This window comes from Actinokineospora terrae (assembly GCF_900111175.1).
GTDB classification, from domain to species: domain Bacteria; phylum Actinomycetota; class Actinomycetes; order Mycobacteriales; family Pseudonocardiaceae; genus Actinokineospora; species Actinokineospora terrae.
This window is the reverse complement of the sequence record NZ_FOGI01000015.1, coordinates 56726-170475: the sequence shown is the minus strand read 5'-3', so window position 1 is coordinate 170475 and position 113750 is coordinate 56726. Positions and strand designations below refer to the sequence as shown.

Here is a 113750-nt window from a genome sequence, read left to right as displayed (position 1 = left end):
GTACGGCCTGCTCGCCGCCGGGATGTCCCATAAAGTCGGAGGTGCCATGGCCCGTGTCATCCACGTCTTCCGCCAACCCGACCGGTTCGTCGCCGGGACCGTCGGGCAACCCGGTGACCGCACGTTCTACCTGCAGGCCGTCGAGAGCGCCCGCACCGTCAGCGTGACCATCGAGAAGCAGCAGGTCGCCGTGCTCGCCGAGCGCATCGGCTCGCTGCTCGAGGAGGTCCACCGCCGCTTCGGCGCCGAGGTCCCCGACGGGGTGCCCGACACCGACGTCGACGCCGAGCCGCTGGTCGTCCCGGTCGAGGAGGAGTTCCGCGTCGGCACCATGGGCCTGGGCTGGGACGCCGAGACCCGCGCCGTCGTCATCGAGCTGCTCGCCGCCACCGAGGGCGAGGTCGACGAGTCGGTCGTGCTCGACGACACCGAGGAGGGCCCGGACGCGGTCCGGGTGTTCCTCAGCCCGATCGAGGCCAGGGCCTTCGCCGAGCGCGCCGACCGGGTGGTCAACGCCGGGCGCAAGCCGTGCCCGCTGTGCGCCGAGCCGCTCGACGCCGGTAACCACGTGTGCCCGCGGCAGAACGGGTACCGCCGCAGCGACGAGGACTGAGGCGCCCGTGCTGCCCACCGACCCCGGCGTCGGCGAGTTCCTGCTGCGCGGCTCCCTGGAGATCGAGGGCAGGCTGGTCGACGCCTCCAACGCCACCCTGTTCTGCGCCATCGAGGCCGACGGGGTCGCGGCGCAGTGCGTCTACAAGCCGGTGCGCGGTGAACGCCCGCTGTGGGACTTCCCCGACGGCACCCTGGCGGGTCGCGAGGTCGCCGCGTACCTGGTCGCCGCCGCGGCGGGCCTGCCGCTCATCCCGCCCACGGTGCTGCGCGAGGGGCCGTTCGGTCCGGGGATGGCGCAGCTGTGGATCGACACCAAGGAGGGCGACGACCTGGTCGACGTCCTGCCGCCGGACGAGGTCCCGCAGGGCTGGCGGCCGATCCTGCACGCCCACGACCGCTTCGGCGACCCCGCGGTGCTGGCCCACTCCGACGCCGCGCCGGTCGCGCTGATGTCCGCGCTGGACATCGTGCTCAACAACGCCGACCGCAAGGGCGGCCACGTCCTGCACGGCACCGACGGCGGCGTCTACGGCGTCGACCACGGCATCTGCCTGCACCAGGAGAACAAGCTCCGGACCGTCCTGTGGGGCTGGGCGGGGGAGGCCCTGCCGGACGAGGCCGTCGAGGCGCTGCACACGCTCAACGCCGCCCTGTGCGGACCGCTGCCGGGGGAGCTGTCCGCACACATCACCCGCGCCGAGATCGCGGCGTTGACGACCCGGGTGAAGGCCCTGCTGGCCGCCCCGGTGTACCCGGTCCCGGACGAGGACGGCCGCCCGATCCCGTGGCCCGCCTTCTAGCCCACTCGGCCTAGATACCCATTCCCACCAGGCACTGTCCCCATCGCCCCCCCCGTGAACCATTTATTCACTATCGACTATCAAGATTACCAGTAATGGGTCTTACTTGACGCCACCAGTCGATGTGGGGTGCAAAAGCAGGCCAAGAGGGGAGGGAGCCTCAGCCGGAGGTGAGGGTCGCGTGGCGTTCCAGGAATCTCGCCACGTCGTCGGGGTCTTCGAGGGGGAGTGGGTACAGGGCGAGCCGGGTGACGCCGAGCTCGGCGTAGCGGTGGGCGGCGGCCGCGTTCACCTCGACCGGGTCGACCTGCATGAAGTTGATCTCCAGGTCGCCGAGCTCGGCGGGGCGCTCGACCCGGCGGGCGGCCTCGGCCAGGCCGCGCAGGTGACCCGCCAGGTCGTCGGGGGAGGAGCCCGTGCCGAACCAGCCGTGGCCGCGGGCGACGGCCCGGCGGAACGCGGCGGGGCTGTGCCCGCCGACCACGACCCGGGGACCGCCGGGGGTGACCGGCCGGGGGTTGGCGTCGACGTCGCGGAAGGACACGTGCCTGCCGGTGAACGCGACCGGCGCCGTGTCGTTCCACAGGGCGCGCATGGCGTCGATGTACTCGTCGGTGCGGCTGCCGCGTTCGGAGAGCGGCACGCCGAGCGCGGACAGCTCCGGCTCCAGGTAGCCGCCCGCGACACCGAGCAGCAGCCTGCCGCCGGAGAGCACGTCCAGGCTGGCCGCCTGCTTGGCCAGGACCAGCGGGTTGCGCTGCGGCAGGATGACGATGCCGGTGGCCAGCTCGATCCGCTCGGTCACCGCGGCCACGTAGCTCAGGTGCACCAGCGGGTCGAGCATCGGGTCCTCCGGCGCCATCGGCGAGTCCGGCACCCGCGGGCTGGGCAGGACAACGTGGTCGCCGCACCACCACGACCGGTAGCCGAGGTCCTCGGCCAGGGTGGCCAGCCGCGCCGTCTCGACCGGGCCGAGCGTCGCCTTCGCGCTCAACCCGAACACGCCTTGCTCCACGGGTGGACACCTCCGATTGATCTCCCGAGTACCCGGCTAGGGGAACCAGCCGCGGCCCCCGGTTCTTCCCGGACCCGTGCGTGGGGTTGACGCGCCGTCGTGTCGACACGGCTCGGCGGGTGTTCCATCGTGGAACCGTGGTTAGCCCTACCTGACCGCGTCGTCCGATCCCGGAGGAGCCACGGTGTCCACTTCCGTCACGATCATCGGCGCGGGCCTCCGCGGTCTTGTCCTGGCCCGGGTCCTGCACGTCCACGGCATCCCGGTCACCGTCTACGAGGCGGAGGCCTCGCCGACCGCGCGCACCCAGGGCGGCATGCTGGACATCCACGAGGGCAACGGCCGATGACGGCACCGGCGGTCGTTCCGAGGTCCACCGCGGAGCGCTGCGCCAGGTGCTGCTCGACTCACTCCCGGCGGGCACCGTGGTGTGGGGGCACAGGGTCACCGATGTCCGGGGCCTCGGCGACGCCCGGCACGAGGTGAGCTCCGCCAACGGGTCCAGCGCGACCACGACCCTGCTCGGCGACGCCGCCCACCTCATGGTCCCCAACGGTGACGGCGCCAACGTGGCGATGTACGACGGCTCGGAACTCGGCCGGGCCCTCGCGGCGCACCCTGACGACGTGGAGACCGCGCTCGCCGCGTACGAGCAGGACCTGTTCCCGAGGGCGGCCGAGGCTGCCGCGGACGACATCCTCGGCCTCTACCTCAACGACGACGCGCCCTACAGCCTGGTCGGCTTCTTCGCAGGCGAGGGCCAGGCCCGCTGAGTCAGCCGCCAGTCCTCAATGCCTCTCCCCTGTGTCTCATTATCCGCTATTGACTATCAAGATTACCGATGGTCGCTTCTATGGGGCTCGCCGGATTACGAAGCAGCAAAGCATCAAAAGCAGCTGCACACGGCAGGGGTGGCCCTTGCCGAGTGAGCCGCCGAGGAGGCCGATGGGGCCGTGGTCTCGGCGTGCCTCAGGCCGGGGGAGGGGCCGGGTCGCTAGCGTGGCGGTGTGCGCTCTCAGGATTACGGCGACATCCTGTCCGGTAAGCCGCGTCGGCAGATCCCGGAAGTGGTGGCCGAGAACGGTCTCGTGGTGGAGGACGCGGCCACCGGGTTCTGCGGTGCGGTCGTGCGGTTCGAGTACGGCAACGTCGTGCTGGAGGACCGGCACGGCAAGCACCGGCTGTTCCCGTTGACCCCGGCCGGGTTCACGGTCGAGGGGCGGACGGTGACGCTCGTGCGTCCCGCGCCTACGCCTGTAGTGGCAAAGCCGTCACGGTCGGCGTCGGGGTCCACGGCGGTGCAGGGGTTGCGGGCCCGCACCGCGCGGGCGAGCCGGATCTGGGTCGAGGGGATCCACGACGCGGAGCTGGTGGAGCTGGTGTGGGGCCACGACCTGCGGGTCGAGGGTGTGGTGGTCGAGCCACTCGACGGTGTGGACAACCTGGTGGAGCTGGTCGCGGAGTTCGGCACCGGCCCGGACCGGCGGCTGGGGGTGCTGGTGGACCACCTGGTGGCGGGCAGCAAGGAGTCGCGGATCGTCGGCGGTGTGCGCGACGAGCACGTGCTGGTGACCGGACACCCCTATGTGGACATCTGGCAGGCGGTGAAGCCGTCGGTGCTGGGGATCGAGGCGTGGCCGGTGGTGCCGCGCGGCGTACCGTGGAAGGACGGGGTGTGCGCGGCGCTGGGCTGGGGTGGACCGGCGGACGGGTGGCGGCGGGTGCGGGGGTCGGTGCGCGGGTTCCGCGACCTGGAGGCGCCGCTGGTCGGCGCGGTGGAGCGGCTGATCGACTTCGTGACCGACCCCGGTTCCGGGTGATCGTGCCCGGTGGGCGCCGCGATCTGGGAGGATGATCGCATGGCGGCACTGATCTGGCTCGTGGGCGGACTGCTGCTGATCGCCGCCGAGGTGCTCTCGGGTGACTTCGTGCTGGTGATGCTGGGCGTCGCCGGGTTGTTCGGCGCGGGTACCGAGGCGCTGTTCGGTGCGCCGGTGCTCAGCTTCGTGGTGTTCACCGTCGTCTCGTTGGGGTTGACGACGGTGGCGCGGCCGGTGTTGCGGCGCAGGTTGGGCGGGGCGCACGTGCGGGACAACGTGGCCGCGTTGGTCGGTGAGCGCGCGGTTGTGGTGGCGCGGGTCGACGAGCACGGTGGGCGGGTGAAGCTGCGCGGCCAGGAGTGGTCGGCGCGCACGCTGGACGCCACTCAGGTGTTGGAGCCCGGGTCGTCGGTGACGGTCATGGAGATCGCCGGGGCGACCGCGGTGGTGTGGGCCGACCAGTAGGCCCGCGAGAGGTTGGAGGGTGTTGTGAGTGTGCCGCTGATCGTGGGCATCGTGGTGGTGTTCTTCGTCCTGGTCGTGATGGCCAAGTCGATCAAGGTGATCCCGCAGGCGCAGTCGGCGGTGATCGAGCGGTTGGGCCGGTTCCGGACGGTGGCCGAGCCGGGGCTCAACGTGCTGGTGCCGTTCTTCGACCGGATCCGGGCGCGGATCGATCTACGCGAGCAGGTGGTGTCGTTCCCGCCGCAGCCGGTGATCACCCAGGACAACCTGACGGTGTCGATCGACACGGTCGTGTACTTCCAGGTGACCGATTCCCGGGCGGCGGTGTACGAGATCGCGAACTACATCATCGCGGTGGAGCAGCTGACCACGACGACGCTGCGCAACGTGGTGGGTGGGATGAGCCTGGAGGAGACGCTGACCTCCCGCGACCACATCAACGGGCAGTTGCGCGGGGTGTTGGACGAGGAGACCGGTCGCTGGGGCATCCGGGTGGCGCGGGTGGAGCTCAAGGCGATCGACCCGCCGCCGTCCATCCAGGACTCGATGGAGAAGCAGATGCGCGCGGACCGGGAGAAGCGCGCGATCATCCTGACCGCGGAGGGCCAGCGGGAGGCGGCGATCAAGACCGCGGAGGGGTCGAAGCAGAGCCAGATCCTGGCTGCCGAGGGCGCGAAGCAGGCGACGATCATGGCGGCGGAGGCGGAGCGGCAGTCGCGGATCCTGCGGGCGCAGGGTGAGCGGGCGGCGCGGTACCTGCAGGCGCAGGGGCAGGCGAAGGCGATCGAGAAGGTGTTCGCGGCGATCAAGGCTGGTCGGCCGACGCCGGAGGTGTTGGCGTACCAGTACCTGCAGACGTTGCCGGAGATGGCCAAGGGTGACGCGAACAAGGTGTGGATGATCCCCACGGACTTCAGCCGGGCGCTGGAGGGTTTCGCGCGCCAGTTCGGGATCAAGTCCGACGACGGGGTGTTCCGGTACGAGCCGTCGGAGGAGCCCGCGTCGTCGGTGCCGCAGGTGGACGACGAGGAGGTGTCGGACTGGTTCGACACCTCGACCGACCCGGAGATCGCTCGGGCGGTGCGGGCTGCCGAGGCGGTGGCGCAGAAGCCGGTCGACCCGGTATTGCCGCCGCAGGTCTGAGTGTGTCGGTGGGTGCTGCTGTACTGGCGGCATGGGTTTGCTGACGGAGTACTTCAGGGCGCCGGGTGCCGGGGTCGTGGTGTCGTACCTGCAACGGTCGGATGCCGCGTCCCCGGTGGGCGAGTTCGACGGTGTGCGGGCCAAGGGCCTTGAGGTGTTGGTCGTGTTGGGACGGTTGGTGGCGGCGGCGTCGGGGGCGTCGTACCGCAGTGGCGAGCACGAGGCGGTGTGGCCGACGACGCCGGAGCCGACGGATTTCCCCGGGGATGGGGATCCGTGGGCGGAGGGGCCGTGGGTGTACGAGGTGGGTTTGGCGGCGCACGACGCCTTGGCGGGAGTCGCGGATCCGGGGGCGGTGGCGGCGCGGTTGGTGCTCGCGGAGGAGTTGGCGGGTTCGTCGGCTGCGGAGTGGGAGCCGGTGGTGGCCGAGTTGGCAGGGTTGGCGCGTCGGGCCCGGGCGTCGGGTGAGCGGTTGTACTGCTGGATGTGTGTGTAGTGGGTTTGGAGATGTCGTACTTCCGGGCGCCTGGGGACGCGGCGGTGCTGCGGGGGTTGGGTGATCTGGCGACGTTCCCGGATTTCGACGGGGTGGACGCGAAGTGGGCTGGTGTCGACGCGGCCCTGGACCGGTTGGTGGCGTTGGTGTTGGGGGTCGCGGAGTACGTGATCGAGGAGCGCCAGGTGTGGCCCGCGGAGCCGGCTGGGGCGGGGCCTTGTGTGTCCGAGTGGGACGCTGGTACGCGGGACGCGTTGGCCGGGTTGTCCGATGAGGACTTGCCTTCGGTGACGGCCGCGTGGATGCGTGGTGAGGAGTTGGACGACTCGGCTGATGTCGAGGTGTGGCAGCGGTGGGTGGCGGCTCTGGTGGGTGTTGCTCGTGCTGCCCGGGACTCGGGGGAGTCGTTGTACTGCTCGATCGCCTGACCTGGGCGGGTTTGGGGGGTGACCGGATCAGTCTGTCAGGGGCAGGCACTCGGCGAGCAGGTCGACGACATCGCGCCAGGCCCGCTGTGCGTGCCGTGGGTGGTAGCCGACGCCGGGGACGACGGGGTGGTCGACCGGTGGGTGGTGGAAGGCGTGCACCGCGCCGCCGTAGACCGTCAGGCGCCAGTCGACGCCAGCGGCCTGCATCTCGGCTGTGAACGCTTCTCGTTGCGCGGGCGGCATGATCGGGTCTTCCGACCCGACGCCTGCCCACACCGGGCAGCGGATGCGTGCCGTCTCGCCCGGCCGTCCCGTGGTCAGGGCGTTGACTGTGCCGATCGCGCGCAGGTCGACGCCGTCGCGCCCGAGTTCCAGCCCGATGGCGCCCCCGGTGCCGTAGCCGATGGCGGCGATCCGGTCGGGGTCGCTGCGCGGTTCGGCGCGCAGCACGTCGAGCGCCGCGTGGCCGATGGCCCGCATCCGGTCGGGGTCGGCGAGCAGCGGTAGGCACCGGGCCAGCATCTCCTCGGGGTCGCCCAGGTAGCGCCCGCCGTGCAGGTCGAAGGCCAGCGCCACGTAACCCAGCTCGGCGAGCGCGTCCGCCCTGCGGCGCTCGACGTCGCCGAGCCCCGGGCCCTCTGGTCCGAGCAGCACCGCGGGCCCGCGGCCGCCCCCGGCCGGGAGCGCGAGGTGCCCGACCATCGCCAGGCCGTCGGCCGGGTACTGGACCGTGCGCGTGGTGATCGTCGTCATGGGACCGACGGTAGTGACCGTCGAGCCTGGTCGGGTCGGGGTTCACCGCGGGCAGAACGTGGGTGCCCTTCCGAAGTGGGGTGAGTTCGCGCGGCAGCACGTGGTGGTTGGGGTATCAGTGCCGTGCTTCGTGTTGGCACCGTTGTCGCCGTGGTTGACGCCCGCGATAAGTACGGCTTGCCGAGTCACGCCACGGTGCAGTCGCTGGCGCGTGCTGTGGTGGCCAGGGCCCAGCAGGTTCAGCGGGGTGAGGCGTTTTCGGCTCTGGTGGGGGCGCTAGGCGAGGTGGTGGCGGAACCAGGTGGTGAGGTGGGTGTCGACCTCGTGGGCTTGGGGGAGTTGGGGGGCGGGGTCGATGCCGGGTTCGTCGGCGAGGGGGTGGGCGAGGTCGGGGATGGTGTGGAGTTCGGCGCGGTCGCCGAGGGTGGTGGCTAGGTGGTGGGCGTCGGCTTGGAAGGCCGGGTGGTCGAGGGCGCCGGTGATGATCAGGAGGGGGGCGGTGATGGTGTCGGTGTTGGTGGTGAAGTCGAGGCTGTCGGCGGCGGCCGCGGAGTGGGTGTCGTAGGAGTAGCCGGGGAAGAGGTCGACGACGGAGCGCATGCGGATGGCGCCGTTGACGATGGCGGCGGCGCGGACGGGGGTGTCGGTGCCGGTGAGGACGCGGAGGGCGACGGCGGCGCCGAGTGAGGCGCCGAGGATGCCGATGGGACCGTCGTCGGTGGTGAGTTGGGCGCGCAGGGCGGTCAGCGCGGCGGGGAACTCGTCGACGGCTTGCTCGACGAAGGGGTGCAGGAAGGACATCAGGGGGTCTTGGCGGGCGAGGTCGACGATGGCGTCGGTGGTGCCGTTGACCATGCGGGCCCCGCACAGGGGCATGCCGAGGTGCACGCGCCAGGCGGGGACGTCGGTCATGGGCAGTGCGGCGGCGAACGCGGCGTCGGAGCGCGGCGGGTCCATCATGTGCCAGGTGACGATCAGCGGTGCGGGGCCGCCGTGGGCGGGTGGCAGGGCGGTGAAGGGGACGTCCCCGGCGGTTCCGGTGATCGGTGGGCGCATGCGGCCACGGTAGTTGTGGGGGCGGGCGCGGGGGTCGTGGTTATGCCGCGGGCGGACGTGGGCGCCTGGAGTCGCCGGTGACCGTGTGCACCTGGGTCAGGCCTGGACCACCCGGACGTCCTGGAAGCCGCGGGCGGTGGCGACGCGGTGGGCCTCGGCCTCGATCCGGGCGTCGGTGGTCGGCGTGGTGAACGGGTCGATGGTGATGGTGAGGGTCTTGCCGGAGGTCTTGGTGCGCCAAGTGCCGGTGATCTCGCCGTCGACCAGGACGGCGCCGGGGTTGCCGATCATGCGCCACAGCTGTTTGCGGTGGGTCTCGTCGGGGACGATCAGGGCGCGGTCGCGGGTTTGCAGCCACGGGTCCAGGGGTGGCAGGAGCCGCACGAGGTCGGGGGTGGGGGCGGTGCGCAGGGCGTCGAGGTGGGCCTCGGGGAACCAGCGGCCGTCGCCGACCTCGACCAGGCCGTCGGGCCAGGCGGGTTTGACGTGGGTCTGGGTGGTGTCGAGGAACGCGGCGACCTCGGCGTGGGTGGCGGGTCCGTGCAGCCGCAGGTAGGCGTCGATGACGGGGCCCGCGCCGGTGGACTCGGTGGGGATGGGGTGTCGGTGCGGCAGGGGGCGTAGCCGGGTGGGGCGGGACTCGGCGTGCACGGTGACCCCGGCGAACAGGCCGATGATCTGGAAGAGGCTGCCGTAGACGTGGGTGGCGGCGCAGACGGTGCAGTCGTAGCCGTAGGGGGCGGGCAGGCGGGCGGTGATCTCGGTGCTGACCTGGCCGCGGGGTTTCTCGGTGTCGACGACCTCGCGCATCGCGGTGGTGGCGGCGGTGTAGGCGGTGAGTCCGGGGATCCCGGCGCGGCGCAGGGCGGTTCCGCAGGCGTTGAGGCGGGCGGTGGCGTCGGCGTCGGTGCGGGGCCACAGGGCGGTGGCGAGTGCGGGGATGTCGGTGGCGCGCAGCAGGTGGGGTGCGCCGCGGTGGGCCCAGAGGGTGGCGAAGCCCTCGAGCGGGGTGTCGGCGGGCAGGCGGGCGGCGAGGGCGACCTGGGGTGAGCGGCTGCCCGCGTCCTGGACGCCGAGGTCGAACACGGCCAGGCGCGCGGGGTCGGGTTGGTCGCGGTGCAGGCCGTGGGCGGCGACGCGGTAGGCGAGGACCTGGGCGCGGGTGATGTCCATGGTCAGTCGATCCGGATGACGTCGTGGGTGGTGACGGGGCCTGGTTGGGCGCCGCAGCTGGCGGGCCGGTCGGGTCCGGTGGCGCGTTCGGCGACGGTGACCCGCCAGCCGCGGCCGTCGACGTGGCGGACGCCGACGCGCCAGTGGCCGTCGTCGTCGAGTTCGGGGTCGCGCACGCGCAGGACGTCGGGGTGGGTGGTGTTGGTGAGGTCGCGGACGGCGAGTTCGGCGGCCTGCCCGGCGGGTGCCCAGGTGGAGCGGCCGCGGCAGCGGTCGGTGGTGACGTCGGTGGTGGCCAGCAGCGCGCGGGCGCGGTCGGCGTCGAGGTCGCCGTAGGTGTAGCCGGTGGGTAGCAGCAGCCCGGTGGGGGCGAAGCGGTGTCCCCCGATGTGGGTGCACTCCCACACGGCGTCACCGTGGGTGGCGGCGAGGTCGGCGGCGACGGGTCGGCCGAGGACGGCGCAGCACAGGTCGCGGCGGCCGTTGGTGCACACCAGCAGCACCGGCCAGGTGACCGGGTCGCCGAACCCGCCGACCTCCCCGGCGCCCGCGGCGGCGAAGTCCAAGTCGAGCAGCAGCTTGGGGTCGGCGAAGGTGTCGCGGCGCAGGAACGCGCGGCCGGGCGCGGTGTGGGCGAGGTAGACGCGGCGCGGGGTGGGGCGGTGCCGGTCGGGGTGCGGGCCGGGGCGGCGGATCAGCACGACCCGCACCCCGGTGCCCTTGGCGCGCGCGGCGAGCTCGGCGGCCAGGCCGGTGTCGAGGTGGCTCTGGGTGAGCGCGTCACGGCCCCACGGCCCCGGTTGCTCGACGCACAACCAGGTGGTGGCCGTCGCGGCACTGCCCGCGAAGGGTTCGTCGAGCGCGCGCGACACCGCGGAACACGCGGCGGCGGGCAGCGCCGGGGGAGAGGTGGCCATCGGCACAAGGCTCTCACGGCGGATACCGCCGTTCGAGTGCACCAGCCTTATCCGCCGGGTGAAGGCGTGTCGCCTGCCCTGGCCTGCTGCTGGTGAACTTCACCCGGTTCAGGGACAGAAGTTATCCACATGTGGATCTTCGGCGGGGCGCTTTCAAGATCGTCTGTCGGGGGGTGCCGGTAGAGTGGGACCTGGGACGCCCCCCGGAGTGGGTGGGGACTGGGCCGGGTCGGGACCGCGTGCGCGCGAGGCGGCATTGCGAGGGGTAAGAGGGTCGCTTCGGCTCAAGAGGGCGCTGCGGCTTAAGGGGCTCGGGGGCGGGTCTGTCGCGCCGTGCTCTGGATGGGGAGGCCGCCTGTTGATCCCGGGGTTGTCCAGGTGAGCGTCGCCTGTGTGTCTACTGTGGACCTTGGGTCTGCCTTCCTCGCCTGGTTGATCTCCCGCCGGCCGGACTTTGTCCGCGCCTCCGCCGCCGCGGACGCCCTCGGTGGCCGTGTTTCCCCTGACCAGGCAATTCCCCGTCTCGCCAGCCCTGAGATTCACCCGTTCCAGCGACAGAAGTTATCCACATCCGGATCTTCGGCGCCCTGTTCCAAGATCGACTGTCGGTGCCCCCCGATAGACTGGCACTGGGACGCCCCCCGGAGTGGGTGGGGGCTGGGCCGGGTCGGGACCGCGTGCGCGCGAGGCGGCTTTGAGTGGGGTTGGGGCGCGGTGGCGGGTAAGAGGCCAGTGCTGGGGTGAGGGCCTGGAGGCCGGCGGCGTGGCGAGGTGTCGGGTGGTTTGGTCGAAGGCGTGTGAGGTGGCTGGGACCGGGGGGCTAGTCGGTGGTGGGGGAGTTGTGGGCGGCGCGGGTGAGGCGGGCGGCGACTGAGGCAAGGCGGGTGGTGAGTTCGGGTGGGGAGTGGACCTCGAACTCGCAGCCGATGAGGGAGATCCAGATGGCGAGGCCGTCGAGGGAGTTGGAGCCCGCGCGCAGGGTGCAGGAGTGGGCGTCGAGGGGTTCGAGGACGCCGGAGGTGGGGCCGATCTGTTCGGCGGCGGCGTCCAGGGGCATGTGGAGGGTGAACACGCCCTGGTAGCGGTAGGCGGAGTTGGACAGCTTGTACGAGGTGTAGGCGGCCAGGTCCTGGTCGGGTGGGTCGCGGGGGGTGAAGCGGGGGCCGGTGGGGGTGCGGGCGGTGAGGCGGTCGACGCGGAAGGTGCGCCAGTCGTCGCGGTCGATGTCGAAGGCGACGAGGTACCAGCGGCGGCCGGTGTTGACCAGGCGCAGGGGTTCGACCTCGCGCAGGGTCTCGGAGCCGTCGCGGTCGCGGTAGTCGAAGCGCAGGCGGTGGTGGTCGCGGCAGGCGGAGGCGATGACCGACAGGGCGTCGGGGTCGACGGTGGGGCCGCGGCCCGGTAGCGGCAGCATCGCCGACTGCAGCGCGTTGACCCGGCCGCGCAGCCGCGCGGGCAGCACCTGCTCCAGCTTCGCCAGGGCCCGCACCGAGGTCTCCTCGATCCCGGCGACCGTGCCACCGGAGGCGGTGCGCAGCCCGATGGCGACCGCGACGGCCTCCTCGTCGTCGAGCAGCAGCGGCGGCAGCGCGGCCCCGGCGCCGAGCCGGTACCCGCCGGTGGTGCCGGTGGAGGCGTGCACCGGGTAGCCCAGCGAGCGGAGTTTGTCGACGTCGCGGCGCACGGTGCGGCCGGTGACGCCGAGCCGCTCGGCCAGGTCGGCGCCGGACCAGTCACGGCGGGTCTGCAGCAGCGAGAGCAGTCGCAGCAGCCGCGCGGAGGTCTCCAACATGGCCCCAGTCTCGCACCCATTGCGGACCACACCGGTCCGCAATGGTGGGTAGGTTCTGGCCCGTGACGACCCCGGTGCTCACCCGCCGCGCCCTCAACCGCGCCCTGCTCGCCCGCCAGCACCTGCTGGAGCGGGCCCCGCTCTCGCCGCTGGAGGCGATCACCCACCTGGTCGGCCTGCAGGCCCAGGCACCCAACCCGCCGTACGTCGGGCTGTGGTCGCGGTTGGCCGACTTCGCCCTCGCCGACCTGGCCGGGTTGCTCAGCGGCCGCCAGGTCGTGCGGCTGGCGTTGATGCGCTCCACCATCCACCTCGTCACCGCCACCGACGCCGACCCGCTGCGCGCGGTGCTGCAACCCGCCCTGGAGCGCGGTGTGGGCCGCGGGTTCACCGAGGCCGACGAGATCACCGCGACCGGCGCGGGCATCCTCGCCGAGGAGCCTCTTACCGCCTCCGAACTCGGTAGGCGTCTGGCCGCGAGGTGGCCCAACCACGAACCCGACCGGCTCGCCGCCGTGGTCCGCGCGCGTGCGGGGCTCGTGCAGGTACCGCCACGCGGGCTGTGGGGCTCATCGGGGCAGGCACGGCACACGACCCTGTCGGCCTGGTTGGGGGAACCGGTCGCCGCGCCGATGAGCGTCGACACGCTGGTCCGCCGCTACCTGGCCGCGTTCGGGCCCGCGAGCCCCGCCGACGCGCAGGCCTGGTCCGGTCTCACGGGTCTGCGGGAGGTGTTCGAGCGCCAACCCGACCTGCTCGCCTTCCGCGACGAGTCCGGCCGCGCCCTCTACGACCTGCCCGAGGCGCCGCGCCCGGACGAGGACACCCCGGCGCCGGTGCGGCTGGTGGCGGCGTTCGACAACCTGGTCCTGTCGCACGCCGACCGGTCGCGGGTGATCGACGACGAGCACCGCAAGCCGGTGATCATGGGCACCGGCAACGGCAACGTCCGCCCCACCGTCCTGGTCGACGGGCGGGTGGTCGGCATGTGGGGGACCCAGCGGACCAAGGGGACGGCCGTGCTGGAGGTCATCCCGTTCGGCACCCCCACCGCCCGCGACAAGCGCGCGGTGGAGGCCGAGGCGCGGCGGCTGCTCGCGGTCACCGACCCGGACGCCGAGAGCGTCGAGGTCCGCTACGCCTCCCGGTAGACGAGGGTGAACCCGTCGTGGCCCTTCTCGCCGACGGTCTGCACCGCCGTGGCCGCCACCCGCGGCTCGGCCCCGATCAGCTCGTGCATGCGGCGGGTGCCGACGACGGCGGGGGAGGTGTCGTCGGGGTCGGCGACCCGGCCGCCGCGCACCACGTTGTCCACGATGATCACCGAGCCCGGCGCGGTCAGCCGCATCGCCCACTCGAAGTAGGCCGGGTTGTTGTCCTTGTCGGCGTCGACGAACACCAGGTCGAACGGGCCGGTCAGGGTCGGCAGCGTCTCCAGGGCCGGGCCGACGAGGACCTCGACCACCCCGGCGAGCCCGGCGGCGGCGATGTTCTCCTCGGCGACGGCGGCGTGGCGCGGGTCGAACTCCAGGGTCACCACCCGACCGTCCGGCGGCAGCGCCCGCGCGAGCCAGATCGTGCTGTACCCGCCGAGGGTGCCGATCTCCAGGACCCGGCGGGCGCCGCGCACCCGGGCGATCAGGTTGAGCAGGCGGCCCTGGTTCGGGGCCACCGCGATCTCGGGCAGTCCGGCGTCGGCGGCGCGGCGCAGGGCGTCGTCGAGGACCGGGTCGGGCGGCAGCAGGGCCGAGACCAGGTAGTCGTCGACGGCGGTCCACAGCGGTTGATCAGACATGGCACCACCCTAGCCACCGCGCACCCGGCGACTCTCGACCTCGACTTGAGGTTCACTGTTGGCTGGTGAACCCTCGACCTGACGGTTACCGTCGCCGTCCGGAACCGTTGCGCCGCACCGCGGATGTCTTAGGATCGGGTGCATGTCGGACCGTGCCTGGCCCCGCACCGACGCCTCCGACGAGCTGCGCCTGCAGTGGGAGTTCCTCGCCTTCCTGCGCGCCACCGCGCTCATCAAGGCCTCCGGACTCACCCCCGCGCAGGCCATCGAGACCCCGCTGCCCGGCTCCCCGACGATGAGCGTGCTGGGTCTGCTCAAACACCTCACCGCCGTCGAGCGCCACTGGCTCACCCGCGTCGCGGGCGGCTCCGACGCGCCCCTGCTGTGGGACCCCGACGACGTCCACGCCGAATGGCGCCCGACCCCCACCGACACCCTCACCGCGGTCACCGCCGCCTACCGCGCCGAGTGGACCACCGCCGACACCGCCATGTCCGGCCTCACCCCCGACGACCCCGCCCGCGCCGACCCCACGCGCACGGTCCGCTGGACCCTCACCCACGTCATCCAGGAAACCGCCCGCCACGTGGGCCACCTCGACCTCCTCCGCGAACACCTCGACGGCACCACCGGCGAATAGCCCCGGTCCGCTCGGCGGATCACGACGACCGAGCGCGGGGACCGCGGCGGCCAGGGGAGGGAGCCGGGCCGGGGGCTAGTGCCCGGGCGTGGGCCGGAGTACGTGGCGGACGGCGGTGCGGAGCCAGTGGTGGGCGCCGTCGGTGGTGTGGCGGGGGTGCCAGGCCATGGCGATGGTCAGGGGTGGGAGGGGGAGCGGGATGTGCAGCAGGCGCAGGCCCAGGGTGTGGGCGGCGGCGCTGACCGGGGATGGGGGGTTGTCGGGCAGGGCGGTCGGGACCAGGCAGACGAGGTCGCTGGTGGCGGCCAGGGCCATGGCCGCGAGGTGGCCGGGTAGGGCGGCGACGACGCGTCGGGTGAGGCCGTGCTCGGCCAGCGCGGCGTCGAGGGGGCCGGTGAAGCGTCCCCGGCGGCTGACGGTCACGTGGTCGGCCGCGGCCAGGCCCGCCGGGGTCAGGGGTCCCTCCGTGAGCGGGTGACCGACCCGCACGGCAGCCGCCATCCGCAACGTGACCAGATCCTCCACGCGGGTCTCCGGGTCGACGTGGTCGATGGACCCGACCTCCAGGTCCACCCGCCCCTCCCGCAACGCGGGACCCGCCTCCCACTCCTCGGCCAGCACCCGCAACGACACCCCCGGCGCCTGACGCCGGGCCAGGTCCAGCAGACCCGGTGCCAACGCCGCGCCGACCACGTCCGCGGTCTGCACGGTGAACGTGCGCCGCAACCTGGCCGGGTCGACCCCGCCGCTCGGGGTCAGCAGGGCCTCCACCCGGCGCACCACCGCCGCGGCCTCCTCGCGCAGGGCCTCGGCGCGCGGCGTGGGCACCATCGCCTGCCCGGCCCGCACCAGCAGCGGGTCCTGCAACACCCGACGCAGGCGGGCCAGGGTGCGGCTCATCGCCGCGGGGGAGGTCCGCAGCCGCGCCGCGGCCCGGGTGACGCTCTGCTCGCTCAACAGGGCGTCGAGGGCCACCGCCAGATTCGCGTCCAGGCTGTTCACCGGCGTCATTCCACTTCAGGCAATGATTGGATGCTGAGGTTCCCATTGTGGCAACACCGGGCGGGTCCGCACGATGACGGGGTCCCCAGACCCGACCACACCACGAGGAACCATGATCGTCATCACCACCCCCACCGGGAACATCGGCCGACGGCTGCTGCCCCTGCTCACCGACACCACCGAGCCGCTGCGGGTCGTCGTCCGCGACCCCACCCGACTGCCCGACACCGTGCGCGACCGCGCCGAGGTCATCACCGGCTCCCACGGCGACCCCGCCACCCTCGACCGCGCCCTCACCGGCGCCGACGCCGTGTTCTGGCTGGTCCCACCGGACGGCTCCCGCACCCCCCACGAGGCCTACACCGGCTTCACCCGCCCGGCCGCCCGCGCGTTCACCACCCACGGCGTCACCCACGTCGTCGGCGTCTCCGCCCTCGGCCGCGGCACCCCACACGCGGCCCACGCCGGGCTCGTCACCGCCGCACTGGCCGTGGACGACCTCATCGCCGACACCGGCGTCGCCTACCGCGCCCTGGCCAACCCGTCCTTCTACGAGAACCTGCTCGACGAAGCCGACTCGATCCGCGAACACGGCGTCTTCACCGACACCGCCGACCCCGACCGCCCAGCCCCCATGGTCGCCGTCGCCGACATCGCCGCCACCGCGGCCGCGCTGCTGCTGGACCGCTCCTGGACCGGCGTCGACACCATCCCCGTCCTCGGCCCACGCGCCCTCTCACCCAACGACCTCGCCCGCGTCATGACCGAGGAACTCGGCCGCCCCGTCCGCTACCGCCGCGAGTCACTCGACGACCTGCGCGCCACCCTGCTCGGCCACGGCCTCGACACCGAGTTCGTCGACGCCACGGTCGACATGAAACGCGCCAAGGACAACGGCCTCGACACCGGCGCCACACCCACGGGCCACGGCACCGACTTCGCGCACTGGTGCGCCCACACCCTCAACCCCGCCATCACGGAGGCAACCGATGCCCACTGACCGCCCCGAGCCCGCCATCACCGCGTTCATGCTGGTCAAGACCACCCCCGAATGGCTGGCGATGACCGTCGCCGACCGCGTCGAGGCCTTCACCACCCAGGTCGTCCCCGTGATCGAGGCCCGCACCCGCGGCGTCCGCTCCCGCTTCTACGACACCGAGTTCTACTCCGCGCGCGTCACCGACATCTGGGTCTGGGAAGCCGACGACCACGACGCCTACCAACTGCTCATCGACGCCCTGCGCGAGACCCCGTTCTGGGACCGCTACTTCGACGTCGTCGACCTGCTCGTCGGCGTCGAGAACGGCTACGCCCGCAACTACGGCGTGGACGCGGTCACCACCATCACCACCTGACCCCATCCGGTGCCGCCACGAGTCTCGCGGCGGCACCGGGGTCGCACTAGGCCGTGTTCATCCGACCCAACACCCGCAACCCCGCCTCGGTCACCCGCACCGCCACGTCCTTGGTGCCCAACACCACCCGGAACACCACCAGCTCACGCCGCTCCAACACCGTCAACGCCTCCGCCACCCACTGCGGCACCCGCCCGGCCGGACCACCGTCCGGACCCGCCCACAGGAACCCCATCGGCACACCCCACAGACCGGAGTGGAACAACACCGCGCCCTCCGCGGCGTGCCGCAACGCGCGTGTCTCGTCCTCTGTCATCCCAGACCTCCCCAGATCCCCGCGGGCCGCGTGGTACCGATCACACGCCTTATCGGCAGGTTCGCGCGGCGGCCAAGCAATCACCACCCCTGGCCCGACCCCGACTCACCCCAGCCACCGACCCGCACCACGCGTCAACCCGTCCCGCACCACCCCGGGCGCGAACGACGCCCCCGCCGCCGCGACCGCCAACCCGGCCACCTCCGCGTCCGACAACCCGAACGCCGACCGCACCACCCCGTACTCCGCCGCCAACCCCAGACCCGTCACATCCGGCACATCGGTGTTCACCGTCACCACCACACCCGCCGCCACCAACCCCGGCAACGGGTGCCGCCGCACCGAGGACACCAACCCCAACGCCACGTTCGACGACACGCACACCTCCACCGCCACCCCCCGCTCCCGCAGCAACGCCACCACCGACGGGTCCTCCAACGCCCGGAACCCGTGCCCCACCCGCTCCGCGCCCCCGACCTCCACCGCCTCACGCACACTCGCCGCCCCAGCCGACTCACCGGCGTGGTGCACCAACCGCAACCCCGCCGCCCGCGCCTCCCGCAACACCCCCGCGAACGGCGCCAACGGAAACGCCTCGTCCCCGGCCAACCCGACCCCCACCACCTCCTCGTGGGCCAGCGCCAACTCCACGGTCCGCTCCAACCGCGCCACCGACCGCCGCCGCGAGTGGTCCAACAACACCCGCACCACGATCCCGTGCGCCCGCTGCCCCTCCCGCAAACCCGCGATCACCGCCGCCAACGGCATCCCCACATCACCGAGGCGCTCACCGTGCGACGCCGCCGTGAACGTCACCTCCGCGTACCGCGTCCCCTGCGCCGCCTCATCCGCGCAGAACTCCACCGCCAACCGGTGGAAGTCCTCCGGCGCGCGCAAACACCCGCGCAGCACCGAGTTGCGGTCCGCGAACTCCCGGAAACCCCGAAACGGCCCCCGCGACGGAACCGCCACCCCCTCGCGCGCCGCCAACTCCGCCACCAGCCCCGGCCGCGCCGTGCTCTCCAGGTGGACGTGCAAGTGCGCCTTGGGCAACCCGACCAGATCCCGCACCCGTCCAGATTAAGAGGCCCCCACCCGAGACCGCTCCCGGTTTTCCCACCCACCCGGCAACCTTTCCCCCACCACCGGGATCAAGGGGGAGTAAGGCACCACCCCACCCACCGGAAGGCGCGGAAACCACCGTGGCACTGACGTTCGCCAAGCCCGACCGCAGACTCGACATCACCGTCGACCGCACCGGCCGCCACGTCACCGTCGCCGCCGCCGGGCGCATCGACCTCGCCACCGAGACCCCCTGGCACGACCAGGTCATGCACGCCTGCACCGCCACCGACGACACCACCCGGGTCACCGTCGACCTCACCGAGGTCACCTTCCTCAGCTGGGCCAGCACCGCCGTCCTGCTCCGCGCCCACCGCGCCTGCCAACGCCGCGGCCGCACCCTGCGCGTGCTCGCCTGCGGACCCGTCCTCACCGGCCTGCACCTGACCCGCCTGCACGAGGACATCACCGTCACCCCCACCCTGCGGCCCGTCCAGACCACCCGCCCCCGCGCCTGCTCCGGCTGGCTCATCGCCTGACCGGGTGAACCCCGACTGGCAGCCCGCCGCCGACCACCGCAGGGTGGATCGGTGGACTTCCCCCAGTTGGACGCCCTGAGCGGCCAGTACGAGAGCCCCTTCGCGACCTTCCTCGCCCACACCGACCAGAGGCGCAAGGCCAACCGCTACCTCGACGACCTCACCGCGCGCCTCCCGCGCCGCGGCACGTTCATCGACGCGGGCGCGGGCACCGGGGACACCGTCGCCCACCTGGCGGGGAAGTTCGACCACACCATCGCCATCGAACCCAACCCCGCCCTGCGCGCCCACCTCGCGGGCAACGCCCCCACCGCCACCATCCTCGACGTCCCCATCCTCGCCGCCGACCCCGGCCACCAAGCCGACCTCGTCTACTGCGGCCACGTCCTCTATTACATCGACCCCGACCTCTGGCAGGACCACATCGACACCCTCAGGTCCTGGACCGCCCCCGACGGCGAGTGCGTCATCGCCCTGCAGAACCCCAACAGCGACTGCATGGTCATGCTCCGCGAGTTCGGCGGCCCGCACTACCCCCTCCCCAAGGCCACCAAGGCCGACACCACCACCATCCCCGCCTTCATCCAGACCGACGACCTCACCACCGCCCTCGACATCGCCGCCTTCATCCTCGGCCTCGCCCCCCTCCCCGTCACCCGAGACCTCGTCGAGGACTACCTCACCCACCGCTTCCGCTCCGCCAACGGCTACCTGTTCTCCTGCACCCAGGACTTCCACCACATCCGTTGACCCGGCAGGCCACGGCGCCTGGCGGACCATCGAGGCGATGAGGTGGAGGGTGGCGTGGGGGAGAAGGGTGCGCGGAGAGCCTGGACCTGTCAGTCGATGAACGCAGCCCGAAGCCATGGACATGCTGGATCGTGATGGCGTGGGTGATCATCTCGCCCGGTCAACAAGATCAACTCGGCGGGGGAGTGCCGAGTCGGTCCTGGATCGTGTTGAAGAACGTGGTCTTGGCGATCGTGTAGGCGTCGTTGCCCGAGTCGCCCGCGTGCGCGACGGTCAGGTCGCGTTTGACGGTCTCGTAGTCCCGCCGCAACTGCGGATCGGCGCGCAGCAGGTCACGGAACGCCCTCGTGTAGTGCCACCACGGGGAGCCGATCTCGCGCACGTGCAGGATCGCCCGCCGACCCGGATCAGCCGACGCGAACAGCCGCTTGTCCCACCGCGCCCCCGCGCCGACCTGGGCCCGAGGCGCGTCACGCAGCACACCAGGCGACCCCGGCGCGTGCGGCGCCACATCCACGAACCCGGCACCCGCCAACGCCTCCGCCAACCCCACCAACCCGTCCAGCGACGGCACCCCCAACTGCAGGTCCACCACCGGCTTCGCCGCCAACCCCGGCACCGACGTCGACCCGATGTGATCCCACACCAACCCCGGCGCACCCCACCGCCGAGACAGCCTGCCCACCAACCGGCCCGCCGCCACCGCCCACTCCGGATCCCACGCACTCAACCTCGGCGGACCCACCGCCGCCGCGAACCGACCCTCCGCCACGTTCCGCGCGAACGGCTCCACCCGCCCCACCCACAACGCCTCAAGCTCCTCCACCGACGACACCACCGCGTCGACATCCGGCGACCCACGCCCCCCGATCACGAACGCCGCACCCTCCACCGACCCCAGACGCGTCAGGCCCGCGCGGTCCAACTCGACCAACCTGGCGACGTCCACAGCACCCACCACAGCGATCTCCACGGCCACACCAGCCAGGATGCCCGGGGGAGCCCACCACCACACACCCGGTCCCGCACCGCCACAGGGCGTAGGGTGAGCGTCAGCCCCACATCGAGAGGGGGCACCACATGACCGATACGCCGGCCGCCAGGCCCGTACAGTCGAGTTCACCGCACGCGGACACCGCAACACCACCACCGCCTGCCACCACCGCGCCCATGACACCCGCCGCGGACCCGCTACGCCGCTCGCGCACCAGCGCCCTGTGGATCGGCGTGATCGTCTTCGCCGTCGTCCTCGTCCTGCTGCTGGTCTTCGTCCTGCAGAACACCCAACCCGTGCGGATCTCCTACCTCGGCGCCACCGGCGACATCCCGCTCGCCGTCGCCATGCTGCTCGCCACCGCCGCCGGGATCCTGCTCACCGCCGTCGCGGGCTCACTGCGCATCCGGCAACTCCGCAGACGAGTACCAGGCCGCCGCAAGCACTGACTCCCTCGCGCCCCGACCCGCGCGCGAGCCGCTGAACCGCAAACCCGGAAATGTGGAAGCACACCTTGATCTCGTTCGTCTGGTCACCCGGCCACCCGCTGCCCGCGGGCACCGGCGGTTCCGAGAACTACACCGTCGGGCAGGTCAGGGAACTGACCAGGCGCGGCATCGCGGCCCAGATCGTCACCGTCGGCCTGGGCACCGGCGACGGCAGGGCCGAGTTCACCGGCATCCCGTTCCGCGCCCTGGCCACCACCGCCGACCTCGCCGACCTCGACGGCACGGTCGTGTTCGTCAACGAGTCCAGCCCGGTCACCACGAGGAACCCGGCGTTCCTGATCCTGCACAACCCGCCACCCATCCGCGACGACAAGCGGCAGTCGGTGGTCGCGGGCACCGCCGCGCACGCCCTCATCGCCACCAGCCTCTACGCGGCCACGCTGTGGGCGGCCTACCTCGACGTCGACATCGCCACCATCAACGTCGTCTACCCCTTCGCCGAACCGGTATTCGCCGCCCAGGCGCGAACCAGGGGACCGGTGGGCAAGACCAGGGTGCTGTTCGCGGGCAGGCTCAGCCCCGAGAAGGGCGTCTACACCCTGCTGGAGACCCTGCACATCGACATCATCGAGCAGGACGTCGACCTCACCTTCACCGCGACCACCGCGGGCGCCGACAAACCGCAGGGCAGGATCATCGAGCGGCTCCTGGGCCACCACCCGGGGATCTCCGTGGTCGCCGCCCGCAAGACCCCGGCCACCATGGCCGCGCTGATGGCCGAGCACGACATCGTGGTCATGCCGTCCAACAGCCAGTACTGGCACGAGACCTTCGGCATCGTCTCCATCGAGGCCCAGCACGCGGGCTGCTGGGTCATCGCCTCCGACGACGGCGGCCTCCCGGAAACCGACTGCGGCGGCGTCGTGCTCATCGCCCCGGACAACGCCGAGGCGCTCGCGCTGGGCATCCGCGAGGTCATCGCGGGCAAGCCGTTCACCGCGGCGAGCCGACAGGACGCGGGGACCAGGTTCACCGTGGCGCAGTCGGTCGACAGCCTGCTCGCCGTGCTGGCCCGACCCCAGGCCATCCCGCCCGCGGTCATCATCAAGCAGCTGGAGGACCTCGTCCGCGCCCCGTCGGCCGAGCGGGCCCACGCCACCAAGCCGATCGCGGCCGTCTAGGAGAGGGCCCGATCAGCGCTACTTGACATAATGTAGATTATCAACCAAACACCGACCTGGGATTCCGGGCGCCGAGAGGGCCTGGACACCGGTTGCATACGTCACTGTGACGTTTCGCCGGTGATCAGCCGCGGGCATCGAGTTGCCCGCTGGTCGACCCCTGGAGCGCCCGCCGAAGACCCGAGCCGAGGCCGGGCGGCTCCAGGGGTTCGGGCGTGCCGGACGAGCGCGTGTCGACTCTGCTCCCCGGGTTTCGCGTTCGCCGCTTCCCCAGGCTCTCGAACACCTGTTTGATGGATAACCGCGATTATCCATGCGATGTCGGGACTGTCGGAGTGATCCGGTAAGCACACGGGGTGATGTTGATCGAGGCGCAGGACGCCTTCTTCCTCGCTCGCCGGTCCAGGAAGGACTCGCCGCACACCACCGTGGCCTACAAACGGGACCTGGCCGGGGTCAGCGCCCTGGTGGCCGAGGCCGTGGGCAAGGACGTGCCGCAGGTGGCGCTCGACGAGGTGAACGCGAAGGTCCTGCGGGAGGCGTTCGGCAAGTTCGCCGACACCCACGCCAAGAGCTCGGTGGCGCGCGCCTGGTCGACGTGGAACCAGTTCTTCCAGTTCTGCGTGGCCGACGAGGTGGTGTTCGGCAACCCGATGGGCGCGATCGGCCGCCCGCGACCCGCTCCTCTCTCCCCCAAGCCGCTGCGCGGTGAGCAGACCCCGGAACAGCTGCTGCAAGCCGTGGCCGGTGGCGCGCGGCGGGCCCGGGCGCCGTGGCCGGAGCGGGACCTGCTGGTGCTGGCGTTGGGGCTGGTGGCGGGCCTGCGGGCCTCGGAGATGCGCGCGTTGAAGCGGTCGTCGGTGGTGGGGCGGCCCGGTGAGCGGCGGCTGTTCGTGCACGGCAAGGCGAACCGGGAGCGGTCGATCCCGATCGAGGTGCCGTTGGAGCGGGTGATCGAGGCGTACCTGGTGTCGGTCGACCTGCGGTTCCCGGTGGCGCGCTTCGGTGACGAGTCGCCGTTGGTGCTGGGCTCCGATGGCGCCGGTATCGGCCGGGGCGCGCTGGATTACCTGGTGAAGGCGTGTTTCCGGGCGGCGGGCATGCGGGACCGGGTCCCGGCGGGGGCGAACCTGCACGCGTTGCGGCACACGTTCGCGACACGGTTGGCCGAGGACGGGGCGAACGCGGTGGAGATCATGGTGCTGCTGGGGCACGCGAGCCTGAACACCAGCCAGAACTACATCGACGCGACCGGGGCGCAGCGGCGGGCGGCGGCGGCGAGCAACCGCACGTACCGGGCGCTGGCCGGGTTGACGGCGACCGACGACGATGACTCAGCTCCCCCGGTGCCCGGCCGATGAGGTGATCACCTGCGTCCGCGGGTCGGTGGAGATGGGGCTGGGTCATGGGGTTTCTCGACGACCGTTCGGTTCGGGTGAAGGTCTTGGCCGTGGTGGCGGTCGCGTCGGTGGGGATCGTGGCCGCGGCGGTGGCCGCCCAGGGGTCCATGGGCACGATGGACGAGAGCGTGGTGGCGCTGGCCGAGCGCGGTACGGCGGCCGGTCAGCAACTGGCGCTGGTGCGCGAGTTCGAGACCGAGGTCCGGATGGACCTGGTGGCGTTGGTGTCCGCTCCCCCGGCCCAGCGGGCGGTGTGGGAGAAGTCCGTGACCGACGACGAGGCCGGGGTGGACGCCGCGGTGGCCCGGTACGGGTCGTTGGTGGGTGGCTCGTCGGACCTGGCGCCGTTCGTGGCCGCGTGGGGTCGGGTGCGGTCGCAGTACGCGCAGGTGTTGCTGCCCGCGGCTCGTGCTGGGGACGCTGCGGCGTGGTGGGCGGCGTACGACGGTCAGGTGGCGTCGTCGGTGGAGCAGGCGTCGAAGGCGTTGGACCAGTTGGAGGCGCGTCGGGGCGCGGACAACGCGGCGTGGCGGGTGGCGTCGGAGGACGCGTACTCGTCGGGTCGGGTGGTGACGTTGTTGGTGGCGGTGTTGGCGTTGATCGCGGCGTTGGGGCTGGGGTTGGTGGTGACGCGGCGGATCGTGGTGCCGTTGGGTCGGGTGGCGGAGGTGTTGCGGTCGTTCGCCCGGGGGGATCTGACGGCGCGGGTGGTGGTGTCGGGTCGTGACGAGTTGGGGGTGATGGCGGAGACGGTGAACGAGGCGGTGGGGGCTGTCGGGGAGACGTTGGGTGAGATCGAGCGGTCGGCGTCGGAGCTGCGGGGCGCGTCGGGTCGGGTGGCGGCGGCGAGTGGTCGGATGGCGAAGGACGCGGAGAGTGGTCGGGTCCGGTCGGGTGAGGTGACCGGGTCGGCGGCGTCGGTGACGCGCAACGTGCAGTCGGTGGCAGCGGGGTCGGAGCAGATGAGCTCGGCGGTGGGGGCGATCGCGCAGAGCGCTGGGCACGCGGTGCGGGTGGTGGAGCGCGCGGTGGTGGCGGCGCGGGGGACGTCGGAGACGATCAGCCGGTTGGGGGCGTCGAGCGAGGAGATCGGGGCGGTGGTGAAGGCGATCTCGACGATCGCGGGCCAGACGAACCTGCTGGCGTTGAACGCGACGATCGAGGCGGCGCGCGCTGGGGAGGCCGGTAAGGGGTTCGCGGTGGTGGCCGGTGAGGTGAAGGACCTGGCGCAGGCCACGGCGCGGGCGACGGAGGACATCTCGCGGCGGGTGGAGGCGATCCAGGCGGACACGGGCGCGGCGGTGGCGGCGATCACGGAGATCAACGGGATCATCGCCGAGGTCAACGACCACCAGCTGACGATCGCGGCGGCGGTGGAGCAGCAGGAGGCCACGACCGGTGAGATGAACCGGAGCCTGGCCGCAGCGGCGGAGGGGTCCTCGGAGATCTCGGTGCACATCCGTGAGGTGTCGGCGGTGGCGGAGTCGGTGGCGGAGGGTGCCGGGGAGACTAAGGGGGCGGCTCGGGAGCTGTCGCTGTTGTCGGCGCGGTTGAACGGGTTGGTGTCGCGGTTCCGGGCGGAGTAGATCCGGTCGGAGTGGGCAGCGGGTCGGGTCAGTATGCGCGGATGATGGTGCCGGTGGTGTTGTCCTCGACGCAGCGCAGGTAGTGGTCGACGAGGTCGGGCATGGGGATCGGGCGCAGGCCGGGGAAATGCCTGCCGAGGTCGGTCCCGCCGTCCTCGACGGGGGTGGGGTCGTCGACGAGGGTGGGGCTGACCACGGTGATCCGCATGCGTCGGGGCAGTTCGATCGCGGCCGAGAGGGCGAAGCTGTGCAGGGCGCCGCTGATGACGCCGCCGCCGGTGACGTGTGGCCACGGGTGGTCGGCGAAGATCCCGGAGGTCAGGGTGAAGGAGGCGCCGTCGGCGCAGTGGTGCTGGCCAGTGAGGACCAACGCGACCTGTCCGTAGAACTTGGCGCGCAGGTTCTCGTGCAGTCGGTCCGAGGTCAGCGTTGTGAACTCGTCGAGCGCGCCGTGGGCGGCGACGCTGATGACGCTGTCGGCGGCTGTGACCTGGCGGTACATGGCCTCGATGGTGGCCGGTGCGGTCAGGTCGACGTGGATGTCGCCTGAGGTGCGGGCGGCGGTGACGACGTCGTGGCCGCGGGATCGCAGTGCGGGCACGAGCCGTCGTCCGATGGTGCCCGTGCCGCCGACGACGATGACCTTCATCGGGTGCTCGCCCGGTCGAGGGTCCGCGCCATCCGGGTGAGCGCGTCGGCGTCGGGTGTGCCGGGGTGGGCGTGGAACAGTCCGATCCGCTGGTCGTCGTCGGGCAGGGTGAGGGTCTCGTTCGCCAGGGTCAGTCGCCCGATCACGGGGTGGTCGAGTTCGCGCAGGTGGTGGGAGCAGGTTCGGATGGGGCGGCGTGCCCACAGGTGTGCGAACTCGTGGCTGTCGGCGGTGAGGTTGTCGATGAGGTGGTGCAGTCGTGGGTCGTTCGGGTGTCGTGCGGCGGCTTGGTGCAGGGCCGCGACGGTGACGTGTGCTTTGGCGTGCCAGTCGCGGTAGAGGGCGCGGTGGTCCGCGTCGAGGAACAGCATGCGGGCGAGGTTGGGGCGGGTCGGGTGGTCCGGGGCGTCGGGGTGGAGGTGGCCCGCGAGCAAGGCGTGGCCGAGTGGGTTCCACGCCAGGACGTCGGCGCGGTGGTCGATGACGACGGCGGGTGTCGTGGCCAGGGTGGTGAGCAGGTGGCGCACGGAGGGCCTGGGGGTGCTGGTGCCGGGGTGTGGTCGGGTTGGTCGGGTGGGGGTGGCGAGGACTCGCAGGTGGTCGTGTTCGGCCGGGTCGAGGCGCAGGGCGGTGGCGAGTGCGTCGATGACCGCGGCGGAGGCGTTGCCGCTGGTGCCCTGTTCGAGTCGGGTGTAGTAGCCGACGCTGACCCCGGCGAGTTCCTCCCTGCGCAGCCCGGGGACTCGGCGGTGGGTGGTGCCGGGTGTGATGCCCGCGGCGGCGGGGGTCAGGCGTTGGCGCCTGCTGCGGAGGAATCCGCCGAGGTCGGTGGTGGCCATGGGGCCATCGTCGTGCCGGGGGCTCGGTGGTGCCTGCCCCGGTCAGGGATACCTTCGCCGGTCTGCCGGGGGCATGGCTCGGATGTGGGGGCGGTTTAGGCTGCGGGGGTGGTCAGGCGCAAGCTCGTGTCCCCTCTCCCCCAGCGGCATGGTCTTGACGCGGCCAAGGTGCGGTTCCCGCTGGAGGGGGTGTGGGGAACGGCGCTGGAGCACCTGGTGGAGCGGTTGCCGCGGGTGGAGCCGGGGCGGATCGAGGCGATGCTGCGGGAGGGGCGGATCGTCGGGGTCGACGGGCCGTTGGGGGTGGGGGCGCCGTTCGTGCCGGGGGCGGTGGTGTGGTTTCACCGGGATCTGCCGGTGGAGGTGCCGGTGCCGTTCGAGGTGTCGGTGGTGCACCGCGACGAGGACATCGTAGTGGTGGACAAGCCGCACTTCCTGGCGTCGATCCCGCGGGGCAAGCACATCGTGGAGACGGCGCTGGTGCGGTTGCGGCGGCAGTTGGGGATCCCGACCCTGTCCCCCGCGCACCGGCTGGACCGGGTGACGGCGGGGTTGCTGCTGTTCGTGGTGCGGCCCGAGGCGCGGGGCCGGTACCAGACGATGTTCCGGGACCGGCTGGTGTCGAAGGAGTACGAGGCGGTCGCGCCGGTGGGGGCCGGGTTCCCGGTGACGGTGCGGTCGCGGATCGTGAAGGAGCGCGGGGTGATCCGGGCGTTCGAGGTGGACGGTGAGCCCAACGCCGAGACCCGGGTCGAGCTGCTGGAGCAGCGCGGCGAGGTGGGGCGGTACCGGTTGGTGCCGGTCACGGGCCGGACGCACCAGCTGCGGCTGCACATGGCGGGGCTGGGGGTGCCGATCCTGGGTGACGACTTCTACCCGGAACTGCGGGACAAGGCGCTCGACGACTTCACGCGGCCGTTGCAGCTGTTGGCGCGGGTGCTGGAGTTCCCGGACCCGGTGACGGGGGTGCGGCGGCGGTTCGAGAGCGGGCTGCGGCTGGCGGCGTGGGCGTCGCCGGAGTCCTGGTAGAACCGGTCGCATGCTGGTGTGGGTGAACGGGCCGTTCGGGGTGGGCAAGACGCAGACGGCGTGGGAGTTGGTGCGCCGTTTGCCGGGCAGCGTGCTGTGCGACCCGGAGGCGGTGGGATTCGGGCTGCACCGGACGATGCCGCCGTGGCTGCGGGAGGACTTCCAGGACCTGCGGTCGTGGCGGTCGGGGGTCGTGGAGGTGCTGGACCTGGTGTTGCGGCGGCACGAGGGTGTCGTGGTGGCGCCGATGACGTTGGTGGAGCCGGCGTATTTCGACGAGGTCGTGGGCGGATTGCGCGAGCTGGGGCATGACGTGCGGCACTTCGCGTTATTGGCTGCCCGGGAGACGGTGGTGGACCGGCTCGCGGAGCGTGGGTTCGGGCACGCGGTGGCGTGGGTGGCTGGGCGTGGGGCGGCGTTGCGGCGGGAGAGCTTCGCGTTGTCGAACCTGGACCGGTGCTTGGAGCGGCTGCGGGAGCCGGAGTTCGCGACGCAGGTGTGGACGGACTCGTTGTCGTTGCGGGAGGTGGTGGAGTTGATCGCGGCGGAGGTGGGGGTGTCGGTGGTGCCGGACACGGACTCGGCGTTGCGGGGATGGGTGCGGCGGGCGGTGGTGGGGGCTCGGCACATCCGGTTCTGACGCGCGAGGGGATTCGATCTCGAACGCTGACCCAGACGCGGCCCTCTACGACGTTGGCCCTCACCCGGCCCCCCTCAGGCGTTGGCCGAACCGCGCTCCTCGGAGTCGCTGGTGCCAAGCCGGCTCGATGGGGCGGACTTGTTTTGCGTGGGGGAGAATGACCCGTAGCGTCGTTCGCGGACAGGGCCACGCTTTTCGGCCCCTGCTTTGCGGTCCTGCCACGGGTTATTCAGGGGCCCCGCGCAAAACGAGTTCGCCCCATCGAGCACAGCTCGAAACTCGCGCCCCACCGCAATGCCGAAGGCGAGCCGATGATCGTCGACGCCGCAGGCGAGACCGAGAGCCGCCCCTCCCCCATCGAGCCGGACTCTGGCAAGTGGGGATGGCGTTCACATAAGTAGCTCACAGCTCGCGCACACCGCGCTCCCAGGGTGCGCTCCTAGCTTGCTCACCGCTGGTATCCGAACTGGCACAGTGAGTGAGGAGCGTTCACCATGCACGATGACGACGAGCCAGTCGGGCGTGTCCTGGGTAGGCGGCAGGCGTTGGCGTTGTTGGGGGTTGCCGGGGCGGCGTTGACGGCGGTGGGGTCGGGGGTTGCCGTGGCGGCGACCCCGGGCGCGGAGGGGGTCGCGGTCGGGGACTGCGGTGTGGACTGCGTGGCGCGGCCCGAGCAGGTCGAGGGGCCGTACTTCGTCGACGAGAACCTCAACCGGTCCGACATCCGGACCGATCCGGCGACGGGGGTGGCCTCGCCCGGTATCCCGTTGGTGCTGGGGTTGTCGGTGCTGTCGATCCGGGACAAGCGGTGCGTGCCGCTGCGGGACGCGGTGGTCGACATCTGGCACTGCGACGCGAACGGGGTGTACTCCGACATCCCCAGTGAGGGGTCGGCGGGGAAGAAGTTCCTGCGCGGTCTGCAGGTCAGCGACCGGGGTGGCCGGGTGCGGTTCACCACGGTGCTGCCCGGCTGGTACCGGGGTCGGACGGTGCACATCCACATCAAGGTGCGCACGATCGGCACTGACGGCAAGCCCTACGAGTTCACCTCGCAGCTGTACTTCACCGACGCGTTCAACGCCGCGTACCTGGCGCAGCCGCCATACAAGGCGAAGGGCACGCCGGACACCACGAACGCGACCGACTTCATCTACCGGCAGGGCGGCGACCAGCTGACCCTGCGCCCCCACCGAGCCCGCCACGGCTACACCGCCGACTTCACCATCGCACTGGACCTCTCCGACCCCACCGTCGGCGACGACGACAGCCAGGGCCCCGGTCCAGGTCCCGGCCCGGGCCCTGGACCCACCCCGCCCTCCGGCACCCCGCCGACGGGCATCCCCCCGACCCGTACCCCGTCAACCACTCCCCCCACGGCCCCACCCACCACCACCTAGACCGACAGCGACCCTGCTGACTCCTCTGTCGAGTCCCCGAGCGATCACCCGCCCGGGGACTCGACGGTCGGGGGCCGGTCGGCTCCGGAACGCGTGCAGTGCGGCGACCGCGAGGGTCTGCTGGGCGTCGAACTCCGGGAAGGTGTCGACCTCGTCGAAGCCGAGGCGGGCGGCCAGGGCACGGGCGGTCTGGGTGACGATGAGGACGGGCTGGTCCGGCAGTTCGGCCGCGGCCGCGCGCAGCACCGCCGCGGTCGCCTCCGCCGCCAGGCCCGCGCCCCAGAACGGGCGTCGCAGCACGGAGGACAGTTCCAGCTCGCCGCCGCCAGTGACGACATGACCCGGGCGGTGCGCGGGGCGGCGGTCCAGGTCGATGAGTCCGATCGCCTCATCGGTGGTCTTGTCGGCGATGACGTAGCTGCCGGGCTCGGAGGTGGCGTGGGCCGTTCCCGTCTCGTCGAGTCGCCGTTCGACGGCCTCGCGGGGGTGGGGGCCGCCCAGGTGTGCTCTGACCTTGGGGTCGGTGGACAGCTCGACGAGGGCGTCCCGGTCGGTGGGGTGGGCCTTGCGGAGCACCAACCGGTCGGCGTGGATGGCGCGGTGGCCGTCATGGCGGCCGATGCTCCCACAGCGTGATCGCCGTGCCACCGAACGCGCGGGTGTGGGTGGGGTTGTGTGTTCGGGGCGTGGGCCGGGTATGTCAGGGGCATGGGTCGGTCCCGGTGCGGGGTGGCGGCGGGCCGCGGTGATGAGGGAGGTTCGGGATGAACCCACGGGAGCTCAGTGGTCACGAGCGGCGGGCGCTCGAGGAGATCGCGGACAGGCTCAGTGCGGACTCGCCGCGGTTGGCGTCGTTGCTCGCGGAGCGGGAGCAGGTGATGGCGCCGACGTTGGCGTCGTTGGGGTTGGCGGTGGCCGCGGGTGGGGTGTGCGCGGTGGTGGGGCTGGTGTTGGGGGCGCCGTTGTTGGTGTTCGTGGGGATGGTCGCGGCGGTGGCGGTGTTGTTGGTGCCGTCCAAGCGGGCGGAGAGTGGCGAGGTCGAGCGGTAGAATCCGGTGTGGCTCGGTTGCTGGGGGATCAGGCGCTGGCTCGGTCGGCGGTGGTGGCCAACCGGGACATGAACCGGGAGCGAGGGCTCGCCGGGTACGCGCGGGAGCTGGGTGTCGACATCGGTGCGTTGGCGCGGCCGGGGTTTGCGTGGTTGGACCTGTGTTGTGGCAGTGGCGCGGCGCTGCTGGAGTGCGCGGCGCGGGTGCCGGAGGTGCGGGCCACAGGGGTGGATCTCGTCGACTTCTACGCGGGGCCCGCGCGCGACGGTGTGGAGTTCGTGACGGCGCCGGTGGGTAAGTGGGTGCCGGGGCGGGCGTACGACCTGATCACGTGCGTGCACGGGTTGCACTATGTGGGCGACAAGCTGGGGTTGCTGGAGAAGGTCGCGTCGTGGCTCACCGAGGACGGCCTGTTTGTGGCCAACCTCGACTGGCGGACAGTCCTCACCGAACAAGACCGAACAAGGCAGGGTCACCGACGCACTACGGGCGGCGGGGTTCGACTACGACACGCGGCGGCGGAGGATCCGGTTGGTCGGGCGTCGTGAGGTGCGGTGGCCGTACCGGTATCTGGGCGCGGACGATCAGGCCGGTCCGAACTACACCGGGCAGCCGGGCGTCAACTCGCACTACGGTGGCCGATAGGGTGCTGGGTGTGAGCACGCGCTACATCACCTGGGACGAGGCCATCGACCTGTTCGAGCGGCGCGGTCTGCCACAGTCCATCTGGGAGAACCTGTACGAGGGCGGGTACGCCCTGCACACCGGTAACGCGGTCGTCGACGGGAACTTCCCGCTCAACAGCGACGAACCGGCCCCGTGGGACGACGTGGCCGACTGGGACATCGGCTACATCGTCGACGGCGACCTGACCATCACCGGCGCCCTCTACGACGTCGACGACGGTGCCGCCGCCCTCGTGGTCCTCGGCGACCTCAAGATGACCGGCTTGCACACCACCTGCGACCCGAAGATCATCGTCACTGGCGACACCACCGCCGAGGTCCTCTACGGCGAGTACTCCGACAAGTACCTCGTCTTCCGCGGCGACCTGCGCGCCGCTGTGCAGGTGTGGCGCTCCGAGAGCGAACCCGACGAAATCGGCGGCACCGCCTCCGGCAGCCTCACCCCGGCCACCCTCAACGCCACCCGCGTCGACAACACCGCCACTCCCCTGCCCGACCTGCTCACCCCCGAACTCCTCACCCCCACCGGCACCCTCGACGCCGACGCCCTCCACACCCGACTGCTCGCCGGTGAGCCACTGCTGCTGCCCTGAACTGTCGGTGGAGCCTGCGACTCTGGGCCGGTAGCCGAGAGCCCAGGGGGAAACGTGTTGTCCGGTCAGTTCATCGAGCCCGCGTCGGTCGTGTGGGATCCCGACTACCGCTACCGGAACCACCCGCTGCCCGGCATGCCCCGCCCGGCCGCCGCAGAGCCCACCGGGCGGCCGACCGATCCCGAGCTGCTGGCCGCGATCAGCGGCCTCGTGGACGAGTTCACGACCCAGTACCTGCGGATCAAAGGACGCCCACCGCGCTTCGGTGAGCGGGCCACCGAGGCCGGGTTGGCGGCGGCCGAGACGCGGATCGGGGCTCGGCTCCCCGAGGACATCCGCGCGCTGTACCAGGTCGCGGGCACCGACCCGAACGAGATCGGGCTGCTGGGCAGGTGGAGCCTGACCTGCCTCGACTCCAACGCCGAGGAGTACGGGTACGACCCGATCGGCGTCGGTGGCCACGAGGACGGCGTATTCGACTCCGACCGCGTCGTCCTGGAAGCCGAACCCGCCCGACACGTGCGACGCCTCTCCCGCAGCGACTGGTGGATCGTCATCGGCTCGGACTACTCCGGCGGGAACCTCGTCGTCGACCTCGACCCGGGGCCACGGGGCAACCCCGGGCAGTTGCTCGAGGAAGGCCGGGGCATCGACCACGTCCAGTACGTCGCCGAGTCCGCGACCTCCGTGCTCACTGCGGTGGTCGCCGCCGCCCGCGAGAACCGGATCGAGCCGAGGGCCGCTGACGGCGACTGGCTCGGCGCCATCATCGACGAACCGCACACGTCCTACCAGCGGTCGCAGGTGGTCGGTGACCGAGACCTGGCCGATGTGTTGGCCGAGTACCCGGACCCGACACTCGTGCAGGAGCTCTACCTGCACAAAGCCACCACCCTCGACCTCACCGCGCTCGCCGCCACCCCCCGCCTGCGCAGCCTGCTCATCAGCCGCGCCGACCTCGTGCGGCTCTGGCTCCCGCCGCTGGTGGAAGGCCTCACCCTCACCGCGGGCGAGGCCGACCTGTCCGCCCTCGCCGGTCACCCCGCCCTCTGGGACCTCACCATCACCCGCGCCCCGGTCCGGGCCGCGGACCTCACCGCCATCCCCGCGCTCACCCGCCTGGACCTCTCTGGCACCGAGGTCGACGACATCACCGCCGTGGCCGACCTGGACCTGCGCGTCCTGATCCTCAACCCCGCCCAATGGGAACGACTACGCCTGGCAGGCCGCTTACCCACGCGACTGGTCGCCGCCCGCCTCAGCGGCAAACCCACCACCGGCGAGGCCCACGCCTGGGCCACCTGGCTGCGTGAGACCCACCACGATCCGAACACCGCGCCCTGACTCCGACCGCGTCGAGGACACCGAGCAGAGTCCGATGTGGATGGTTGCCCGCGGTGCTCGTCACGCGCCCTGGGCGAAGGGGATGTCTTCTGAGAGCAGGTGGCGCAGGGAGGCGATGGAGTGCTGGGTGACGACCGGATCCAGGTTCTCGCGGCGCCAGATGTAGAGGGGTAGCGGCTCCAACGGGGGCAGGTCGCTGCGGGGGATCAAACCTTGGGGCGTGGTGCCGAAGGTGGCCAGGACGGCGACGCCTTGGCCTGCGGCGGTGGCGGCGTGGACGCCTGCCAGTTGGTTGGCCTCGGCGCCGATCTCGGCGGGGATGTGGTGGGTGGTGAGGGTGTTGAGGGCGGCGGTGCGCAGGGCGCAGGGGTTGTCGAAGGCGACGAGGGGCACAGGGCCCGCGGGGCGGATCCAGCCGGGGGCGGAGTACCAGGTCAGTTCGAGTTCGCCGACCAGGGCGGCGCGGGGGTGGTCGGTGGTGCCCAGCAGCAGCGCGAGGTCCAGGCGGCCGGCGCCGAGGGCCTCGCGCAGGGCGGTGCCGCGGTCGAGGCGGTAGCGGACCCGGTGCTCGGGCAGGGACTTCTCCAGCGTCGCGGTGAGCCGGGGCAGCAGTTGCGCGGCGGCGTGCTCGGTGGAGCCGATGAGGACCGCGGCCTCGCTCTCCACGCCCAGGCCGCGCAGCGACTCGTCGTGCAGGGCCAGGATGCGGCGGGCGTAGCCGAGCAGGTGGTCGCCGTCGGTGGTGAACCGCGACCCGCGGCCGTCCCGTTCGACCAGGCGCTTGCCGGTGGCGGCCTCCAGGCGGCGCACGTGCTGGCTGACCGCGGCCTGGCTCAGGTGGAGATGGGTGGCGGCCCGCTGGAAACCGCCGCGGTCGGCGACCGCGACGAGGCTGCGCAGCGGCACGATGTCGAGAACCTTCTCCATGGTTGGCGAAGCTACCCGAGCAACCATCGCGAACCGTGATGTATCCGCATCATGAAACGTCGTTGGACACCGCAGGTCGCAGCGGTCATGCTCGAAACCATGGACCACGCCGCTGACGCGCTGAGCACGCTGCTCACCTGTCGTCGCTGGCTGGACAACGCCCGCTGCGGCACCGCGATCTGTTCGCCCCGCCCCCGGTAGACAGGTAGAGCCGCCGCCCGCTCAGGGCCGCGTGACCCCCTTCCCCCGACACCCCTGGCTTCCGCGCGGGGGTGTTCGTCTCCGCGCGCCAGAAAAGAGTGGATCACCCATGTCCCGTCGCACCCTCAAGCTGGGCGCCGTACTCCTCGGGGTCGGCGGACCCGGCCAGCACAACACCTGGCTCGACCCCGAGATCCCGTCGAACGCCAGCGTCGACATCGGCTGGTACATCGCCCGCGCCAAGGAGGCCGAGGCCGCGAAGTTCGACCTGGTGTTCATCGTGGACAGCCAGTTCATCACCGAGAACTCCCCCCACCACTACCTGAGCCGGTTGGAGCCGCTGACACTGCTCTCGGCGGTGGCCACCCACACCCAGCACATCGGGCTCGTCGGCACACTCACCACCTCTTACAACGAGCCGTTCAACCTCGCGCGGCGCCTCTACTCCCTCGACCACATCAGTGGCGGGCGCGCCGGGTGGAACGTGGTGACCAGTGGCGACGCGGGCACTGCGGGCAACTACAGCCGCGACGAGCACTACGACTACACCACCCGCTACGGCCGCGCGCTCGAGCACATCCGCGTCGCCCAGGGCCTGTGGGACTCCTACGAGGCCGACGCGTTCCCCCGCGACCGCGACGCCCGCGTGTTCTTCGACCCGAGCAAGCAGCACACCCTCGACCACAAGGGCGAGCACTTCTCCGTGGTCGGCCCGCTCAACCTCGAGCGCTCACCGCAGGGCCAGCCGGTCATCTTCCAGGCCGGTGACTCCGAGGAGGGCCGCGACCTCGGTGCCTCCGTCGCCGAGGTGATCTTCACCCACGCCCCCACCCTGGAACGGGCCAAGGCGTTCCGCACCGAACTGCGCGAACGCGCCGCCGCCAAGGGCCGCAACCCCGACGAGGTGCTGATCCTGCCCGGCATCTCCCTGGTCATCGCCGACACCGACGAGGCGGCGCGCGCCAAGGAGGACGCCAAGCTCGGCGGCAAGAGCTTCGAGCGGGCACTCAAGGAGCTCGGCCGGCCGTTCGGCTGGCACGACTTCACCCAGTACGACCTCGACGCCCCGTTCCCCGACGTCGCCGAGCTCGGGCAGCGCAGCTTCCGCACCCAGGCCGACGGCATCACCAAGCTCGCCAAGGACAACGGCTACACCCTGCGCCAGGTCGTCGAGCACCTCAGCGCCGCCGCCAGCTCCCCCTTCGTCGGATCCCCGCAGACGGTGGCCGACACCATCCAGCACTGGTTCGAGGAAGGCGGCTTCGACGGCATCAACGTCACCGTCAACGCCCCCAGCGAGTTCGCCCTGTTCACCGAGCAGGTGCTGCCCATCCTGCGCGAACGCGGCGTCGTGCGCGACGAGTACGACGCGACCACCCTGCGCGGCAACCTCGGCCTGCCCATCCCCGAGAACCGCCACACCGCCGCCCGCACCCAGACCCCGACCGAACAGCAGGCAGAACAGCAGGCCGACGAGCCCGCCCCGACCGCCGCCCTCGTCCCATGACCCCCGCCCAGCCCACCCCGGCCACCACGACCACCCCCGCCACCACGGCGGGCGCGTCACCGCGCTCCCCGAGATCCCCCCGAAGAGAAAGACAGCACATGTCCGTACGCACCACCGCCCGCCGTCTGCGCGGCGCCGTCATCGGGATCGCCGTCGCGGCGACACTGGCGTCCACCGTCTCCGCGTGCGGCAACGGTGGCGCCTCCGCCGCCGCGGGCGGCCCGAGCACCCTCAAGTGGGCCTCGTCCTACTTCCCCACCCACTGGGACCCGGTGGTCAGCGGCAGCGGCGCCCAGTTCCGGCTGCTGTCGCTGGTGCACGCGTCGCTGACGCGCACCGACGAGACCGGCAAGGCCGTGCCGGACCTGGCCAAGGACTGGGAGTACAACACCGCGGGCGACCAGGTGACCTTCCACCTGCGGCCCGGCCTGAAGTTCACCGACGGCGAGCCGGTCGACGGCGCCGCCATCAAGTTCGCCATCGAGCGCGCCAAGACCCAGAAGAACTCGGCGCTGTTCGGTGACCTCACCTCCATCAAGGAGGTCACCGCGTCCGGGCTCGACGTCGTGGTCAAGCTCGCCCAGGTCGACCACCAGATCCCGCAGCTGCTCGGGCAGCGCGTGCTGCAGGTCAGCAGCCCCAAGGCCGCGCAGGACCCGGCCAAGCTCGACCAGAACCCGGTCGGCGCGGGCCCGTTCGTGGTCACCCAGCTGGTGCCGGGCACCAAGGCCGTGCTGAAGAAGAACCCGGACTACTGGGACGCGGCCAACATCCACATCGACAACGTGGAGCTGACCTCCGCGCCGGACGCCTCCACCGTCGTGTCCGGACTGCAGACCGGCGTCTACAACTTCGCCGACCTCACCCCCAGCCAGGCCGACGCGGCGAAGAAGGCCGGGCTCGATGTGTTCGTGCAGCCCGGGTTCAACGCCTCCAACATCAGCATCAACGTCAACAAGGCACCCTTCGACAACCCGAAGGTCGTCGACGCGGTGCGCCACGCCATCAACCGCAAGGAGTTCGTCGACAAGCTGACCTTCGGCCTCGGCGAGCCCACCGACCAGCCCTTCCCCGAGGGCTACATCGCCTACGACCCCGAGTCCAAGAACCGCTGGCCCTACGACCCGGCCAAGTCCAAGGCGCTGCTGGCCGAGGCCGGGTTCAAGCCCGGTGACATCAAGCTCGACCTGGTCATCCCCGACGCGCAGCCCGCCTCCGAGATCGTGCAGTCGCAGCTCGCCGCGGTCGGCATCACGCTGACCATCAAGGTCGACAAGAACTGGTCCAAGCCGTTCTTCGCCAAGGAACTCGCGCTGTCGATCTACGGCACCACCGGCCGCGACTCCGCGGTGCAGACCCTGACCGCGCACTTCGGCCCCAACGGCCCGCTCAACCTCAGCACCCCGTACGAGCCCGCCGGGTTCGAGGCCGCGGTGGCCAAGGTCCGCCAGACCCCGCTCGACTCCCCCGACTACCCCACCGCGTTGCGCGCGGCGACCCGCGCGGGGCTCGACAGCAGGGCGCTGGTGTTCACCTACTCCGCGCCGAACCTGTTCGTGAAGAACAAGTCCGTGTCCAACCTGCCCAAGAACCCGGCGCACATCGACTGGACCGGGGTGAAGATCAGTGGCCGCTGACCCGCTCGCGGGCCGGGCGGTCACGGCGGTGCGGGCCCGCCAGGCAGGGTGGCGGGTCCTCACCACCCTGGGCAGATCGGTCGCGATCTTCGTGCCGGTGTTCTTCGTGGCCACCTTCGTGACCTTCGCGCTGCGCTCGCTCAGCGGCCTGTCCCCCGCCCGGCTGCAACTCGGCGAGAGCGCCACCCCCGAGGCCATCCACAACATCGAGAGCCAGTGGGGCCTGGACCGGCCGTTCCTGGTCCAGTACTGGGACTGGTTCACCGACGTGCTGCACGGCCAGTTCGGCACCAGCTGGGTCAACGGCGCCGACGTCGCCACCCTCATCGGCCTCGGTCTCGGGGTGAGCCTGTCGGTGGCGCTGCTGGCGCTGGTGCTCGGCGGGGTCCTCGGGTTCGCGTTGGGCACCCTGGCGGCGCTGCGGCGCTCCACCTGGGTGGACCGGGCCATCACCGGGTTCGTGACCGTGGTGTCGGTGATGCCCGCGTTCGTGGTCGGCATCGTGCTGGTCGAGATCTTCGCCGTGGGGCTGGACCTGCTGCCCTCCGGCGGCTACATCCCGATCACCGAGGGCGTCGACCTGTGGCTGGCGCACGTCATCCTGCCCGCGCTCGCGCTGAGCTTCGACGTCGTCGCCGACGTCGCCCGGCAACTGCGGACCGGGCTGGTGTCGGCCTACCGGGAGAACTACGTCCTCGGTGCCGTGGTGCGCGGCCTGAGCCCGCGGCGGGTGTTCTTCCGGCACGTGCTGTGCAACGGCATCGGACCGGCGCTGGCGACCCTCGGCATCAAGTTCCCGACCCTGGTCGGCGCGTCGGTGGTCACCGAGTGGATCTTCGGGTTGCAGGGCTTCGGCCGCTTCGCCAACGACTCGGCGCAAGCCGGTGACGTCCCGGCCGTGCAGGGGGTGCTGGTGGTGTCGGTGGTGATGGTCGTGACCTTCAACCTGGTCATCAACGTCGTGCTCGGCAAGGTGGCGCCCGCGGCGCTGCGGGGGGTGTGAGCCGTGGTCCGCCGTGTCCTGTCCCTCACCGCCGGTCGCGTCAGCGTCGCGATCCTGCTCGGCATCGCGCTGCTGGCCGTCCTCGGGCCGTTGCTCGCCCCGCTCGATCCGTTGGCGGTCAGCGACGACACCCTCGCCGGGATCTCCGGCAGCCACTGGCTGGGCACCGACTACCTCGGCCGTGACGTGTTCTCCCGGCTGCTCGACGGGTCCCGCGCCAGCGTCGTCGGCGCGCTGGAGGTCACGCTGATGGCGCTGGTCGTCGGCGCGATCCCCGGCATCCTGTCGGTCTACCTCGGGCGGGTGTTCGAGTGGGTGACCCTGCGGGTCGCCGACACCCTCATCGCCCTGCCGTTCCTGCTGTTCGCGGTGGCCATCACCGCGCTGCTGGGCAACGGCATCACCCAGGCCATGCTGGTCACCGGGGTGCTGGTGTCGCCGCTGTTCTTCCGGGTGTCGCGGGCCGCGACGCTGGCGGTGGCCCGCTCGCAGTACGTGGAAGCGGCGTTGATCTCCGGGGCGTCGCTGCGGTGGATCATCCGCCGGCACGTGTGGGCGAAGGTGCTGCCGCCGATCGCGGTCGCCCTGGCCCAGACCCTCGGCGTCGGGTTCATCATCGTCTCCAGCCTGTCGTTCCTCGGCATCGGCGTGCAGCCGCCCGAGCCGACCTGGGGTGGGCTGCTGGCCTCCGACCTGGGCTACCTCGACTACCGGCCGTGGGCGCCGTTCGCCCCGGCGCTGCTGATCATGGCGACGGTGTGGGCCAGCAACCTGCTCGCCGACGCGATCCGCGACGTCTCCGGCGAGGCGGGCCGCGCCCTGCTCAACAGCCGCAAGGTCCGCGCCAACCAGGCCGCCGCAGCAGGAGGTACGGCATGACCACCCTCACCGAGACCCCCGTCAGCACCACCGCGCTGGACCCGGTGCTGTCCGTGCGCGACGTTCGGGTGCGCGGGCAGGTCGACGACCGCGAGTTCGTCAAGGGCGTCAGCTTCGAGCTGACCCCCGGCAAGGCGGTCGGCATCGTCGGCGAGTCCGGCAGCGGCAAGACGCTGACCTGCCGGGCCGTGCTGGGCGTGCTGCCCGAGCACTTCGAGGTCGCCGCCGGACAGATCCACGTCGCCGGGCTCGACATCGCCTCGGCGACCCGCGAGCAGCTGACCGACCTGCGCGGGTCGACGATCAGCGCGGTGTTCCAGGACCCGGCGTCGTACCTGAACCCGTCGATCCAGGTCGGGCCGCAGATCGCCGAGGTCGTGCGGGTGAAGAAGGGCCTCAAGCGGCGCGCGGCACGGCGCCGCGCGGTCGAGCTGCTCGCCGCGGTCCACCTGCGCGACCCGGAGTTGGTGTACTCCCAGTACGCCTACGAGCTCTCCGGCGGCATGCTGCAGCGGGTCCTCATCGCGGCCGCCATCGCCGCCGACCCGCGGGTGCTCATCGCCGACGAGGCCACCACCGCCCTCGATGTCACCGTGCAGGCCGAGATCCTCGACCTGCTGGCCGACCTGCGCGAGAACGCGGGCCTGGCGCTGGTGGTGGTGTCGCACGACCTGGCCGTGGTCGCGCAGCTGTGCGACGAGGTGCTGGTCATGCGCGACGGCGAGGTCGTCGAGCAGGGCCCGACGACCCGCGTGCTCTACGAACCCCAGCACGAGTACACCCGGCTGCTCATCACCGAGCACGAGCAGTACGGCCTGGAGAAGTTCCTCACCCGGGAGGGGCCGTGACGGTACTTCGGATCACCGACCTCGACGTCCACTACGGACTCGGGCGTCGCCGCCGCCAAGCGCTCAAGGGCGCGTCGCTGGAGGTGCGGCCGGGGGAGGTCGTCGGGCTCATCGGCGAGACCGGGTCGGGCAAGTCGACCCTCGCCCGCGCCGTGCTCGGCCTGGTCCCGGCCTCCGGTGGGCGGATCGTCATCGACGGCGAGGACGTCAGCGGCTACCGCAACCGGCAATGGCGATCGCTGCGGCGCCGGGGCGTGGTGCAGTACGTGTTCCAGGACCCGCTGCGCAGCCTCGACCCCGACCTGCCCGTCGTCGACTCCCTCATCGAGCCGCTGCTGATCCAGGGCGTTCCGCGCGAGGAGGCGGTCGCGAAGGCGCGCACGTTCCTTCCGAAGGTCCGGCTCGACCCCGAACTCCTGGACCGGTTGCCCGCGCAGCTCTCCGGCGGCCAGCGGCAGCGCGTCGCCGTCGCCCGCGCGTTGATCACCGAGCCCAAGCTGGTGATCCTCGACGAGCCGGTCAGCGCCCTCGACGCCGCCAACCGCGTCGGCGTCCTGGAGATCCTCAAGGACCTGCGCGCCACCGGCATCGCGCTGGTGTTCATCTCCCACGACCTCGGCTCCGTCGCCGGGATCGCCGACCGGGTCGCCGTGCTCTACCAGGGCGAACTCGTCGAGGTCGGCACCGCGCGCGAGGTCGTCGCCACCCCGCGCCACCCCTATACCCGCCTGCTCATCAGCTCCGCGCCGACGCTGCGCACCGCCGCCGCGGGCCGCGCCGAACGCGAGGCGCTGCGTGCGCTGCTCACCGCGTGAAGGGACACACCCCATGACCCGCAAGCTCCACCTCGCCCTGCACCCGTACGGAGTGGGCGGCCCCGGCCAGCACGGCCTGTGGAAGGACCCCGGCGTCGCCAAGAACGCCAGCATCGACATCAACTACTACATCGCCCAGGCCCAAGCGGCCGAGCACGCGCTGTTCGACGCGTTGTTCATCGTCGACAGCCAGTTCATCAACGCCACCTACCCCGCGCACTACCTCAACCGGCTCGAGCCGCTGACGTTGCTGTCGGCGGTGGCCACCCACACCAAGCACATCGGGCTGGTCGGCACCGCGAGCTCCACCTACAACTCGCCGTTCAACCTCGCCCGCCGCTTCGCCTCCCTCGACCACATCAGCGGCGGCCGCGCCGGGTGGAACGTCGTCACCAGCTTCGACACCGGCACCAGCCGCAACTACGGCCTCGACGAACACCTCGACTACGCCACCCGCTACGGCCGCGCCCTCGAGGCGGTGCGCGTCATCCGCGGGCTGTGGGACTCCTACGAGGACGACGCGTTCCCCGCCGACGTCGAGACCGGGGTGTTCCTCGACCCCAGCAAGCTGCACGCCCTCAACCACGTCGGCGAGCACTTCCGCGTGGACGGCCCGCTCAACCTGTCCCGCTCGCCGCAGGGCCAGCCGGTGATCTTCCAGGCCGGGGTGTCCGAGGAAGGCCGCAACCTCGCCGCGCAGGTCGCCGAGGGCATCTACGCCCCGGGCGGCTCGTTCGACGACGCCCGCGCCTACTACGCCGACATCAAGCGCCGCACCGCCGAGGCCGGTCGCGACCCCGACCACATCAAGATCTTCATCCACGGCGGCCCGGTCGTCGCGGGCACCGACGAGGCCGCCCAGCGCCGCGCCAAGGACATCTTCGCCGAGGACGACGACTTCGACCGCAACGTCGGCCTGCTCGGCCGGGCGTTCGGCGCGCACGACTTCAGCCAGTACGACCCCGACGCCCCCTTCCCCGACGTCGCGCACCTGGCCGAGAAGGGCGGCCGCACCGGCGCCGCGCGGATCATCGGCCGCGCCACCGAACAGGGCCTCACCCTGCGGCAGGTCGTCGAGACGTTCAACGAGCACAAGGCCTCCCCGTTCGTCGGCGCCCCCGGCACCGTCGCCGACACCATCGAGCGCTGGTTCGCCGCGGGCACCTTCGACGGCATCAACCTCGCCTTCCGCAACAACGACGACCTCGCCCGCTTCGTCGACGGCGTCATCCCGCTGCTGCAACAGCGCGGCCTGTTCCGCACCGAGTACGAGGCCGACACCCTGCGCGGCAACCTCGGCCTGCCCATCCCCGCCAACAGCAACACCGTCGTGGCCGACAGCAACACCGTCGTGGCCGACAGCAACACCGTCGTGGCCGACAGCAACACCGTCGTGGCCGACACTGACAGCCCGGCCGACACTGACAGCCTGGTGGCCGCGCGATGACCGGCGGACGCGACGTCCACACCGTCCGGTTCCCCGAGACCACCCCACCCGAGCAGGTGGACGTCCTGGTCGTCGGCGCCGGGCCGGTCGGGCTCTCCGCCGCGCTCGAACTCAGCGCCCGCGGCGTCGAGGTCGCCGTGGTCGACCAGGCGCCCGGCGCCACCCTGGTGCGCGCCGGGGCCATGGGACACACACCCCGCGTGGTGGAGCACTTCCGCCGCTGGGGCGTGCTGCAGTCGGTCCGTGACGAGTGGACCTTCCCGCCGGAGTGGAACCAGGGGATCCGGCTGATCACCTCGCTGGTCGGTCACGAACTCGTGCCCAACCGGCGGCCCGCGTTCACCGGCACTGCCCGGCACTCCGCCGAGGAAGCACTGCGTCGACCGCAGAGCGCGTTGCAGCAGGTGTTCCTGCGTCATCTCGCGCTGCGCGGGGTGCCTGTGGCGGGCGGGTGGCGGCTCACCGAACTGCGCCAGGACGCCGACGGTGTCGAGGCCGTGGTCGGTGAGGGGCGGGTGATCCGCGCGAAGTACGTCATCGGCGCCGACGGCGGCAACAGCACCGTCCGCCGGTTGGCCGGGATCACCCGCGAGGGCGAGCACGCCACCGAGAAGCGGCTTCGGCTGATCGTGCGCACCGGCGACATCTCCGACCGCGTCGGCCCCGCCCCCAGCGGCACCAACATCGTGTTCAACCACCGCGCCGACGGGTTCCTCGCCGCCGTCAGCACCCGCGACTGGCGCGTCTACGCCGGACCGTTCCCGCTCGACCACGAACCGTCCGAGGCGGAACTGCTCACCACCGCCCAGGCCGCGTTCGGGTTCGACCTCGACCTGGAACTCGTCTCCGCCACCACCTTCTACCACGCCACCCGCATCGCCGAGACCTTCCGCGCGGGCCGCGTGCTGCTCGCCGGGGACGCCGCGCACGTGCGGCCCCCGGGCGGCAACCTCGGCGAGGGCTTCGGCGACGTGGTCAACCTCGGGTGGAAACTCGCCGCCGTCCTCGCCGGACACGCCTCCGACACCCTCCTGGACAGCTACGACCAGGAACGCCGCAGGCACAACTGGCGCATCGGCGACTACGCCCTCGACCGCTCCCGCCGATCCCAGGCCACCCTCGCCAAGATCCGGGAGGTCGGGGTCCCCGACGACGCCGACCTCAGCGAGGACGCCCAGGCCCGGCGCGCCGCCATCGGCGAGCTCATCGCCTCCGGGCGGGTCGGCGCGGACGGGGTCACCTTCGACGAGCGCTACGACGACTCCACCGCGATCTGGTACGAGGACGGGCAACTCGACACCGAGCCCGAGTGGCGCTCGGATGTGTACGTCGACGACCCCCGGCCCGGGCATCGCGCGCCCAACGGACTGGTCGACCCCTACGGCGGCACCCTCTACGACCGGATCGGCAACGACTGGGCGCTCGTGGTGCTCGCCGAGGACCGGGCCGTGGAGCAGGCGTTCGCCGCCGAGGCGTCCGCGCGGTCGCTGCCGTTCACCGTCGTGCACCTGAGCGACCCGGCGGCGCGGGAACTCTACGGCGAGGGCAACGTCCTCGTCCGCCCCGACCAGCACGTCGCCTGGCGCGGCACCGCCCTGCCCGACGGCGGCGCGGCCGCGGTACTCGACCGGGTCCTCGGCGTACCGCAGCCCGCCGAACTCGTGGGGAGCCGGGCATGAGCATCCGGCTCGGGTTCCTCACCCACGTCCAGGGCCGCGGCGGCGACCTCGCCCAGACCTACCGCAACGCCCAGGACCTGTTCGTCGTCGCCGACGAGCTGGGCTTCGACGTCGGCTGGGTCGCCCAGCACCACGTCCCGCTCGGCGGCGGCGGACTGCCCTCGCCGTGGACGTTCCTCGCCCACGCCGCCGCCCGCACCAAGCGGATCCGGCTCGGCACGGCCATCACGATCCTGCCGCTGGAAGACCCCATCCGGCTCGCGGAGGACATCTCCGTGGTCGACACCCTCAGCGGCGGACGCGTCGAGGTCGGGGTGGGCAGCGGCGGCAGCGACGCCGAGTACGCCGCGTTCGGCCGCGACGTCACCCGCAGACGCGAGCTGACCACCGAGGGGCTGGCGGTGCTGCGCTCGGCACTGTCCAACGAGGAGGTCGGCACCAGCGGGTTCACCATCCAGCCACCCGCCGGGGACTTCACCTCGCGGATCTGGCAGGGGATCTTCAGCGGCGCCGGGGCCGAGCACGCGGCGCGAGCCGGTTCCAACCTGCTGATCAACCGCGCCGCCTACGGCTACGAGGAACCCACCGACGAGGTCCAACGCCCGTGGGCCGACGCGTATCTGGCTGCGTGGGACTCGCCCCGGACACCGCGCATCGGGCTGTCGCGGTTCGTCTACCCCGCCAAGGACCGGCGCACGGCGCTGGCGCAGATCGGGGAGGACGTGCACCAGGCGGCGCTGCGGTTCCCCGGCTTCCCCGCCGGACTCGACGTCGACGAGGCACTGCGCCGGTTCCACTCGTTCTACGGCCACCCCGACGAGATCGTCGAGGAACTGCGGCGCGAACTCGTGCTGCCCGTCGCCACCGACCTGATCACCCAGTTCAACCCGGCCGTCCCGGATCACGACGCCACGATCCGCGCGCTGGAACTCATCGCGACCGAGGTCGCCCCCGCCCTGGGCTGGAAGCCCTCATCGGAAGGAGTGTGAGGTGAGTCGCTACACCGACTTCCCCGAACCCGACGGCCTGCGCGTGCGCGGCACCGTCATCGTCGTGCCCGGCCGCGGCGAGACCCAGGCCACCTACACCCGCCTCGGCACCCGCCTGGCCGCCGACGCCTACCGCGTCCGCGTCGTCGACGCCCCCGACGTCACCTCGGTGACCCGGCTGGCGGACGAGCTGACCGAGGCCGTCGAGGGAGCCGACCGGCCGCTGGTGCTCATCGGCGCCGACTCCGGGGCCGCCGCCATCGCCGCGCTCCTGTCCCGCGAAACGTCCGCCGCCCCGTGGTGGCCCGACGCCGTCGTCCTCGCGGGCCTGCCCGGCCACACCGCCGCCGCCGTCGACTGGGCCGAGGAACTGGAGATCAGGACCTCCTGCCCCGCCCACCGCGACGTCCTCACCAACGACCCCGCCGTCTCCCGCGGCGCCCTCCACACCCCCCTACCCCCAGACCTCACCGCCGCCGCCTACAACGACACCACCGACCTCCCCCACCTGTTCCTCATCGGCGACGAAGACCCCCTCGCCGACCGCACCACCCTCACCCTCGCCGTCAAGGCCTCCCCCAAATCCCGCCTCTCAGTAGTCCGCGGCGCCCACCACGACGTCCTCAACGACCGCCAACACCGCTCCGTCGCCGCCGAGATCATCACCTTCCTCGAAACCCTCGGCAACGGCCTGGTCCCCCTCATCACCACCGAATCCAGCGCCTGGTAACAGTCCACTGTGGATAGGTGTGTCGCGCCGCCCCTCAGCGCCGCGACACACCTCGACGCCGGCGCGGCTCGGCTCGTGCGGGAACACCAGCGAATGAGCACCGCCAGTCATGCGCCCCGGACGAGCACTGTGGTCGCCGGGTCGACGTCGCGGGCCCAGGCCAGGGTCGGCAACTCCGTGCCGGATAGCCCCGCGAGCTTCAATGCGGCTTGCCCCGAAAGGTGTGCGGACTTGACGGACTGCCCATTGGCGATGGCGGCGTAGAACTGCGCGGCGTAGGAGATGGCGTCCCCGTCCGCGATCTCGTCGGCCATGCCGATAGCGAACGGGGCTACCCGCTCGACAAGACCGTCGATCTGAGCCGCGGAGTTACAGGAGTTCAGCAGCACCAACAGCGGCGGGTCATCGGTTGCCCCAACCGCGTCGGCGAACGCTCGTGCGGTGACGATGACCCCTCGGTGGTGCTCATCGCGTTCGTCCTCGAACTCGATCAAGCCGTCATCGCTGTGCCCGGAGAAGTGCACGACGTGAGGACGGAACTTGGTGATGCCGTCCAGCAAGTCGGCGGTGGTCGCGGCGGGCCGCACATCGAGTTCAACGTAGTCGCGGTGCAGAGCGGACTCGACCGCGGCACGGATTCGCTTCTGCTCCCGCCCCACACGCAGATCCCCGCCAGAGGCGGCGCCGAGGATCAAGATCCGTAGCTTCTCCTGCTTGGGGGTGGGCAACTCGCGCAAAGCGGTGTCCACAATCGCCTCCGTCTGGCTCATGCGGCGTTCCAACGCCAAGGTCTCGACAGCAGAGCGACGAGCGGCCCGCTGCAGATCCCGCTGGCGCAGCCGTTGAGCGGCGTCGGCCTCGGACTGCTCGGCCTTGGCGAGCTTGCTCTGCAGATCCGCCTCGGCCTTGGCGAAGCCACTCGCTCGGCCTTGCCAACGGCCAGCCTCCTTGCCTGCCGCCGCTGCGGCGTCGTCGGCTCGTCGAGCTTCGCTCAGCTTGCTGGACCGGGTGCTGGCACTCGTAGCCTTCTCCGCCGCAACGCGCGCCTTCGCCGCCGCAGTGCGCTTGTCGGTTTCCTTGGTCCGGTACTGGCCCGCTCTCATCTCCGCATCGATCCGTTGCTTGCGCTTGCTCTCAAGCTGCCTGCGGTACTGACTCGCGCTCACCTCGACCTCTTTACCAGGAGCGGATCACACTCTCCCGGCGCCACGCGGGACGTCGGGCCTACGGCCGCGCGCACTCGCGGATCTCGCGCACAGTGGGACGCTTGTCGCCGAACGCGATACCCAGCGCTGGCAACTGCTCCGCGGTCCGCACCGCAACGGCCGAATTGGGCGCACGTTCGGATACCGCTTCACCAACTCCGCCTGCCACACCGCGTCGGCGTCCTCGTCCGGCTGTCCGGCCAACGCCCCGATGTCGGCCGGGCCAGGCTTCGACCTCCGCGGGACTGACGGTCCCTGGTCGGACGGTGCTTTGGTCCCTGTTCCGGGGGCACCGCGGGGTCCACAGTCGGGGGATACGCGGAGGAGAGGCGGCCTGATGAGCGCGGTCACGAGCAGGGGCGTCATCCCACGGCAGCGCGTCAGCAGGCGCCACGGTCAGTTGACGTCGCGCGACACCCCCGTGCTCGTCCGCGACGTCATGGACACCCAGGTCACCCCCGTCCGACCCGACACGCCCCTCACCGCGGTCCGCGCCGCCGTGCTCGCCACCTGGCACCGAGTCGTCCCCGTCGTCGACAACGGCAGGCTCGTCGGCGTCGTCTCGGCCACCGACCTGCTCCGCGAGCGCGTCCGGTCCGCCACGGTCGCCGAGACCGCCGCCGACCTGATGAACCCGCCCACCGCCCTCACCCCGCACACCACCTGCGTCGACGCCGCCAGGCTCATGCTCACCACCACCGAGACCGCGCTGCCCGTGGTCCACGAAGGCGGCACCTTCGCAGCCATGGTCAGCGTCGAGGACCTGCTGCAAGCCCTGTAGCCCTCGGTACTGTGCCCCGGTGGCCAGGTCGAGCAGCGACGCCGGGATCCAGGACGCGTTCACCGCCGCCGGGCTGACCCGACACCAGCGGGCTCTGCTGCACACCGTCCTGCGCGCCCTGGACACCGGCTCGGCCCCCGGATTCCACGCGTCCACCAGCGACAGCGCCCTGGTCGCCCTCATCAGGGCCCACGACGTCCTGCGCAGCCACGCCGAGCACGAACAACCCCAGGGCAGGCTCCTGCTGCGGGTCCTGCGCACCAACAGCCTGTGCATAGCCAACGGCCTGGCGATCTTCCCGCCCGGCTCCGGCCGCGCGAGCCTGCGGGCAGCCATCGACGAACTCGCCGCCACGACCACCGCCCTCACCACGACCGACCGCGCCCACCACCGAGCCGTGACCCGCGCGAGCGCCGCCGTGCTCGACCCGCTGATCACCGCGATCGCCGACGCCGTGACCGACCGGTTCCACACCCTCTGGGACACCCCGACGACCGACGCCAAGGCAGCGGCCGAGATCGCCGTGTCCGTCCACCTCGCAGGACGCGACCGCGCCGCGCTCGCCAACGACCTCACCAGCCTGCTGACCGGATCCCGACCCAGCGCGGCGGACATCGCGGCCCTGCTGTGGCCACCACCGCGCCGACACCACGTCACCGTCCTGGTCAGCGGCGCGCGCTCACTGGCCGACCTCGACCACCTGCTCCCCGGTGCCAGGCAGTGGCCGATCACCGAACAGCGCGCCGACCTCGGGGCACTGCTGGAGCGACTGAAGCCGATCACCCGCGGCGGCGTCCTCGTGCGGGTCCCGATCGACGCCGCCGACACCGCCACCGCGGTCACCCTCGGCAGGCGCGCGATCAGCGAGGCACTGGACCAGTACGTCGCGGGCAACCGCGTCGCCGACCTCTCCCTCGCCGGTCCCTGGCAGGTCATCGGCCCCGACGGCAGGGCCGCCATCGGCGAGACCGTCAGGGCGGGCGTCACGCGCGCGGAGCCGCTGTCGTCGTCCCGGTCGGACGGGCTGCGGCCCGCGCTGCGGATCGCCCACATCGCCCAACGCGTCGAGGCGCCGATGGCCAGCGCCGCCCTGTCCTGGAGCGCCATCGAGTCGACCGGCCTGGACGTGGAGAAAGCGTCTCGGCTCGCCCGTGCCTGCGCCATCCAGACCCTGCGGTACCAGGTCATCGACGCCCACACCCAACTCAGGCTGACAGTCGCCGAACAGGTGCGGCGACTGCACCTGCGCGCGAGAAAAGCGAAGGACGAACTCAGGCGCGCCCAGCGGGCACTGGAGAACCGCGCGTCATCCGACGAACTGGCCGACAGGGTCGCCCGCGCCAGCCAGTCGTGGTCGGACACCTCCTCCGCCCACGAGGACGCCGTCACCTCGTCCACGGCGTTGCTCGCAGCCATCGACGCCCACGTGCCGACCATCCAGACCAGGTCCACCCTCGCCGAACCGGACCGCTGGCTCGACCTGCTACGCCCCGCCCGCGACGGGGAAGACCCGGGAGTGGACGAGGCGAGGCGCGCGGTCACGACCCTGGCCGCCTTCGCGGGCGGCCTCAGCGAGGAAACGATCCTGCTCTGGCGCGAGCGGCTCGCGCGACCCCCACTGCTGGCGAAGTGGTTGCAGGAACGGCAAGACACCTACTCCGCCCTGCTCGAATGGCTCTATACCACCCGGAACACCGCGTTCCACCTCGGCCGCTTCACCGGCCCCATCGACATCGCCACCGCCCACGCGGGCCGCGCGATCGTCGACATGATGCTGGAAGTCCTGGGCACCTGGCACTCGACCCAACACCGGCGCGGCCAAGACGCCACTCCACCCGCGGACATCCTCAAGCGCCTCGCCCAGCGCAAGGACGCGCTCAGCGCACTGCTGCACACAGCCGACACGTGCCACCCACTTTCCGTCCAGCACATCACCGGCCCGGACGAGGCGTACTGGTCAGGTAGCTGCTGAGTGCGGAGGCGGCGGTGAGAGCCGCCAGACCTCGGGTCGTGAGTGTGTGTTGCCACTCGGCCAGGGCGGTGGTGAGGGACTCGACGGTGCCTACGTCGCGGATGTGGTGGATGACGGTGGCGATGTGCGGCAAGGGGTAGCCGCCGCGGCGGAGCAAGTGGGTCAGGTGGGCGTCGCGGACGTCGAGCGGGCCGTAGAGGCGAGCACCGGCAGGGTCACGGGTCGGGGCGAGGATGCCCGCGGTCTCCCAGTCGCGCAGGGTGGCGGGGGTGACGCGGAGTTGGTGGGCCAGTTCGCCGATGCTGTGGGTAGTGGCGGACGGGACCGGGGCGGTCGTCAGGTGGTGCACGGCTTCGCGGACGGCCGCGAGGGTCTCACGGTCGCGCAGGGTCTGGGCGTGGGCGCGGTCGATGGCGGCCAGAGCGTCGTCGACGGCGTCTTGGTGCAGCGACGTCATGACGGCCGCGGCGACGGGACGGCCATGTGCTGCGACGAGCGCTAGATAGGCGCGCAGCGCTGCGGCGTGCACCGATGTGTAGACGCGGTACCCGCTCGCGGTGCGCGGGGCGGGCGGGATGAACCCGTCGCGCTCGTAGTTGCGGATCGCCTGGGTGGAGAGGCCGTGCTCGGCGGCCAGGTCAGCGGGTTTCACTGGTTTGAGACTTTACCGGAAGGCCTCCAGCCTGGACCGGCTGAAGTCTCAACCGAGCTTTCAGGGATACGGTTGAGCCTCATGAGTCAGGACATCCGCGACCTCCACCCCACCCACCTGGTCGCCCTCGGCGAGCCCACGCACCAGGAACCCGCGTTCGGTCACGTCCGCAACGAGCTGTTCGCCCAACTCGCCGACCACGGGTTCCGCTCCATCGCCCTCGAGACCGACCGCGTCGCCGCCCTCACCGCGAACGACTACGTCCAAGGCGGCCCAGGAACCCTCGACGACGCCATGACCCGCGGCTTCACCCACAATTTCGGCGCTCTAGAGCCCAACCGGGCCCTGATCGCCTGGATGCGCGACTACAACAGCACCCGCCCCCTAGCGCAACGCCTCACCTTCCACGGTTTCGACGCCCCCACCGAGAACACCACCGCCCCCAGCCCCCGCACCTACCTCGAACACGCCCGCGACTACCTAGGCCTCGACCTGGATCTAGCCTCCATCGCCGGCCCCGACGACCGATGGGACCGCACCGAGGCCATCCTCAACGCGTCCCTGTCCCCCGGCGACACCCCCTCGGCGGACAAGCTAAGAGCCCTCGCCGACGACATGCTCGTCTGTATGTACCGGCGCGCACCCGAGCTGATCGCGGCAACATCACGCGCCCGATGGCACCGCGCCAAGACACACCTCACCGCCGGCCTGGACCTCTTGCGCTACCACAAGCAGTCATCCCAAGAGGGCCCGCGCCTACTGAACCTGCTCGCCACCCGCGACGCCCTCATGGCCCAGAACCTCCTCGACATCCGCCGCCTAGAAGCCCCTCGCGGCGGCACCCTGGTCTTCGCCCACAACCTGCACCTACGCCGAGACCAATCCACCTTCCGCATAGACGACACCGACCACACCTGGTCCTGCGCAGGCGCCATCCTCACCACCCTGACCGACGAGCCCTACACCTTCATCCCCGGCAGCCTCGGCCACAGCGACGCCCTAGGCCTCCCCGAACCCGCCCCCACCACCTACGAGGGCCACCTCCAACACCACGCCACCACCTGGACCCTCACCACAACCACCCCCACCGGCACCCCCCGCACCAACGCCCCCCACGGCTACTTCCCCCTCGACCAGCCCCTCGTCGCCGACGCGGACGCCATCCTCCACATCACCGGAAACGCACCGGCGGCTTAGACGCGATCAGCGGACACACCCCGCGCGGCTGGGTAGCGTCCACCGCGCTTGCTGGCCAGGGGACCGTGCCAGAGGAGATCGTGCTCGTCGACTCCACTGCGGGCGGCGCGATCTGGTCGGGCGTTCTGGGTTTGTCCACATGGGTCCGACCCGTCCACAGGCCCCCGGTTCACCCTCTTGACAAAAGCCGCGAAGCGATACGCTGGATGCGGGTGGCCCCCGGGTGGGCGGGGGTCTGCCGTCCGACGGGGGTGGGCCGCGGTGCGGCGACGAGGCCCTCGCCGTCTTCGGACCGAAAGACGGCCGGACCGTCTGAGGTCAGGCGATGAGGTGGGTTCGGGTCACGCTGGTCGGCGGGGTGAGCGGCTGGTGTTGACGGTGTTCCAGGTCGGCGACCGCAGCCCTATTCCGCTGCGAGGGTGCTCATCCACCGCGGCCGGTACCCCTCGATCCCGAAGTCATCCGCCACCATCGCAGCCTAAGCGCCGTTCAGCCACGAGCACCCGCCGCAACGGGTCCTCAAAGGTGGCGCGCACTGGCCGAGTCGGTGACACCAGTGCTTGGTGCAGCAGGCCGTCGAACATCGCGGTCAAAGCGGTCGCAACGGTGCCGTCGACATGCGTGGAGAACACCTCGGTGAGCATCGCGTCCCACGCCGTGCTGGCCGCGCGCAACCCTGGGCGGCGCAGAGCAGCACTGTAGAGCTCGTAGGCGACGACGCTGGATGTGCGGTGCTTGGTGGCCAGGTCGACCAGGAAGTCGGCCAACTCGACAGCGAGGTCGGCACCGGGGATCAGCGAACCAGCCCACTGGCGCAGCCGGGCGACGTTGCGGTCGGCGACCGCGTGCAGGGCGGCTTCCAGCAGCTCGTCGAGGTCGGCGAAGTGGTACGTCGTCGAGCCCAGCGGCACGTCGGCCCGCAGCGCGGCGGCGCGGTGGGTGAGTGCCTGCGGGCCGGACTCCGCGATCACCTCGACGGCCGCGGCGACGATCCTGGCCCGGCGGTCCGGGTCGCGCCTGCGCGGTGATGCCATGAAATCTCCTCCGGCGCAAGGGGTTCGCCCATGATCGTCCATCCTGCGGAACGGGCCCGGAGCGCCGAGTGTACCTCTGTACATTCCTCGCCGAGATCGCTTTCCCCGCTGGCACACGGAGTTCCCCATGGTCGAGTCCCGCACGCAAGCGCGTCCGCTATCCGGGACGCACGCCGTCGCGGTGCGGGTCGCCGCGGTCGCCGCGCTGATCGCGATCTGGGAATTGTTGGTACTGGCCGAGTTCTGGCCGCCAGCTGTCCTACCGGGACCCGCTCAGGTGTGGGACCAACTGCTCGCCACCTCCAACGCGTCCAACGGGCAGGGCGGCTACGCGGGGTCCACTTTGGTCGAACGACTGGGTGTCAGCCTCCGCCGCGTCGGCTACGGCTCCGCCTACGGAATCCTGCTCGGCGTCGGCCTCGGGCTGCTCATGGGCCTGGTGCCGGTCATCCGGGCGATCACCGAGCCGTTCGTCACGTTCCTGCGCGCGCTGCCGCCGCTGGCCTACCTCAGCCTGCTGGTCATCTGGTTCGGCATCGACGAGGAACCCAAGGTGTACCTGCTGATGGTCGCCGCCTTCCCGCCCGTCGCGGTGGCCACGGCCGCGGCGGTCACCGGCGTCAACAAGCAGTACGTGGAAGCGGCCGCCGCGCTCGGGGCCAACCGGGCCAGGGTGGTCGCGACCGTGGTGCTGCCCGCCTCCGCGCCGGAGATCCTCACCGGCATCAGGCTCGCGGTGGGCATCGCCTACAGCTCGGTGGTGGCCGCCGAGACCGTCAACGGCGCCGACGGCATCGGGGGCATGGTCCTCAACGCCCAGCGCTACAACCAGACCGCGGTGGTCATGCTCGGGCTCGTCGTCATCGGCGTCACCGGGCTGATCATCGACTCCGCCATCCTCGCCGGGCAACGCGCGCTCTCGCCGTGGCGGGGACTGGCATGAACAACCGGGAGAACCACATGTCCGTCAGCCGCAGGTCCGTGCTGTCCCTGTTCGCCGCCGCGCCCCTGCTGGCCGCGTGCGGGGTGGGCGGCGGCTCGTCGTCCGGGTCCGGTGAGCGCACCAAGGTCCGCGTCGCCTACCAGAGCTTCGCCGACAGCACGCTGCTGCTCAAGGACCAGCGCACGCTGGAGAACGCGCTGCCCGACCACGACATCAGCTGGACCTCGTTCGACTCCGGCGCGAGCATCAACACCGCGTTCCTCGGCGGCGCCATCGACATCGCGGTGATCGGCAGCAGCCCGGCCGCCGCCGCGCTGTGCCCGCCGCTGAGCATCCCGTACCAGGTGATCGAGCTGCTCAACGTCATCGGCGACAGCGAGGCGCTGGTGGTGCGCAAGGCCAGCGGCGTCACCGACATCAAGGGCTTGGCCGGTCGCAAGGTCGCCGCGCCGTTCAGCTCGACCGCGCACTACAGCCTGCTCGCCGCGCTGGAGCAGGGCGGCGTCGACCCCGCGTCGGTGACGCTGGTGGACCTGGAGCCGCAGAACATCCAGGCGGCGTGGCAGCGCGGCGACATCGACGGCGCGTACGTGTGGACGCCGGTGCTCAGCGTGCTGCAGAAGGACGGCCTGACGCTGACCGACAGCGCGAAGCTGGCCAAGGCGGGCAAGCCGACCCTGACCTTCACCGTTGCGCGCAAGGAGTTCATCGACCGCAACGGTGTCGTGATCGACAAGTGGCTGGCCGCGACCGACGCCGCGCTCAAGCAGATCAACACCGACCCGAAGCCGGTCGCCGAGGCCGTGGCCCGCCAGATCGGCGCCAGCGTCGAGGACGCGCTCTCGCAGCTCAAGCAGAACATCTACCTCGACCACGCCCAGCAGCGCACCCCGGAGTACTTCGGCACGCCGGAGGCGCCGGGCAAGCTCGCCGAGCAGCTTCGGTCGGCGGCGGAGTTCCTGAAGGCGCAGAAGAAGGTCGACACGGTCCCGGACCTGGCGACGTTCCAGGCGGCGCTGCGGGTGCCCCGTGGGTGAGGCGCTGGTCGAGCTGATCGGCGTCGAGCACAGCTACCGCACCAAGGGCGGCGCGGTCCCGGCGCTGGGGCCACTGGATCTGCGGGTCGAGCCGGGCGAGTTCGTGGTCGTCGTCGGGCCGTCCGGGTCGGGCAAGAGCACGTTCCTGCGCGTGGTGTCCGGGTTCGAGCACCCCAGCGGCGGCGCGGTGCGGCTTCTCGGTCGCACGCCGGTGCCCGGTCGTGACGTCGGTGTGGTGTTCCAGCAGCCCAGGCTGTTCCCGTGGCAGACCGTGGGCGGCAACATCGGTACCGCGTTGCGGTGGGCCGGTGTCGCCCGCGCTGATCGTCCACAGCGGACAGTGGAGCTGCTCGACCAGGTCGGTCTCGGTTCGTTGGGGCCGCGGCGGACGTGGGAGATCTCGGGCGGGCAGCAGCAGCGGGTCGCGATCGCGCGCGCTCTCGCGGCGCAGCCCAGGCTGTTGCTCATGGACGAGCCGTTCGCCGCGCTCGACGCGATGACCAGGGAGCGGTTGCAGGAAGACGTCCGGTCGTTGACCGACGACGCCACCCGTGGTGTCGTGTTCGTGACCCACAGCGTGGACGAGGCGGTGTTCCTGGCCAGTCGCATCGTTGTGCTCACCGACCGGCCCGGTCGCATCGCGCTCGACCTGCCCGTGCCGTTGCCGCGCACCGGGGTGTCGGCCGACGAGTTGCGTGGCTCGGCCGAGTACGCCGCGCTGCGCGGCGAGGTGGCGACCGCCGTGCGTTCCGTCGCCGCCTGAAGGGATCGACCATGACCGTGCTGGAGCAGTTGACGCCCACCATCGGCGCCAGGGTGAGCGGCATCGACCTCAACGATGTCCGGACCAGGGCCGACGGCGCACCGTTGCGGGCCGCGCTGGCCGAGCACAAGGTCCTGGTGTTCGGCGGCCAGGAGCTGACCCCGACCGCGCACCGCGACTTCGCGGCCGCGCTCGGTGAGACCACCCGCGCCCACCCGGTCGTGCCCGGTCTGGACGCCGAGCACCCCGAGATCTACGTGCTCGACGCGGGCGACGGCGGCAAGGCCCCGGTCTGGCACACCGACGTCACCTTCATGACCCACCCCCCGCTGGGATCGGTCCTGCGCGCGGTAGCCCTACCTCCGACCGGCGGTGACACCTGCTGGACGGACCTGGAGGCCGCGTACCGGTCGCTGTCGCCGTTCGTGCAGGAGCTGGCGGACAAGCTGACCGCGCTGCACGACGGCCGCAAGGACTTCGAGGAGTACCTGCGCGACCGGCTCGGCGGCGAGGGCAATACCTGGGAGGGTGAGCGGATCCGGTCGCTGGAGCCGGTAGAGCACCCTGTCGTGCGCGTGCACCCGGAGACGGGTCGACGCAGCCTGTTCGTGAACCCCGGGTTCACCACGCAGCTGCTCGGGGTGACCGAGGTGGAGAGCCGGGCTCTGCTGGACGTGTTCTTCGCCGCGATCGGCCGCCCCGAGTTCACCGTGCGGCACCGGTGGACCCCGGGTGACGTGGTGGTGTGGGACAACCGCAGCACGGCGCACTACGCGGTCGACGACTACGGCGACCAGCACCGGGTCATGCACCGGATCACTCTGCGGGGGGACAAGCCCGTCGGCGTCTGAGTGCCGCTTGTGCCTCCCCTTGGGGGAGCGGGGATGCTCACCGGCATGCCCGGCACGATCCCCATCGGCGAGTTCGCCAAGATGACGCACCTGACGGTGAAGGCGCTGCGCCACTACCACCGGCTAGGCCTGCTCGAACCCACCCGCGTCGACCCTTACACCGGGCTGCGCTTCTACGAACCGGGCCAGGTAGTCCCCGCGCGCACCATCCGGCGCCTACGCGAGTTGGACATGCCGCTCGCCGACATCAAGGCACTGCTGACCGCACCGCGCCCCGCCGACCGCGACCGCGTCCTGCTCTCGCACCTGGACCGGCTGGAGAGCGAGCTCGATCGCACCCGGGTCGCCATCGACGGGCTGCGCAGGCTGCTGGAGGAACCCGCGGCTGAGGCGGTCGTGCGCTACCGGACCGTTCCCGCGACCCCTGCGGTCGGCATGACCAGGCACGTTGTGCGCACGGAGGTCGGGGCGTTCTGCCAAGAGGCGTTCGTGACGCTGCCCGATGACGGCACCGGCCCGCTCACGGCGCTGTTCCCGGAGGAGCTGTTCACCGAGGGCGAGGGCGAGGTGACGGTGTTCCGGCCCGTCACCAGGCTCACCGCGACCCTTGTCGTGCCCGCCGCCGAGCTGGCTGTGGCCGTGCACCGCGGCCGGTACGAGGACTTGGACGAGACTTACGGACCGCTCGGCGCGCACGTCGCCGACCTCGGACTCGCCATCCCCGGGCCGCTGCGCGAGATCTACCTCGACCCCCACCTCGACGTCGCCGAACGGCGCACCGAGGTCTGCTGGCCGCTGTCCCGTCACCCCCGCTAGGAGAACCCAGTGCTGTCCGCCGCCCGCGACGAGTTCCACCGCCGACTCGTCCACCTCTCCCCCGCCTCCCTGTCCGCGCCCACGCCCTGTCCGGACTGGACCGCCCGCGACCTGGTCAACCACGTCGTCGCCGGTGACCGGATGACCGCGCTGCTGCTCGACGGCGGGACCGGCGCGGAGGCCGTCGCCGCCATGGGCACCGACTGGCTGGGCGACGACCCGCTGGCCGCGTTCACCGCCGCGGGCGAGGCCCTCGACCAGGCGATCACCATCCCCGGCGCCCTCGACCGCGTCGTCCCCCATCCGGTCGGGGCTGTGCCCGGCAAGCAGGCACTCGAGTTCCGCGTCGCCGAGCACCTCGTGCACGCCTGGGACCTCGCGCGCGCCCTGGACGTCGACGACAAGCTGGACCCGGCGCTCGTCGAGCGGACCTGGGCGGCGATGCGCGACCTGGCCCCGGTGATCGGCACACTCGGCATCTTCGGCGCCGGACCCAGCGGCGCGCTCACCGAGGACAGCCCGCTGCAGGACCGCCTGCTCGACCTGTCCGGACGTCGCCCCTGAGGGCTTGCGCCTGACGCGACGTCAGGTCGTAGCGTGGCCGGCATGACGGAACGGACCTGGCGGGTGGGTGAACTCGCCGAGGCCACGGGGCTCAGCGTGCGGGCATTGCACCACTACGACCAGCTCGGGCTGCTGACCCCGTCGCGCCGCAACACCGCCGGGCACCGCCTGTACATCGACGCGGACGTCCGCCGGTTGCACCAGATCGTGGCCCTGCGCGGCTTCGGTCTGACGCTGACCGAGGTGGCGCGACTGCTGGCGGGTGACCTCGCCGACCCGCGCGAGCTCATCCGGCAGCAACTCGAGCAGGTGGAAGCCACGATCACCGCCGCCCAGCAGGTGCGCCGCAAGCTGGTCGACGTGCTCGACGGCCTGTCCGAACCGTCCGCCCAGACCTTGCTCGACCTAGTGGAAAGGATGACCACCATGGACCGCCGCCTCACCCACGAGGAGTTCGACGCCCTCAACCGGGAACGCCAGGCGTGGCGCGAGAGCCTGTCGCCCGAGCAGTTCGCCGAGCACGCGGAACGCCGACGCCAGGCGACCGCGGCGATGACCGACGAGCAGCTGCGGGAGATGCGGGAACGCCGCGCCGCCCTGGTCCCGCAGGACTAGCGGGCACCGAACCACCTGGCCAGGTGCGTGTCGAGATCCTGCTGGTCCTCGCCGAGCCAGGCGACATGGCCGTCCGGGCGCACGAGGATCGCGGGGGCGTCGAGCTCCTCGACGATGGTGATGTGGTCGACGCGGTCGGACCAGCCGCCGACCGTGAGCGTGCCGGTCCGGTCGAGGAGCAGGCCGTGGCCGCCGCGCAGCAGCTCGAAGAGCCGGCCCTGCTTGAGGGTGACGTCCCGCAGGCGCCTGCCGAGCAGGTCCGGGCCGTCGCCGAGGTCGTAGCGGATGTCCACGGCGATGATCTTCTCCAGCAGGTACCGGTTGACCTCCTCGAAGTCCATCAGCTCCGCGACCAGCTTGCGCACCGCCTGCGCACCCGCGTCCAGCGACGTCAGCACGACCTGGGCGCGGGTGTTGTCCAGCACGGCGGCGGCCACGGGGTGGCGTTCGGCGTGGTAGCTGTCCAGCAGGCCCTCCGGCGCGCGGCCGTCGACCTCGGCGGCGAGCTTCCAACCCAGGTTGAACGCGTCCTGCAGGCCCAGGTTGAGGCCCTGGCCGCCCTGCGGCGGGTGGATGTGCGCCGCGTCGCCCGCCAGCAGCACCCGGTCGACCCGGTAGCGCTCGGCCAACCGGGTCGCGTCGCCGAACCGCGAGAGCCACCGCGGCGAGTGCGCGCCGAAGTCGGTGCCCGCCAGGTCCCGGACCTGCTTCTTCAGCTCGTCCAGCGTCGGCGGCACGGTCGGGTCCTCGGCGACACCGTCGGCGGGCGCGCCCAGCCGGTACACCCCGTCGCCGAGCGGCACGACCCCGAACCGCAGCTGCGTCTTGCGGACCTCCTCGACGATGGCGACGATCGTCGGCCAGTCCTCGGTCAGCTCCACCTCGCCCAGCAGCGTCTCGACCCTGGTCGGCTCGCCGGGGAAGTCGACGCCGAGCAGCTTGCGGACCTTGCTGCGGCCCCCGTCGCAACCCACGGCGTACCGCGACCGCAGCCGGGTGCCATCGGCGAACTCCAGGGTCACGCCGTCGCCGTCCTGCTCGAGGCCGGTCAGTTCCAGTCCACGCCGGATCTCGACACCGATCTCGGCGGCGTGCTCCAGGAGAACGCGCTCGACGACGGGTTGCGGGATGCCGAGGACGTACGGGTAAGTCGTGTTCACCCCCTCGGGCGACGGCTTGCGGATGCCCGCGAAGAAGCCGCCCAGCGGGTAGGTCGTGCCCAGCGGCAGGATCCGCTCCAGCAGGCCGCGCTGATCCATGACCTCGATGCTGCGCGCGTGCAACCCCATGCCGCGGACCACTTTGGTCGGCTCGGTGTCGCGTTCGACCACGAGCACGTCCACGCCGCGCAGTCGCAGTTCGGTGGCCAGCATGACGCCGGTGGGTCCGGCCCCGACAACGATCACGTCACTCAACGGTTCCCCCGATTGTTTGTGCAGGTCCTGGCTTCGGCGGGAGATTGTGCAGCACCTACCCGGCCTTGCCGCAAGACCCCCTGTGCGCTATATGTTGGAGGGGGCGGGGGACATCGCGCGCGCTGATGCCACGATGGGGTGCATGTCCGACTACGACGGCTTCGCCGAGGCATACGCGACAGGCAACGAGACCAGCCTCGAGAACGCCTACTACGAACGTCCCGCGACCCTGGCCCTCGCCGGGGATGTAGCGGGCAGACGAATCCTCGACGCCGGGTGCGGCGCCGGCCCGCTGTCTGCGGAACTGCTCTCTCGAGGCGCCGATGTGTCCGGATTCGACCAAAGCGCCGAGATGTTGGCACTCGCCCGCCGCCGCCTCGGGTCCGATGTAGACCTACGCGTCGCCGACCTCGCCTCCCCGTTGCCCTACCCCGACAACACCTTCGACGATGTGGTTGCTTCCCTAGTGCTGCACTACCTCGAAGACTGGGCCCCACCCCTGGCCGAACTCCACCGCATCCTCAAACCCGGCGGCCGCCTCATCGCCTCGGTAAACCACCCCACCGCCGACTACTGCCTAGAACGCCTCTCCGGCCGCAGACCCGACTACTTCACCACCTACCCCTCCCCCGCCGAATGGACCAGCGGCGGCCAGACCATCAAAGTCACCTTCTGGAACCGCCCCCTCCACGCCATGACCGACGCCTTCACCACCGCAGGCTTCCGCCTCACCACCATCGCCGAACCCCAACCCCTCCCCACCGCCGCCCCCCTCTACCCCGACGGCTACCCCTTGCTCACCACCGCCCCCAGCTTCCTCTTCTTCGTCCTCCACGCCGAATAACCGCCCCCTCGGAGCATCAGCCCTTGACACCACAAGACAACGGGGCCGCGCTGGCTCCGCGCAGCGAAGTCGGCCTCCGGGTCTTCGACGCCCCAAGCCACCTCGCCGACCGGCTGACCTCGTTGGCCCACAAGCGATCCTGGCCAACCTCCGCCGACAACGGTGTGCTGCTCGTGGAACTCGGCTCAGCGGGCGACGCCCCGGCCGCGCTGCTCGGCGAGGCGATCACCCACCTGACCGCAGAGATCGACCCCTTCCCCGATGCGGACCTATTCCTCGGCCTGTTCTCCCCCGACACCCGCGAAGCCCGCTCGTTCCCATTGCCCACCGACCTGCTGTCCCAGTGCGCCAAGCTGAACCTCCCCCTCGTACTCGACGCCTACCCACCCGCGACCGACGAGGCCCCCGAACGTGAGAACCCGACCAAGTGGCTGCGTCTGTCCACCGAAACGGACATCGCGGCCTCCCCGATCTCAGAGGTCGAGGACCACACCTCGAAGTCGACCAGCGAGTTCATCGTCACCCGACTCCGTGACCTGGTTGCCATCGACGGCCCACGAGACACCGTGATCCTGGAGATCGCCTCGAACGGCCAGTTCGGCGCCGTCGTCGCGGTAGACACGCTGCACACCCTCGCCCAGCGGTTCGCCACCTTCACGATCAGGCTGATACCCCCACCTGCCCAGTGAGCACCGACGCTGCTGGCGGATCCGGACTCCCGAGTCGGCCAGCAGCGTCTCGCCGTAAACGGTCGTAGCCAACGCGAGAGCAAGGTGCTGGCGATCGTGGCCTGGACTGGGTCGAGGGTGGTGTCGCCGTCGTGGAGGGACCAAAGGGTGTTCTGGAGGGGCCAAGCGGTGGCGGTAGGGCGGTCTAGAGAGGGGATTCGGTTAGCAGGTCGAAGGGGTGCGCGGTGCGCACAGGCATTGTGCGCTCATCGCGGCTACCGACCAGAGCCGTTGACGGTGAGGAACAGGCCCAGGCTGAACGGCCCGCACCACCCGCATGCTGGTCAACGGTGTGCAAGTACGGTCTCTACCTCCCGGAGGGTCAGCAGCACCGGCCGACCGCACCACTGCCGCACAAACTCAGCGCGACGACTCGGATCGCGAGTACCCAACGGCGGCAACGCCGCTTCGGTCAGCCAGGTCAGAATCGGGTAGGAGGCGCCGCCTCCCAAGGACGCACCACCGAGCGGGCCCGGTCCGGAGACCGACACGGAGTTGGTGAGCCCGACAAGGAGATGGATGCCCTTGTTGGCTGCATACAGTGCTGCATCAATGAGCGTGGGACGCCGGGCGAGGTAGCCGGAAAGCAGAGGAACACCAGCCTCCTCACCGCGGGCGGCCGTATCGAACGCGCGCACCCACAACAGCGCTTCCACCGCCGCAGCCTGCGCCCGTTCCACGAACTGGGCGACGGTGGGATCGGCCGATCTCGCGCCCTGATAGCTGTGCAACCCCTGCAACCGTGCCAACGCGGCGGTGAACGCGGCGCGAGCCCGCTCGTACTGCTCAGGTGGAGTCATCCAACCTCCGTATGTGCGACGCCGTGAACTACGTTCCTACATCTGCGGTTTGATCTTCACGTCGATGGCCAACGTCCACGCTGGATAGCCATCCCGGGTCGCGACGAGCGCCAGCCTGAGAGGCTGTCCTCCAAACTCCTGCCGCCACGAATCAGCGTCGGCCCAGGTTGGCGGCGAAGTTCGCTCCAGGGCGAACTGACGGGTCTCCAGTAAGTGGATTCGTCGCGGGGGCACGGTCCGACCGTCAGCATGGGCACCGTCGACCCCGGGGGTGAATCGCGCCGGACCCCACACCTGAGCGGCGATCTGCTCAGCCGTCGGGCCACCGGCGACTCCCGGTTCACGGTCATAGCGGTCTGGGCGGATACGAAGCTCAAGCCCGTCCAACCACCCCAACGCCGCCGGGCCTATCAGAGTCACCGCCAACACCAACCTGTGTTCAGTGAGTTCCCGACAGCTTGCTTCCACCACCGGAGTGAGCGCGATGTGCTGCCGCCCTCGCTCCAACGCCGCTACCGCCGCACCAGTCCGCCACGCCCCAACACCAACGACAACAGAGGCCGCCCCGATCACCAGCGGACCGTATGCGGGTAGCAACCCACCTAGGCCAGTCATGCCAACACCAAGCATTTGATCACCGACTCACGATCCCTCCGCCCAAGGAAACACCCAAACAAGTTCACTCGACCAAGTGAGTTTGACGACGAGGGTGTGTGTCGCACTCGAAGGCCGGACACCTTCCTGATCACCGCTCACGGGTACCTGGACACCAGGTACACCCTGGCCAAGCGCTCCTTCAGGTCTCACCGCTAGACCAGCCCTACTGGACCCGGGCTTGTCCGACTACGGCCTGCCCCAGCACAAGGTCGGCGCACCGCCGATGTTGTCGGGGCCCGGTCGTACTCTTGTTGCGACAGTGGCGGCCGCTGGGTCGGGTTGAGTGGATAGGAGCGAACGGTCATGGAGCCTCCTGAGAGCGGACCGGGCGACAACGCCGACGAGTCGAAGCCAGCCGGTCGGACCAAGCAGCCTGACGAGCCAAAGCGATCCAACGTTGAGCGTTCGGGGATCGTGAGCACCCGATTTCCTGTCCTCAACATGTCAGAAGGTGTCGGAGCGGGCTGGCCTTTGCTCAATCTATGGTCAGGTGTTGGAAATGTCGCCGATGTGTCGCCGGTTCGAGATTCCATTCTTCGGATCACGTCGACTGCTCAGGGCTTGACCGAGCAGGGGATCTTGTCCAGTAAGGTGTTTGTGGGTATCGAGACTGCCGCATCCAGCGGCAAGGGTCTTGCCAGAATCTTCGATTCGATGAACTCGCTGCAAGCGGCCGTCGATGCCACGCCGGAGGTGAACGTGCTCAACGCACTGGCAGGCGCGAGCGGTGTCAGTTCGATCGTGGCGTGGCAGAACGCGACCTCGGTCGCCAACTTTGCCGCGCTCGGCCTCAAGTCCGCCACTGGCGGTCTCGCGGGAACCCGCCTTGTCGACCAGCTCCACGAGATCGCAGGTCGCGCCTCCGTCCTGACGAGCTGGGCGGCGCACCAAGAGGCGTTTCCTGGCCTCATGAGCAGCGCTGGGGCCAAGGCCGTGGCTGGCTGGAGCGACCTGGTGTTCCGCGTGCCCGAACTGCCAGATCACGATGCTGGCCTGCGATACAGCGTGACCGCTGGCAGTACTGCATTGGGCTTGGCGAGTGCCGACTTGCTGACTACCGATGACACGGACGTCGCTCTCCAACACGAAGCAGCCGAACAGGTTCAACGGGAAGCGCTCCAGCCGTGGGAAGCCGGACGACTCCAAGTCGCCGCAGACCTACGATCGGCGATCGGGCAACTCGACCCGACCACCCCCGAACTGCTTGACGGGGCATGGGATGACCTACTCCGGCAAGGACCTGCCGCAGCCGTCAAGGCCGCGAACTGCGCCATCGAGGTCCTCGACCGTGTCCTGCGTGCGGCGGCCCCGGACCAACTCGTGGTGGCCTGGCACCGATCGGAGAACCGGTCAGTCAGGGAGTGGGAGGACGTAGATCCGATGCGTGGGCGTCCGCCGCACAGCATGCGGGTGCGCTACCTCATGCGCGACCGCGTCGATATGAGTAGCCTGGCAGTCATTCATGTGGAGACGTTCGTAGCGTTGCGGTCAAGGGTGCGCGGCAAGCTCCAAGCGATCAAGCACGCGTCCCACGGAGACGTCGCCACGGTGCGTTCCCTGACCATGACGGTGGAGTCACTGTTGGCGGGGTTGCTGCTTCCGGAGTAGGGCGATACTCCAGGCGCCCTGTCATACGCTCAGGTTAAGGTGGCCTGTCATGAGCAATCTCAGTCGGATCATCGTGATCGAGGCCCTTGCCGGAGGGCGACCGCGCGATCTGGCAGGTGTTGCCGAATGCGCTTGGTTGGACTTCAAACGCGGTTCGTACAGGTGGACACCGACAAGGGCAAGTTCGAACTGTGCAAGGATGTCGCCGCTTTCGCCAACTCGCTAGGCGACCTACTGGTCTGCGGTGTCTAAGCCGTCAAACAGGCCGACCAAGCGCTGGAGGTGGCGGAGGAGTTCCTACCGTTCGCTCGAAGCCAGGTGAAATATTGATCTGACCTCAGAGCTCGCTCGTCATGTCTCGGTCGTAGAAGACCCGGAGGCCGATAGCTTTGGCAGCGTCGAAGACGGCTTCGACATAGGTGCGATGTTTACCAGAGAGGAGACGACGACTTCGTAGTCGACGACCGGGGCACTCATCATGTCAGCCTATAACGATCCCCTGGCGTCAAGCAGTCCACACGCACCCCATGCAACCCGTAACGTCTGGTAGCCGTGGCCGAATCCTGGTACTACAGCAGTCGTCGTGGCAGGGACTCAACCGAGCGGAGGATGAGCGTGGTGTTCGACAGTCGCCAGCTCGCCACCTTCATCTTGTTCGGCTGCTTCCTGCTCCTCGGCCTCGCTAAGAGGCAGGGTCGGTCGGGTCTGGCGAAGGTGGTCAGGTCGTTCTGGCAGGTCAAGGTCGCTGGGCCGCTGCTTTTCTACGTCACCTGGTTGGCTGGGGTGCACTGGCTCGCAGCGGCGTTCAGCATCTGGAACGGGCGCCTGCTCGGCGAGTCGATCTTCTGGACGATCGTCGCCGGGTTCGTCCCACTGTTCCGCATGACCAACGCGCGCGAACACCGCCATCCGTTCCGGTCGTTGCTGCGGGATCTGGTGAAGATCACGGTTTTCTTTGGGTTCTTCTTCAACCTCAAGCCGCTCGATCTGGTGGGCGAGCTGATTCTCCAAGGGACGCTGACTTTCCTGCTCGGGCTCCAAGTGGTCGCCGAACGCAACCGTTCGCAGCAGGTCAGTAGGATGTGTAAGTCCCTGGTGGCGTTGGCGGCGCTGGGCCTGGCGGTCTACACCGTGGTGTGGCTGGTGCGAGATGGGCACGCCGTCGACTGGGCGCACGAGGTGCGCAAGTTCTTCCTGCCGATCTGGCTGACCGTCGGCGCCTTCCCATACATCTACGTCTTCGCGCTCTGGGATCGCTACAGCCTGATGTTCGGGTTGCTCATGCTGCGCCGGGACCACGACCAACCCGCCAGACGGTCACGTCTCGGCCTAGTCCTCGGCCTTAGAGGTCGCCTCAACGACATCCACGATTTCCCGCGCTACGCCTATCTGGCCAACGGCACACAGTCGATCGGCGATGGCTGGCGAGCGGTACGAACCTTTCGAGAGAAACGTGCGGCCAGCGTCGCCAAGAAGCAAGCCGATGCCGAGGACCTGGTGCGCAACACCGGGGTCGTCGGCGTCGACGAACACGGCCGCACGCTCGACCGACGCGAGTTCAAGGAGACGAAATCTGCCCTGCTCTACCTCGCCACCTGCCAGAGTGGGTGGCACAACCGCGGTGGCTACCAGGCCGACCTACTGGATAAGCTCGGCAGCTCATTCGCCCGGCACGGACTGTCTGCAGAGCACAGCATCTCCATGACGGTCAGCGCGGATGGCCAGCGCTGGTACGCCTATCGCAGAACTCCAAGTGGACGGGTGTTGGGGATCGGCGCTCTTGAGGAATCACACGACCAGTGGTTCTACGAGGGCGACGACCCGCCAACGAACTACCCGGAACCAGGCGGAGCATGGGGACGAGCAGCACACGACCGTGGGGTGGACTGGCACCGGTCGACATAGCATGGTGTCACCCGTTGAATGGCGCGACGTCGGATCGGGCTATCCCCGACCGGTTGGTCGCCTCCGCTGATCCGGTCAGCCCCACTCTGACGTCAAGGCTGCCAAAGGCTTGTCGGGTCGTTGTACGTTCTCGCCCGTCCGGTGCCGATCATCGAAAGGTCCCACCATGCGCCGTCTGCTCTTGGCCGTCTGCCTCGCCGCCGCGGGTGTCGCGGGGGCCCTCACCCCCGCCGCCGCGGCACCACCGCCGGTCATCCATCACGGCCCCTACCCCACCGTCACCGAGTGCGAGACCCAGGCCCAAGCCTGGCGCGACTCGGAGACCGGCCGCGCGGCCTGGGCCAGCGACTGCCAGCACCGGAGCACCTCCCAACTCCCGACGGGTTGGTACTTCCGCACCCTCTACGCCCCGGAGCTCCCCATCCCCAACCTGCCCTAGTACTCCGCCCCACCGTTCCAAACGCCCTCACGCGTGAGGGCGTTTGGTTTTGACATAGGGGCACGGCGCCGCCGGGGGCCACGACCGGCGATTGTCGGTCGTGGCCCCCGGCGGCGCGGTCCGTAATGTGGTTCACGTGGTGTGGCCGCGGAAAGTCGGCCAGAATCGCGGTAAGTGATCAGCCAAGGCGGGGAACGGCGTCATCGACCACGGGATCAACTACGCCGACGGTCGACGCGACCGACTCCACATCAAAGACCAATACGGTCAGCCTCGCTGATCCGAACTCCACTGCCAGCCCGGCTCGGCGCTTGCGGTCGCCACGCTCGGCGCGGGGGGCCGCGCGTCGGGATCCAGTGCTGGTGCGAGGTGGGTGAGCAGCAGTGCTTCGCGCCTGCGGTGATCGCTGTGTGGACTGCCTGCTCAAGGGCGGTGTGGTAGCGACTGGGCGATGTGGTGCCTGCTTCGCACACGAACAGGTCGGCATCGCGGGCGAGGTCGGTGAGCGCCGGGCAGGGCTCCGCGTCACCCGAGTAGGCCAGCCGAGCAGTAGGACCCTCGACGCGGACCCCGAAACCGGGCACTGAGTGCTCGACTGCGCGTGCGGCCAATGTCAGTGACCCGTGGACGACCGTGTGGTGATCATGGAGTTCGTGGACCTCGAAGATGCCGTCGACCAAGCCAGAGTCGTCCGTGAGCATCTGATCGAGCCGCCGCGCCCATCCAGGTGGCCCATAGACGGGGATACGGCGCGCGTTCTCGGTGTTGAGCGCCCAGTTGGACCAGGCGAGCAGGTCGGCGAAGTGGTCGGGATGCATGTGCGAGATCCACAGTGCGGTGACCTCACCGGGGGCCAAGTAGGTCTGGAGGGTGGCGAAGGTGCCGGAACCGTAGTCGAGGATGACGTAAGTGTCGCCCTCACTGACCAGGTATCCCGAACAGGGCTGCCTGGGCGAAGGTAAGGGGGTGACGCAGCCAAGCACGATCAGGACCATGGGCTATTCCACCATCACTATGTGGGAGCTGAAGGTATTCAGGTCATCCCCTCATCGGCGGCGGTCGACGGTGCGACGCCTAACTGCCCTCGTCTGCGAAACGCCGCAGCGGGACGTTGTGGAGGTCGGGTTGGCGGACGCGGTGCATGGCGGGTGCCGTGACCTCGATGATGAGCATCTCGGTGAGGAACTGGACCTTGGCGCCGAGCAGGTGGCTGGTGTGCGCGGTGGCGCTGTGTTCCTTGAGTCCGACGGTGACGTGGATATGGGGCGCGACGCGGTGCTCGACTGGGTCCCAGGCGAGGGTGCCGCCGCCGAAGGCTTCGGCGTTGGTGAGGTGGACTTGGCTCCACACGGGGGCTTGGGGGTCGTCGAGTTTGTCGCAGGTGCCGACGATCTGGACGTCGGCGAAGCCTGCGATGAAGCCGGGGATGTAGCCCTGGCGGACGTTGTTGTCGCGGCAGAACTGGTCGAGGGCTTCGAAGAAGTCGTCGCCGTGGTCGAAGGTCACGGCGAAGCTGCGGCCGAGGGTGAGTTCGTGGCTACGCATTCCCGCTCCCGGTGAAGACGGCTCGGATGGTGTTGTGGTCGTGGCCGGTGGCCAAGAGGCGGTGCAGCAGGATCCGGGCCTTGAGTGGGTCGAGGAAGCCCGCGGGGATGAGGCCGCGAGCGATGAGGTCGGACTCCGAGCCGGGGAACGCGTAGGTGCGGGTGAGCACCGACCCGGCGCCCGTGCGGGAAGCCAGCACGACGGGCTTGGCGGCAGCCAGTTCGGTCAGTATCTCGACGATGCCAGTGGGGACGTGGCCGACGCCGAACCCGGCGACCACCAAGGCGTCGAAGTGATCGGCGGTGGCGCGGAGAAGCGTCCCCGTGTCACCGAGGGTGATGGTAACCAGGCCGACCTCGACCGGGTGATCAGCCGTGCCCTGGACCGTGACGTGAGCAGTAGGCCGGTTGAGTACCCGGGGTTGGCCCTCGACGAGGTAGCCGAGCGGGCCGCCGTTGGCGGAGACGAAGGTGTGGCCGCTGGTGGAGTGCGTCTTGCGCACGCGGGATGCAGCGTGGATCTCGTCGGCGAACACCACTAGCCCACCCAGATCCCGAGCGGTCGGGTGCGCGGCGGTCTGGATCGCGGCGAGCAGGTTCGCTGGCCCGTCAGCGCCCGCCATGGTGGGGTTGCGCATCGCGCCGGTGACCACGACCGGCTCCGAGCGGGTGTGGGAGAGGTCGAGGAAGAACGCGGTCTCCTCGATGGTGTCAGTCCCTTGTGTGACCACCACTCCGTGCGCGCCAGCCGCCAGGTGCTTGTCGATCGCGGCAGCCAGATCGTCGAGGTCGTGGAATGACAGCGAGGCCCCCGGCACTCGGCGGAAGTCGACCACCTCCACGCCGATGCCGGTCTCGGCGAGGCCCGGTACCGCTGCCACAAGCTGCTCCGCCGAGAGCGCGGGTACGACACCGCCGCTGGGGGTGGAGGTCATGGCGATGGTGCCGCCGAGGCCGAAGACGACCACGCGTGGCACGGAGGCGATGTCAGGCACGGGTCACCTTCTGCTCGTCCGGCTGGGGATCGTCGGCAGCCTAGCTGGCGGCTTGCGCGGCGGTCGCGACGAAACGGCACGCCTGATCGACGCCCTCGGTAAACCTTGGTTGTCGCTGTGAGGTCAGCCGGCGTGCCAGGCGTCGGTGGGTCGGCCATGGCGTAGCACGCGGAGTCGGGTCTGGAGCTCGTTTTCGGCGGCGGTATCGCCTGCGGCGGTGCGGACAAGGAATGAGCCGAGGGTGTGCAGGTCCCTGATCGCACGTAATACGGGAAGTCCTTTCCAGTCGCGCAGGTCGTGTCCGTAGGCGTGGGCGAAGCGGTCGAGTTCCGCTGTCGTGCGACCCAGGCGGACGCCTTGGTAGGTGTTGGCGAGGTCTAGTTCGCGTGGGCCGGTGCAAGTCTCGTCCCAGTCGCCGAGCCGCCAGCGCCGTTGTGTGGGGTCGTGGACGAGGTTGCCTGGGTAGGCGTCGCCGTGCAGGTGACCTTCGCCTAGGGGGAACGGCAGCGTGTCGTAGGCGGTGAGCAGGGCATCGGCAGTCTTGGTGATCCACTGCTGGTCGTCGGAGTCGAGCACGTCGGTGGCGGCAAGCGTCCGTCGGAGTGGGTCCAGAGGCCGATGTCGGGGCAGGGTCACCGGCGGTGTGGGGAGCTGGTGAAGTTCTCGCAGGATGTGTCCGAGGACGGCTGGGTCAGGTTTCACGGCGGGGATTGCCTGCGGGTAGTGCACCCAGAAAGTGATCACGGTGCCGTCGTCCAGCACGACTGGAGCGGTGTCGGATAGCGGTTCGGTCACGGGGAGGCTGTGTTTGAGGAGCCAACGTGTGATGACGACCGCGCGCTCTGCGGCGGTTGTGTCACCAGAGTGCACGCGGGCGACAGCGCCAACCTTCGGTAGGAGATAGACCGCGGTGGCGTGACGGTGCAGGAGGGTCACCCCTCGCGCATCCAGCCCCAGTTCGTCGGCAGCGGTCAGCGCATGGTCACGGGTGCGGTCGTCACAAGGCTCAGGCACTACCTGAACCTATCCGCCGCGGTGGCGTCAGGTCGCCAAGGAGCGAGGTCGCCAGTCCAGTGCCAGCGATTGTGGTGACGAGGCGATGGGTTCGGGCCATCGCTGTCGGTAGTTGGGCGATGCGCTCGTGTTGATTGAGCTTGCGCAGCGGTGCCAGCGCGGCTGCGGCACCGTCCAAGTCACGCTCGGCCAGGTGGGTGTCGGCGATGATCACCCGGGTCAGCGCCAAGTCGCCATACGAGCGTTCTTCCTCGGGCGCCGTGGCGTACCGATCGAGAGCGTCAAGACCGTGTCTGCGTGCCTCGGTGAACTCACCCAAGAGGTCGTGCGCTCCCGCTCGGTAGTAGACAGCTTTGGTGGCGGGGAACGTGAAGATTCCTCCGAAGGAGGTCACCTCGTCTTCAGGCCCTGCAGAGTCGAGCAAGTCATCCAGTCTGCGCAGAGACTGGTGCGCGCGTGCCGAGTCGCCGACGCGTGCCGAGATCCGGGCCTCCAACGCCAGTGCACGTCGATGAGTCTGCGGTGCCAACGTGGGCGGCGGGGTGTCGAGGAATCGCAGCGCTGACACAGGGGTCGGCCCCCATTCCAACGTCAACGCCGCGCTCCCGCGCGCCCACACGCGGAGCGCATCGCTGTCGGCGGCCTCCGCGCATCGTTGCGCGGTCCCCAGCTGGGTCTGGGCGGCTTCGGTGTGCCCGAGGTTCTGCGACGCCGCCGCCAGCAACAGGCACCCGATCCCGGCCGCGAGATAGGCGTCACGCAGCTGCCTTGGCCGCAGTCCGCGCCGTATGAGGGTGAATGCCTGGTCTTGTGCCTGAACGATGTGGTGGACGAGGTCGTGAACTGGCGTGTGGACGTATGCGGTAGCCAGTTCGGCCAGTCGGACACACAACCAGTCCACCTGCGGATCGTCGATCGCGGTAGTCGCCAGCAACCGGTCGAAGTCGGCCGCGCGCTGTGCCGCACGCTCGATCCCGTCCCGCCCGTATGGGCCGTTGCCGTAGAATCGGGCAAGCGACGCGCCTCCGCCGTTGCTCAGCAGAAGCTCGAAACGCAGCTTGGCGTCCGTGTCCGCTCGGCTCAGCGCGGTATCCAGGATCGCCTGGGTGTCCGGCCGCGGCGACGTGCTCGTCTGAAGCGCTTCCCACTTGGTGACCGTGCGCACGGCCACGCCCAAGTGCTCGGCGAACGCCCGCACGCTCATACGCAGGGCATGACGCAGGGCACCAGCCTCCCGGCCAGTCCACTGTCCCACCGACGCCATGAGCTCCCCTTCCCGATGTCCATACAACCACGGCTCCACCCCCTCGATGCCTCACAAGTGCATCGGAAGTGCCACACCCGGTCATTCCGCTCGGCACCGTGGATGACCAGGCTCATTGGTAGGCGCCCGATGCCAGAGGAAGCGATCAGTGACCTCAGCTCGACGAGGACATCCCGTTGAAACTCCGGCGCTCAGGCACCCCCACGGAACCAAACCAGCAGCGGTCAGCGAGGAGCGGCGATGAGTGTTTTCGCGTCAAGCCCGTTCAGACCTGCTGTCATTCCTCCTCCAGGGTCGTCCCGCTCCCGACAACGCCGACTTGTCCAGGTGTTGCCGGAGGCTGCGGTCGAGTCCATGGTCGACGACTGCATCGACGACCTCACCGTGCATGCCCGCGCGCTGGGGCCACGAGGCACATCTGCCTGCCCGCCCGTAGGTTGGCCCGATCTGGCGAGGGCAGTGGGCTGGGTGCGCTCTCGCTGGAGCGCATTGGCCAACCTGCAGGCAGCGTTGACTCGTTCTCTGGCGCACGGAATGGTCGAGCATGTGGAGCGCTTCCGTCGATTCTGCTGCTCGGTCTGGTACCCGGCACAGTGGCTTGGCGACACCGAGCGAGCACTAGTCAATTCCCGCAATTCGGCGGAATTGGTTTTGACCGGTCTTTGCAACGCTGAAAACAGCTCACGTCCGGGGTGGCTGGTGAATCGGTGGTGCGTGGCGTTGGCGGATGCCGGACGTCACCAGGAAGCTGCGTTCGACGATGTTGCCGTTGCCGATCGTACGCAGGGACCGAGGTCGCAGATCTCGGCGCGCCTCGTCCTCGCTCGTGCGCGGACCGCGCTGGAAGAAGCGGGCGCGATCGAAGTTGCGATCGACGAGCCAGGATGGCACCACGAGGACGGGCTACTACACCACCTCGAAGGTGACGACGGCCGTGCGGCGGCGGCGCTTGGCCGGGCGGTGATGGCTGCCAGACGAGTCGATGACGTGGCGCTGGCGGCAAAGATCAGACTGGACTTGGCTGCGATCCACTTGGCTGCCGGGCGCGCCAAGGTTGCCGCACGACAGAGTCACGACCTGGCGGTCGACTTGGCCGCGCACGGCCCCTCGTCATCTCTCGCTAGCGCGTATGCCTTGGCCGCGCGCGCTCACGGCGCAATCGGGCTCCATGTCGAAGCACGCACTAGCGAGCGGAGCCACGATCGAGTGGTCACTGCCCTGACCGTGGTTGCTCTCGCCGACCTGGCGGTTACGCAGCGGTGAACCCAAACTCGAAACGTCCCTCACTTAACTCACCATCGACGACAGCCCTTGTCGCGTCCGCAAACCTCCAGTCGCTGAAAGTGACTGAGTCGATACAGTAAGCCGTCATCGGTCGCGCTACAGAGATGACCTCTTCCACTACAACGCAGCGATAAGGACAGGGAAGATCACGTTGAACGACAAGGGCACCCCTTCCGAAGGAACCTCTGAGTCCATGGATTCCAAGCGAGCGATTCACCTGCGCACGAAGATGGTCGACGACCTCCTCGCTGAAGGCACGATCGTGTCGCCGCGGATCGAGGCAGCGATGCGCAAGGTTCCTCGCGAATCCTTCGCACCGGGGGTGGATCTGGAGGAGGTCTACCAGCTCTTCAACGGGGTGGTCACCAAGCGGGACGAGACTGGGACATCTGTCAGTTCGGTGTCCGCGCCACAGGTGCAGGCCCACATGCTGGAGCAGGCGGCAATCACCGAGGGCATGCGGATCCTGGAGATCGGCTCGGGTGGTTACAACGCCGCGCTGCTCGCCGAGCTGGTAGGTCCGTCAGGCCAGGTCACGACAGTCGACATAGACGCTGACATCACCGATCGGACCAGTCGCGTCCTCGATGAAATCGGCTACTCGTGGATCAACGTGGTTCTCGCTGACGCTGAGTCCGGCGTAGCCGAGTACGCCCCGTACGACCGCATCCTGGTCACCGTCGGCGCCTGGGACATTCCACCTGCCTGGGTCGAGCAGTTGGTCCCGTCTGGTCTGCTGATAGTCCCATTGCAGGTGAGGGGGCTGTCGCGGACGATCGCGTTCGAGAAGGCCGACGGATACCTGGTCAGCCGATCGGCCCGCCTGTTCGGATTCGTCTCCATCCAGGGCGCTGGCGCGCACCAGAGCAAGCTCCTGATCATGCGCGGCGGTGAGGTCACCCTGCGCTTCGATGACGACTTCCCCATCGACCCGGCCGATCTGAACGGCGTGTTCGACACGCCGCGGGTGGAGGTCTGGAGCGGCGCGACCATCGGCCGGTTCGAGCTGTGGGCGGGCACCCAGATGTGGATGGCCACGGCGCTTCCCGGGTTTGGCCGGGTGGTGCTGGACAAGAAGCTCAGCACCGGCCTGATCACCCCGCCGGGAAGCCACTCGGCCGCTATGGCCGTCGTCGACGGCGGAAATCTCGCCTACATCACCACCCGCAGCACCCCCGACGAGTCGCAGGTCGAGTTCGGTGTCCATGCGTTCGGCCCCGAAGCCACGGCGCTCGCCGAAGCGGTCGCCGCACAGCTCCAGATCTGGGCGCGCGATCACCGCAACGGGCCCGGCCCACAGTTCCACGTCCACCCGGCGAACACCGCCGACGACCTGCTCCCCGAAGGACGCGTCGTCAACAAGAAACACAGCCGGATCACGATCTCCTGGCCCCACGCGGTCACCACCGCGGCAGGCAGGGATGCCCTGCAAGAAACCACCAAGTGAGGAGAGTGATCCACATGTGGGAACTCATGTTCTCCGGCAGCGCAACAGCGCTGGAAGAGCGGCCCGCTGCGTTCATGCTGGGCCGTCTGCCTGCCGAGGATGACGAGTTCGCGCTGGACGTCCGAGTTGTCGTGGCCTACGCCCCGGTGATGGGGGACTGCCCGACGGACGACGGGTGCGGCAACACGTGCGCGGGCAACGACAGCGCCTGCAACTCGTTCGCAGACGACCCGTCCTGACCTACTGGGGTGCTGCCGATGCGCTGGCAGCACCCCTCGGTCGCCCGTCACAGGAGGTGAGAAGTGGCATCCAGAACATCGGCGTCCTACGTGCCTGGCCAGACGGCTGTGCTGCGCGCCAGCACGTATCAGGGCGAGTTGGACATGCCTGACGTTCACGACCTGATGGGCGATAGCGCCATCCGCAGCCTGGGATGGTTGGCGGCACAGTGGCAACGGGCAGAAATCCGCTCCGCCGTGACCTATGCCAGCCCGGCCCTCTCCCGGCAGATCGACGAGATGGTCGCGGCTGGGAGCCAAGAATCCAAAGCGCTTCGCCGAGTCGTCATCTCGTTGGCGTCGTACCTCCTTCGATGGAAGCAACGCGCAACCCCGTTCGGGCTCTTTGCAGGGGTAAGTTCGGCGCAGATCGGTACCACGGCCAAAGTGCGTTGGGGCACAGCTCATCGCGTCGCCATCCGTGCGGACGCGGCCTGGCTCGGCGATGTCGTCGCCAATCTCCACCGATGTGCGCCCTTGCTAGAGCGTCTATCCGTTGTCGTCAACAACGCAGGCAGTCATCGCGGTGACCGATTCGTCGCACCCGGTCCGGTGCCTGACGGCTCCGGACACGATCTGGCGCCGATCGAGATATCCGTCAGGCTGACTCGACCGATCCAGGCCGCGTTGGTTGCTGCCCGGAAACCCTTGCGCTTCAGCGAACTTCGTGACCTGCTCATCAAGCAGTTCCCCAAAGCCAGCGCAGGCCAGGTGCACAACATGCTGGCCGGGCTTGTCGACCAAGGAATCCTGATCAGCAGCTTGTCGCCGCCGATGGACTGTGTGGACACTCTCGGCTACGTCCAAGCCGAGCTGGAAGTCATTGATGCCAAGGAAGTCGTTGAGATCGCCGCGACGGTGCACGAGATCGCGGCAATCCATCAGCTGCTCGTGGTTGTCGACCCTGTTGCCTCGGTGCATGACATCGCGCTCATCAACAGGATGCGCAGGTTGAGTGCGATTGCGGACATGCCCCTCCTTGCTGACACCGCCCTGGACTGCAACGTCGAGCTACCCGATCAAGTGGTTCGCGAGGTCCGCGACGCCGTCCACGTCCTGCACCGTCTCTCCCCATTTCCGTTGGGGTATCCGGCCTGGCGCGACTACCACTTCCGGTTTCGCGCACGCTACGGGATCGGCGCACTCGTTCCCGTCCTGGAACTGGTTGCCGACAGCGGACTTGGGCTCCCCGCCAGCTACCTGGGCTCGTCACGCGGGCGTGATGCCCGTCAAGCAAGCGAACGCGACGACAAGTTGCTGACGCTGATCCAGCGGACAGCACAAGGCCCTACCGACGAGATCGTATTGACCGATCAGGTTATCGGCGACCTCGCGCCAAGCAACCCTGCCGACTTGCACCTGCCCGGACGCGTGGAGATGGCCGTCGAGATCCGCTCCGCCAGCGTCGAGGAGCTGACGCGGGGCCGGTTCACCCTGGTCGTGACCGGGACACCTAGGCCAGGAAGCAGCATGACTGGACGACATGCGCACTTGTTGTCCAAGGACGGCCGTGGGGCGGCGGTGGCCACCTTCGCTAAGGCATCCCCAGGGGCGATTGCCGCCCAGTTGGTGTTCGCACCACGTAAGCGCCGAAACGAGAACGTCGTGCGGACCGAACGACTGCTGCCACACGTGATCCCTTTAGCGGAACACCATGGGCAGTCCGAAGATGAGATCGACTTGGCAGACCTCGGTGTCACGGCTGACGACCGCCGCTTCTACCTCGTCCAGATCTCCACCGGTCGCCGCGTAGAGCCACGCGTGACCCACGCACTTGAGGCCGGTGTTCACACCCCACCGCTGGCCCGGTTCCTCGCCGAGATCACCACCGCACGCGCCTCGGTGTACAAGGCTTTCCACTTCGGCGCCGCGGCCAAGCTCCCGTACCTCCCCCGAGTGAGATACCGACGGACCGTCCTGTCCCCAGCACGCTGGCTACTCCTCGCCAAAGACCTTCCAGGCTCCAGTCTGCCACTGGCTACCTGGGAGGCCGGGTTGGACGCTTGGCGGAGGCAATGGCGGGTGCCCGATCACGTCTCGCTGGTCGAGCTGGACCGAAGGCAGCCGGTGGACCTGGGATGCCCGCTGCACAGAGTTCTCCTTCGCTCCAGGCTCAACCGCAGTAGCCAGCTCGAACTGCGCGAAGCCTCGGCTCCGGAAGACCTCGCGTGGCTAGGTCATGCCCATGAGGTGCTCGTTCCCATGGTTCTGGCATCCACCGACACCGCTGGGCAGCCATCGACCACTCTTCCGCAGCAGGTCGTCGCACCCAACGCAGGTCACTTGCCTGGCAACTCACCCGTCCTCTACGCGCAGCTCTACGGGCACCCCGGGCGCTTCGACGAGATCCTCACCGATCACCTCGCCCAATTGCTTCATGCCTTCGGCGAAGCCCCGCCAAGCTGGTGGTTTCGTCGCCATCGTCAGATGAGCCGTCCTGACGCTGACCAGTACCTAGCCCTGTACCTGCGCCTGCCGGAGTCGTCTGCCTACGACGCAGCCGCGCGACGGATTGCCGCTTGGGCGAACTCCCTGCGCGACAAGCACTTGCTCTCGCGCCTGGCTCTGACCACCTACGAACCACAAACCGGCAGGTTCGGCCATGGTGTCGCGATGGAACGCGCTTACGACGTGTTCGCAGCCGACTCGATGGCTGCACTCGCCCAGATCATCACAGCTACTCGCGCCGGAGTGCATCCGCAGGTCATGGCGGCGGCCAGCTTCGTTGACCTCACGGCCACCTTCATCGGCTCGTCACTGGCCGGAACAGAGTGGTTGGTCCGCGAACTCCACCAAGAGCACGGACGGCTGGAGCCCACGCTTCGTGATCGAGCACTCGGCCTGGTCGAGCCACACGGCACGTGGTCGGCCCTCAGAGTCCTGCCAGGCGGAGCAGATGTCGTGACCGCTTGGAGAAAGCGCGCCGTCGCGCTCTCCGCGTATAGGGAGGTCTTGCGACAACAACGCCCACCACTGACTGTTCTGCCATCGCTGTTGCACCTGCACCACATTCGCGCGGTCGGAGTGGACCCGGTGCTTGAGCGCGTCACGGGCAGACTCGCGCGAGCCTGCGCACTGCGCGACGCCGCCCGCCGCGAGGAGATGTAGTGGAACCCACCACGATCACCCGCCAAGCCTTGGCGGAGATCGAGCATCGCTTGGTCGATGGGATCGCGGTACCCAAGTCGCTTGGTGACGACGAGCCCTGGATCACCCAGTCACTCAGCAAAGGGGCTGCGGGAGTCGCCCTACTGCACATCGAACGCGCCCTCACCGGTGATGGGACATGGCGACAGGCACACCGCTGGATCACCGAAGCTGTCACCGGTCAAGTGAGCGCATCAGACAACGCGGGGCTCTATCTCGGGATGCCAGCGATCGCGTTCATGCTGGACGCCGCAGCGTCCGGTGCTGATGACCGCTATCAGCACGCCCTCGCGGACATCGACGCACACGTACTCGCCCTCGCACACCGTCGCGCTGCCTCCGCGCTGGAACGCATCGCGGCGAACGGGTTGCCCGGGTTCCGGGAGTACGACGTGTTCTTCGGGCTAAGCGGCATCGGGGCCTTGCTACTCCGCCGTGCACCCGGCAGCACCGCGATGGAGCACGTGCTTGGCTATCTAGTCGCGCTCACAGAGCCGCGCTCGGTTGAGGACGTCGCGGTGCCTGGCTGGTGGGTCAGCCATGACCCCCACCGGCGGCAATCCACCACCTACGCGAACGGCCATGGCAACTTCGGTATGGCCCATGGAATCGCTGGACCACTGGCGCTACTCAGCCAGGCCATGCGACGGGGCAGCATCGTGGCCGGCCAACACGAAGCGATCAACAGGATCTGCGATTGGCTCGACGACTGGCGACAGGACGGCGGGACCGGGCCGTGGTGGCCGGAATGGATCACCTTGGCCGAACTGCGGAGTCGTCGAGTCGACCAAGAAGGACCGGCCCGGCCAAGCTGGTGCTACGGCACCCCGGGGATCGCCCGCGCTGGTCAACTCGCTGGCATCGCCACCGGTGACCTCCAGCGACAGCTGAACTACGAGAGTGCGTTGCTTGGATGTCTCGATGACACATCACAACAAGCGCGGATCGCCGACGCGGGGCTTTGTCATGGCTGGGCCGGGCTCTACCAGACCGTTTGGCGTTCAGCTCAGGACGCCGACACCCCTGCGCTCGCCGAACACCTCCCACAACTAGCCGCGAACCTAGGTCATCACGCTGATAACGGGCTGGCTTCGGAGCACAACTTCCTCGATGGCACAGCGGGAACAGCGCTCGCACTGCACACCGCCGCACACACCGCAGCACCGACTTCCGGATGGGACGCATGTCTACTCATCGACTAGCCCAACAGGCGGAGATGGGCGGCGACGCGGACAAACCCTCCACAATTCGGGATGTGGAGCGCATGGTCCTGCGTGTGCTGAGCGGAAGCCCTCTGCATCAAGTCGCTCTTGATGCGCTCGTGGAACCAACCGAGCTGGCTGAGGCTGCCACGGTGTATCAGCAAGCAGGACAGCAGGCTCTCGAACACCAGGCCGCGGCGGGCTGGTGGCAGATCTACCTCCAGTTCGCCGACTGGACTGCCGCGGAGCGGTCGGCAGTCGACACTATCGCGCCCTTGCTGAACCATGCCGAGAGAGACGGTCTTGTCACCAAATGGTGGTTCATGAGGAAATACCCCTGCTGGAGACTACGCGTATACCCAGGCCGGGATGGCGACGCGATGCGAGAGGAACTCGGCGCCGCCCTCGATGCGTTGACCACGAGGGGCGAGATTGCCCGATGGTGGTCTGGCGTCTACGAGGCAGAGTCCGCCGCGTTCGGCGGAGCCGAAGGCATGGCTATAGCACACGAGCTGTTCTGCGCCGACAGCAGTGCTGTCTTGAGTCTTGCCAGCACAGGTGGTGCGGCGGTTGGCCGTCGCGAGCTGTCTGTGCTGCTGTGCAACGCTTTGATGCGCGGTGCGGGACTCGAATGGTACGAGCAAGGCGACGTCTGGCACCGAGTCGCACAGGAGCGTCCCCTGCCCGACGGCACGTCCGCGGCGAAGCTGACTGCGCTGGCTGGCGATCTCAAGCAACTGATGCTCGCAGATACCTCGCCCGAGGCACCACTACTCCGCGCTGATGGGCCTCTGGCGTCATCCGCGGCCTGGGCCGGCGCGTTCCGGCGAGCAGGTCGCACCCTGGGTAGGGCAGCACATGCAGGGACGTTGCAACGTGGCCTTCGTCAGGTCTTGAGCTACCTGGTCATCTTCCATTGGAACCGACTCGGGCTACCTGCTCGCACACAGAGCATCCTTGCCTGGGCTGCACGTACAGCTGTCCTGGGCCTGCCGATGGAGATGCAGCCCGAAAGGCTTGCCGGTGCACTGGTCGTAGGACCGCACGCGTCGCCGACCCGCGCAAACGGTGAAGCCGTCGAGCGAGCGATTACCCGATTTCCTCTGGTTTCGCAGCGTCACTTCCCCTGTCTCGACCTCGAAACCCGTGTGCGCCAAGTACGCGAGTGTGCAGACTCCTGCCACGAACCAGATGATGCGGACGAGCAGATCAAGCGCGCTTGTGCGGTGTGGAACCTGTCTGCGCTGATCGCTGCCGACTGTGGCCTGCCCGATCTGGCGATCGAGCTTTGCGGGCAACAGTTCCAGATCTTTCGCTCAGCGTCGCCACTCTCCGGCGCAGCAGCGATCGCCGCACTCCAACCGCTGGTCAACCTCGCCAGACTGACCAGCCGCTCCGGCGATCCCCAAGGTGCAGTCCGCGAACTTGGAGCGCTCAAATCCGCCCTCCACAACGGTGGGACTTTGGTGATCCACGGCCAAGACGTTGACCTCGACGGGCTACTCGCGTCCATGTCTACGTCCGTGGAATCTTGGTTGCGTCACGTGCTACTCCACGAAGGCACCCGCGCTCTCGCCGCCGCAGGTCAGTGGATAGGAGCGGCGACCTTCGCCGAGAAGTACGACGACGCCGACGACCAGCTCCGCGAAGCTCGTCAAGCTCGCGTCATCGCCCACGCTGTCAACGGTGAGTTCGGCAGCGCGCTCACCCAGCTTGCTGATTCAGCCACAGGCACCACATGGGAACTCGGCGTCGCCGCCTGCCTTCGTACTTACGTGCTGATAAAGGCCCAACGACTTGCCCCTGGCGATATCGCCAACTTGATCAATGCGGTCCAGCTCGCCTGCGAGCCTCCGGCCCAGGCCACGACCCTGTTTCGAGCCCGACTCAGGTTGGCTGCCATAGACCTCGCTGTCGCCGCGCAAGCTGATCCAGCCCTCTTGTACGCCTCGATGATCGAAGAAGCCGAACGGTCCAACGACGCGTTCGTCGTGCGTGAGGTACAGGCTCACCCGGACTTCCCGGCCTGGGCCACACGAGAACAGGCCGAAACGCTAGGCATGCTCGTGCAGAAAGCTGCTCTCGGAGCCGGAGAGATGCCAGCACCCCTACTGGACCACCTCACGGCATCCACCCAGCTTGCTGGGTCTGCTCTGGCCGCCGCCCTCTCCAGGACAGTGGGTAGCTAGCCAGACCATCGTGCCTTCGAGCCCGAGGCTGTGAATACCCAAGTCCACGACTTGACCAAGCTCCATCATCCGACCGGCACGGCTGAGTCGATATCGCCTGAACCACCGACACGCAGGAAGGCGCCGTCATGACCTACAAGATTCCCTGGGAGCTGGCGGGGCAGCGCATTGCCGTCGTGGATGTCGAGGGCAACGGCGGCCAGCCTCCGCAGATCGTCGAGATCGGGGTGCTTACGTTGGACCAGCCGCTACACCCGACGCATGTCTCGACGTGGCTGGTGCGACCGGAGATGCCGATCAGCTCGGTGGTGACTCGCAAGGTCCACGGGATCAGCAACGCCGACGTTGCTGGCAGCCCCGCCTGGTCCGAAGTGGCAGATCGGGTCACAGCGGTTCTCGCCGACCGAGTGATCGTCGCTCACAACGCCTCGATCGAGCACCGTGTCTTGGCCGCACATTTGCCAGGTTGGGAACCGCCGTTGGTGCTCGATACCCTCCGCTTGGCCAGGCACGTCTGGCCCGACCTGGACGGCTACGGCCTGGACCGGCTCATCGCCTACGCCGGGCTCGCCGTCGACGAGTTCGCTGGGCAGCGGCACCGGGCTGGCTACGACTCGTGGATGACCGCACGGCTACTGCTCACCCTGGTCGAGTCGTCCGGGCAGGACTGGCACACCCTCGTCCGCGCTGCCGTGCTGCCTGAGTTCGACACCACCAAGGGGGGCCTGTGGTGAGGACCAAGAGTCCAGTCACGATCGGTGTGCTGGGCACGCACTCCACCGGTAAGTCCATCTTCCTCGCCCGTCTCGGCCGCGCACTGTGCCGCAACAACTTCCAGATCGTCACTGTGGCCGATCTGGGTGAACGGGCGAAGCGGATCGGTTTGCCGACCCTGTTCAACCACACCTACGTCTCCACCCTGTGGTTCATCACCCGGGGCATCAGCAACGAGTTGGAAGCCTCGCTGCACGCCGACGTCGTCCTCGTCGACCGTGCCGTCCCCGACGCACTCGGCTACTACCGCGCTGCACTCGCCTACTGCGAGGAACAGCCAGACGCCATTGCCGTGATGACGTTGGAGTCGATGATGCGCTCCCACAGCGAGCAGTACGACCTGCTCTTGCGCACTACACTCGATCCGGACCTACCGTTGGGCCGCAACAAAAGCCGTGACCCCGACCTCGACTTCCGTGCCCTCGCCAACCAGCACGTCCTTCAGGTCCTGCTCGACCTGGATCACTCGCACGAGAAGCTGCACTCCGACGGCCACGAAGCGGTACTGGACCGAGCACTGGCCTTCGCCAACAGTCGGCTGACCGGGGCGGGGTGCGTGTCATGAAACTGGGGCGAGACATCGTGGCGACGGTCGTCGCCTCCGACAGCCCGCTGGGTCGGGTTGCCCGAGCTGTGGATGTCATGAGTGCTCACATGCCCACGTCACTACGAACTCAGAGCTTGCGCGGCTTGGCCATGGGCAAGCTGATCCAGAACCACATCGTCGACTCCGGTCGCAGCCAGCGGGAAGTGTCCGACGCGAGCGGGATCGACCCGGCCAGTCTGTCCCGCTTCCTCAACGGCAGCAGGACGCTCTCCGACGGCGACCTGTCGGTGCTGGCTTGGGCTGTCGGCCTCGCGTCCCGGGACGTGCGGCGTGCCCTCGTCGACATCAACCAGGATCACGACGAGAGCGAGTGGTGGGTCAGCGACACCACCACACCACTGGCAGGGGCAATCACCACCGTGATCCGCAGCCTCACCGCGACGACCACATCGTTCTCCCCGCACACCATCCCCGCCGACCTGACACCCCAACGACGCCCCGCAAAGCCCATCACCGGGCAGTACCTCATCGGCCGAGCAGCACTCGACCACCTTCGACACGGCGACCAAGCAGCCCATGACCAGGCCCAGTGCCTCTACCAACTCGCGGCCTCCGACGACGTCACCATCCGCCTGGTGGACATAGACGAACACATCCACCCGTTCCAACTCCTGGCCCTCGACGGCGGCTACAAGACGGTCAAGGTCGACATCCTCGACACCACCCTCTACCTCGACGACATCAACAGGTTCCAGGCCGTGATCGAGACGATCAAGCAGCGCGCCGTCACCGTGGCCGACTCCCTCGCCGTGCTCGGAAACCTGGCGACCTACTTCGCCGACAAGGTCTCCGCATGACCCGGGTCTCGCGCGGGATGCGCGTCATCGGCGGCAACCTCCACACAGCGGTACAGACCTGGACCCGCACCGACACCCACCCCGTCATCCTCATCGGACTGTGCCACGTCGGTGAAACCGACTACTACGCTGATGTAGCGCGAATCCTGGACACGAACCTCGACGCAGAAATCCTCTACGAGGGTGTAGTCCGCGAGCAACCGCCGCCAGCATTGACCGTGAGAGAGCAAGCACGGCTCGCACACCTCGACGGCTGGGGCCTGCGCCGCCTGCTCGAATGGGCCGCCGCAGCCACCGGTCTACAACTACAGAGTCGCGGACTGACCCGCAGAGAACACTGGCACAACGCCGACGTCACGGCGGTAGACCTGCTGCGCGTGTCAGGACACCTGCGCCGGATCGACCTGCCAGACCCCGACGACATGAGCTGGCCGGACGGGATTCAGGCACGACTGGCGGCACGAGTGCTACGACGGTTGCTGATCCACGGCTCCCGCTGGTCACACCTGACCGCCAACCGCTCCACACGACTGGGAATCGTCGACTGGCGCAACATCAACGCCATCACCCAAGCCCTGCGCATCGTCCACGACTCACCAGTCCTACCCCCCTGGGGCGCGGGTCACCTATCCGGCATGGGCAGACTCCTGGCACTCAACGACTTCACCCTCGCCCACACCCAATGGCTACGCGCGATCAGCAAACAACCACCCACCACACCAGACACGTCGACTGAGGACAAACCATGACCAGCACCGTGATCGACCGCCCCACCTCCACCGCGGCCCAACTGCTCTACAACTACGCCAACGCCCCAGCCACCAGGCTTGACCTGAGCGCCTATCAGGCGACCGTCGAGTTGCCCGTGATCCGGATCCACGGCATGCCCGACCTGATCCTCGACAGACCCGAGCCCGACGAAGTCATCCAGTGGGTATCCATCGCCCCCGACGGCGCCCTGACCCGCCACGCCACTCCCAGCCGCTACGCGCTCGACCCCACCGGCCTCGAAAACCACGCCACCCCGGACACACACCTGCGGTGGATCCAGTGGCCCCTGATCATCGCCCTCTACAACGAAGCCCTCGACCCCACCAGCCACTGCCGCAAAACCCACGGCTACCACCGCCACACACTCACCTTCCACAACCTCGGCGCGCTGCGCGGCACCGTCGTCGAGGGCTGCCGCACCTGCCCCAGCCTCCCGCAACTGCCCAACACAGTGGCATCCGAACTCGTCAGTACGATGGGCGGCCCGGACCTAGACCTCGCCGGAACCATCGCCTGGCTAGGGCAATGGAACGACACCGAACCCGGCGGACCGCACGGCTACGACACCCTCGGCGACGAGGAAATCGGTGTCCTGTCCGGCATGGCCCACACACTCCGCCACCGGCACAGCCATGACAACACCTGACTCCCAAGCTCTCGCCGCCTACCCAGAACTCCAACACCTCATCGACCTCCGCGACACCGGCTGGACATTCCACGTCGCAGTCAACGGCGGCCACATCACCCAGATCTACGGCCACCGCTACTGGCCTCATGGCTAGATCGACCTCCTCGTCATCCACCACCAGACCGACGCGGCCGCCGCGCGCAGCACCCGCGACGGAGGTCTCGTCTGGACCTACGAGGGCGGCTTGGTCGAGGTCATCGACCACCTCACTGCCCTCCCAGGCCCAGACGAACCGCTGGCACCATGGCTTGTCGTCGGTCGCGCACCCACGCTCTGGACACCATGACACCACCACGACCTCACACCCGCCGCGGCATGACCGGCAACTGGGACGACGTGGTCGCCACCATCCGCACACGCATGGCCGAGTTCGTCCGCGCCGCCCAAGACCAATTGAGACGCGAAGCTCGACAGCTACCGGCAAGAGCCGAGTCCATGCTCATGACCTGGCGCACCGAGGCAACGTCTGAAGCGGAAGCCGAGTGAGTCAGCCACCCGAAGACTGGGCAGCGGTCGGGCGATGCATCGACCAACGTCTCACCGAACTCGCCTGGACTCAACGCGAACTCGCTACGCGTTCACTCGTCTCCCAAGCCATCGTCCGCGAACTGCAGTACAACACCAACCAGCGCCGTCGCAGTCCTCGAACCCTCGAAGCTCTCTCCACTGCCCTCCAACTACACCCCGACCACCTGTCCATGGTTCTCAACAGCCACACCCCGCCACCACCGCCTGCCACCCCGAATGAGGACAATCCATTCTCAGCGCGATTGGCAGTCCTCGAACAGCGCATGACCGAGATCGCCAACACCCTCCACGAACTCCGAATCGACCTGGCACTCATCCTGCACAACACCCGTCCCCGAGTACCAAGCAGCAACCAGAGGGACAGCCCGCAGACGACGTGGACCGATGGGGCGAGTCTGTGATGAGTTGGTCCGAAGTGGACTAGGCTGGCGGGTGGACACCTGCTCGCTGTGAACTCGGGCCGTGGAAACGGCGGCGGCACTCCCGGTGGCGGTCTAGATCGTTCCTGGCCCACCGGGATCTCAATGTCTTGACCCTGGTCTTCGGCGTCCGCATGGGAAGTCTGGACACGGGGCTTGTCTGGTGTCGAGGTCGGCGGCAGGGAGCGTCCTTGCCCGCCGCTTCGTCCATAGGTGCACGACAGTGGATCTTGCTGTCGGCCCCATTGGAGGCTCCCCTCAGAGTCAGCAGGTGCCGCCGCTGGCCTTGTCTGTAGAGACCCAGCTGGCGTGGGTGGAGTCGTAGCGCCCGTTGCTGATGGTGCTCCAGGAGAAGGTTCTGACAGGTCCACAGCTTGCGTCGCCGGTGTGGTTGTCGCCGGTGGGGTCGTCGTAGACGTACGTGCTGTTCCTCGTCGTCATGGCCTTTGCGGCGCGGCAGTGGCCAGGACTTTCCTCTTGGATGTGCCCGCGGCCAGGGCGGTGGTGTGGTGTTCACCGGAGCCAGGTCAGGGTCGGCCTGATCTCTGCGAGGACCTCGCGGCCGCCCATGCACGGCATGTTCAGGTCGAGGAGGATCAACTGGGGTCTCGGCGCGTCGCGGAAGCTCCCCTCGCGGCGCAGGAAGGCCACCGCGTCCATCCCGTCGTTGACGACGTGCAACCTGCTGCGCTGCGCGCGCCTCGAACGCCTCGCGGATCATCACCACATCACCGGCGTAGTCCTCCACGACCAACACGTCGATCGGCGCGGGCGGAGCGTCGGTGGATCGCCACGCGCTGTGTGATCGGTCATGCGCACTTCTCACATCACGGACAGGCAGGGACTGGGCCCGTCGCCGGGGAATCGTGCCACGCCTCGCACTCCGCTCGACACCCGAGCATCCGCGCCGGCGGCATACCGTCACGCACCGGTCACCCAGGTCACAGCACAATCCACCCGCCCGAGTTGAACATACGTTCGATAGGTGGCTATGCTCTGGGCCGTTCCGCCTCCTCGGCCGATGGGGAAGATCGACCGAGCAGGCGGAACACTCACGACAACACGATTCCGGTGACCGCCCGGTGCGGACACGAGCCCGTGGGGGCCGCAACGACCGTGGCAGCCCGATCTTTGGGTTGACGCTGCTCCGCCCCGATTCCAGGCAGCGCATCGCCGGGCCTGCTCCGTGCGGGAGGCGTTCGGGTTCGAGCGCGTGGACGGTGGTGTCCTCGCCCAACGATCGAGACCACACAGGACCGGATCGCCGGATTGATCAACGGCGCGGGCAACGTCGCCGTCGGCGACCTGGAGCGACTGGCGGACAAACTGGGTTGAGCGACCCCGGCTAGGTTCGTTGTCCGCGATGGAGACGCAAGTTCTCCCCGGCCGGAGCGTCCGAATGTGTCGATCCGGCTCGCGTTGAGCGCGTTCCGCGCGTTGATCCCCGCGCAAGTGCTGCTTACTCGGGGCTGGTCAGGGTGGGCCCGTATCTTCCGCGTCGTGGTGGCCGCGTTCGATGAGCGCCGTGCGTAGTCGTAGGAAGTGCTCGTCGATCAGGCCGTTGTCTGCGGTGATGAGGCGGAGGGTGTCGACTGCCACGTTGGCCACGTGGTGTTGTTCCCAGCGTTCGCCGTTTGCCAGGAGGGCATACAGGATGCGAGTGCAGTAGACGGAGGTGCGACTGTCGCGTGCGCGTTCGGCTACCTCGATCGGCCAGTCGATGGCTCCTGCCGTGATGTTCAGGGTCTGATGGGTGAGGTGTGCCCAGATTTCATTGGGAAGGGCCGCCACCAAGGCCCAGCGCCCGGACGCGCGAACGACCTGGGCAGGGACAACGGTCCGGTCGGAGTCGAGTAGGAGCTGCCAGAAGCGCACGGCGGTGTCGAGAACTTCTTGGTCGACGTTGTCGTCGTTGACCAGTGAGGCGACGTGCTCGGCGGCGGAGGTCAGTGCTGGTGGATGGCTGCGCAGTAGGTCGATGAGTGCTTCGCCGGTGTATCCGTCCTGCTGGTGGAGCATTCCGACCAGGAGCCAGGTTGTCGCACGGTCGACGCCTTCGCGTGCTGCGGTGACGAGCCTGTTGCGGAACCGCTGGAGGAACCAGTCTGACGGCTGCGAGTAGGTCAGCGTGGTTTCGAGTGTCGTGCGGCCGAGTCGATCAGTGGCGAACAACGGCGCTGCGTTGGTTTCCAGCCATGGTCGCGCCAGGCGCTCCAAGAGCAGTCGGTGCAGGGCCAGTACGGCACGGTATTCCGCTGCCCGTTGGCCCTGCAGTTCGAGTATGTCGTCAAGGACGTGAGTGAACGCGGTCCTGATGGTGGTGAGGTTGCGCGCTTCCCAATCCGCGATCGCGAGGGCGGCTTGCACCGCTCGTCCTGACGGGTTGTTGATGGCGGCGTGCAGGACGTCGCGGCCTTCCACGGGGTCATCGTCGGTGGACGTGAAGCTGATGAGTTCGAGGGTCCAGTCCCAGGCGGTGTCGAGGTGACCTGACAAGGCGGCGTTGGTGCGGGCCAGGGCTGCGGCGAGCTCGACGGTAGCCAGGTCGACGTTGTGCCAGTCAGGTTCGTAGTCGAAGTTGTCGTTCCCGAGCAGGGTCGGGGGCCACCGTTGGCTTCGGGCATGTTCGGCTGCGGCAAAGATCACGGCCGCCTGGCCTGTGACGGCCGCTGCTTGAGCCGCGAGCGCCAGGAAGTAGTGGAGTACGTACACCGGCTCTCGCAGGTGATCGACAACTGTGACCGCGTCCTCGGCCCACGCCGTCGGCGCTGCGGTAACAGTGGTCTCCAGCGCGCGTGCGAGTTCGCGGGCGCTGTTCTGTTGCCAGCCGGCACTGGGGTCGGGGCGCCACGCGGCGACCTGATCGGCCGCCTCCAGCACGGGAAGTTGTCCCAGTGCGTCGCTGCTGTATGCCGATCCTGCGTAGCTCCACAGCCGCGCCCGCTTGTCGAACTCGGAGTTGTCGAGGGTTCCGAACTGCGAGGTCATCCGGGCCAGCACATCACTCCACGCGCCGAGCACGGTCTCGGGAAGGATGGACGCCCAACGCCACCCTCGAATCCAGTCGTCTGGCGGTCGCTCGTCGGTGTCGATCGCTGACGACGGCGACCCGAGCGCATCAATCCAGGGGCCGGAGTACTCAGGGTCTGGATCAAGAGCGAGAACCCGGACTACGAGGTCACGGTCGTCACCTGTTGGCTCCACGGAGGCGAGCCGCCGGGCGATGTGGTCGACCATCGCGGGCAGGTGCGCAGTGGTGCCGCTGGCCAGAACGCGGCATGTGAGACGGCTACCGACTTCACCTGTGATCGTGTTGATCCACGCGAGTTGGTCGGTGACTGATACGCCCAGCTCCGTGGCCTTGCTCAGCGCACGCGCCAGTGCGTACACCAGGACCACACCCAGCCGATTCTCTCGTTCCAGATCGCTGACCAAGGAGGCCCGATCCAGAGTTACGGCTAGTGTCGTGGCGATCGAGCGCGTCTTGCCCGCCAGCATGCGGATGCGCTGATCCATGTTGTCCGCGGTCAGACCGGCGACGAGATGGTCGAGCAGGGATCGCGCGTGAGGGTGACGATCTGTCGCCTTCCCCGTGACGACGGTCTGGACGACCGACGCTACGAACGGGTCGGAAGGGCCGGCTTTCCGGGCGGCGTAGGCAGCAAGAGACTGCACGCCACGGTGTTGTGGCTGCTGGCGCGCTATCTGGGCGATCAGGTCATAGCCACAGGGGCCGAGTTGCGAAGCGACCCGTAGCACTTCGAACTGGGGTGAAGAGCGATCAGACTTACTCAGCGTCTTCGTATCAACCAGTACGAGCGCCAGCAGGTCGGCCACTGCGGCTGGATCTGTGGAGCCGAGTCCTTCCAGGAGCCCTGACGCCGGCCACAATTCGGAGGGGTCAGGTACGCGCACCAACCTGGCCGCGTGCAGGGGTACCAACCAGGCTGGATCAGCGACGCGGCTGAAGAATAGTCGCAGGTGATGTCCGTGGACGATCGTCCGCTCCAGTTCCAAGACCTGCTCATTGCCGTGCCACGGTTGATCAGCCAACTTAATGATCTTGGCCATCATGGCATCCGGGGGCATGAACATACGAACAAACCACGAGACGGCCCGGTCGAATAGAGTGACCGCCTCGGCCAGTCCCATATGGTCATGTACTGCGTCACTGGCCGATTCACGCAGTTTGCTGAATTCGCCGACGGGGTCTTGCCTGGTGCGCAACGGCCCAAGTCCGCTGCGCCTGACAAGGAATGTCAACAACTGGTTGTCGCGGAGGGTGCTTCTGTCAGACCTCTCTATTTGGTCGCGGACGACCTCGTCGAATCGGGATCTGGCCTCGGGTACACTTGCCTCCGACATGGCCGCCGCTGCCTGGTACGCCTCCCACGCCTGGCGGATCACCGGCAAGCCGCCCGGGGTCGCAGTCTGCCCCTTCACGACGGACTCCAACGCTACCCGGACGTTGAACGCAGCGCTTTCCGCGAAACGCAATCCCTTTGCGCCGTCTGCACCTAGCTTGAGCAACTCTGCCGCAGTCTCAAGGCACTCCATCACGCGCCGACCCTGCTCGCCGAGGATCAGTTCCAACTGCGCCACCACCGCAGTTGGAAGTACGTCGCTCGCGTCATCGGAAGCCATGAGTGCATAGTCCACTGTCTTCGGCATGATCGAAAGCGACACGCCGCCAGATACAAGGACCTTCGCTGATGAATGGACCGTCCGGCGTCGCGGCAGGGTGGGACGACTGGGCGACCGACATCGCCGAGCGAGCAAGTGCTGCGAGTGATCCCGCACCTCACGAGACCTGGACGGGTGCCGATCTGGAGGTGATCGGCTTCGCCGACGCCGAATGCGGGAACTTGCCTGCTTGGGCGAAGTTCACCGTGCGCACGGCCCGCGCGCTGACGCGGCTGGACAGGGACCGCGGTGGTGGCTGGGTGTTTCCGAGCTGTCCGATCGGGCTGGATGACCCACCGAGTTGTTGACCGCAGGCATTCGGGCACCGCTGGCGGCAGGTCGGTGAACTCCCGATCGCTGCTTGACGGCTACGGGAGGCACGTCACCCGGAGGAACCAGGTAGTCCCGGGCCGTCCGGACCTAGTCTTCGGGATCACCGTACGGCCGTCCGTAAGGGGACCTCGATGCCACAGGACACCGTCTTCGAACTGCCCTTCCCGGTGCGGGTCAACCCGCACCGGGAAGCCGCCCGCTTACGCAACCTCGACTGGGTGCGCGAACACGGGTTGGTGGGCGGTGATGAGCGGTCGGTGCGGTGGTATTCGTCGTGGGACCTGCCCTTGCTGGCCGCATACGGCTTCCCCGACGCCACCGGTCCGGGGTTGGACCTGTGCACCGACGCGATGGCTTTCTTCTTCGTCTTCGACGACCAGTTCGACGGTCCGCTGGGACGTGCGCCCGACCAGGTGGCGCGGGTGTGCCAGCGCCTGATCGACATCGTCCACGGCGCCCAGCCCGGCCACGACCCGTGCTCGTCCGCGTTCGCCGACCTGTGGCGCCGCAGCACCGACGGCGCGGCTCCGGGGTGGTCGGCGCGGGTGGCCCACGAGTGGGAGTACTACTTCGCCGCCCACACCCACGAGGCGATCAACCGGCTGCGCGGCACACCGGGGGACGTCGAGCAGTACCTCCAGGTCCGCCGGGGCATCGCAGGCACCGCACTGCCGATATCGCTGGGTGAACGCGCCGCGGGCATTACCGTGACACCGGCGGCGTTCCACAGCCCGCGACTGCGGGTCATGCGCGAGATCTCCGTCGACATCACCTTCATGTGCAACGACGTGTACTCCCTGGAGAAGGAGGAAGCACGCGGCGACATGGACAACCTCGTCCTGGTCACCGAACACACCCGGCACTGCACCCGAGACGAGGCCGTCGCCGCCGTCCAAGGGGAGGTCCACCGGCGCTGTGCCCGCTTCCAGCAACTCGCCCTCGAAGTGCCCGCCCTGTGCTCCCAACTGGCACTGACCGGCCCGCAGCGAGCCGACGTGGACATGTACGTCGAGGTCATGGCCGCCTGGATCAGCGGCTACCACGTCTGGGAGACCGAAACGTCGCGCTACAGCACCGCCTCGCAGTCCCTGCCGACCTCGGACCCCAGCTACTTCGACCACGTCCTAGGCGACCCGTGACCCGGGGCGCCCGGGCGCGAGCCGACGGCAGGCGGGCAGCGGACCCCACGGCGAAGACGACGAGCCCGACTTACACGATCGAGTGACACCGTGGCTACGGAGAGCATCTCGCTGGTTACGTGGAAGGTGCGTGGGTGCCGGATCCATGCCTCGATCTCGGAAGGGTGTGGTGCGTTGTGACTGCGCCGACCTCGAAAACCCCGGTCACCACTACAGCGATTCCCGAGCAGTCGACGTCCGAGCGGCCTGCCGGGCCGTTGACCGGGTCGTTGACGCCGGAGCAGCGTCTGGCCAAGGTGGAGGCGATGCTGTCCGGAACGAGGTCGCACTCGCGTGCGGCGCGGCGGTTGCGGATGAACCGACCGGCCAATGTCCTGGTGGGGGCGTTGCTGCACGCGGCCGACCGGCGGGCTCGGGGGTTGGAGCCGACTGATCTGGAGCAGCGACTGCTCGACCTCGTCGGCGCGTACCTGCCCGCCGACGAGTTGGCGGCGTTCGGCGGGGCCTACCGCGATGCGGTGGCGCGGGGCCCGGTCGACGTTCTACCCGAGTCGATCACCGCTGTGCCGCCGGAAACCGGGTACGGCCTGGAGGACCTGCGGGCGGCGCTACCCGCGATCGAGGAGCACGTCATCGCGCAGCCCAACGTCCGGGTCGTCGACGTGACCGCGCTGGACGAGGACGCTCAGATCGACGACGAGGAGTTCGCGGCGGCACTGGTCGAGTACGGGCGCGGCACCACGATCCTCACTGGCGCCCCTGGACGGCAGACCCCCGGCGCGGGGACCACCGCGGCGTTGCCGGTGCAGTTGCGGATGCACGCCTTCCACTGTCAGAGGGAGTCGGGCGAGGCGACCCGGGACGAGATCTACTGGGCTCTGGCCTCGGGCAGCGACGGTCGGGCCAAGACCTCGCACAAGACCCGGGAATACGGGGCGACCTCCACCGGCGACTGGCACACCTTCGATGCCAACACGTTCCTGTTCAACGGCTCGGTCGAGCACTACGTTTCGTGCGAGGTGCAATGCTGGGAGGCCGACGACAGCAGCGGCGGGTTCTACAACTCGCTGCGCGCCGCGCTTGGGGACTTCGCCGAAGCGGCGTTGGACTTGTCGGTCAGGATCGCCGAAGCCGGTGACAACGAGAGCAAGAAGGCCGCCGGGTGGGCGGCGTTCCTCGCGATCGGCGCCGGGCTGCTCAACGCGATCCTGGGCTGGCTGACCAACGACGACGACCTGGTCGTGGAGCGCTCCTTCGGCTACGACCGCGCCGCCCTGGTTGCGCTCAGCGCCCGCCCCAATCGCGAGTTCGCGCTGCTGTTCGACGGCGGTGGCGGTGGCCGCCACAACCTGTTCCTGCGAACCAACCCCATCGTCGACACCGGAAGCGGCCTGCGCTACATCTCCCTGGACTCGGCTGGCGTCTGGGGCAGCAGCGGGGCGTTCCCCTCGGGCAGCACCGGCCACACTCCGGCCCTGGCCGCCTACAACGGCAAGATCCACTGCCTGGTCCGCGGCGGCGGCGCGAACCTGAACCTGCACTGGTCGTCATTCGACGGCAACGGTTGGTGCACGTTCACCCAGCTCTCCCACACCAGCACCGTCGCCCCCGCCCTGGCGGTGCTGGGCGACAAGCTCTACGCCGTGCACCGGGGTAGCGGCGCCACTGGCACGCTGTACTGGAACACCTTCGATGGCACCCGCTGGAGCACTCCCGCCGCCTTCCCCTCCGGCGCCACCGACCACTCTCCGGCATTGGCTGCCCTCAATGGCAAGCTCTACTGCCTCGTCCGCGGCGCGGGCGCCAACCAGACCCTGTTCATCAACAGCTTCGACGGCACCCGCTGGTCCGGCTTCACCGCATTGCTCGGCGGAGCGGCCAGCCCGACCTCCCCGGCGGTGGCCGCGTTCGGCGACAAGCTGCACATCGTGCACCGCGGCAGCGGCACCACCGGCACGCTGTACTGGAACACCTTCGACGGCACCAACTGGAGCGGCTACACCGCCCTGCCCTCGGGCAGCACCGACCACGCCCCGGCCCTGGCCGCGGCCAACGGCACACTGCACTGCCTGGTCCGCGGTGCAGGCGCCAACCGCAACCTGCATTGGAGCCGCTACGACGGCACCCGCTGGAACACCTTCACCGCCCTCAACGCCACCAGCCCGCTCGCACCCGGCCTCGGCCCGTTCCACACCACACTCTTCGCCGCTTACATCAGCTGACCCAGGCAAGCCCGGGGCCTGCCGCGACGGCCGGTACGGCCCCGGGCTACTGGCCGGTGGCGTGTCGACCGGGCTACGCCGCGTCGAAACGCGCGCCTACCGGCCGGGTCGAGGCCCTCGCGGGTACTGCGTCCTTCACGAGGTCAGCACGGCGCGGCAACACGTGTTGCGTGGGGCAATCCCACGGCTCGGTTGAGTTGGGTGGACCATTTCTGGCAAGTCAATGCTCCTGGCCTTTGAGCCATCGCTCGTAGTCGAACTGCTTGTCGTGGTCTCGGCTGATCCGGCGGCCGCCCTCGCCCTGTGCACAAGGGCGGCTCATGACTTCCGTCTCGGCGGAGTGTCCCGCCCCTTGCTGTACCTCGCGGAGGCCGCGAGGAGTCGGCATGACCAAACTCGTTGAACATCGCGGAGTCGTGGACTGTGGCCACGCCGGTCATCCTCGGTGCAAGATCGCCAAGCGTCTACACTGGCCAGCTGCCTGCCTCCAAGCGCACTCGACGGGATCGAACGTGAGCACCAGCAGCACCTTCCTCGATTGCCACGACCCCCAGTCGGCCGTTCGATCGCTCTCCACGGCGTTCCGGGTCGAGGATCACGAATTGCTCCTCGCGATCAAGTCCTGCCGAGTTCGCGACTACGACGCACCGTATCTCGAAGAAAGGATCCTTGCGAAAATCCTGAAAGATCTGGGAGTGCGCGGAACACCGCAGTTCGCCGGGACTTATTTCTTTCACGGTACCCGAACTTTCGACTCGGGCGGATTCTCGGTTCGCGGAGTACTCCCGCTAACGGACGTGCTGGATGAGTTATGGACATCACTGCACAGCCTGATTGGCCACATAGTGACCAGAAGTGAGTGGGAGGCGCACCGGCGAGCAATCGAAACCACTACGGCGGGCGGCCACGGTGGATGGCAGTATCGACTCAAGACCAGAGACCCGGGAATCCATGCGGGACCGTACGCACACCTCATCCGCGAGCTGCATCTGACACCATCACCAGAGCGGCACGACTACCTCGCCGTGCCTGAGATAGTCCAAGATATCGCTCGCACCTGCGACTTCAACCTGATCGAACGCTATACCGAGGCGACCACGCCATGCGTGGTCAAGTTCCGCACCTCGGCGAACGAAGAGCACGCATACCAAGCAGCCTTCTGGTACGTCTACGCCCACATCCACGGCGACGCGCCACCGCAGTCCATTCTCTACGCCTACAGCGGCCAGAACAAGCCCGTTCAACCTCACGACGTCTTGTCCGTAGAGCTGATCGCGAACGCAGACACTCCAGGCGGCCCGCCGCTCACCCGCACCGCCTCGAATGAGGGCGAAGCGTCGCCTTGAGCGTTGGATGCCTGAGTCGCAGAGCTGAACCCACACTCCTGACCGTCAAACCGTAGGCACACGGCGCGACCTTGAGCGAACAGCACTTGGTACCAGAGTCGGGGTCGAGGGTACCGGCGTTGGTGTCCAACGCACACGACCAGCCGGGTCGACCCCACTTAGGCCAGGACCAGTCATTGCTCAACGTGACAATCCTCGGAATCGACCTGGCGAGTGTCCGAGCAAGATCATATGGCGATACCGTGGCGATCGGAACGCGTCACAACGCGACACACCCTGGACCTACGGGTGGCAACTGGTGCCGCTGACCAGGAGAGAGCTACGTTTCCCCTGGTCAGCGCAGCACGGAACTACCTTGACACGGTAGTGGTCAGCGGGAGAGCAAGGTGTGGGCGATGGTGGCCTGGATTGGGTGGAGGGTGGTTTCGCCGTCGTGGAGGGACCAGAGGGTGTTTTGGAGAGTGCGGGCTAGGGTCCAGGCGGTGGCGGTGGGGCGGTCTAGGGAGAGGGATTCGGTTAGGTGGTCAAAGCGGTGGAGTAGGGCGGTGGGGGTGAGGTAGGCGTTGTCTAGGGAGGGCATTAGGTCGAAGGCGGGGTGGCCGGAGATGGGTTTGGGGTCGATGGCTAGCCAGGGGGTGCGGGAGCTGGCGAGGACGTTGTCGTAGTGGAGGTCCCAGTGGAGTAGGCGGTTGCCGGGTTCGCTGATGGCTGCGGCGGTTGCGTCGGCGCAGGCTATGGCCAGGGTGCGTTCGGTGGGGTTGGTTAGGCGGTTTAGCAGGGGTCGCTCGGTGAGCATTGCGGTGGCGATGTCGGTTAGGGTGCGGATTCCTGGTGGGGCGGGGACGTGTAGGCGGGATAGAAGGTCTGCGATGACGGCGATGCCCTCTGATGCTGGGAGGGCGCTCAGGGGGCGTGAGGCGTCGAGGCGTTCTAGGAGCATGGAGCCGGTTGGTTCGTCGTGGTCTAGTAGGTGTACTGCTGCGGTGCCTGCCCAGTGTCGCAACGCAAGTGGCTCGCCGTCGTTTTCCTCGTCGCGGGGTTGGAGTTTCAGGACGGCGGGTGTCCTGTCGGGACGGACGACGGGGATTACCAGAGCGACCATGCCGTGGCGTGCGGGGCCGTCTACCTTCAGGGACCACTGCTCGAGCATTGTGTCGGCCAGTGTGGGCAGGGCGCGCAGCCACGGCAGGTGTTCAGGGCTCTGTTTCGCGTAGTACGCGGCAAGAGCGTCAGGCACGGGGATGGGCACGGCTGGATCCTCCTTCGCTGTGAGTGGACAGGGCGAAGGAGCCGGGGGCGGTGCGCGAGGTCAATGGCCCATGGAACCCACTTTAGCCACCGAGTCCGGGATGCGGAGGGACTCGACCAGGTCGCGGTACAAGGAGTCCGTGGCCAGGAGTTCGGCGTGGGTGCCGCGGGCGCGGATTCGGCCCTCGGCCATGACGATGATCGTGTCGGCGTCGACGACCGTGGAGAGTCGGTGGGCGATGGTGACTACGGCGGCGCGGGAGGCGTGGGTGCGGATGACGTCGTGCAGGGCGGACTCGGTCAGGCCGTCGACCTGGGCTGTGGCCTCGTCGAGTAGGAGGACGTCCGGGTTGGTCAGCACGGCGCGGGCTAGGGCGATGCGTTGGCGTTGACCGCCGGAGACAGACGTGCCTGACAGCGGGGTGTCCAGGCCCTCGGGCAGCGTGTCGGCGAGGGTGTCGAGCCGGACGGCGGCCAGCGCGCTCTGGAGTTGGTCGTTGGTGGCGTCGGGGTGGGAGAACAGCAGGTTGTCGCGGATCGTGCCGGGGACGACCGGTGTCTCTTGCTCTACGTAGGCGAGGTGGGCTCGGATGTCGGCGTGGGTGAGGTCCCGATAAGGAACGCCGTTGACGAGCAGCGAGCCTTCCTGGGGCTCTAGGAACCGCAGGATCAGGGAGAACAAGGTGGTCTTACCCGCTCCGGAGGGCCCCACGATGGCGGTATGGCCCACGCGCGGCACGTCCAGGTCGATCCCATGCACGGCTGGTGGAGAGTCGGGACCGTAGGCGGCGGTAATGCCTCGTAGTTCCAACACCGGCCCGGTAGTGCGCACGGCGGTGTTGGTGCTGACACCCGAGGTCTCGACTGGTAGGTCGTCGACCTCCCGGATGCGCCCCGCGGCGGCGATGCCGTTCTGCAGCGCGGTGACGTTCTGGCTCAGCGTGGTCACCGGCCCCATCAGGCCGAACGAGTAGAGCAGGAACGCGATCAACGTCGACACCGCCATGTCCCCGTCGGACACCCGCCACGCGCCGATCCCGAGGATCAGGATGATCGCGAGCTGGATGCCGCTCCACGAGATGGCCCAGGCGATCGCCTCCCGCCGGATCGCGCGGATGCCCTGCTCGGCCGCGCCGCGGGCGTCGGTGATGATGACGGCTGTCTGCCGCTGCTCGGCGCGGCTCGCCTTGACTGTGCGCACTGCTCGCAGCGCGCCTTCGAGCGTCCCGCCGAGCGCGCCGACGTGGGCCTGTGCCTTCTCCTTGGCGACCGCGATCGCGGGCATGAGCAGCCCGAACAGGATGGCGATGGCGATCACCGAGGCGACCGTGGTCAGGAACAGGACCAGGTCGAGCGCCGCCATCAGCACGAGCGTGCCGACCAGCATGACGACCCCGTTGATCAGGCCGATGACGCTGGCGGCTGCCGCGTCGCGCAGCAGGAGGGTGTCGGAGGTGACCCGGGTGACGAGCTCGCCGGGCGCGCGGGTGCTGATGGCGGGGACGGTAGCGCGGAAGAACCGGTCGACCATGCCCTGGCGAGCCGCGAGGACGATGCGCTCGCCGAGGGTGCCCAGCACCACCGACTGCCAGGTCCACATCACGGCGCCGACCACGAGCAGCACGGCCATCAGCACGATAGGGCCGCGCAGGCCGCCGTCAGCGCCCAGGGAGTCGAGGACCCACTTGGTGGCCAGCGGGGTGGCCAGGCCGACGCCGGACCCGGCGAGGGCGAGCACCAGCCCGAGAGCGAGTCGGGCGCGGTGGGGACGGGCGAAGGACCAGAGGACGCGAAGCCGCCCACTTTTCGGAACGCTCATGCTCGATAGTGGAACATCGATGTTCCACACCGGTCAAGTCGAATACCGCTGTGGACCGAGGGGACCTACGCTGGGCCGGTGGATGTCCGCACCGCAGCAGCCGATACCGGGACCAAGGCCCGCACCCGCCGCGCGATCCTCGACGCCGCGGTCACCGTGCTCACCGCCGACCCGGCCGCGAGCCTGGCCGACATCGCCGCCGCGGCCGGGGTCGGGCGCACCACCGTGCACCGGTACTTCCCCGAGCGCGCCGACCTGACCACCGCGCTGCAGCAGATGGGCTGGGAGCACGTGGTCCAGGCGACCCGGCGGGCGCGGCTCACCGAGGGAACCGGCGCCGAGGGGCTCGACCGGCTCTGCCAGGAGTACTTCGAACTCGGCAACGTGCTGATGCTGGTGTTCAACTACTCCGCCCCCGACGGCGACGTCACCTGGGAGTGCGACCCCGACAACCAGTCCGTCCTCGACCTCATCACCCGGGGCCACCACGACGGCAGCATCGACCCCACCCTGACCGGCCCCTGGATCCGCGACATCCTCTGGGCCCTGCTCTACGCCGCCTGGCAGCAGTCCCGGACCGGGGTCGCGTCCCGCCACCAGGCCCTCGACTCGTGCCTGCGCGCACTGCACAAGGTCGTGGCTCCCTGACGCCTGACCCGGTCTTCGCCGACCCGCGCCTGGTCGCCGTCTACGACACCTTCGACGCCCCGCGCGACGACCTCGACGCGTACGTGGCCCTCGTCGCCGAACTCGACGCGCGGCGGGTGCTCGACCTGGGCTGCGGCACCGGCAACCTGGGTGTTCGGCTCGCGGACCGCGGGATCGAGGTGATCGGCGTCGACCCCGCGGAGGCGTCGCTGGCAGTGGCGCGGAGCAGGGAAGAGCGGGTGCGGTGGGTGCACGGCGACGTCGGGTCGGCGGCGGGCTTGGACGTTGACCTGGTCGTGATGACGGGCAACGTCGCGCAGGTCTTCCTGACCGACGCGCAGTGGGCTGAGGTGCTCGCGGGCTGCCGTGCGGCGACACGGCCGGGCGGATACCTGGTGTTCGAGACCCGGCGGCCACAGCGGCGGGCGTGGGAGGAGTGGGACGGCCAGGTGGTGCTGGACGTGCCGGGGATCGGGGCGGTCTCGCAGCGGCGGGAGGTCACCGAGGTGCGGCTGCCGCTGGTGTCGTTCCGCTCGACCTACCGGTTTCCGGACGGCGCGGTGATCTCCTCGGACTCGACCCTGTGCTTCCGTGACCTGGACGAGATCTCGCGGGATCTCGCCGCGCACGGGTACCGCGTGCTGGACGTCCGCGAGGCCCCGGACCGGCCGGGCAAGGAGTTCGTGTTCGTCGCTCAGGCCAACGCTTTGGTCATGAACACGCTGTTGGGGTCTTCCACGTAGGGCGGGAAGGGCCCGCAGAAGGTGAATCCGTACTTCGCGTAGAGGGCCCGCGCCGGGGCGAAGAACTCGAATGACCCCGTCTCCAGGCTCAGCCGCTCGTACCCGCGCTCGGTGGCGACCTCGACGATGTGCCGCAACACCAACGACGCCACCCCGCGCTTGCGGTACTCCCCCGCCGTCCGCATCGACTTGACCTCCCCATGCCCCGGCGCCAACTCCTTGAGCGCACCGCACCCAGCGAGCACGTCCCCGTCGCGGACCGCCCAGAACGTCACCTCGGGCTTCCGCAACCCCTCAAGATCCAGAGCATGCGAACTCCCCGGCGGCGTCACGGCCCGCAACTGCTCGACGTGCTCCCCCAGGAACCGCGCCACCTCCGCACCTGACAGGTCGTCCACCACCACACGCAACTCACCCATGCGGGAAGCATCGCACCTACGACTGCGCTGGTCAGGTAAGAGGGACGCCCTGCCAGTGCCAGGCGGTTTGGCGGGGCTTGCCTGGTAGGTCCACCCGGTTGGTCGCCCACAACAGAGCTGTCCACGGGTCGATGCCTCTTACGTCTACATGCGGGAACAGTCTGGTGAGGACTCTGGCACACACGTCGCCGGGTGGGGTTATCGAGGTTCCCAGGCCGCGGGCGATGTCGGTGCCGTGGATCAGGATCTCGACGCAGGCCATGGCGGCGAAGCCTTCGGGGTCGGAGAGGCCCGAGGGGTGGTAGGCGCGGGCGATTGGGGAAGTGGTGTGGAGGGTGGCGGAGAGGATGCCCGCGCCTGCGGTGGCGAACTCCAGCAGGTCGGCGGGGGTGGCGTCCTCATCGGCCTTGGCGAGGAAGCGGACGTAGTGGGTGGTGGGTTGGGCGACCACCTGGGCGGCGTAGGACAGCAGGCAGTCGCCGATGTGTTCGGCGGTGTGCCAGGCGGTCCACTCCCCCGTGCCGGGTGCTTCGGACCAGTTCCGGCTGGTCATGGGGGTCAGCGCGGTCGTCACGCAGGTGATGGCGGTGTCGAGGTCGGCGGGGTTCACGGGGTCTGCTCCAGGTGGCGGGTGAGGGTGTCGCCGACGTGGGTGGCGGCGGTGCGGGAGGGGTCGCGGGTGGCGTGGTTGTAGACGCGTTGGGTGGTGTCGACGCGGGCGTGGCCGACGTCGGATTGGACGTCGGTGATGTGGGCGCCCTGTTCCATCGCGGTGGTGACGTAGAAGTGGCGCAGGGCGTGGGGGTGCATCGCGCCCGCGAGTTCGTGCAGGTCGGCGGCGGTGGCGAGGCGGCGCAGGAGGCTCCAGATGTCGCGGCGGTCGCAGCGGGTGCCGGTTCGGGTGATCAGGAGCGGGGCGCGTCCGGCCACGGTGGACCTGGTGACCGTGGTGGTCGGGGCGGTGGGCAGGGCGTCGAAGTAGTCGGTGAGGGCGGACTCGGCGAGGTCGGTGAGGTAGACCGTGCGGATCTTGCCGCCCTTGCCGGTGACGCGCAGGGCACGGCGGCCGCGGGTCGTGTGCAGGTCGGGGTGGTCGAGGTCGCACAGCTCGGACACGCGCAGGCCGAGGGTAAACAGGGCGACGACGGCACGGGCGCGGAGGCGGTCTCGGGGTGACGCGCCGGGGCGGGGTCTGGCGGCGGCGTTGAGCAGGGCCGCGACCTCCGCCGGGGTGAGGGTGAGGATCGTCTTGGCCGGTTGGGGGTCGCGAAGGCCGAGACGGCGGCGGTCGAGGTCGGCGGGGTTGGCGGTGACGAGGCCCGCGGCGGCGAGGTGTTGGTAGAGGGTGCGGACGGTGGCGAGCATGCGGGTGCGGGTCGCGGGGGCGGCACCGGCGGCGCGGAGAGCGTCTTGCCAGGTCAGGACATCGATGGAGCTCGCGGTGACGGGGTCGAGGCCGGTTGAGGCGCACCAGCGGAGCCAGTGCAGGGGGCGGAAGCGGCCGGGGCGGGTCGGGGGGCGGTTTCGCTCGGGGTCGGTGAGGTCGGCGTGCAGGGCGGCGGTGAGGTCGAGGGTGTCGGCGTAGGCGCGGAGGACGCGGACCCAGGTGTGGTCGGCGCGGCTGAGCCAGTCGCGCAGGTCGGTGACGCTCGTGGGCAGGCCCAGGCCCTCGGCGTAGGTGCGGCGGGTGGAGGTCGCGCCGTACGACCGGAGCCATGCGGTGATCTCGGTGAGCAGCCGGATCGGGTCCCCCACCCCAGGCCAGAGGGTGCCTTCGGCGAGGTCTGTGGTGCGGGCGGGAAGGGGCCTCGGGTCCATGCGGTTAGGTTACCGACAAAAGGAGTGTTCTGTCGGCTACCTCTAATGTTATCGCGTTTGGTCGATCTGCTAAGCTGAACATGTTAGATTAGAGATGGGGGGAACAGGATGAGCGCGGACGAACGAGTGTGTGCCCTGACAGGGTGTGAGAACTGGTTCTCGCCGCGCAGCAACCGGCAGCGCTACTGCTCGCCCGAGCACGCGGCCGACGCGCGGACTCGACGGCGGGCCGTGGAAGACCTGGGGGTGGACGACTACCTGGGCGCGCTCCGGCAACTCGGCCACGACACCCTCACGGCGCTCCAGCCCCGCGCCACCGAACTCACCACCGCCGCCACCGAACTGACCACGGCTCTCAACACTGTCGTCGCCGGGTTCACCGACCTGGACGCCGCCGCCACCGCCCGCATCGCCGACGCCGAGGCCCGCGCACACCAGGCATCAGTTGAGGCCGCCGAGGCCCGTGATCAGGCCACGCGGATAGCCGCCGAGCGCGACACCGCCGTGACCCGCGCCAACACCGCCAACCAGGCCGCCACCGAAGCCCACTCGGCCCGCCGCGCCGCCGAGTCGGACGCCGCAGCCGCCCGCCGGGACCTGGCCGCGGCCGTCGAAGCCCGCCATCTCGAGTCGTCTCGCGCGGATCGTGCCGAGGCGGCGGCTGTTGAGGACCGCGCCCGCGCCGAGTCCGCCGATCAACGCGCCGCCCGCCTCGCCACGCGCGTCCGCACCCTCACCACCGAACGCCGCGACCTCTGGCACCGCCTCACCGCCGAGACCGCCCGCGCCGAGTCAGCAGCGGCTGAGGCCAACTCCGCCCGTCAAACCGCCGAGTCCGACGCTGCCGTCGCCAAGCGCGACCTCGCCGCCGCGACCGAAGCCCACTCCGCCACCCAACAGGACCTCGCCACCGTCAGGGCGGTCCTGGCGTCGACCCGCGCCGAACTCAACACCCTCCGCGCCGACCTCACCGCCACCCGAACCTCCCTGGCCGACGCCCACACCCAGGCCACCGCAGCTCAGTCCCAAGCCCAGCGCGCCGCCGACTCCCGCGTCGAGGCCCTGCACCGTGAACACACCCAGGCCCTGGAACGCCACATCACCACAGCCCTCACCGCGACCGCCGCCCGCAACCAGGTCCAGGCAGAACTGGCCTACCTCCTCGACTCCCCCGCCGAGTCGCTCCCGGCCCACCTACGCCGCCTCCACGACTCGCTTTCTTCGTCACCGTGACGAAACCCGGTGGACTGGCTACCTGGTGGTTTCACGCCGCGGAAGTCGCCAAGGCCGAATGTCCTCTAAGGACTGATCATCGGGTTGCAGGCCCTCCGCCGCCCGTGTTTGCATGACAGGGTGCCGGAACCACTGGTCCTCCCCACGATCACCAACGGCGAGCACACCCTGCGCGAGTGGAGCCACGACGACATCGAGGTGCTCCGCGAAGCAGCGACCGACCCCTACATCCCCGCCATCACCACGGTCCCCCAACCCTTCGACCCCGCAACGGCAGCTGCCTACATCGACCGGCAGAAGGACCGAGCCCGAGCCGGCACCGGCTACTCGTTCGTCGTGGTCGAAGGCTCGCGGCCCATCGGCAACATCGGCCCCTGGCTCCGCGACCTCGACCTCGGCCGCGCCTCCATCGGCTACTGGCTCGTCCCCTCGGCCCGCGGCAAGGGAACCGCCACCCGAATCCTCACCACCCTGAGCGACTGGGCCTTCGCGACCCTGCACATCCCCCGCCTCGAGCTGTACGTAGAACCCTGGAACACGGCTTCCCTCCGCGCTGCGCAGAAGGCGGGCTTCCGCGAGGAGGGCCTTCTGCGCTCCTGGCAGGAGATCGGCGACAACCGGGCCGACATGCTCATGTTCAGCCGAATCCGCTCCGACACCGACCAAACGCGAAACCGGAACGGCTAGGCGCATGCCGCCGCCCGGACCGTGGGATGCGGGCCGGGCGGGGCTAGGTGGTTCAGTCGAGGGGGAAGCAGCCGCTGGTGCCGGTGTAGGTGAGTTGGGTGGGGTTGATGCCGCCCCAGACGTCGGTGCGGATGTTGATGCCGTAGTAGCGGGTGTCCTTCTCGGTGACGTTGATCAGGTCGTACCGGTCGGCGTGGTCGAGGAGTTGGCCGCTGCGGGAGTAGGTGTTGGCGCCTGCCGGGTCGGTCACCTGGTAGACCCAGGTCCACCGGCAGGCGGACGGGCTCGTGGTGCTCGCCTGCGCCGGGGCGCCCACCACCATCGCCGCGCTCACCGCGACCAACACCGCACCTGTCATACGTCGGGACATCCGTCTCAACTCCTGTCTCGATGTGCCGAGCCGATCCCCGCGATCCTCACCGACCGCCCCTCCCCCCGTGTACCGCCTCTTGCGGGAGGCCGGTCGAACTGCGCCAACCGGCTCAGGTGGTGGTTTCGCGGGCGTAGAGGCGCTTGGACCAGCGGTAGCTACGCTGCGAGGACTTGGGTTGGCAAAGCCTCCGTTCGCATGACCGCATCGTTGATAGCAGCGGGCAACTGATTGCCGTATCCGCGCAAGCCGTGCCTGCATGCCTTGTCGACAGCCCAATCCACTCAGACCAGGCGTTGCCATCCATCTGACCAGGGGTCGACAGTCGATGCAGGTGCGGCGCTGACACGCGGGAGCATCGCGGTCGAAAAGTTCCCAGTCGGTGCGGGGCCCGGATTTGTCAAGAACGAGACGGGGCAGTGCGATCCGGACGAGATGGAGTTGCCCGATGTGGTTCAAGGTTGGTGGCCTTGCGCTTCCGGACAGAAGAGGGACAGTCTTGATGAACATGGTGGGAGGCGAGGAGCCATACCATCGCTCACGGCAGAATAGTCCGAGCTGACCCCTAGTCCGGTGGAGGGACGTTTGGCCGAATCCCCACAGTCGGGCATGCGGTTCACCGTCGGGAACACCAACGCTCCGACTGTCCAGGCCGCGAACGTGTTCGGTGGCATCCAGGTCGGCTCACAGGGGCCAGCGGACTCCCGCTACTCCGAGCTCGTGCGCGAGTTGGCACCACGGGACAGCCTCCATGGACGACAGGGCGAGATCGCCGACCTGACCACCTTCTGCCTCGCGGATGACGTCGAGTCGCCCTACCAGATCTGGCAAGGTCCCGCGTGGGCGGGCAAGACGGCTCTCCTGTCCTGGTTCGTGCTGAATCCACCTCCGGGTGTCCGGATTGTTTCGTTCTTCGTCACCAGCAGGTACGCGGGTCACGATAACCGGGACGGTTTCCTGCAAGTGGTACTCGAGCAGTTGGCGACGGTTCTGGATAGGCCACTGCCGCCGATTTCCTGGCCGCATACATTACAAGCCGACTTTCGGGGGATGCTCTCGGACGCGGCGCGCGAGCTTGCCAAGGTGGGTACCAGGCTGGTCCTCGTGGTGGATGGTCTCGATGAGGATCAAGGGGCCACTACCGACCCCGGTGCGCACAGCATCGCGGCTTTGCTGCCCGGCGAACCGTCCGACGGTCTTCGCGTGGTGGTTTCCACCAGACCAAACCCGTCCCCGCCGCGAGACGTACCCGACCACCACCCGTTGGTTTCCGCCAGCCGCCGCGTGGTCCTGTTGGCCCCGTCCCCAGAGGCTCAGGTGATCCGAGTCGATATGGAACGGGAGGTGGAGCGCCTGGTCGACGGATCGGCCAGGGAACGTGAGCTACTGAGTCTGCTCACGGTCGCGCGCACCGGCCTCACCGTCTCCGACCTGGTCGAGCTGACCGGGTGGCTGCGCCGGGCAACGACGCGGCTGCTCAATAGCGTCACCGGCCGCACCTTCATGCCCCGGTCCACGCGCGCCAACGGTGAGACCGCCTTCGTGCTCGGGCACAAGGACCTGCAGGACACCGCAGAGGGCTTCCTGGACCCCACGGTCACGGTCGACGTCGTCGAACGATTCCACCAGTGGGCGAACAGGTATCGAGTCGCCCAGTGGCCGGACAACACCCCCCACTACCTCATGGATGGCTACGCCGGGTTGCTGCAGCGTACCAACGACATCGATCGACTCGTCGCATTGGCTACGGACCGCGCACGCCACGAATGGATGAGCTTGATAGGGGCCGCCACCTTAGCGCTCACCGAGGTTATCCAGGTCCAGAACGTTCTCGGTCCCACCGGCGACGACCTGGTTCGGATGGCGAGGCTGTCGCTGCACGCGGAGTACCTGGCGGAGCGGTGGCCGAGATTTCCGCCGGAGTTGCCCGGGCTGTGGGTAGCCGCCGGGCACCGCGATCGCGCTGAAGCGTTGATGGTCAGCTTCGCCACCGTGCGCGACCAGGCGGAAGCGTTGCTCGGAATGATCGGTGTCGACCTCGAGGAGTCGACCGTCACCGAGGTGATCTCCTTGTGCGCCCGGTCACTGAGCCCGTTCGACCAAGCTGAGGTGTTGTCCACGTTGGGCGAGGTATTGGTACGCACCGGACAGGTCCGCCGAGCCGCTGAGGCGATTGCCGGGATCGATCAGGCAGCCCTTCGCCTACCCGCTGTCCTGGCGGTGCTCCGGCACGTCGTTCTCAGCGGAGACAAGGAACTCATGGACTACCTGGTGGAACTGGCGGGACCCGACGACGGTCGCACGGCGGCGGAGGCGGTGGTCGTGGGCGCCGAGGACCCACACCTGGCTGTATCGATGTGTGACGGCATCGAGTCGGACTTTCTGCACGCCACGGCACTGGTCTCCGTGGCGGGGGTGCTGGCGATGTCCGAGGCCCGTCACCAGGTGCTCGGTGTCGTGGTGGGAGCGCTTCGTGTGGTGGCGAACCACCAGTCTCCCGAGGTCACCGCGGAGGTGGTGCTCCGAGCAATCGAGGTGGTGCAGAAGGTCGAATCTCGCGCCATAGTCGGACATCTGATCAATACACTGCTCGACCACCTTGATAGCACCCGCGCTCGACCAATGCGCGCCGCCACAATCGTGCGCCTCCTGGACACCGTCATCGAGCCGTTGACCGATGGCGAACTGGCTCGAGTGCAGGTGCTGATCGCCGACATCAAGGCGGCGGGAACACCGGACAAGGAGTTCGTCCGCCTTGTCGCACAGCTCCAGTCCGTCGAGGCAGCACTCGCCACAGTGAGTTCGATGAGCTCCCCCTGGGACCGGATCGACGGCTTGCTCGCCGTCGCGCGGCAGTGCTGTCGATCGAGTGACTTGGAGCGGGCTGTCCACCTTCTCGACACAGTCCAACGCGAAGTTCTGGCCGCAGCCGAGCCAGTGCAGTGGTCGGGCGTTCTCACCTCCGTGTTGGAAGCCATTGCCGCGCAGTCCATGCCGACAGCGGACGACCGCGTGGTGCACGACGAACACGAGCCCCAGGAGCCGATGCCGTGGCTCGTCCAGGTCATTTCCTCCGGTCTACGGGACGGGAACCTGGGAGCCGTCGAGGCCGCGCTGTGGGAACTGGTCCCACTGGCGCGGTTCCTGGGTCGCCGATTGGTGCAGCTGGCGGAGGACCTTGCCGACTTCGGCCAATATCAATGGATAGACAGGCTTGTCGCGGACATCCCACCCGAAGAGGCAGCGCGCGTCCGGGTGGCTATCCTCTACCGGTTGGTCGAAAAAGGAGACCACGACGGGTATGCCCATCAGTTCTTGGCCGACACCTACACGCTCTGCGTCGGGAAGGATGGGGATCGCGAGTTCAGCATCGTGAACGACGGGGTCATCGCCGATGTCGCCATTGCGGCATCCGAGATCTCGGTGCCCACGGCGTTGCGGTTCGCGTCGCGGTTGCGCGCCACCGCCACGCACGTTGATGTCATCCTGCAGATCGTCACCAACATCGTAGACCGCCTGCGCGACATCGACCTGGCCGACCTGCAAGCGGAGGTCGAGCAGTTGATATGTCGAGCAGGCACCGGCGACAACGTGCTGCTCTTGCGGGTCCACCTGCATTGCTTGATCGGCGAAGCCGGTGCGGGCGAGCGCATGGCAGACCTGATCGAATCCAGCACGATCCAGGCGAAGGCGATGGTCGCACTCATGCAGGCCGCGCACCGGGTCGGTGACGTGGGCCGCGCGAACCACCTGTTCGAGCGCGTCAAGACCATCTCCTACCTGATGTCCCGACCAGCTAGTCGTGACCAGGTCTCGGTCATGCTCGCGATCGGCGCCCACGAGATCGGCTGGGTAGACCGGGCTGTAGCACTGGTGACCGCGATTGATCACATCCAGTGCCGTGTTGAAGCATTGGTGGCTCTCATCCAAAGAACACCCTGGTCTCAGCGCACGGAGTTGCTCATGCAAGCCCTGCGCTGCGGTCGCCTCGGGTTGGTGATGCCTGTGTTGGTCGAGCACCCCGAAGTCGTCGCCGCACTCGTGCAAGAGGCGGAGAAGCTCAGCTAGGACCTCGTCGACGGTCGGTACAGCTGGTGATCGCATGACGCCGCCCGGACCGTGTGGGTACGGGCCGGGCGACAGATCAAGGGCTCATAGACCGGGAGCTGGTCGACGGGTGAGTGGTGCTGATCGGCTCAGGTGGTGGTTTCGCGGGCGTAGAGGCGCTTGGACCAGAGGTAGCCGCCGAGGGCGATCAAGGCGCACCAGGTCAGGGCGATCCAGGCGTTGGGGCCGAGGGGCTTGGACATCAGGAGGGCGCGGAGGGTCTCGATGATGGGGGTGAAGGGCTGGTACTCGGCGAACCAGCGCAGGGCGGTCGGCATGGAGTCGGTGGGGACGAAGCCGCTGCCGAGGAAGGGAAGCAGCACTAGGGGCATCGGGAGGTTGCTGGCGGTCTCGACGCTCTTGCTCACCTGGCCTAGGGCGACGGCGAGCCAGACCAGGGCGAAGGTGACGGCGGCGAGGAAGCCCGCCACTGCCAGCCAGCCGCCGAGGCCCGCGGTGGGGCGGAAGCCGACCAGCAGGGCGACCGCGGTGACGACGGTCAGGCTGATCGCGGCCTGGACCATGCTGCCCAGGACGTGGCCGGTCAGCACTGACACGCGGGCGATGTGCATGGTGCGGAAGCGGGCGATGATGCCCTCGGCCATGTCCATGGCGATCGAGATGGCGGTGCCCTGGATGGTGGCGGTGACGGTCATCAGGATGATCGCGGGGGCCACGTAGTTGGCGTACTCGGCGCGCCCGCCCGAGCCGCCCAAGCCCGCTCCTAACGTCCCGCCGAGCACGTAGACGAACAGCAGCAGGAAGACCACGGGCATCGCGATGAGCGTGACGGTCATCGACGGGTACCGCACCATCCGCTTGAGGTTGCGGCGAAGCATGGTCGCGGAGTCGCGCAGCGGGTGGAAGCGCAGCGCCTGGCTGGGGGTGGTCACTGTGCGGCCACCTTCCTGGTGTCGGTGAGGGCGAGGAAGACGTCGTCGAGGTCGGGGGTGTGCACGGACAGCTCGTCGACCTCGATGGCGCGGTCGTCGAGCAGGCTGATCAGGGTCTTGAGCGAGCGCAGGCTGCCGTCGCTGGGCACCCGCAGCGCGAGCGTGTCGTTCTCCCGGGAGGCCTGGCCCAGCACGCGCTGGGCGGCGTCGAGACCGTCCGTGTCGGCGAACCGCAGCCGGACATGTCCGCCGGGGATGCGGCGCTTGAGCTCCTCCGCGGTCCCCTCGGCGACGATCCGGCCCTTGTCCAGGACCGCGATCCGGTCGGCCAGTTCGTCGGCCTCCTCCAGGTACTGCGTGGTGAGGAAGATGGTGACGCCGCCTGCCACCAGGTCGCGGACGATCTGCCACATGTCCCGGCGGCTGCGCGGGTCCAGGCCGGTGGTCGGCTCGTCGAGGAAGATCACCCGCGGGCTGCCGACCAGGGTCATCGCCAGGTCGAGACGCCGCCGCATGCCCCCGGAGTACGTCGAGACGGGCTTGTCGGCGGCGTCGGCGAGGTCGAACTGGTCGAGCAGGCCGGTGGCGCGCCGCTTGCCGTCGGCTCGCGTGAGGTGGTGCAGGTCGGCCATCAGCCGCAGGTTGTCGCGTCCGGTGAGCAGGTTGTCCACTGCGGAGAACTGGCCGGTGACACCGATCGCGGCGCGCACGGCGTCCGCTTCGCGCACCACGTCGTGCCCGGCGACGCGGACATCACCGGCGTCGGGACCGATCAAAGTGGACAGGATCTTGACCGTGGTGGTCTTGCCCGCGCCGTTCGCGCCGAGCAGGGAGAACACCGTCCCTTGTGGAACGGTCAGGTCGATGCCGTCGAGCACGACGTGGTCGCCGAAGGACTTGCGCAGGCCGGTCGCCGCGATCGCGGGCCGGGAGTGGGTGGTCATGGTCGGACTCCTCAGGGTCAGGAACGGCGGATGGTGATGGCGCCGAACGAGGTGTGCGCGTGCACCTCGGCGGTCTCGTCGGACTCCTCGGGCCGGGTGGCGTCGGTGAGCAGGTTGCGCACCTGGCCGAACCCGGTGCTCACGTCGAGCCAGGCGGCGGTGCCCTCGGCGATGCCGATCTCCAGGTCGCCCATCGCGGTGCCCAGCTCGATCGAGCCGCGGGCGATCCGGCCGACCCGGATGGCGCCGAGCGACGACTTCGCCTCGACCCCGGCGCCCGCCTGCTCGACGGTGATGTCGCCGTTGGCCGAGCGCACCCGCACGTCGCCGGTGACCGTGCCGACCTCAGTGCCGCCGTTGGAGTTCTTCACCACCAGCGAGCCGTCGACGGTGCCCAGGTGGACCCGTCCGCTGCCGGTGTGGACCTCGGCGTCGCCCGCGATGCCCTCGGCGGTGATGTGACCGGCGGAGGTGTCGACGCGCAGGGGTCCGGTGCGCTCGAGTTGGACGTTGCCCATCGAGGTCTTGTAGCGGAACTCGCCGAGCACGCCGGTGGTGGTCAGGTCGCCCATCCGGACGTCGCCGGAGAGCCGGGACCCGGTGGGGACCTCGATGGTCACGTCGACCGACCTGGTCTTGCGGGAGAAGTCGAAGACGCGGGCCTTCGGGCCGACGACCTGGAGCACGCCGTTGGCGTACTCGACGCGGACCCGCTCGGCGGCCTGCACGTCGGACTCCTCCGCCGGGTCGGTCGGGCGGACGTCGACCGTGGTGTCGACGCGGTCGCCTGCGGTGATCCGGACGGTGCCGGTGCCGAGCTCGAGGGTGATGGCGATGGGCTCGGGAGTGTCGAATTTTGGCATGGCTGTCCCCTAGTCAGGTGTCGGTGGTGCGTTACCGCAGGTCAGTGCGGGTGAGTGGGAGAGCGGTGGTGTCAGCGGACCCAGCCGGTGATGCGCTGCTGGGTGCGCTTGCCGGTGCGGGGCTCCGGTCGCTGGTCGGAGCGCTGCAGGGCGGTCGAGGCGGCGCGGACCAGCCAGGCGTTGACCGAGCGGCCCTCCTTGGCCGCCGCTTCCTCGACGGCGGTCTTGAGCTGCTCGGGCAGGCGCACGTTGATCCGCGAGCTCGGGCCGTCCTCGGCGATCAGCGGACCGTCCGCCGGGTCGTCCTCGGTCGTGTCCTGCGTCGGACCGACCGGTGGCGCGGTCACGACGAAGTTCGGGTCGCGGCCGCGCAGGCGCAGCTCCACGGAGCCGGGTGCGAGGTCGCGGGTGATCTCGTCCGTGGCCGCCGAGAGCGCGTCGAGCAGCGTCATCCTGATCGCCGACTCCAGCGCCCCGGTCAGCTGCTCGACCAGCGCGCGGGCCTCGTCGCCGCCCGCTTCGGCGAGGGTGGCGAACTCACGGCCGAGGTTGCTCACGTACGGGGTCAGGTCCATGGCACCACTGTGGCACACGCGTGGCACCAATGCAAGCCACCGTGGCTCATGGCTGGTGTCCCCGGGCTGGCGAACGGGCCACTCCAGGGCGCCCGGGCGGGGTGAACGCGTGGTATGTCGACCTCTCGGCGGCACGGACCGGCATGTGGCGGCGCCGCGTCGTGTTACGCGTACCGGGCCGTAATCACCGTGGTGGTCCAGTCCTTTAGGGGTCAGCGGCAGCGGTGGGCCTTTTGCTTTGCAGGCAACGGTTTGAGCGGTCGCGGTGTGCGACGGCATTGCGCCGTCAGGGGTGTCCGGCCGCCGATGGCGTGAGTCGGATGGGCGCTATGGAAGTGGTCCCCGACTGATGCAGGCTCGGTGCCCGGACCACCCCGAGGCCGGGTGGTCGGTGACCCAGGCACAGGAGGAAGTGTTGTCAGCACAACGGATCGGGCGTCGGCGTGGCGGGTTCTTATGGCGGGCGGTGGGAACCGCGGCCGTCGTGACGGCGGCGTTGGCCGTCGGGCCGGTGAGCGCGGACGCGGCCGAGGCCACCGTGGCCCGTGCCGCGGAGGCGGTGCCGGACCAGTACGTGGTCGTGCTCAAGGACACCGGGGCCGTGTCCGCCGCGCAGACCGCGTCGAGCCTCGCCGCCCGCTACGGCGGTAGCGTCACCCAGACCTGGCAGCACGCGCTGCGCGGGTTCGCCGTCACCACCAACGCGACGAGCGCGCGCAGGCTGGCGGCCGACCCGGCCGTGGCGTCGGTGAGTGAGAACGGTGTGGTCCGGGCGTCCGACATCCAGCCGAACCCGCCGTCGTGGGGGCTGGACCGGATCGACCAGCGCGACCTGCCGCTGTCCGGCACCTACGAGTACACCGGCACCGGCGCGGGGGTGACCGCGTACGTCCTCGACACCGGCATCCGCACCACACACACGACCTTCGGCGGCCGCGCGAGCTGGGGCTTCAACGCGGTCGACACCAACAACACCGACTGCAACGGGCACGGCACGCACGTCGCGGGCACCATCGGCGGTGCCCAGTACGGCGTGGCCAAGGGGGTTCGGCTGGTCGCGGTCAAGGTCCTCAACTGCGCGGGCTCCGGCTCCTACGCGGCCATCATCAGCGGCGTCGACTGGGTCACCGCGAACGCCACGCGCCCCGCCGTGGCGAACATGAGCCTGGGTGGCACCGCGTCGGCGGCCAGCGTGCCGCTGGAGAACGCGATCCGGAACTCGATCAACTCCGGCATCACCTACGCGGTCGCCTCCGGCAACTCCGCCGCCGACGCCTGCGGCTTCAGCCCGGCCCGGGTCGCCGAGGCGATCACCGTCAACGCCTCCGACGCCGCCGACCGGCGCGCGAGCTTCTCCAACTTCGGCACCTGCACCGACATCTACGCACCCGGCGCGGGCATCACCTCGTCCTGGTACACCTCGGACACCGACGCGACCTCCCTCGACGGCACCTCG

At 69.4% G+C, this 113750-nt stretch carries 112 protein-coding genes and 2 pseudogenes (1 of these 114 cut by a window edge); 76 read left to right on the top strand and 38 right to left on the bottom strand.

The genetic code is table 11. From position 1 onward, the window contains the following. Positions 1-46: 46 nt before the first annotated feature. Positions 47-613, top strand: coding sequence for a DUF3090 domain-containing protein (locus tag BMY07_RS29580; RefSeq protein ID WP_092785863.1), 567 nt, complete (start codon positions 47-49; stop codon positions 611-613). 7 nt (positions 614-620) lie between these two features. Then, entirely contained in the window at positions 621-1415 is a 795-nt protein-coding gene (locus BMY07_RS29575) for an SCO1664 family protein (RefSeq protein WP_092785861.1), read from the top strand. Between the two features lie 160 nt (positions 1416-1575). On the opposite strand, the gene BMY07_RS29570 is transcribed toward BMY07_RS29575, so the two are convergent. Then, the gene (locus BMY07_RS29570; RefSeq protein ID WP_092785859.1) at positions 1576-2430 is read right to left on the bottom strand and encodes an LLM class F420-dependent oxidoreductase; all 855 of its coding nucleotides are present in this window, start codon (positions 2428-2430) and stop codon (positions 1576-1578) included. Positions 2431-2614: 184 nt separating this feature from the next. On the opposite strand from BMY07_RS29570, the pseudogene BMY07_RS36295 reads away from it, so the two are divergent. The 7 genes and pseudogenes from BMY07_RS36295 to BMY07_RS29540 form a co-directional block, all read left to right on the top strand. Beyond that, positions 2615-2954, top strand: a pseudogene (locus tag BMY07_RS36295) (FAD-dependent oxidoreductase); the annotation flags it as partial. Between the two features lie 18 nt (positions 2955-2972). Next, positions 2973-3203, top strand: a complete 231-nt coding sequence (locus BMY07_RS36290; protein WP_218150837.1) for a hypothetical protein — start codon at positions 2973-2975, stop codon at positions 3201-3203. A gap of 234 nt (positions 3204-3437) precedes the next feature. Beyond that, the gene (locus tag BMY07_RS29560; RefSeq protein WP_092785857.1) at positions 3438-4250 is read left to right on the top strand and encodes a DUF3097 domain-containing protein; all 813 of its coding nucleotides are present in this window, start codon (positions 3438-3440) and stop codon (positions 4248-4250) included. Positions 4251-4289: 39 nt separating this feature from the next. Continuing rightward, positions 4290-4715: an NfeD family protein gene (locus tag BMY07_RS29555; protein WP_092785855.1), complete on the top strand. Its 426-nt coding sequence runs from the start codon at positions 4290-4292 to the stop codon at positions 4713-4715. A 78-nt stretch (positions 4716-4793) separates the two neighbouring features. Then, a pseudogene (locus tag BMY07_RS29550) lies at positions 4794-5831 on the top strand (SPFH domain-containing protein); the annotation flags it as partial. Between the two features lie 58 nt (positions 5832-5889). Then, positions 5890-6354: a hypothetical protein gene (locus tag BMY07_RS35995; protein WP_092785853.1), complete on the top strand. Its 465-nt coding sequence runs from the start codon at positions 5890-5892 to the stop codon at positions 6352-6354. An 11-nt stretch (positions 6355-6365) separates the two neighbouring features. Beyond that, entirely contained in the window at positions 6366-6782 is a 417-nt protein-coding gene (locus BMY07_RS29540; protein WP_143073709.1) for a hypothetical protein, read from the top strand. A 27-nt stretch (positions 6783-6809) separates the two neighbouring features. Here the strand turns inward: BMY07_RS29540 and BMY07_RS29535 are convergent, their stop codons facing one another. From BMY07_RS29535 to BMY07_RS29515, 5 genes are all read right to left on the bottom strand, one after another. After that, positions 6810-7535 (bottom strand): dienelactone hydrolase family protein, encoded by a 726-nt coding sequence (locus tag BMY07_RS29535; RefSeq protein WP_092785849.1) that lies wholly within the window; start codon positions 7533-7535, stop codon positions 6810-6812. A gap of 276 nt (positions 7536-7811) precedes the next feature. Then, positions 7812-8591 (bottom strand): alpha/beta hydrolase family protein, encoded by a 780-nt coding sequence (locus tag BMY07_RS29530; RefSeq protein WP_092785847.1) that lies wholly within the window; start codon positions 8589-8591, stop codon positions 7812-7814. A gap of 96 nt (positions 8592-8687) precedes the next feature. Then, positions 8688-9764: a DNA glycosylase AlkZ-like family protein gene (locus tag BMY07_RS29525; protein ID WP_092785844.1), complete on the bottom strand. Its 1077-nt coding sequence runs from the start codon at positions 9762-9764 to the stop codon at positions 8688-8690. A gap of 2 nt (positions 9765-9766) precedes the next feature. Further along, a complete protein-coding gene (locus BMY07_RS29520; protein WP_092785943.1) occupies positions 9767-10681 on the bottom strand; it encodes a ferredoxin family protein in 915 nt (304 codons plus the stop codon). A gap of 820 nt (positions 10682-11501) precedes the next feature. Beyond that, positions 11502-12473, bottom strand: coding sequence for a helix-turn-helix transcriptional regulator (locus BMY07_RS29515; RefSeq protein WP_092785842.1), 972 nt, complete (start codon positions 12471-12473; stop codon positions 11502-11504). A gap of 62 nt (positions 12474-12535) precedes the next feature. Here BMY07_RS29515 and BMY07_RS29510 point away from each other — a divergent pair, with 62 nt between their 5' ends. Beyond that, complete coding sequence (locus tag BMY07_RS29510; protein WP_245782731.1) at positions 12536-13624, top strand: winged helix DNA-binding domain-containing protein; 1089 nt, start codon at positions 12536-12538, stop codon at positions 13622-13624. Here BMY07_RS29510 and BMY07_RS29505 read toward each other — a convergent pair. Beyond that, positions 13609-14268 (bottom strand): O-methyltransferase, encoded by a 660-nt coding sequence (locus tag BMY07_RS29505; protein WP_092785838.1) that lies wholly within the window; start codon positions 14266-14268, stop codon positions 13609-13611. The genes BMY07_RS29510 and BMY07_RS29505 overlap by 16 nt on opposite strands. A 142-nt stretch (positions 14269-14410) precedes the next feature. Between BMY07_RS29505 and BMY07_RS29500 the strand changes: the two genes are divergently transcribed. Further along, positions 14411-14908, top strand: a complete 498-nt coding sequence (locus BMY07_RS29500; protein ID WP_092785836.1) for a DinB family protein — start codon at positions 14411-14413, stop codon at positions 14906-14908. Between the two features lie 75 nt (positions 14909-14983). On the opposite strand, the gene BMY07_RS29495 is transcribed toward BMY07_RS29500, so the two are convergent. Continuing rightward, positions 14984-15919, bottom strand: a complete 936-nt coding sequence (locus BMY07_RS29495; RefSeq protein ID WP_092785834.1) for a LysR family transcriptional regulator — start codon at positions 15917-15919, stop codon at positions 14984-14986. A 103-nt stretch (positions 15920-16022) separates the two neighbouring features. Here BMY07_RS29495 and BMY07_RS29490 point away from each other — a divergent pair, with 103 nt between their 5' ends. Next, positions 16023-16910 carry an NAD(P)H-binding protein gene (locus tag BMY07_RS29490; RefSeq protein WP_092785832.1) on the top strand — a complete coding sequence of 296 codons (888 nt, stop codon included), beginning with the start codon at positions 16023-16025 and terminating at the stop codon, positions 16908-16910. Then, the gene (locus tag BMY07_RS29485) at positions 16900-17265 is read left to right on the top strand and encodes a darcynin family protein (protein ID WP_092785830.1); all 366 of its coding nucleotides are present in this window, start codon (positions 16900-16902) and stop codon (positions 17263-17265) included. The genes BMY07_RS29490 and BMY07_RS29485 overlap by 11 nt, the downstream gene beginning before the upstream one ends. Positions 17266-17311: 46 nt before the next feature. Here BMY07_RS29485 and BMY07_RS29480 read toward each other — a convergent pair whose 3' ends face one another. Both BMY07_RS29480 and add read right to left on the bottom strand, forming a co-directional pair. Further along, positions 17312-17581 carry a hypothetical protein gene (locus tag BMY07_RS29480; RefSeq protein WP_092785828.1) on the bottom strand — a complete coding sequence of 90 codons (270 nt, stop codon included), beginning with the start codon at positions 17579-17581 and terminating at the stop codon, positions 17312-17314. A gap of 105 nt (positions 17582-17686) precedes the next feature. Then, positions 17687-18652, bottom strand: a complete 966-nt coding sequence (gene add, locus BMY07_RS29475) for an adenosine deaminase (protein ID WP_092785826.1) — start codon at positions 18650-18652, stop codon at positions 17687-17689. Positions 18653-18783: 131 nt separating this feature from the next. On the opposite strand from add, the gene BMY07_RS29470 reads away from it, so the two are divergent. Both BMY07_RS29470 and BMY07_RS35990 read left to right on the top strand, forming a co-directional pair. Continuing rightward, positions 18784-19182, top strand: coding sequence for an STAS domain-containing protein (locus BMY07_RS29470; protein ID WP_177215875.1), 399 nt, complete (start codon positions 18784-18786; stop codon positions 19180-19182). 51 nt (positions 19183-19233) lie between these two features. Then, a complete protein-coding gene (locus tag BMY07_RS35990; protein WP_092785822.1) occupies positions 19234-19932 on the top strand; it encodes a class I SAM-dependent methyltransferase in 699 nt (232 codons plus the stop codon). A 169-nt stretch (positions 19933-20101) separates the two neighbouring features. Here the strand turns inward: BMY07_RS35990 and BMY07_RS29460 are convergent, their stop codons facing one another. After that, positions 20102-20911 (bottom strand): GrpB family protein, encoded by an 810-nt coding sequence (locus BMY07_RS29460; protein ID WP_177215874.1) that lies wholly within the window; start codon positions 20909-20911, stop codon positions 20102-20104. A 191-nt stretch (positions 20912-21102) separates the two neighbouring features. Between BMY07_RS29460 and BMY07_RS29455 the strand changes: the two genes are divergently transcribed. The 4 genes from BMY07_RS29455 (at position 21103) to BMY07_RS35985 (ending at position 25542) form a co-directional block, all read left to right on the top strand. Continuing rightward, the gene (locus BMY07_RS29455; RefSeq protein ID WP_092785818.1) at positions 21103-21375 is read left to right on the top strand and encodes a LapA family protein; all 273 of its coding nucleotides are present in this window, start codon (positions 21103-21105) and stop codon (positions 21373-21375) included. A 65-nt stretch (positions 21376-21440) separates the two neighbouring features. Beyond that, positions 21441-22556 (top strand): glycosyltransferase family 4 protein, encoded by a 1116-nt coding sequence (locus BMY07_RS29450; protein ID WP_177215873.1) that lies wholly within the window; start codon positions 21441-21443, stop codon positions 22554-22556. A 359-nt stretch (positions 22557-22915) separates the two neighbouring features. Beyond that, positions 22916-23917, top strand: a complete 1002-nt coding sequence (locus tag BMY07_RS29445; RefSeq protein ID WP_092785814.1) for a tyrosine-type recombinase/integrase — start codon at positions 22916-22918, stop codon at positions 23915-23917. A 44-nt stretch (positions 23918-23961) separates the two neighbouring features. Continuing rightward, positions 23962-25542: a methyl-accepting chemotaxis protein gene (locus tag BMY07_RS35985; protein ID WP_092785812.1), complete on the top strand. Its 1581-nt coding sequence runs from the start codon at positions 23962-23964 to the stop codon at positions 25540-25542. Between the two features lie 28 nt (positions 25543-25570). Here the strand turns inward: BMY07_RS35985 and BMY07_RS29435 are convergent, their stop codons facing one another. Beyond that, positions 25571-26191 (bottom strand): short chain dehydrogenase, encoded by a 621-nt coding sequence (locus tag BMY07_RS29435; protein ID WP_092785810.1) that lies wholly within the window; start codon positions 26189-26191, stop codon positions 25571-25573. Beyond that, positions 26188-27030: a helix-turn-helix transcriptional regulator gene (locus BMY07_RS29430; protein ID WP_092785808.1), complete on the bottom strand. Its 843-nt coding sequence runs from the start codon at positions 27028-27030 to the stop codon at positions 26188-26190. The genes BMY07_RS29435 and BMY07_RS29430 overlap by 4 nt, the downstream gene beginning before the upstream one ends. Before the next feature lie 108 nt (positions 27031-27138). Between BMY07_RS29430 and BMY07_RS29425 the strand changes: the two genes are divergently transcribed. The 3 genes from BMY07_RS29425 (at position 27139) to BMY07_RS29415 (ending at position 30096) form a co-directional block, all read left to right on the top strand. Further along, on the top strand, positions 27139-28059 hold the full coding sequence (locus tag BMY07_RS29425; RefSeq protein ID WP_218150828.1) for an RluA family pseudouridine synthase: 921 nt from the start codon (positions 27139-27141) through the stop codon (positions 28057-28059). Positions 28060-28069: 10 nt separating this feature from the next. Then, positions 28070-28699, top strand: coding sequence for an AAA family ATPase (locus BMY07_RS29420; protein WP_092785804.1), 630 nt, complete (start codon positions 28070-28072; stop codon positions 28697-28699). A gap of 494 nt (positions 28700-29193) precedes the next feature. Beyond that, entirely contained in the window at positions 29194-30096 is a 903-nt protein-coding gene (locus tag BMY07_RS29415) for a dioxygenase family protein (RefSeq protein WP_092785802.1), read from the top strand. Here the strand turns inward: BMY07_RS29415 and BMY07_RS29410 are convergent. Beyond that, the gene (locus BMY07_RS29410) at positions 30058-30744 is read right to left on the bottom strand and encodes a GNAT family N-acetyltransferase (protein WP_245782730.1); all 687 of its coding nucleotides are present in this window, start codon (positions 30742-30744) and stop codon (positions 30058-30060) included. The two genes, BMY07_RS29415 and BMY07_RS29410, sit on opposite strands and share 39 nt — an antisense overlap. Positions 30745-30860: 116 nt before the next feature. Here BMY07_RS29410 and BMY07_RS29405 point away from each other — a divergent pair, with 116 nt between their 5' ends. From BMY07_RS29405 to BMY07_RS29390, 4 genes are all read left to right on the top strand, one after another. Then, positions 30861-31145, top strand: coding sequence for a DUF3040 domain-containing protein (locus tag BMY07_RS29405; RefSeq protein WP_092785800.1), 285 nt, complete (start codon positions 30861-30863; stop codon positions 31143-31145). An 8-nt stretch (positions 31146-31153) separates the two neighbouring features. Further along, a complete protein-coding gene (locus BMY07_RS29400) occupies positions 31154-31693 on the top strand; it encodes a class I SAM-dependent methyltransferase (protein ID WP_245782729.1) in 540 nt (179 codons plus the stop codon). 107 nt (positions 31694-31800) lie between these two features. Then, positions 31801-32424 carry a hypothetical protein gene (locus BMY07_RS29395; RefSeq protein WP_143073708.1) on the top strand — a complete coding sequence of 208 codons (624 nt, stop codon included), beginning with the start codon at positions 31801-31803 and terminating at the stop codon, positions 32422-32424. Positions 32425-32481: 57 nt separating this feature from the next. Beyond that, positions 32482-33768 (top strand): SMI1/KNR4 family protein, encoded by a 1287-nt coding sequence (locus BMY07_RS29390; protein WP_143073707.1) that lies wholly within the window; start codon positions 32482-32484, stop codon positions 33766-33768. Between the two features lie 60 nt (positions 33769-33828). Here BMY07_RS29390 and BMY07_RS29385 read toward each other — a convergent pair whose 3' ends face one another. Further along, positions 33829-34695: a LysR family transcriptional regulator gene (locus BMY07_RS29385; RefSeq protein WP_092785794.1), complete on the bottom strand. Its 867-nt coding sequence runs from the start codon at positions 34693-34695 to the stop codon at positions 33829-33831. 51 nt (positions 34696-34746) lie between these two features. On the opposite strand from BMY07_RS29385, the gene BMY07_RS34655 reads away from it, so the two are divergent. The 11 genes from BMY07_RS34655 (at position 34747) to BMY07_RS29335 (ending at position 46430) form a co-directional block, all read left to right on the top strand. Then, on the top strand, positions 34747-34896 hold the full coding sequence (locus tag BMY07_RS34655; RefSeq protein WP_177215872.1) for a hypothetical protein: 150 nt from the start codon (positions 34747-34749) through the stop codon (positions 34894-34896). Between the two features lie 109 nt (positions 34897-35005). Further along, positions 35006-36403, top strand: a complete 1398-nt coding sequence (locus BMY07_RS29380; RefSeq protein ID WP_092785792.1) for an NtaA/DmoA family FMN-dependent monooxygenase — start codon at positions 35006-35008, stop codon at positions 36401-36403. A gap of 98 nt (positions 36404-36501) precedes the next feature. After that, positions 36502-38040: an ABC transporter substrate-binding protein gene (locus tag BMY07_RS29375; protein ID WP_092785790.1), complete on the top strand. Its 1539-nt coding sequence runs from the start codon at positions 36502-36504 to the stop codon at positions 38038-38040. Beyond that, the gene (locus BMY07_RS29370) at positions 38030-39043 is read left to right on the top strand and encodes an ABC transporter permease (protein WP_092785788.1); all 1014 of its coding nucleotides are present in this window, start codon (positions 38030-38032) and stop codon (positions 39041-39043) included. Before BMY07_RS29375 ends, BMY07_RS29370 begins: the two co-directional genes overlap by 11 nt. Before the next feature lie 3 nt (positions 39044-39046). Continuing rightward, a complete protein-coding gene (locus BMY07_RS29365; RefSeq protein ID WP_092785786.1) occupies positions 39047-39922 on the top strand; it encodes an ABC transporter permease in 876 nt (291 codons plus the stop codon). Next, entirely contained in the window at positions 39919-40770 is an 852-nt protein-coding gene (locus BMY07_RS29360) for an ABC transporter ATP-binding protein (protein ID WP_092785785.1), read from the top strand. Before BMY07_RS29365 ends, BMY07_RS29360 begins: the two co-directional genes overlap by 4 nt. Beyond that, complete coding sequence (locus BMY07_RS29355) at positions 40767-41585, top strand: ABC transporter ATP-binding protein (RefSeq protein WP_092785784.1); 819 nt, start codon at positions 40767-40769, stop codon at positions 41583-41585. Before BMY07_RS29360 ends, BMY07_RS29355 begins: the two co-directional genes overlap by 4 nt. 13 nt (positions 41586-41598) lie before the next feature. Further along, positions 41599-43032, top strand: a complete 1434-nt coding sequence (locus BMY07_RS29350) for an NtaA/DmoA family FMN-dependent monooxygenase (RefSeq protein ID WP_092785783.1) — start codon at positions 41599-41601, stop codon at positions 43030-43032. Continuing rightward, the gene (locus tag BMY07_RS29345; protein ID WP_092785782.1) at positions 43029-44711 is read left to right on the top strand and encodes an FAD-dependent oxidoreductase; all 1683 of its coding nucleotides are present in this window, start codon (positions 43029-43031) and stop codon (positions 44709-44711) included. Before BMY07_RS29350 ends, BMY07_RS29345 begins: the two co-directional genes overlap by 4 nt. Continuing rightward, the gene (locus BMY07_RS29340) at positions 44708-45700 is read left to right on the top strand and encodes an LLM class flavin-dependent oxidoreductase (RefSeq protein ID WP_092785781.1); all 993 of its coding nucleotides are present in this window, start codon (positions 44708-44710) and stop codon (positions 45698-45700) included. Before BMY07_RS29345 ends, BMY07_RS29340 begins: the two co-directional genes overlap by 4 nt. Position 45701: 1 nt before the next feature. Further along, on the top strand, positions 45702-46430 hold the full coding sequence (locus tag BMY07_RS29335; RefSeq protein WP_092785780.1) for an alpha/beta hydrolase: 729 nt from the start codon (positions 45702-45704) through the stop codon (positions 46428-46430). 107 nt (positions 46431-46537) lie between these two features. On the opposite strand, the gene BMY07_RS29330 is transcribed toward BMY07_RS29335, so the two are convergent. Continuing rightward, positions 46538-47596: a CHAT domain-containing protein gene (locus BMY07_RS29330; RefSeq protein WP_092785779.1), complete on the bottom strand. Its 1059-nt coding sequence runs from the start codon at positions 47594-47596 to the stop codon at positions 46538-46540. A 376-nt stretch (positions 47597-47972) separates the two neighbouring features. Between BMY07_RS29330 and BMY07_RS29325 the strand changes: the two genes are divergently transcribed. Both BMY07_RS29325 and BMY07_RS29320 read left to right on the top strand, forming a co-directional pair. Further along, on the top strand, positions 47973-48416 hold the full coding sequence (locus BMY07_RS29325; protein WP_177215871.1) for a CBS domain-containing protein: 444 nt from the start codon (positions 47973-47975) through the stop codon (positions 48414-48416). Positions 48417-48435: 19 nt separating this feature from the next. Further along, positions 48436-50388 (top strand): hypothetical protein, encoded by a 1953-nt coding sequence (locus BMY07_RS29320; protein ID WP_092785777.1) that lies wholly within the window; start codon positions 48436-48438, stop codon positions 50386-50388. Here BMY07_RS29320 and BMY07_RS29315 read toward each other — a convergent pair. Then, the gene (locus BMY07_RS29315) at positions 50348-51040 is read right to left on the bottom strand and encodes a MerR family DNA-binding transcriptional regulator (RefSeq protein ID WP_092785776.1); all 693 of its coding nucleotides are present in this window, start codon (positions 51038-51040) and stop codon (positions 50348-50350) included. The two genes, BMY07_RS29320 and BMY07_RS29315, sit on opposite strands and share 41 nt — an antisense overlap. Positions 51041-51121: 81 nt before the next feature. Between BMY07_RS29315 and BMY07_RS29310 the strand changes: the two genes are divergently transcribed. Beyond that, the gene (locus BMY07_RS29310; protein WP_092785775.1) at positions 51122-52237 is read left to right on the top strand and encodes an erythromycin esterase family protein; all 1116 of its coding nucleotides are present in this window, start codon (positions 51122-51124) and stop codon (positions 52235-52237) included. A gap of 458 nt (positions 52238-52695) precedes the next feature. Here the strand turns inward: BMY07_RS29310 and BMY07_RS29305 are convergent, their stop codons facing one another. Beyond that, positions 52696-53271: a TetR/AcrR family transcriptional regulator gene (locus BMY07_RS29305; RefSeq protein ID WP_092785774.1), complete on the bottom strand. Its 576-nt coding sequence runs from the start codon at positions 53269-53271 to the stop codon at positions 52696-52698. Positions 53272-53398: 127 nt separating this feature from the next. Here BMY07_RS29305 and BMY07_RS29300 point away from each other — a divergent pair, with 127 nt between their 5' ends. Genes BMY07_RS29300 through BMY07_RS29270 form a run of 7 tightly spaced genes read left to right on the top strand, consistent with a single transcriptional unit; the run spans position 53399 to position 58860 of the window. Next, positions 53399-54214: an ABC transporter permease gene (locus tag BMY07_RS29300; protein WP_143073706.1), complete on the top strand. Its 816-nt coding sequence runs from the start codon at positions 53399-53401 to the stop codon at positions 54212-54214. Positions 54215-54231: 17 nt separating this feature from the next. Then, positions 54232-55251: a taurine ABC transporter substrate-binding protein gene (locus BMY07_RS29295; protein ID WP_092785939.1), complete on the top strand. Its 1020-nt coding sequence runs from the start codon at positions 54232-54234 to the stop codon at positions 55249-55251. After that, entirely contained in the window at positions 55244-56014 is a 771-nt protein-coding gene (locus BMY07_RS29290; protein WP_092785772.1) for an ABC transporter ATP-binding protein, read from the top strand. The genes BMY07_RS29295 and BMY07_RS29290 overlap by 8 nt, the downstream gene beginning before the upstream one ends. 11 nt (positions 56015-56025) lie before the next feature. Next, positions 56026-56865: a TauD/TfdA dioxygenase family protein gene (locus tag BMY07_RS29285; RefSeq protein WP_092785770.1), complete on the top strand. Its 840-nt coding sequence runs from the start codon at positions 56026-56028 to the stop codon at positions 56863-56865. A 45-nt stretch (positions 56866-56910) separates the two neighbouring features. After that, entirely contained in the window at positions 56911-57681 is a 771-nt protein-coding gene (locus BMY07_RS29280; protein WP_092785937.1) for a MerR family transcriptional regulator, read from the top strand. Between the two features lie 9 nt (positions 57682-57690). Further along, complete coding sequence (locus BMY07_RS29275; protein WP_092785768.1) at positions 57691-58245, top strand: TIGR03086 family metal-binding protein; 555 nt, start codon at positions 57691-57693, stop codon at positions 58243-58245. Between the two features lie 42 nt (positions 58246-58287). Then, entirely contained in the window at positions 58288-58860 is a 573-nt protein-coding gene (locus tag BMY07_RS29270; protein ID WP_092785935.1) for a MerR family transcriptional regulator, read from the top strand. Here the strand turns inward: BMY07_RS29270 and rox are convergent. Further along, on the bottom strand, positions 58857-60275 hold the full coding sequence (gene rox / locus BMY07_RS29265) for a rifampin monooxygenase (protein WP_092785766.1): 1419 nt from the start codon (positions 60273-60275) through the stop codon (positions 58857-58859). The two genes, BMY07_RS29270 and rox, sit on opposite strands and share 4 nt — an antisense overlap. Positions 60276-60417: 142 nt before the next feature. Here rox and BMY07_RS29260 point away from each other — a divergent pair, with 142 nt between their 5' ends. Beyond that, positions 60418-61119 carry a class I SAM-dependent methyltransferase gene (locus tag BMY07_RS29260; protein ID WP_092785764.1) on the top strand — a complete coding sequence of 234 codons (702 nt, stop codon included), beginning with the start codon at positions 60418-60420 and terminating at the stop codon, positions 61117-61119. Between the two features lie 23 nt (positions 61120-61142). Next, positions 61143-61808: a hypothetical protein gene (locus tag BMY07_RS29255; protein ID WP_092785762.1), complete on the top strand. Its 666-nt coding sequence runs from the start codon at positions 61143-61145 to the stop codon at positions 61806-61808. Between the two features lie 323 nt (positions 61809-62131). Here the strand turns inward: BMY07_RS29255 and BMY07_RS29250 are convergent, their stop codons facing one another. Beyond that, the gene (locus tag BMY07_RS29250; protein ID WP_092785760.1) at positions 62132-62647 is read right to left on the bottom strand and encodes a hypothetical protein; all 516 of its coding nucleotides are present in this window, start codon (positions 62645-62647) and stop codon (positions 62132-62134) included. Positions 62648-63607: 960 nt separating this feature from the next. On the opposite strand from BMY07_RS29250, the gene BMY07_RS29245 reads away from it, so the two are divergent. The 4 genes from BMY07_RS29245 (at position 63608) to BMY07_RS29235 (ending at position 67256) form a co-directional block, all read left to right on the top strand. Then, positions 63608-64912 (top strand): hypothetical protein, encoded by a 1305-nt coding sequence (locus BMY07_RS29245; RefSeq protein WP_143073705.1) that lies wholly within the window; start codon positions 63608-63610, stop codon positions 64910-64912. Between the two features lie 162 nt (positions 64913-65074). Then, on the top strand, positions 65075-65164 hold the full coding sequence (locus BMY07_RS35035) for an ATP-binding protein (RefSeq protein ID WP_218150827.1): 90 nt from the start codon (positions 65075-65077) through the stop codon (positions 65162-65164). 357 nt (positions 65165-65521) lie between these two features. Continuing rightward, entirely contained in the window at positions 65522-66817 is a 1296-nt protein-coding gene (locus BMY07_RS29240) for a hypothetical protein (protein ID WP_143073704.1), read from the top strand. Positions 66818-66983: 166 nt separating this feature from the next. Beyond that, positions 66984-67256 carry a hypothetical protein gene (locus tag BMY07_RS29235; RefSeq protein ID WP_092785754.1) on the top strand — a complete coding sequence of 91 codons (273 nt, stop codon included), beginning with the start codon at positions 66984-66986 and terminating at the stop codon, positions 67254-67256. Between the two features lie 251 nt (positions 67257-67507). On the opposite strand, the gene BMY07_RS29230 is transcribed toward BMY07_RS29235, so the two are convergent. The 5 genes from BMY07_RS29230 to BMY07_RS35030 all read right to left on the bottom strand — a co-directional run bounded on the left by BMY07_RS29230 (position 67508) and on the right by BMY07_RS35030 (position 72013). Next, positions 67508-68251: an MBL fold metallo-hydrolase gene (locus tag BMY07_RS29230; RefSeq protein WP_092785752.1), complete on the bottom strand. Its 744-nt coding sequence runs from the start codon at positions 68249-68251 to the stop codon at positions 67508-67510. A 79-nt stretch (positions 68252-68330) separates the two neighbouring features. Then, positions 68331-68801, bottom strand: coding sequence for a PPC domain-containing DNA-binding protein (locus tag BMY07_RS29225; RefSeq protein ID WP_092785750.1), 471 nt, complete (start codon positions 68799-68801; stop codon positions 68331-68333). Continuing rightward, the gene (locus tag BMY07_RS29220; protein WP_245782728.1) at positions 68794-69795 is read right to left on the bottom strand and encodes an asparaginase; all 1002 of its coding nucleotides are present in this window, start codon (positions 69793-69795) and stop codon (positions 68794-68796) included. The genes BMY07_RS29225 and BMY07_RS29220 overlap by 8 nt, the downstream gene beginning before the upstream one ends. A gap of 123 nt (positions 69796-69918) precedes the next feature. Continuing rightward, entirely contained in the window at positions 69919-70809 is an 891-nt protein-coding gene (locus BMY07_RS29215; protein WP_218150826.1) for a phosphotransferase family protein, read from the bottom strand. Then, positions 70802-72013: a hypothetical protein gene (locus tag BMY07_RS35030; RefSeq protein WP_218150825.1), complete on the bottom strand. Its 1212-nt coding sequence runs from the start codon at positions 72011-72013 to the stop codon at positions 70802-70804. Before BMY07_RS35030 ends, BMY07_RS29215 begins: the two co-directional genes overlap by 8 nt. 549 nt (positions 72014-72562) lie before the next feature. Between BMY07_RS35030 and BMY07_RS29205 the strand changes: the two genes are divergently transcribed. The 13 genes from BMY07_RS29205 (at position 72563) to BMY07_RS34645 (ending at position 85743) form a co-directional block, all read left to right on the top strand. After that, positions 72563-73336: a hypothetical protein gene (locus tag BMY07_RS29205; protein WP_143073703.1), complete on the top strand. Its 774-nt coding sequence runs from the start codon at positions 72563-72565 to the stop codon at positions 73334-73336. Positions 73337-73508: 172 nt separating this feature from the next. After that, positions 73509-74804: a methyltransferase, FxLD system gene (gene fxlM, locus BMY07_RS29200; protein WP_218150824.1), complete on the top strand. Its 1296-nt coding sequence runs from the start codon at positions 73509-73511 to the stop codon at positions 74802-74804. Continuing rightward, positions 74801-75043 (top strand): FxLD family lanthipeptide, encoded by a 243-nt coding sequence (locus BMY07_RS29195; RefSeq protein WP_218150823.1) that lies wholly within the window; start codon positions 74801-74803, stop codon positions 75041-75043. The genes fxlM and BMY07_RS29195 overlap by 4 nt, the downstream gene beginning before the upstream one ends. A gap of 63 nt (positions 75044-75106) precedes the next feature. Next, on the top strand, positions 75107-78190 hold the full coding sequence (locus BMY07_RS29190) for a lantibiotic dehydratase (protein WP_218150822.1): 3084 nt from the start codon (positions 75107-75109) through the stop codon (positions 78188-78190). Next, positions 78190-79431 (top strand): lanthionine synthetase C family protein, encoded by a 1242-nt coding sequence (locus tag BMY07_RS29185; RefSeq protein WP_218150821.1) that lies wholly within the window; start codon positions 78190-78192, stop codon positions 79429-79431. The genes BMY07_RS29190 and BMY07_RS29185 overlap by 1 nt, the downstream gene beginning before the upstream one ends. A 62-nt stretch (positions 79432-79493) precedes the next feature. Continuing rightward, a complete protein-coding gene (locus tag BMY07_RS29180; RefSeq protein WP_218150834.1) occupies positions 79494-81620 on the top strand; it encodes a thiopeptide-type bacteriocin biosynthesis protein in 2127 nt (708 codons plus the stop codon). 128 nt (positions 81621-81748) lie between these two features. Continuing rightward, on the top strand, positions 81749-82354 hold the full coding sequence (locus BMY07_RS29175) for a 3'-5' exonuclease (protein ID WP_092785742.1): 606 nt from the start codon (positions 81749-81751) through the stop codon (positions 82352-82354). Next, on the top strand, positions 82351-82959 hold the full coding sequence (locus BMY07_RS29170; protein WP_177215870.1) for an AAA family ATPase: 609 nt from the start codon (positions 82351-82353) through the stop codon (positions 82957-82959). The genes BMY07_RS29175 and BMY07_RS29170 overlap by 4 nt, the downstream gene beginning before the upstream one ends. Then, positions 82956-83798, top strand: a complete 843-nt coding sequence (locus BMY07_RS29165) for a Scr1 family TA system antitoxin-like transcriptional regulator (RefSeq protein WP_143073702.1) — start codon at positions 82956-82958, stop codon at positions 83796-83798. The genes BMY07_RS29170 and BMY07_RS29165 overlap by 4 nt, the downstream gene beginning before the upstream one ends. Positions 83799-83815: 17 nt before the next feature. After that, the gene (locus BMY07_RS29160; RefSeq protein WP_143073701.1) at positions 83816-84547 is read left to right on the top strand and encodes a hypothetical protein; all 732 of its coding nucleotides are present in this window, start codon (positions 83816-83818) and stop codon (positions 84545-84547) included. Then, positions 84544-85215, top strand: a complete 672-nt coding sequence (locus BMY07_RS29155; RefSeq protein ID WP_092785734.1) for a hypothetical protein — start codon at positions 84544-84546, stop codon at positions 85213-85215. The genes BMY07_RS29160 and BMY07_RS29155 overlap by 4 nt, the downstream gene beginning before the upstream one ends. Continuing rightward, positions 85202-85351: a hypothetical protein gene (locus BMY07_RS34650; protein ID WP_177215869.1), complete on the top strand. Its 150-nt coding sequence runs from the start codon at positions 85202-85204 to the stop codon at positions 85349-85351. Before BMY07_RS29155 ends, BMY07_RS34650 begins: the two co-directional genes overlap by 14 nt. Positions 85352-85572: 221 nt before the next feature. Beyond that, positions 85573-85743 (top strand): hypothetical protein, encoded by a 171-nt coding sequence (locus BMY07_RS34645; protein WP_177215868.1) that lies wholly within the window; start codon positions 85573-85575, stop codon positions 85741-85743. Positions 85744-86468: 725 nt separating this feature from the next. Here the strand turns inward: BMY07_RS34645 and BMY07_RS34640 are convergent. The 3 genes from BMY07_RS34640 to BMY07_RS29145 form a co-directional block, all read right to left on the bottom strand. After that, positions 86469-86645 carry a hypothetical protein gene (locus BMY07_RS34640; protein WP_177215867.1) on the bottom strand — a complete coding sequence of 59 codons (177 nt, stop codon included), beginning with the start codon at positions 86643-86645 and terminating at the stop codon, positions 86469-86471. 72 nt (positions 86646-86717) lie between these two features. Then, entirely contained in the window at positions 86718-86885 is a 168-nt protein-coding gene (locus BMY07_RS33940; protein ID WP_177215866.1) for a response regulator, read from the bottom strand. Positions 86886-87677: 792 nt separating this feature from the next. Further along, positions 87678-90848: a hypothetical protein gene (locus BMY07_RS29145; protein ID WP_177215865.1), complete on the bottom strand. Its 3171-nt coding sequence runs from the start codon at positions 90846-90848 to the stop codon at positions 87678-87680. A 68-nt stretch (positions 90849-90916) separates the two neighbouring features. On the opposite strand from BMY07_RS29145, the gene BMY07_RS33935 reads away from it, so the two are divergent. From BMY07_RS33935 to BMY07_RS33930, 4 genes are all read left to right on the top strand, one after another. Beyond that, entirely contained in the window at positions 90917-91195 is a 279-nt protein-coding gene (locus BMY07_RS33935) for a hypothetical protein (protein WP_143073699.1), read from the top strand. Between the two features lie 156 nt (positions 91196-91351). Beyond that, positions 91352-92359, top strand: a complete 1008-nt coding sequence (locus tag BMY07_RS29140; protein WP_092785730.1) for a terpene synthase family protein — start codon at positions 91352-91354, stop codon at positions 92357-92359. A gap of 176 nt (positions 92360-92535) precedes the next feature. Next, entirely contained in the window at positions 92536-94581 is a 2046-nt protein-coding gene (locus BMY07_RS29135) for a DUF8189 domain-containing protein (RefSeq protein ID WP_143073698.1), read from the top strand. A gap of 512 nt (positions 94582-95093) precedes the next feature. Continuing rightward, positions 95094-95927: a hypothetical protein gene (locus tag BMY07_RS33930; protein WP_143073697.1), complete on the top strand. Its 834-nt coding sequence runs from the start codon at positions 95094-95096 to the stop codon at positions 95925-95927. 370 nt (positions 95928-96297) lie between these two features. Here the strand turns inward: BMY07_RS33930 and BMY07_RS29125 are convergent, their stop codons facing one another. Together BMY07_RS29125 and BMY07_RS29120 are read right to left on the bottom strand one after the other, a co-directional pair. Beyond that, positions 96298-97176 carry an aminoglycoside phosphotransferase family protein gene (locus BMY07_RS29125; RefSeq protein ID WP_092785724.1) on the bottom strand — a complete coding sequence of 293 codons (879 nt, stop codon included), beginning with the start codon at positions 97174-97176 and terminating at the stop codon, positions 96298-96300. A 60-nt stretch (positions 97177-97236) separates the two neighbouring features. Further along, a complete protein-coding gene (locus BMY07_RS29120; RefSeq protein WP_092785722.1) occupies positions 97237-98994 on the bottom strand; it encodes an ABC transporter ATP-binding protein in 1758 nt (585 codons plus the stop codon). A 78-nt stretch (positions 98995-99072) separates the two neighbouring features. Here BMY07_RS29120 and BMY07_RS29115 point away from each other — a divergent pair, with 78 nt between their 5' ends. Further along, a complete protein-coding gene (locus BMY07_RS29115) occupies positions 99073-99642 on the top strand; it encodes a TetR/AcrR family transcriptional regulator (protein WP_092785720.1) in 570 nt (189 codons plus the stop codon). Further along, entirely contained in the window at positions 99606-100385 is a 780-nt protein-coding gene (locus BMY07_RS29110) for a class I SAM-dependent DNA methyltransferase (protein ID WP_245782726.1), read from the top strand. The genes BMY07_RS29115 and BMY07_RS29110 overlap by 37 nt, the downstream gene beginning before the upstream one ends. Here BMY07_RS29110 and BMY07_RS29105 read toward each other — a convergent pair. The 3 genes from BMY07_RS29105 to BMY07_RS29095 are packed head-to-tail and all read right to left on the bottom strand — an operon-like array spanning position 100337 to position 102622. Then, positions 100337-100804 (bottom strand): GNAT family N-acetyltransferase, encoded by a 468-nt coding sequence (locus tag BMY07_RS29105; RefSeq protein ID WP_143073696.1) that lies wholly within the window; start codon positions 100802-100804, stop codon positions 100337-100339. The two genes, BMY07_RS29110 and BMY07_RS29105, sit on opposite strands and share 49 nt — an antisense overlap. Before the next feature lie 31 nt (positions 100805-100835). Continuing rightward, positions 100836-101414: a maleylpyruvate isomerase mycothiol-dependent enzyme family protein gene (locus BMY07_RS29100; protein WP_092785718.1), complete on the bottom strand. Its 579-nt coding sequence runs from the start codon at positions 101412-101414 to the stop codon at positions 100836-100838. Then, entirely contained in the window at positions 101411-102622 is a 1212-nt protein-coding gene (locus tag BMY07_RS29095; protein WP_092785716.1) for a tyrosine-type recombinase/integrase, read from the bottom strand. Before BMY07_RS29095 ends, BMY07_RS29100 begins: the two co-directional genes overlap by 4 nt. A 108-nt stretch (positions 102623-102730) precedes the next feature. Between BMY07_RS29095 and BMY07_RS29090 the strand changes: the two genes are divergently transcribed. Both BMY07_RS29090 and BMY07_RS29085 read left to right on the top strand, forming a co-directional pair. After that, positions 102731-103855 carry a coiled-coil domain-containing protein gene (locus BMY07_RS29090; RefSeq protein ID WP_143073695.1) on the top strand — a complete coding sequence of 375 codons (1125 nt, stop codon included), beginning with the start codon at positions 102731-102733 and terminating at the stop codon, positions 103853-103855. 120 nt (positions 103856-103975) lie between these two features. Continuing rightward, positions 103976-104542: a GNAT family N-acetyltransferase gene (locus BMY07_RS29085; RefSeq protein ID WP_092785712.1), complete on the top strand. Its 567-nt coding sequence runs from the start codon at positions 103976-103978 to the stop codon at positions 104540-104542. 52 nt (positions 104543-104594) lie between these two features. On the opposite strand, the gene BMY07_RS29080 is transcribed toward BMY07_RS29085, so the two are convergent. Beyond that, positions 104595-104912, bottom strand: a complete 318-nt coding sequence (locus BMY07_RS29080; RefSeq protein ID WP_143073694.1) for a hypothetical protein — start codon at positions 104910-104912, stop codon at positions 104595-104597. Positions 104913-105521: 609 nt separating this feature from the next. Between BMY07_RS29080 and BMY07_RS29075 the strand changes: the two genes are divergently transcribed. Continuing rightward, a complete protein-coding gene (locus BMY07_RS29075) occupies positions 105522-108980 on the top strand; it encodes a P-loop NTPase family protein (protein WP_092785708.1) in 3459 nt (1152 codons plus the stop codon). A 128-nt stretch (positions 108981-109108) separates the two neighbouring features. Here BMY07_RS29075 and BMY07_RS29070 read toward each other — a convergent pair whose 3' ends face one another. From BMY07_RS29070 to BMY07_RS29055, 4 genes are all read right to left on the bottom strand, one after another. Beyond that, positions 109109-109858, bottom strand: a complete 750-nt coding sequence (locus tag BMY07_RS29070) for an ABC transporter permease (protein ID WP_092785919.1) — start codon at positions 109856-109858, stop codon at positions 109109-109111. Positions 109859-109908: 50 nt separating this feature from the next. Next, positions 109909-110856, bottom strand: a complete 948-nt coding sequence (locus BMY07_RS29065) for an ATP-binding cassette domain-containing protein (RefSeq protein ID WP_092785706.1) — start codon at positions 110854-110856, stop codon at positions 109909-109911. A gap of 17 nt (positions 110857-110873) precedes the next feature. After that, positions 110874-111719 carry a DUF4097 family beta strand repeat-containing protein gene (locus BMY07_RS29060; protein WP_092785704.1) on the bottom strand — a complete coding sequence of 282 codons (846 nt, stop codon included), beginning with the start codon at positions 111717-111719 and terminating at the stop codon, positions 110874-110876. Between the two features lie 71 nt (positions 111720-111790). Further along, on the bottom strand, positions 111791-112294 hold the full coding sequence (locus tag BMY07_RS29055) for a YlcI/YnfO family protein (protein ID WP_092785702.1): 504 nt from the start codon (positions 112292-112294) through the stop codon (positions 111791-111793). Positions 112295-112760: 466 nt separating this feature from the next. On the opposite strand from BMY07_RS29055, the gene BMY07_RS29050 reads away from it, so the two are divergent. Next, positions 112761-113750: the 5' portion of a S8 family peptidase gene (locus tag BMY07_RS29050; protein WP_245782725.1), read on the top strand. 540 nt of this gene lie beyond the right edge of the window; only the first 990 of its 1530 coding nucleotides appear in the window; it begins with the start codon at positions 112761-112763; the stop codon falls past the right edge of the window.

What these genes read in the sequence shown, in the direction of transcription:
- BMY07_RS29580 (WP_092785863.1), top strand. Translation starts at nt 47, where the DNA reads ATGGCCCGTGTCATCCACGTCTTCCGCCAACCCGACCGGTTCGTCGCC.
- BMY07_RS36290 (WP_218150837.1), top strand. Translation starts at nt 2,973, where the DNA reads ATGGTCCCCAACGGTGACGGCGCCAACGTGGCGATGTACGACGGCTCG.
- BMY07_RS29555 (WP_092785855.1), top strand. Translation starts at nt 4,290, where the DNA reads ATGGCGGCACTGATCTGGCTCGTGGGCGGACTGCTGCTGATCGCCGCC.
- BMY07_RS35995 (WP_092785853.1), top strand. Translation starts at nt 5,890, where the DNA reads ATGGGTTTGCTGACGGAGTACTTCAGGGCGCCGGGTGCCGGGGTCGTG.
- BMY07_RS29540 (WP_143073709.1), top strand. Translation starts at nt 6,366, where the DNA reads ATGTCGTACTTCCGGGCGCCTGGGGACGCGGCGGTGCTGCGGGGGTTG.
- BMY07_RS29535 (WP_092785849.1), bottom strand. Translation starts at nt 7,535, where the DNA reads ATGACGACGATCACCACGCGCACGGTCCAGTACCCGGCCGACGGCCTG.
- BMY07_RS29530 (WP_092785847.1), bottom strand. Translation starts at nt 8,591, where the DNA reads ATGCGCCCACCGATCACCGGAACCGCCGGGGACGTCCCCTTCACCGCC.
- BMY07_RS29525 (WP_092785844.1), bottom strand. Translation starts at nt 9,764, where the DNA reads ATGGACATCACCCGCGCCCAGGTCCTCGCCTACCGCGTCGCCGCCCAC.
- BMY07_RS29520 (WP_092785943.1), bottom strand. Translation starts at nt 10,681, where the DNA reads ATGGCCACCTCTCCCCCGGCGCTGCCCGCCGCCGCGTGTTCCGCGGTG.
- BMY07_RS29515 (WP_092785842.1), bottom strand. Translation starts at nt 12,473, where the DNA reads ATGTTGGAGACCTCCGCGCGGCTGCTGCGACTGCTCTCGCTGCTGCAG.
- BMY07_RS29505 (WP_092785838.1), bottom strand. Translation starts at nt 14,268, where the DNA reads ATGTCTGATCAACCGCTGTGGACCGCCGTCGACGACTACCTGGTCTCG.
- BMY07_RS29500 (WP_092785836.1), top strand. Translation starts at nt 14,411, where the DNA reads ATGTCGGACCGTGCCTGGCCCCGCACCGACGCCTCCGACGAGCTGCGC.
- BMY07_RS29495 (WP_092785834.1), bottom strand. Translation starts at nt 15,919, where the DNA reads ATGACGCCGGTGAACAGCCTGGACGCGAATCTGGCGGTGGCCCTCGAC.
- BMY07_RS29490 (WP_092785832.1), top strand. Translation starts at nt 16,023, where the DNA reads ATGATCGTCATCACCACCCCCACCGGGAACATCGGCCGACGGCTGCTG.
- BMY07_RS29485 (WP_092785830.1), top strand. Translation starts at nt 16,900, where the DNA reads ATGCCCACTGACCGCCCCGAGCCCGCCATCACCGCGTTCATGCTGGTC.
- BMY07_RS29480 (WP_092785828.1), bottom strand. Translation starts at nt 17,581, where the DNA reads ATGACAGAGGACGAGACACGCGCGTTGCGGCACGCCGCGGAGGGCGCG.
- BMY07_RS29455 (WP_092785818.1), top strand. Translation starts at nt 21,103, where the DNA reads ATGACACCCGCCGCGGACCCGCTACGCCGCTCGCGCACCAGCGCCCTG.
- BMY07_RS29445 (WP_092785814.1), top strand. Translation starts at nt 22,916, where the DNA reads ATGTTGATCGAGGCGCAGGACGCCTTCTTCCTCGCTCGCCGGTCCAGG.
- BMY07_RS35985 (WP_092785812.1), top strand. Translation starts at nt 23,962, where the DNA reads ATGGGGTTTCTCGACGACCGTTCGGTTCGGGTGAAGGTCTTGGCCGTG.
- BMY07_RS29435 (WP_092785810.1), bottom strand. Translation starts at nt 26,191, where the DNA reads ATGAAGGTCATCGTCGTCGGCGGCACGGGCACCATCGGACGACGGCTC.
- BMY07_RS29430 (WP_092785808.1), bottom strand. Translation starts at nt 27,030, where the DNA reads ATGGCCACCACCGACCTCGGCGGATTCCTCCGCAGCAGGCGCCAACGC.
- BMY07_RS29420 (WP_092785804.1), top strand. Translation starts at nt 28,070, where the DNA reads ATGCTGGTGTGGGTGAACGGGCCGTTCGGGGTGGGCAAGACGCAGACG.
- BMY07_RS29415 (WP_092785802.1), top strand. Translation starts at nt 29,194, where the DNA reads ATGCACGATGACGACGAGCCAGTCGGGCGTGTCCTGGGTAGGCGGCAG.
- BMY07_RS29405 (WP_092785800.1), top strand. Translation starts at nt 30,861, where the DNA reads ATGAACCCACGGGAGCTCAGTGGTCACGAGCGGCGGGCGCTCGAGGAG.
- BMY07_RS29385 (WP_092785794.1), bottom strand. Translation starts at nt 34,695, where the DNA reads ATGGAGAAGGTTCTCGACATCGTGCCGCTGCGCAGCCTCGTCGCGGTC.
- BMY07_RS34655 (WP_177215872.1), top strand. Translation starts at nt 34,747, where the DNA reads ATGAAACGTCGTTGGACACCGCAGGTCGCAGCGGTCATGCTCGAAACC.
- BMY07_RS29380 (WP_092785792.1), top strand. Translation starts at nt 35,006, where the DNA reads ATGTCCCGTCGCACCCTCAAGCTGGGCGCCGTACTCCTCGGGGTCGGC.
- BMY07_RS29375 (WP_092785790.1), top strand. Translation starts at nt 36,502, where the DNA reads ATGTCCGTACGCACCACCGCCCGCCGTCTGCGCGGCGCCGTCATCGGG.
- BMY07_RS29360 (WP_092785785.1), top strand. Translation starts at nt 39,919, where the DNA reads ATGACCACCCTCACCGAGACCCCCGTCAGCACCACCGCGCTGGACCCG.
- BMY07_RS29350 (WP_092785783.1), top strand. Translation starts at nt 41,599, where the DNA reads ATGACCCGCAAGCTCCACCTCGCCCTGCACCCGTACGGAGTGGGCGGC.
- BMY07_RS29345 (WP_092785782.1), top strand. Translation starts at nt 43,029, where the DNA reads ATGACCGGCGGACGCGACGTCCACACCGTCCGGTTCCCCGAGACCACC.
- BMY07_RS29340 (WP_092785781.1), top strand. Translation starts at nt 44,708, where the DNA reads ATGAGCATCCGGCTCGGGTTCCTCACCCACGTCCAGGGCCGCGGCGGC.
- BMY07_RS29325 (WP_177215871.1), top strand. Translation starts at nt 47,973, where the DNA reads ATGAGCGCGGTCACGAGCAGGGGCGTCATCCCACGGCAGCGCGTCAGC.
- BMY07_RS29310 (WP_092785775.1), top strand. Translation starts at nt 51,122, where the DNA reads ATGAGTCAGGACATCCGCGACCTCCACCCCACCCACCTGGTCGCCCTC.
- BMY07_RS29305 (WP_092785774.1), bottom strand. Translation starts at nt 53,271, where the DNA reads ATGGCATCACCGCGCAGGCGCGACCCGGACCGCCGGGCCAGGATCGTC.
- BMY07_RS29300 (WP_143073706.1), top strand. Translation starts at nt 53,399, where the DNA reads ATGGTCGAGTCCCGCACGCAAGCGCGTCCGCTATCCGGGACGCACGCC.
- BMY07_RS29295 (WP_092785939.1), top strand. Translation starts at nt 54,232, where the DNA reads ATGTCCGTCAGCCGCAGGTCCGTGCTGTCCCTGTTCGCCGCCGCGCCC.
- BMY07_RS29285 (WP_092785770.1), top strand. Translation starts at nt 56,026, where the DNA reads ATGACCGTGCTGGAGCAGTTGACGCCCACCATCGGCGCCAGGGTGAGC.
- BMY07_RS29280 (WP_092785937.1), top strand. Translation starts at nt 56,911, where the DNA reads ATGCCCGGCACGATCCCCATCGGCGAGTTCGCCAAGATGACGCACCTG.
- BMY07_RS29270 (WP_092785935.1), top strand. Translation starts at nt 58,288, where the DNA reads ATGACGGAACGGACCTGGCGGGTGGGTGAACTCGCCGAGGCCACGGGG.
- BMY07_RS29260 (WP_092785764.1), top strand. Translation starts at nt 60,418, where the DNA reads ATGTCCGACTACGACGGCTTCGCCGAGGCATACGCGACAGGCAACGAG.
- BMY07_RS29250 (WP_092785760.1), bottom strand. Translation starts at nt 62,647, where the DNA reads ATGACTCCACCTGAGCAGTACGAGCGGGCTCGCGCCGCGTTCACCGCC.
- BMY07_RS29245 (WP_143073705.1), top strand. Translation starts at nt 63,608, where the DNA reads ATGGAGCCTCCTGAGAGCGGACCGGGCGACAACGCCGACGAGTCGAAG.
- BMY07_RS29240 (WP_143073704.1), top strand. Translation starts at nt 65,522, where the DNA reads ATGAGCGTGGTGTTCGACAGTCGCCAGCTCGCCACCTTCATCTTGTTC.
- BMY07_RS29235 (WP_092785754.1), top strand. Translation starts at nt 66,984, where the DNA reads ATGCGCCGTCTGCTCTTGGCCGTCTGCCTCGCCGCCGCGGGTGTCGCG.
- BMY07_RS29230 (WP_092785752.1), bottom strand. Translation starts at nt 68,251, where the DNA reads ATGGTCCTGATCGTGCTTGGCTGCGTCACCCCCTTACCTTCGCCCAGG.
- BMY07_RS29225 (WP_092785750.1), bottom strand. Translation starts at nt 68,801, where the DNA reads ATGCGTAGCCACGAACTCACCCTCGGCCGCAGCTTCGCCGTGACCTTC.
- BMY07_RS35030 (WP_218150825.1), bottom strand. Translation starts at nt 72,013, where the DNA reads ATGAGCGTGCGGGCGTTCGCCGAGCACTTGGGCGTGGCCGTGCGCACG.
- BMY07_RS29180 (WP_218150834.1), top strand. Translation starts at nt 79,494, where the DNA reads ATGGTCCTGCGTGTGCTGAGCGGAAGCCCTCTGCATCAAGTCGCTCTT.
- BMY07_RS29175 (WP_092785742.1), top strand. Translation starts at nt 81,749, where the DNA reads ATGACCTACAAGATTCCCTGGGAGCTGGCGGGGCAGCGCATTGCCGTC.
- BMY07_RS29165 (WP_143073702.1), top strand. Translation starts at nt 82,956, where the DNA reads ATGAAACTGGGGCGAGACATCGTGGCGACGGTCGTCGCCTCCGACAGC.
- BMY07_RS29160 (WP_143073701.1), top strand. Translation starts at nt 83,816, where the DNA reads ATGCGCGTCATCGGCGGCAACCTCCACACAGCGGTACAGACCTGGACC.
- BMY07_RS29155 (WP_092785734.1), top strand. Translation starts at nt 84,544, where the DNA reads ATGACCAGCACCGTGATCGACCGCCCCACCTCCACCGCGGCCCAACTG.
- BMY07_RS34650 (WP_177215869.1), top strand. Translation starts at nt 85,202, where the DNA reads ATGACAACACCTGACTCCCAAGCTCTCGCCGCCTACCCAGAACTCCAA.
- BMY07_RS34645 (WP_177215868.1), top strand. Translation starts at nt 85,573, where the DNA reads ATGACCGGCAACTGGGACGACGTGGTCGCCACCATCCGCACACGCATG.
- BMY07_RS34640 (WP_177215867.1), bottom strand. Translation starts at nt 86,645, where the DNA reads ATGACGACGAGGAACAGCACGTACGTCTACGACGACCCCACCGGCGAC.
- BMY07_RS29145 (WP_177215865.1), bottom strand. Translation starts at nt 90,848, where the DNA reads ATGGCTTCCGATGACGCGAGCGACGTACTTCCAACTGCGGTGGTGGCG.
- BMY07_RS33935 (WP_143073699.1), top strand. Translation starts at nt 90,917, where the DNA reads ATGAATGGACCGTCCGGCGTCGCGGCAGGGTGGGACGACTGGGCGACC.
- BMY07_RS29140 (WP_092785730.1), top strand. Translation starts at nt 91,352, where the DNA reads ATGCCACAGGACACCGTCTTCGAACTGCCCTTCCCGGTGCGGGTCAAC.
- BMY07_RS29120 (WP_092785722.1), bottom strand. Translation starts at nt 98,994, where the DNA reads ATGAGCGTTCCGAAAAGTGGGCGGCTTCGCGTCCTCTGGTCCTTCGCC.
- BMY07_RS29105 (WP_143073696.1), bottom strand. Translation starts at nt 100,804, where the DNA reads ATGGGTGAGTTGCGTGTGGTGGTGGACGACCTGTCAGGTGCGGAGGTG.
- BMY07_RS29095 (WP_092785716.1), bottom strand. Translation starts at nt 102,622, where the DNA reads ATGGACCCGAGGCCCCTTCCCGCCCGCACCACAGACCTCGCCGAAGGC.
- BMY07_RS29090 (WP_143073695.1), top strand. Translation starts at nt 102,731, where the DNA reads ATGAGCGCGGACGAACGAGTGTGTGCCCTGACAGGGTGTGAGAACTGG.
- BMY07_RS29080 (WP_143073694.1), bottom strand. Translation starts at nt 104,912, where the DNA reads ATGTCCCGACGTATGACAGGTGCGGTGTTGGTCGCGGTGAGCGCGGCG.
- BMY07_RS29075 (WP_092785708.1), top strand. Translation starts at nt 105,522, where the DNA reads ATGCGGTTCACCGTCGGGAACACCAACGCTCCGACTGTCCAGGCCGCG.
- BMY07_RS29070 (WP_092785919.1), bottom strand. Translation starts at nt 109,858, where the DNA reads ATGCTTCGCCGCAACCTCAAGCGGATGGTGCGGTACCCGTCGATGACC.
- BMY07_RS29065 (WP_092785706.1), bottom strand. Translation starts at nt 110,856, where the DNA reads ATGACCACCCACTCCCGGCCCGCGATCGCGGCGACCGGCCTGCGCAAG.
- BMY07_RS29060 (WP_092785704.1), bottom strand. Translation starts at nt 111,719, where the DNA reads ATGCCAAAATTCGACACTCCCGAGCCCATCGCCATCACCCTCGAGCTC.
- BMY07_RS29055 (WP_092785702.1), bottom strand. Translation starts at nt 112,294, where the DNA reads ATGGACCTGACCCCGTACGTGAGCAACCTCGGCCGTGAGTTCGCCACC.